The sequence below is a fragment of the Pseudomonas marginalis genome, from assembly GCF_900105325.1.
Lineage (GTDB): Bacteria > Pseudomonadota > Gammaproteobacteria > Pseudomonadales > Pseudomonadaceae > Aquipseudomonas > Aquipseudomonas marginalis.
Window position 1 is genome coordinate 1,015,914 of sequence record NZ_FNSU01000001.1, and the last position, 112,645, is coordinate 1,128,558.

Annotated in this window: 106 protein-coding genes and 2 pseudogenes (2 of these 108 only partly in view); 57 read left to right on the forward strand and 51 right to left on the reverse strand. The window is 61.4% G+C overall.

The features are described from left to right. Together BLW22_RS04960 and BLW22_RS04965 are read right to left on the reverse strand one after the other, a co-directional pair. On the reverse strand, positions 1–1,256 hold the 5' portion of the coding sequence (locus tag BLW22_RS04960) for an aldehyde dehydrogenase family protein (RefSeq protein ID WP_065928196.1). 187 nt of this gene lie to the left of the window's left edge; only the first 1,256 of its 1,443 coding nucleotides appear in the window; it begins with the start codon at positions 1,254–1,256; the stop codon falls past the left edge of the window. Further along, a complete protein-coding gene (locus BLW22_RS04965) occupies positions 1,253–2,878 on the reverse strand; it encodes a 5-guanidino-2-oxopentanoate decarboxylase (protein WP_074844462.1) in 1,626 nt (541 codons plus the stop codon). Before BLW22_RS04965 ends, BLW22_RS04960 begins: the two co-directional genes overlap by 4 nt. 111 nt (positions 2,879–2,989) lie before the next feature. On the opposite strand from BLW22_RS04965, the gene BLW22_RS04970 reads away from it, so the two are divergent. Further along, the gene (locus BLW22_RS04970) at positions 2,990–3,871 is read left to right on the forward strand and encodes a LysR substrate-binding domain-containing protein (protein ID WP_065947379.1); all 882 of its coding nucleotides are present in this window, start codon (positions 2,990–2,992) and stop codon (positions 3,869–3,871) included. A 48-nt stretch (positions 3,872–3,919) separates the two neighbouring features. Here the strand turns inward: BLW22_RS04970 and BLW22_RS04975 are convergent, their stop codons facing one another. Together BLW22_RS04975 and BLW22_RS04980 are read right to left on the reverse strand one after the other, a co-directional pair. Beyond that, positions 3,920–4,534 carry an NAD(P)-dependent oxidoreductase gene (locus BLW22_RS04975; RefSeq protein WP_065947380.1) on the reverse strand — a complete coding sequence of 205 codons (615 nt, stop codon included), beginning with the start codon at positions 4,532–4,534 and terminating at the stop codon, positions 3,920–3,922. A gap of 34 nt (positions 4,535–4,568) precedes the next feature. Continuing rightward, positions 4,569–5,432 (reverse strand): MBL fold metallo-hydrolase, encoded by an 864-nt coding sequence (locus BLW22_RS04980; protein ID WP_065928192.1) that lies wholly within the window; start codon positions 5,430–5,432, stop codon positions 4,569–4,571. Between the two features lie 107 nt (positions 5,433–5,539). Between BLW22_RS04980 and BLW22_RS04985 the strand changes: the two genes are divergently transcribed. Both BLW22_RS04985 and BLW22_RS34950 read left to right on the forward strand, forming a co-directional pair. Continuing rightward, positions 5,540–6,445, forward strand: coding sequence for a LysR family transcriptional regulator (locus BLW22_RS04985; RefSeq protein ID WP_065928191.1), 906 nt, complete (start codon positions 5,540–5,542; stop codon positions 6,443–6,445). Positions 6,446–6,545: 100 nt separating this feature from the next. Beyond that, entirely contained in the window at positions 6,546–6,722 is a 177-nt protein-coding gene (locus BLW22_RS34950) for a hypothetical protein (protein ID WP_162844255.1), read from the forward strand. On the opposite strand, the gene BLW22_RS04990 is transcribed toward BLW22_RS34950, so the two are convergent. After that, a complete protein-coding gene (locus BLW22_RS04990; RefSeq protein WP_065947382.1) occupies positions 6,715–7,593 on the reverse strand; it encodes a helix-turn-helix domain-containing protein in 879 nt (292 codons plus the stop codon). The two genes, BLW22_RS34950 and BLW22_RS04990, sit on opposite strands and share 8 nt — an antisense overlap. A 189-nt stretch (positions 7,594–7,782) precedes the next feature. Between BLW22_RS04990 and pobA the strand changes: the two genes are divergently transcribed. Both pobA and BLW22_RS05000 read left to right on the forward strand, forming a co-directional pair. Then, positions 7,783–8,967 carry a 4-hydroxybenzoate 3-monooxygenase gene (pobA, locus tag BLW22_RS04995; RefSeq protein WP_174562733.1) on the forward strand — a complete coding sequence of 395 codons (1,185 nt, stop codon included), beginning with the start codon at positions 7,783–7,785 and terminating at the stop codon, positions 8,965–8,967. A 66-nt stretch (positions 8,968–9,033) separates the two neighbouring features. Continuing rightward, positions 9,034–10,551: an MDR family MFS transporter gene (locus BLW22_RS05000; RefSeq protein WP_065928188.1), complete on the forward strand. Its 1,518-nt coding sequence runs from the start codon at positions 9,034–9,036 to the stop codon at positions 10,549–10,551. Between the two features lie 241 nt (positions 10,552–10,792). Here BLW22_RS05000 and BLW22_RS05005 read toward each other — a convergent pair whose 3' ends face one another. After that, on the reverse strand, positions 10,793–11,629 hold the full coding sequence (locus tag BLW22_RS05005) for a cache domain-containing protein (protein ID WP_074844465.1): 837 nt from the start codon (positions 11,627–11,629) through the stop codon (positions 10,793–10,795). Positions 11,630–11,679: 50 nt separating this feature from the next. Then, the gene (locus BLW22_RS05010; RefSeq protein WP_065928186.1) at positions 11,680–12,453 is read right to left on the reverse strand and encodes a transporter substrate-binding domain-containing protein; all 774 of its coding nucleotides are present in this window, start codon (positions 12,451–12,453) and stop codon (positions 11,680–11,682) included. 347 nt (positions 12,454–12,800) lie between these two features. Between BLW22_RS05010 and BLW22_RS05015 the strand changes: the two genes are divergently transcribed. From BLW22_RS05015 to BLW22_RS05035, 5 genes are all read left to right on the forward strand, one after another. After that, on the forward strand, positions 12,801–14,171 hold the full coding sequence (locus BLW22_RS05015; protein WP_074844471.1) for a glutamine synthetase family protein: 1,371 nt from the start codon (positions 12,801–12,803) through the stop codon (positions 14,169–14,171). 101 nt (positions 14,172–14,272) lie between these two features. Next, positions 14,273–14,872 (forward strand): class I SAM-dependent methyltransferase, encoded by a 600-nt coding sequence (locus BLW22_RS05020; RefSeq protein ID WP_027604278.1) that lies wholly within the window; start codon positions 14,273–14,275, stop codon positions 14,870–14,872. 122 nt (positions 14,873–14,994) lie between these two features. Next, entirely contained in the window at positions 14,995–16,128 is a 1,134-nt protein-coding gene (gene rnd, locus BLW22_RS05025; protein ID WP_065928184.1) for a ribonuclease D, read from the forward strand. After that, on the forward strand, positions 16,125–16,418 hold the full coding sequence (locus BLW22_RS05030) for a YcgL domain-containing protein (protein ID WP_027604276.1): 294 nt from the start codon (positions 16,125–16,127) through the stop codon (positions 16,416–16,418). Before rnd ends, BLW22_RS05030 begins: the two co-directional genes overlap by 4 nt. A gap of 107 nt (positions 16,419–16,525) precedes the next feature. Further along, a complete protein-coding gene (locus BLW22_RS05035; protein ID WP_027604275.1) occupies positions 16,526–17,458 on the forward strand; it encodes a D-2-hydroxyacid dehydrogenase in 933 nt (310 codons plus the stop codon). 127 nt (positions 17,459–17,585) lie between these two features. On the opposite strand, the gene BLW22_RS05040 is transcribed toward BLW22_RS05035, so the two are convergent. Next, positions 17,586–18,170, reverse strand: a complete 585-nt coding sequence (locus BLW22_RS05040; protein ID WP_027604274.1) for a nitroreductase family protein — start codon at positions 18,168–18,170, stop codon at positions 17,586–17,588. A gap of 153 nt (positions 18,171–18,323) precedes the next feature. On the opposite strand from BLW22_RS05040, the gene BLW22_RS05045 reads away from it, so the two are divergent. Together BLW22_RS05045 and BLW22_RS05050 are read left to right on the forward strand one after the other, a co-directional pair. Continuing rightward, on the forward strand, positions 18,324–18,773 hold the full coding sequence (locus BLW22_RS05045) for a YcgN family cysteine cluster protein (protein ID WP_003172524.1): 450 nt from the start codon (positions 18,324–18,326) through the stop codon (positions 18,771–18,773). 13 nt (positions 18,774–18,786) lie between these two features. After that, on the forward strand, positions 18,787–20,007 hold the full coding sequence (locus BLW22_RS05050) for a hypothetical protein (protein WP_065928182.1): 1,221 nt from the start codon (positions 18,787–18,789) through the stop codon (positions 20,005–20,007). Between the two features lie 188 nt (positions 20,008–20,195). Here the strand turns inward: BLW22_RS05050 and BLW22_RS05055 are convergent, their stop codons facing one another. The 3 genes from BLW22_RS05055 to BLW22_RS05065 all read right to left on the reverse strand — a co-directional run bounded on the left by BLW22_RS05055 (position 20,196) and on the right by BLW22_RS05065 (position 21,624). After that, positions 20,196–20,546 (reverse strand): YgaP family membrane protein, encoded by a 351-nt coding sequence (locus BLW22_RS05055; RefSeq protein WP_027604272.1) that lies wholly within the window; start codon positions 20,544–20,546, stop codon positions 20,196–20,198. A gap of 67 nt (positions 20,547–20,613) precedes the next feature. Next, entirely contained in the window at positions 20,614–21,081 is a 468-nt protein-coding gene (locus BLW22_RS05060; RefSeq protein ID WP_065938927.1) for an RNA methyltransferase, read from the reverse strand. 168 nt (positions 21,082–21,249) lie between these two features. Then, positions 21,250–21,624, reverse strand: a complete 375-nt coding sequence (locus BLW22_RS05065) for a YajD family HNH nuclease (protein ID WP_003210675.1) — start codon at positions 21,622–21,624, stop codon at positions 21,250–21,252. Positions 21,625–21,730: 106 nt separating this feature from the next. On the opposite strand from BLW22_RS05065, the gene BLW22_RS05070 reads away from it, so the two are divergent. Then, the gene (locus BLW22_RS05070) at positions 21,731–22,651 is read left to right on the forward strand and encodes a ParB/Srx family N-terminal domain-containing protein (protein ID WP_065928180.1); all 921 of its coding nucleotides are present in this window, start codon (positions 21,731–21,733) and stop codon (positions 22,649–22,651) included. A 40-nt stretch (positions 22,652–22,691) separates the two neighbouring features. On the opposite strand, the gene BLW22_RS05075 is transcribed toward BLW22_RS05070, so the two are convergent. Then, positions 22,692–23,378, reverse strand: coding sequence for a spermidine synthase (locus tag BLW22_RS05075; protein WP_065928179.1), 687 nt, complete (start codon positions 23,376–23,378; stop codon positions 22,692–22,694). A 78-nt stretch (positions 23,379–23,456) separates the two neighbouring features. On the opposite strand from BLW22_RS05075, the gene BLW22_RS05080 reads away from it, so the two are divergent. Continuing rightward, complete coding sequence (locus tag BLW22_RS05080) at positions 23,457–23,735, forward strand: hypothetical protein (protein WP_027604268.1); 279 nt, start codon at positions 23,457–23,459, stop codon at positions 23,733–23,735. Here BLW22_RS05080 and BLW22_RS05085 read toward each other — a convergent pair. Then, positions 23,732–24,205: a cyclic nucleotide-binding domain-containing protein gene (locus BLW22_RS05085; protein WP_027604267.1), complete on the reverse strand. Its 474-nt coding sequence runs from the start codon at positions 24,203–24,205 to the stop codon at positions 23,732–23,734. The two genes, BLW22_RS05080 and BLW22_RS05085, sit on opposite strands and share 4 nt — an antisense overlap. 69 nt (positions 24,206–24,274) lie before the next feature. Beyond that, positions 24,275–26,317, reverse strand: a complete 2,043-nt coding sequence (locus tag BLW22_RS05090; RefSeq protein ID WP_074844475.1) for a S9 family peptidase — start codon at positions 26,315–26,317, stop codon at positions 24,275–24,277. 24 nt (positions 26,318–26,341) lie between these two features. Between BLW22_RS05090 and BLW22_RS05095 the strand changes: the two genes are divergently transcribed. Genes BLW22_RS05095 through BLW22_RS05105 form a run of 3 tightly spaced genes read left to right on the forward strand, consistent with a single transcriptional unit; the run spans position 26,342 to position 28,236 of the window. Further along, positions 26,342–26,875: a hypothetical protein gene (locus BLW22_RS05095; RefSeq protein ID WP_027604265.1), complete on the forward strand. Its 534-nt coding sequence runs from the start codon at positions 26,342–26,344 to the stop codon at positions 26,873–26,875. Between the two features lie 30 nt (positions 26,876–26,905). Further along, entirely contained in the window at positions 26,906–27,682 is a 777-nt protein-coding gene (locus tag BLW22_RS05100) for a class II glutamine amidotransferase (RefSeq protein WP_065928175.1), read from the forward strand. A gap of 11 nt (positions 27,683–27,693) precedes the next feature. Continuing rightward, a complete protein-coding gene (locus BLW22_RS05105; RefSeq protein WP_027604263.1) occupies positions 27,694–28,236 on the forward strand; it encodes a DUF2937 family protein in 543 nt (180 codons plus the stop codon). 59 nt (positions 28,237–28,295) lie between these two features. On the opposite strand, the gene BLW22_RS05110 is transcribed toward BLW22_RS05105, so the two are convergent. Continuing rightward, positions 28,296–29,210, reverse strand: coding sequence for a LysR family transcriptional regulator (locus BLW22_RS05110; RefSeq protein WP_065928174.1), 915 nt, complete (start codon positions 29,208–29,210; stop codon positions 28,296–28,298). A gap of 174 nt (positions 29,211–29,384) precedes the next feature. Here BLW22_RS05110 and BLW22_RS05115 point away from each other — a divergent pair, with 174 nt between their 5' ends. From BLW22_RS05115 to BLW22_RS05125, 3 genes are read left to right on the forward strand one after another with little or no spacing between them, the layout of a single operon-like run. Continuing rightward, a complete protein-coding gene (locus BLW22_RS05115; RefSeq protein WP_065928173.1) occupies positions 29,385–30,125 on the forward strand; it encodes a 5-oxoprolinase subunit PxpA in 741 nt (246 codons plus the stop codon). After that, positions 30,122–30,826, forward strand: a complete 705-nt coding sequence (gene pxpB / locus BLW22_RS05120; protein WP_065928172.1) for a 5-oxoprolinase subunit PxpB — start codon at positions 30,122–30,124, stop codon at positions 30,824–30,826. Before BLW22_RS05115 ends, pxpB begins: the two co-directional genes overlap by 4 nt. Beyond that, the gene (locus tag BLW22_RS05125) at positions 30,823–31,731 is read left to right on the forward strand and encodes a 5-oxoprolinase subunit C family protein (RefSeq protein WP_074844478.1); all 909 of its coding nucleotides are present in this window, start codon (positions 30,823–30,825) and stop codon (positions 31,729–31,731) included. The genes pxpB and BLW22_RS05125 overlap by 4 nt, the downstream gene beginning before the upstream one ends. Before the next feature lie 82 nt (positions 31,732–31,813). Here the strand turns inward: BLW22_RS05125 and BLW22_RS05130 are convergent, their stop codons facing one another. The 3 genes from BLW22_RS05130 to BLW22_RS05140 form a co-directional block, all read right to left on the reverse strand. After that, positions 31,814–32,992 (reverse strand): vWA domain-containing protein, encoded by a 1,179-nt coding sequence (locus BLW22_RS05130; RefSeq protein ID WP_024074064.1) that lies wholly within the window; start codon positions 32,990–32,992, stop codon positions 31,814–31,816. Then, complete coding sequence (locus BLW22_RS05135; protein WP_027604257.1) at positions 32,992–33,837, reverse strand: AAA family ATPase; 846 nt, start codon at positions 33,835–33,837, stop codon at positions 32,992–32,994. The genes BLW22_RS05130 and BLW22_RS05135 overlap by 1 nt, the downstream gene beginning before the upstream one ends. Positions 33,838–34,022: 185 nt before the next feature. Then, positions 34,023–35,099 carry an AsmA family protein gene (locus BLW22_RS05140; RefSeq protein WP_074844482.1) on the reverse strand — a complete coding sequence of 359 codons (1,077 nt, stop codon included), beginning with the start codon at positions 35,097–35,099 and terminating at the stop codon, positions 34,023–34,025. Positions 35,100–35,228: 129 nt separating this feature from the next. Here BLW22_RS05140 and cysK point away from each other — a divergent pair, with 129 nt between their 5' ends. Then, positions 35,229–36,203, forward strand: a complete 975-nt coding sequence (gene cysK, locus BLW22_RS05145; RefSeq protein ID WP_027604255.1) for a cysteine synthase A — start codon at positions 35,229–35,231, stop codon at positions 36,201–36,203. 127 nt (positions 36,204–36,330) lie between these two features. Then, the gene (locus BLW22_RS05150) at positions 36,331–37,269 is read left to right on the forward strand and encodes an aspartyl/asparaginyl beta-hydroxylase domain-containing protein (RefSeq protein ID WP_074844485.1); all 939 of its coding nucleotides are present in this window, start codon (positions 36,331–36,333) and stop codon (positions 37,267–37,269) included. 81 nt (positions 37,270–37,350) lie between these two features. Here BLW22_RS05150 and acnA read toward each other — a convergent pair whose 3' ends face one another. Further along, positions 37,351–40,092, reverse strand: a complete 2,742-nt coding sequence (acnA, locus tag BLW22_RS05155) for an aconitate hydratase AcnA (RefSeq protein ID WP_074844488.1) — start codon at positions 40,090–40,092, stop codon at positions 37,351–37,353. A gap of 196 nt (positions 40,093–40,288) precedes the next feature. Between acnA and rlmM the strand changes: the two genes are divergently transcribed. Both rlmM and tusA read left to right on the forward strand, forming a co-directional pair. Then, the gene (gene rlmM / locus BLW22_RS05160) at positions 40,289–41,365 is read left to right on the forward strand and encodes a 23S rRNA (cytidine(2498)-2'-O)-methyltransferase RlmM (protein ID WP_046490414.1); all 1,077 of its coding nucleotides are present in this window, start codon (positions 40,289–40,291) and stop codon (positions 41,363–41,365) included. Positions 41,366–41,392: 27 nt separating this feature from the next. After that, positions 41,393–41,644 carry a sulfurtransferase TusA gene (gene tusA, locus BLW22_RS05165; RefSeq protein ID WP_065928166.1) on the forward strand — a complete coding sequence of 84 codons (252 nt, stop codon included), beginning with the start codon at positions 41,393–41,395 and terminating at the stop codon, positions 41,642–41,644. A gap of 126 nt (positions 41,645–41,770) precedes the next feature. Here tusA and BLW22_RS05170 read toward each other — a convergent pair whose 3' ends face one another. Beyond that, positions 41,771–43,159, reverse strand: coding sequence for an MATE family efflux transporter (locus BLW22_RS05170; RefSeq protein WP_074844492.1), 1,389 nt, complete (start codon positions 43,157–43,159; stop codon positions 41,771–41,773). 161 nt (positions 43,160–43,320) lie between these two features. Here BLW22_RS05170 and pdxB point away from each other — a divergent pair, with 161 nt between their 5' ends. Continuing rightward, positions 43,321–44,466 carry a 4-phosphoerythronate dehydrogenase PdxB gene (gene pdxB, locus BLW22_RS05175; protein ID WP_074844495.1) on the forward strand — a complete coding sequence of 382 codons (1,146 nt, stop codon included), beginning with the start codon at positions 43,321–43,323 and terminating at the stop codon, positions 44,464–44,466. 54 nt (positions 44,467–44,520) lie between these two features. Here the strand turns inward: pdxB and BLW22_RS34955 are convergent, their stop codons facing one another. Further along, positions 44,521–44,694, reverse strand: coding sequence for a PA1571 family protein (locus BLW22_RS34955; RefSeq protein WP_027604248.1), 174 nt, complete (start codon positions 44,692–44,694; stop codon positions 44,521–44,523). 246 nt (positions 44,695–44,940) lie between these two features. Here BLW22_RS34955 and BLW22_RS05180 point away from each other — a divergent pair, with 246 nt between their 5' ends. Then, complete coding sequence (locus tag BLW22_RS05180) at positions 44,941–46,725, forward strand: ABC transporter transmembrane domain-containing protein (protein ID WP_162494265.1); 1,785 nt, start codon at positions 44,941–44,943, stop codon at positions 46,723–46,725. Positions 46,726–46,790: 65 nt separating this feature from the next. On the opposite strand, the gene BLW22_RS05185 is transcribed toward BLW22_RS05180, so the two are convergent. Continuing rightward, a complete protein-coding gene (locus BLW22_RS05185; RefSeq protein ID WP_065928162.1) occupies positions 46,791–48,719 on the reverse strand; it encodes a transglycosylase SLT domain-containing protein in 1,929 nt (642 codons plus the stop codon). A gap of 213 nt (positions 48,720–48,932) precedes the next feature. Here BLW22_RS05185 and BLW22_RS05190 point away from each other — a divergent pair, with 213 nt between their 5' ends. Then, on the forward strand, positions 48,933–50,852 hold the full coding sequence (locus tag BLW22_RS05190) for an ATP-binding cassette domain-containing protein (RefSeq protein ID WP_065928161.1): 1,920 nt from the start codon (positions 48,933–48,935) through the stop codon (positions 50,850–50,852). Between the two features lie 82 nt (positions 50,853–50,934). Here the strand turns inward: BLW22_RS05190 and BLW22_RS05195 are convergent, their stop codons facing one another. Then, positions 50,935–51,375 (reverse strand): universal stress protein, encoded by a 441-nt coding sequence (locus tag BLW22_RS05195; RefSeq protein ID WP_027604244.1) that lies wholly within the window; start codon positions 51,373–51,375, stop codon positions 50,935–50,937. Between the two features lie 105 nt (positions 51,376–51,480). Between BLW22_RS05195 and BLW22_RS05200 the strand changes: the two genes are divergently transcribed. The 7 genes from BLW22_RS05200 (at position 51,481) to BLW22_RS05230 (ending at position 60,030) form a co-directional block, all read left to right on the forward strand. Next, positions 51,481–51,918 (forward strand): hypothetical protein, encoded by a 438-nt coding sequence (locus BLW22_RS05200; protein ID WP_027604243.1) that lies wholly within the window; start codon positions 51,481–51,483, stop codon positions 51,916–51,918. 611 nt (positions 51,919–52,529) lie between these two features. After that, a complete protein-coding gene (fadB, locus tag BLW22_RS05205) occupies positions 52,530–54,677 on the forward strand; it encodes a fatty acid oxidation complex subunit alpha FadB (protein ID WP_065947397.1) in 2,148 nt (715 codons plus the stop codon). 29 nt (positions 54,678–54,706) lie between these two features. Then, on the forward strand, positions 54,707–55,882 hold the full coding sequence (fadA, locus tag BLW22_RS05210) for an acetyl-CoA C-acyltransferase FadA (RefSeq protein ID WP_026136849.1): 1,176 nt from the start codon (positions 54,707–54,709) through the stop codon (positions 55,880–55,882). A gap of 96 nt (positions 55,883–55,978) precedes the next feature. Next, on the forward strand, positions 55,979–56,215 hold the full coding sequence (locus BLW22_RS05215) for a DUF1653 domain-containing protein (RefSeq protein ID WP_027604241.1): 237 nt from the start codon (positions 55,979–55,981) through the stop codon (positions 56,213–56,215). A gap of 114 nt (positions 56,216–56,329) precedes the next feature. After that, positions 56,330–58,951, forward strand: coding sequence for a type I DNA topoisomerase (gene topA / locus BLW22_RS05220; RefSeq protein ID WP_065928159.1), 2,622 nt, complete (start codon positions 56,330–56,332; stop codon positions 58,949–58,951). Between the two features lie 205 nt (positions 58,952–59,156). Further along, positions 59,157–59,678 carry a DUF6586 family protein gene (locus BLW22_RS05225; RefSeq protein ID WP_027604239.1) on the forward strand — a complete coding sequence of 174 codons (522 nt, stop codon included), beginning with the start codon at positions 59,157–59,159 and terminating at the stop codon, positions 59,676–59,678. Between the two features lie 118 nt (positions 59,679–59,796). Next, positions 59,797–60,030, forward strand: coding sequence for a hypothetical protein (locus tag BLW22_RS05230; protein WP_010212068.1), 234 nt, complete (start codon positions 59,797–59,799; stop codon positions 60,028–60,030). 83 nt (positions 60,031–60,113) lie between these two features. Here BLW22_RS05230 and sulA read toward each other — a convergent pair whose 3' ends face one another. Both sulA and lexA read right to left on the reverse strand, forming a co-directional pair. Further along, a complete protein-coding gene (gene sulA / locus BLW22_RS05235) occupies positions 60,114–60,587 on the reverse strand; it encodes an SOS-induced cell division inhibitor SulA (RefSeq protein WP_027604238.1) in 474 nt (157 codons plus the stop codon). Positions 60,588–60,597: 10 nt separating this feature from the next. After that, positions 60,598–61,206: a transcriptional repressor LexA gene (lexA, locus tag BLW22_RS05240; protein ID WP_003172575.1), complete on the reverse strand. Its 609-nt coding sequence runs from the start codon at positions 61,204–61,206 to the stop codon at positions 60,598–60,600. 263 nt (positions 61,207–61,469) lie between these two features. Between lexA and BLW22_RS05245 the strand changes: the two genes are divergently transcribed. Together BLW22_RS05245 and nagZ are read left to right on the forward strand one after the other, a co-directional pair. Further along, positions 61,470–62,177, forward strand: a complete 708-nt coding sequence (locus tag BLW22_RS05245) for a TetR/AcrR family transcriptional regulator (protein WP_027604237.1) — start codon at positions 61,470–61,472, stop codon at positions 62,175–62,177. Positions 62,178–62,313: 136 nt separating this feature from the next. After that, positions 62,314–63,321 (forward strand): beta-N-acetylhexosaminidase, encoded by a 1,008-nt coding sequence (gene nagZ, locus BLW22_RS05250; RefSeq protein WP_065947399.1) that lies wholly within the window; start codon positions 62,314–62,316, stop codon positions 63,319–63,321. On the opposite strand, the gene BLW22_RS05255 is transcribed toward nagZ, so the two are convergent. The 3 genes from BLW22_RS05255 to mfd are packed head-to-tail and all read right to left on the reverse strand — an operon-like array spanning position 63,318 to position 70,048. Further along, positions 63,318–66,011, reverse strand: coding sequence for a DEAD/DEAH box helicase (locus BLW22_RS05255; protein ID WP_074844500.1), 2,694 nt, complete (start codon positions 66,009–66,011; stop codon positions 63,318–63,320). The two genes, nagZ and BLW22_RS05255, sit on opposite strands and share 4 nt — an antisense overlap. Positions 66,012–66,020: 9 nt before the next feature. Continuing rightward, positions 66,021–66,587: a CsiV family protein gene (locus BLW22_RS05260; RefSeq protein ID WP_065928156.1), complete on the reverse strand. Its 567-nt coding sequence runs from the start codon at positions 66,585–66,587 to the stop codon at positions 66,021–66,023. Positions 66,588–66,598: 11 nt separating this feature from the next. Continuing rightward, entirely contained in the window at positions 66,599–70,048 is a 3,450-nt protein-coding gene (gene mfd, locus BLW22_RS05265) for a transcription-repair coupling factor (RefSeq protein ID WP_065939340.1), read from the reverse strand. Between the two features lie 340 nt (positions 70,049–70,388). Here mfd and BLW22_RS05270 point away from each other — a divergent pair, with 340 nt between their 5' ends. Further along, positions 70,389–71,852: a glyceraldehyde-3-phosphate dehydrogenase gene (locus BLW22_RS05270; RefSeq protein WP_074844503.1), complete on the forward strand. Its 1,464-nt coding sequence runs from the start codon at positions 70,389–70,391 to the stop codon at positions 71,850–71,852. Between the two features lie 337 nt (positions 71,853–72,189). Here BLW22_RS05270 and BLW22_RS05275 read toward each other — a convergent pair whose 3' ends face one another. Further along, positions 72,190–72,723 (reverse strand): chalcone isomerase family protein, encoded by a 534-nt coding sequence (locus BLW22_RS05275; protein WP_065928154.1) that lies wholly within the window; start codon positions 72,721–72,723, stop codon positions 72,190–72,192. 234 nt (positions 72,724–72,957) lie between these two features. Between BLW22_RS05275 and sthA the strand changes: the two genes are divergently transcribed. After that, positions 72,958–74,352, forward strand: a complete 1,395-nt coding sequence (gene sthA, locus BLW22_RS05280) for a Si-specific NAD(P)(+) transhydrogenase (protein WP_005786183.1) — start codon at positions 72,958–72,960, stop codon at positions 74,350–74,352. A gap of 42 nt (positions 74,353–74,394) precedes the next feature. Here sthA and BLW22_RS05285 read toward each other — a convergent pair whose 3' ends face one another. After that, positions 74,395–75,117 (reverse strand): glycerophosphodiester phosphodiesterase, encoded by a 723-nt coding sequence (locus BLW22_RS05285; RefSeq protein ID WP_027604230.1) that lies wholly within the window; start codon positions 75,115–75,117, stop codon positions 74,395–74,397. A gap of 44 nt (positions 75,118–75,161) precedes the next feature. After that, a pseudogene (locus BLW22_RS05290) lies at positions 75,162–75,745 on the reverse strand (PilZ domain-containing protein). A gap of 94 nt (positions 75,746–75,839) precedes the next feature. Here BLW22_RS05290 and BLW22_RS05295 point away from each other — a divergent pair. From BLW22_RS05295 to BLW22_RS05305, 3 genes are read left to right on the forward strand one after another with little or no spacing between them, the layout of a single operon-like run. Beyond that, entirely contained in the window at positions 75,840–77,090 is a 1,251-nt protein-coding gene (locus tag BLW22_RS05295) for a lipoprotein-releasing ABC transporter permease subunit (protein WP_027604228.1), read from the forward strand. 7 nt (positions 77,091–77,097) lie between these two features. Next, positions 77,098–77,781, forward strand: a complete 684-nt coding sequence (gene lolD, locus BLW22_RS05300; protein WP_024074097.1) for a lipoprotein-releasing ABC transporter ATP-binding protein LolD — start codon at positions 77,098–77,100, stop codon at positions 77,779–77,781. A 58-nt stretch (positions 77,782–77,839) separates the two neighbouring features. Next, positions 77,840–79,084 (forward strand): lipoprotein-releasing ABC transporter permease subunit, encoded by a 1,245-nt coding sequence (locus BLW22_RS05305; protein ID WP_065928151.1) that lies wholly within the window; start codon positions 77,840–77,842, stop codon positions 79,082–79,084. A 358-nt stretch (positions 79,085–79,442) separates the two neighbouring features. On the opposite strand, the pseudogene BLW22_RS05310 reads toward BLW22_RS05305, so the two are convergent. Further along, a pseudogene (locus BLW22_RS05310) lies at positions 79,443–80,797 on the reverse strand (heavy metal sensor histidine kinase). Further along, entirely contained in the window at positions 80,794–81,474 is a 681-nt protein-coding gene (locus BLW22_RS05315) for a heavy metal response regulator transcription factor (protein ID WP_027604224.1), read from the reverse strand. Before BLW22_RS05315 ends, BLW22_RS05310 begins: the two are co-directional and overlap by 4 nt. A 157-nt stretch (positions 81,475–81,631) precedes the next feature. Between BLW22_RS05315 and copI the strand changes: the two genes are divergently transcribed. Beyond that, a complete protein-coding gene (copI, locus tag BLW22_RS05320; RefSeq protein WP_065928149.1) occupies positions 81,632–82,153 on the forward strand; it encodes a copper-resistant cuproprotein CopI in 522 nt (173 codons plus the stop codon). Positions 82,154–82,220: 67 nt separating this feature from the next. Further along, complete coding sequence (gene queF / locus BLW22_RS05325; protein ID WP_074844504.1) at positions 82,221–83,051, forward strand: NADPH-dependent 7-cyano-7-deazaguanine reductase QueF; 831 nt, start codon at positions 82,221–82,223, stop codon at positions 83,049–83,051. Positions 83,052–83,114: 63 nt separating this feature from the next. Here queF and BLW22_RS05330 read toward each other — a convergent pair whose 3' ends face one another. Together BLW22_RS05330 and BLW22_RS05335 are read right to left on the reverse strand one after the other, a co-directional pair. Beyond that, on the reverse strand, positions 83,115–83,381 hold the full coding sequence (locus tag BLW22_RS05330) for a DUF4404 family protein (protein WP_065928147.1): 267 nt from the start codon (positions 83,379–83,381) through the stop codon (positions 83,115–83,117). Positions 83,382–83,491: 110 nt separating this feature from the next. Next, positions 83,492–84,100: an HAD superfamily inactivated hydrolase PcrP gene (locus BLW22_RS05335; protein WP_065928146.1), complete on the reverse strand. Its 609-nt coding sequence runs from the start codon at positions 84,098–84,100 to the stop codon at positions 83,492–83,494. 194 nt (positions 84,101–84,294) lie between these two features. On the opposite strand from BLW22_RS05335, the gene BLW22_RS05340 reads away from it, so the two are divergent. Next, entirely contained in the window at positions 84,295–84,984 is a 690-nt protein-coding gene (locus BLW22_RS05340) for an MlaA family lipoprotein (protein ID WP_027604219.1), read from the forward strand. Between the two features lie 62 nt (positions 84,985–85,046). On the opposite strand, the gene BLW22_RS05345 is transcribed toward BLW22_RS05340, so the two are convergent. Then, positions 85,047–85,343, reverse strand: a complete 297-nt coding sequence (locus BLW22_RS05345) for a PilZ domain-containing protein (RefSeq protein ID WP_065947405.1) — start codon at positions 85,341–85,343, stop codon at positions 85,047–85,049. 276 nt (positions 85,344–85,619) lie between these two features. On the opposite strand from BLW22_RS05345, the gene rssB reads away from it, so the two are divergent. Together rssB and rssC are read left to right on the forward strand one after the other, a co-directional pair. Continuing rightward, the gene (rssB, locus tag BLW22_RS05355) at positions 85,620–86,801 is read left to right on the forward strand and encodes a two-component system response regulator RssB (RefSeq protein ID WP_027604216.1); all 1,182 of its coding nucleotides are present in this window, start codon (positions 85,620–85,622) and stop codon (positions 86,799–86,801) included. Next, entirely contained in the window at positions 86,801–87,283 is a 483-nt protein-coding gene (gene rssC / locus BLW22_RS05360; RefSeq protein WP_010212025.1) for an anti-sigma factor antagonist RssC, read from the forward strand. The genes rssB and rssC overlap by 1 nt, the downstream gene beginning before the upstream one ends. A gap of 88 nt (positions 87,284–87,371) precedes the next feature. On the opposite strand, the gene tal is transcribed toward rssC, so the two are convergent. Then, on the reverse strand, positions 87,372–88,298 hold the full coding sequence (tal, locus tag BLW22_RS05365; RefSeq protein WP_065928144.1) for a transaldolase: 927 nt from the start codon (positions 88,296–88,298) through the stop codon (positions 87,372–87,374). Between the two features lie 187 nt (positions 88,299–88,485). Then, entirely contained in the window at positions 88,486–89,472 is a 987-nt protein-coding gene (gene dusA, locus BLW22_RS05370) for a tRNA dihydrouridine(20/20a) synthase DusA (protein WP_065947406.1), read from the reverse strand. A 348-nt stretch (positions 89,473–89,820) separates the two neighbouring features. Here dusA and BLW22_RS05380 point away from each other — a divergent pair, with 348 nt between their 5' ends. Further along, on the forward strand, positions 89,821–90,042 hold the full coding sequence (locus BLW22_RS05380) for a hypothetical protein (protein ID WP_074844507.1): 222 nt from the start codon (positions 89,821–89,823) through the stop codon (positions 90,040–90,042). A 52-nt stretch (positions 90,043–90,094) separates the two neighbouring features. Here the strand turns inward: BLW22_RS05380 and BLW22_RS05385 are convergent, their stop codons facing one another. Beyond that, positions 90,095–90,934, reverse strand: coding sequence for a lipopolysaccharide kinase InaA family protein (locus tag BLW22_RS05385; RefSeq protein WP_074844509.1), 840 nt, complete (start codon positions 90,932–90,934; stop codon positions 90,095–90,097). Positions 90,935–91,096: 162 nt separating this feature from the next. After that, positions 91,097–92,284 (reverse strand): MFS transporter, encoded by a 1,188-nt coding sequence (locus tag BLW22_RS05390; RefSeq protein WP_074844511.1) that lies wholly within the window; start codon positions 92,282–92,284, stop codon positions 91,097–91,099. 481 nt (positions 92,285–92,765) lie between these two features. Between BLW22_RS05390 and mqo the strand changes: the two genes are divergently transcribed. Next, on the forward strand, positions 92,766–94,412 hold the full coding sequence (mqo, locus tag BLW22_RS05395) for a malate dehydrogenase (quinone) (protein ID WP_065928140.1): 1,647 nt from the start codon (positions 92,766–92,768) through the stop codon (positions 94,410–94,412). 87 nt (positions 94,413–94,499) lie between these two features. On the opposite strand, the gene BLW22_RS05400 is transcribed toward mqo, so the two are convergent. Further along, entirely contained in the window at positions 94,500–95,213 is a 714-nt protein-coding gene (locus tag BLW22_RS05400) for an NADPH-dependent F420 reductase (protein ID WP_256097801.1), read from the reverse strand. A gap of 71 nt (positions 95,214–95,284) precedes the next feature. Between BLW22_RS05400 and BLW22_RS05405 the strand changes: the two genes are divergently transcribed. Both BLW22_RS05405 and BLW22_RS05410 read left to right on the forward strand, forming a co-directional pair. Continuing rightward, the gene (locus BLW22_RS05405; protein ID WP_065947447.1) at positions 95,285–96,160 is read left to right on the forward strand and encodes a LysR family transcriptional regulator; all 876 of its coding nucleotides are present in this window, start codon (positions 95,285–95,287) and stop codon (positions 96,158–96,160) included. Positions 96,161–96,292: 132 nt separating this feature from the next. Further along, positions 96,293–96,622 carry a YXWGXW repeat-containing protein gene (locus BLW22_RS05410; RefSeq protein WP_065928138.1) on the forward strand — a complete coding sequence of 110 codons (330 nt, stop codon included), beginning with the start codon at positions 96,293–96,295 and terminating at the stop codon, positions 96,620–96,622. 7 nt (positions 96,623–96,629) lie between these two features. Here the strand turns inward: BLW22_RS05410 and BLW22_RS05415 are convergent, their stop codons facing one another. The 5 genes from BLW22_RS05415 to BLW22_RS05435 form a co-directional block, all read right to left on the reverse strand. Next, entirely contained in the window at positions 96,630–97,001 is a 372-nt protein-coding gene (locus tag BLW22_RS05415; RefSeq protein ID WP_065928137.1) for a hypothetical protein, read from the reverse strand. Between the two features lie 69 nt (positions 97,002–97,070). After that, complete coding sequence (locus tag BLW22_RS05420) at positions 97,071–97,466, reverse strand: PIN domain-containing protein (RefSeq protein ID WP_074844517.1); 396 nt, start codon at positions 97,464–97,466, stop codon at positions 97,071–97,073. Beyond that, positions 97,463–97,720 carry an AbrB/MazE/SpoVT family DNA-binding domain-containing protein gene (locus BLW22_RS05425; RefSeq protein ID WP_074845160.1) on the reverse strand — a complete coding sequence of 86 codons (258 nt, stop codon included), beginning with the start codon at positions 97,718–97,720 and terminating at the stop codon, positions 97,463–97,465. Before BLW22_RS05425 ends, BLW22_RS05420 begins: the two co-directional genes overlap by 4 nt. A 207-nt stretch (positions 97,721–97,927) precedes the next feature. Then, positions 97,928–99,301, reverse strand: coding sequence for a nucleotide 5'-monophosphate nucleosidase PpnN (gene ppnN, locus BLW22_RS05430; protein ID WP_065928136.1), 1,374 nt, complete (start codon positions 99,299–99,301; stop codon positions 97,928–97,930). A 147-nt stretch (positions 99,302–99,448) separates the two neighbouring features. Beyond that, positions 99,449–100,273: an aspartyl/asparaginyl beta-hydroxylase domain-containing protein gene (locus BLW22_RS05435; RefSeq protein ID WP_027604202.1), complete on the reverse strand. Its 825-nt coding sequence runs from the start codon at positions 100,271–100,273 to the stop codon at positions 99,449–99,451. A gap of 309 nt (positions 100,274–100,582) precedes the next feature. Here BLW22_RS05435 and fabV point away from each other — a divergent pair, with 309 nt between their 5' ends. Continuing rightward, positions 100,583–101,779 carry an enoyl-ACP reductase FabV gene (fabV, locus tag BLW22_RS05440; protein WP_074844519.1) on the forward strand — a complete coding sequence of 399 codons (1,197 nt, stop codon included), beginning with the start codon at positions 100,583–100,585 and terminating at the stop codon, positions 101,777–101,779. A gap of 149 nt (positions 101,780–101,928) precedes the next feature. Then, complete coding sequence (locus tag BLW22_RS05445) at positions 101,929–102,552, forward strand: HAD family hydrolase (protein ID WP_065928134.1); 624 nt, start codon at positions 101,929–101,931, stop codon at positions 102,550–102,552. Here the strand turns inward: BLW22_RS05445 and BLW22_RS05450 are convergent. Continuing rightward, entirely contained in the window at positions 102,549–103,454 is a 906-nt protein-coding gene (locus BLW22_RS05450) for a LysR family transcriptional regulator (protein ID WP_065928133.1), read from the reverse strand. The genes BLW22_RS05445 and BLW22_RS05450 overlap by 4 nt on opposite strands. Before the next feature lie 103 nt (positions 103,455–103,557). Between BLW22_RS05450 and BLW22_RS05455 the strand changes: the two genes are divergently transcribed. Beyond that, a complete protein-coding gene (locus BLW22_RS05455; RefSeq protein WP_074844523.1) occupies positions 103,558–104,727 on the forward strand; it encodes an aspartate aminotransferase family protein in 1,170 nt (389 codons plus the stop codon). Positions 104,728–104,788: 61 nt separating this feature from the next. Here the strand turns inward: BLW22_RS05455 and punR are convergent, their stop codons facing one another. Beyond that, a complete protein-coding gene (gene punR / locus BLW22_RS05460) occupies positions 104,789–105,718 on the reverse strand; it encodes a DNA-binding transcriptional activator PunR (protein ID WP_074844525.1) in 930 nt (309 codons plus the stop codon). Between the two features lie 122 nt (positions 105,719–105,840). Between punR and punC the strand changes: the two genes are divergently transcribed. Beyond that, the gene (gene punC / locus BLW22_RS05465; protein ID WP_065928130.1) at positions 105,841–107,025 is read left to right on the forward strand and encodes a purine nucleoside transporter PunC; all 1,185 of its coding nucleotides are present in this window, start codon (positions 105,841–105,843) and stop codon (positions 107,023–107,025) included. Here punC and BLW22_RS05470 read toward each other — a convergent pair. Further along, positions 107,022–107,855: a nucleoside-binding protein gene (locus BLW22_RS05470; protein WP_074844528.1), complete on the reverse strand. Its 834-nt coding sequence runs from the start codon at positions 107,853–107,855 to the stop codon at positions 107,022–107,024. The genes punC and BLW22_RS05470 overlap by 4 nt on opposite strands. 159 nt (positions 107,856–108,014) lie before the next feature. Here BLW22_RS05470 and BLW22_RS05475 point away from each other — a divergent pair, with 159 nt between their 5' ends. Next, entirely contained in the window at positions 108,015–109,517 is a 1,503-nt protein-coding gene (locus tag BLW22_RS05475) for a nucleobase:cation symporter-2 family protein (RefSeq protein ID WP_074844531.1), read from the forward strand. A gap of 111 nt (positions 109,518–109,628) precedes the next feature. On the opposite strand, the gene BLW22_RS05480 is transcribed toward BLW22_RS05475, so the two are convergent. After that, positions 109,629–110,561 carry a proline iminopeptidase-family hydrolase gene (locus tag BLW22_RS05480; RefSeq protein ID WP_074844534.1) on the reverse strand — a complete coding sequence of 311 codons (933 nt, stop codon included), beginning with the start codon at positions 110,559–110,561 and terminating at the stop codon, positions 109,629–109,631. A 92-nt stretch (positions 110,562–110,653) separates the two neighbouring features. Then, on the reverse strand, positions 110,654–111,418 hold the full coding sequence (locus BLW22_RS05485) for a LuxR family transcriptional regulator (RefSeq protein ID WP_065928126.1): 765 nt from the start codon (positions 111,416–111,418) through the stop codon (positions 110,654–110,656). A gap of 183 nt (positions 111,419–111,601) precedes the next feature. On the opposite strand from BLW22_RS05485, the gene BLW22_RS05490 reads away from it, so the two are divergent. Next, positions 111,602–112,489, forward strand: coding sequence for a proline iminopeptidase-family hydrolase (locus tag BLW22_RS05490; RefSeq protein ID WP_027604191.1), 888 nt, complete (start codon positions 111,602–111,604; stop codon positions 112,487–112,489). A gap of 3 nt (positions 112,490–112,492) precedes the next feature. Continuing rightward, positions 112,493–112,645, forward strand: partial view of an ABC transporter permease gene (locus BLW22_RS05495; protein ID WP_027604190.1) — the start only. It continues 795 nt past the right edge of the window; the window shows 153 of its 948 coding nt (coding positions 1–153); its start codon is at positions 112,493–112,495; its stop codon lies beyond the right edge, outside the window.

Here is a 112,645-nt window from a genome sequence, read left to right on the forward strand (position 1 = left end):
CGGCTGACCACGCTGGCCACCAGGCCGAAATCGCTGTCGTTGGCCAGGGCAATGGCCTCTTCCTCAGTGGCAAAAGGTCGTACACACAGCACCGGGCCGAAGATTTCTTCGTTCCACAATGCACTGTCCAATGGCACGTCGGTAAACACGGTTGGGCGAATGAAGTAGCCCTTCGCCAGGTTCGCCGGGCGTTCGCCGCCACACACCAATCGCGCGCCAGCCTCAATGCCCCGTTGGATATGCCCCAGCACCCGCTGATACTGCACGCGGTTGATCAACGCGCCCATTTCCACGTCGTCGGCAAATGGGTCGGCGACGCGAATTGCTTCAGCCCGTGCCTGCAAGCGTTGCAGGAATTCATCCGCCAGGCTGTCGGCCACCAGCACGCGGCTGGTGGCGGAACACATTTGCCCGGCGTTGAAAAAACCACCGCCACACGCCAGCTCCACCGCCAGGTCGAGGTCGGCATCCGCCAGTACCAGCAGCGAAGATTTACCGCCTAATTCCAGGCTCACGCCCTTGATGGTTTCCGCTGCACGTTGCATCACCTGCACCCCCACGGCGTTGCTGCCGGTGAAGGAAATCTTCGCCACGCGACGGTCTGCCGCCAGCGGTGCACCAACGGCCAAGCCGGTGCCGCAGACCAGGTTGAACACCCCCGCCGGGCAGCCCGCGTCAGCGATGATTTGCGCCAACTGCAACTCCGCCAAGGGCGTGACTTCCGAGGGCTTGAGCACCACGCAGCAACCGGCGGCAAGGGCCGGGGCGAGTTTCCAGGCGGTGGTGACCATCGGGAAATTCCACGGCACGATCAGCCCCACCACGCCGCACGGCTCACGGCGCAGGCGCGCGCTGAAGTCATCGCTGGGCAGCGCCACCGGGCGGTCCTGGCCGGCGTCCATGTCGTCGGCGATACCGGCGTAGTACTCGAACGTGGCGATCACGTCGTCCACATCGATGCCGGCTTCAAACAGCGGCTTGCCGTTGTTGCTCGATTGCAGGTGCATCAACTGTTCGCGCTGCGCGCTGACGCCTTGGGCGATTTTGCGCAGCAGGCTGGCGCGATCACGGCCGCTACTTTTCGACCAGTCGATAAAGGCCGCGCTGGCTGCATCCACGGCCTCGGTCACGGCCTGCCCATCGCCGACGCTGACACGGGCCAGGGTCGCCTCGGTGGCCGGGTTGATCACCTCCAGCACGTCATGGCCGGCACGCCATGCGCCGTCGATATACACACCGTTCATTACTGCGCTCATACCGCTGGCTCCTGCATCCATAGGTCCTGGTCGATCTCAATCAGCGTCGGCCCCGGGCGATCGGCGGCGGCGCGCAAGGCGCTGCGCAGCTGTGCAACGCTGTGAGCGCTGTCGGCAGCACTGCCGAGGGCCTTGGCCACGCCGATAAAATCCGGGGTGTAGATGTCTACGCCGACCGGTTCGATGGCGCGGTTGAGCATGTATTTCTTGATCTCTTCATATCCCTGGTTATTCCACAGCAGCACGATGATCGGCGTGCGCGCTTCCACTGCGCTGGCCAGTTCCGGCAGGGTGAATTGCAGCCCGCCGTCACCAATCAAACACACCACCGGTTGCCCATCGCCACGGCCCAACCAGGCGCCGATGGCGGCCGGCAGGGCGTAGCCCAAGGTGCCGTAGCCGGTGGAGGAATTGAACCAGCGGCGCGGGTGATCGAGGTTCAGGGTCAGGTTGCCGCTGTACACCGGTTGGGTCGAATCGCCCACCAGCACGGCGCCCGGCAGTGCCTCCAGCACCGTATTGAGGAACAGGGTTTGCGCGCGGGTGGCGGCGTCCCAGGTGGGGGTCAGTTCGGCCCACAACCGGGCGACGCGCTGAGCGCCCCAGTCGATGTGGCGGGGGCCCAGCGGCGTGCGGTTCAAGTCGGCCAGCAAGGCATCGGCGGCGATCCTTGCGTCGGCCACCAAGGCGAGATGCGGCGGGTAGTTGCGCACGGTCTGGTCGGGGTCGATATCAATGCGTAGCAGCGCGCCGGGTATCTCGAAGCCACCGGCGAAGGTCACGTCGTAGTCGGTCTCGGCCAGCTCGGTGCCGATGGCCAGCACCACATCGGCCTCGGCCACCAGCGCGCGGGTAGCGACCAGGGACTGAGTCGAGCCTATCAGCAGCGGATGCTCGGAAGGCAGCATGCCCTTCGCATTGATGGTCAGGGCCACCGGCGCGCCGAGGGCTTCGGCCAGGCGGGTCAATTCGGCGGCCGCCTCAATCGCGCCGCCACCGGCCAGGATCAGCGGGCGTTTGGCGGCGGCGAGCAACTGGCTCATCTGCTTGACCGCCGCCGGTGCCGCACCGGCACGGGCGATGCTGACCGGTTGACTGCCGAGCAGTGCATCGGCGTTTTCCACCAGCACATCCAATGGAATCTCGATATGCACCGGGCGCGGCCTGCCGGCCTGGAACAACGCAAACGCCCGCGCCAGCACGGCGGGCAACTCCGCTGCCGACATCAAGGTATGGGAGAACGCCGCCACGCCGGCCATCATCGCGCCCTGGTTCGGCAGCTCATGCAACTTGCCGCGCCCGCCGCCCAACTGGCTGCGCGATTGCACGCTGGAAATCACCAGCATCGGGATCGAGTCGGCGTAGGCCTGGCCCATGGCGGTGGTGATATTGGTCATGCCCGGGCCGGTGATGATGAAACACACGCCCGGTTTGCCACGGGTGCGCGCGTAGCCGTCGGCCATAAAGCCGGCGCCCTGTTCGTGGCGCGGGGTGACGTGGCGGATGCTCGAGCGGGCCAGGCCGCGATACAGCTCCACGGTGTGCACGCCGGGAATACCAAACACCTGGTCCACGCCGTAGCTTTCCAGGAGGTTGACCAATACTTCGCCACAGGTCGCCATAGGTGTCGCTCTTGTTATGGATTCGTGGCGGTATTGGAACGGCTGGCCCGTAGCGGCAACAATCGATAAAAAGTCATACTAGCCATGTCCTCACGTCATGGCTGCGCCCTTATGAAACGCCTTCCGCCCCTGCCCGCGCTGCATACCTTCTGGGTCACGGCCCAGTGCTGCAACTTCACCCGCGCCGCCGAGCAACTGCATATCACACAAGGTGCGGTGAGCCGGCAGATCGCCGGGCTGGAGAGCCATTTGGGCTACGCCTTGTTCCAGCGCCAGGCACGGGGGTTGAGCCTGACCGAAGAAGGTCGCGAGTGGTCGCAACGGGTGCAGCAGGTGTTTGGCCTGCTCGGTGACGCGGTGGAGCAGATCGGCAATCGCCGCCATACCCTGCAAATCAAGGCCTCCACCTGCGTAATGCGCTGGTTGTTGCCGCGCCTGATGCAATGGCAGCGGGAGCGCCCGGACGTTCCGGTGGAACTCACCACCACCGTGGCCTACAGCGTGGATTTTCGTCGCGAGCAATTCGACGCGGCGGTGATCTATGCGCCCATCGCCGAGCAATCGGCCGAGGCGCGGCATTTGTTCGATGAGCAACTCACCCCGGTCTGCGCACCGGCGCTGCTCGCCGGTTTGCACACCCCGGCGGACTTGCAGCAACAGGTGCTGTTGCACCCCACGCGGGATGAGCGCGATTGGGCGCGCTGGCTCCAGGCGGCGGATACGCGGTTGAGCAACGTGAGCCAGGGGCATCATTTCGAGACGTTGGACTTGGCGATGAACGTGGCCTCCCAGGGCTCCGGGGTGGCGATGGGCGACAGTGCGTTGATGGGCGAGGATCTCAAGGCGGGGCGCTTGGCGATGCCGTTTGAACTGCGGGTACCGACGGGGAAGGGGTACTACCTGGTGTATCCGCCGGGGACGGTGCCGTCGGCAGGGCTTGAAGCGCTGATGAACTGGCTGGTTGATCAGGCAACCTCCGCGAAAATCCCGTAGCAGCTGCCTCGCTTGCGCTCGGCAGCTGCTACGGGAGTGGGAGGGAGGTCAGTAACCGACGGTGAAGCGCTGGCGCGAGTGCTTCGGTGTTTCCACTTCATCGAGCATGGCGATGGCGTAGTCGGCAAAGCTGATCGAGCTGCTACCGTCACTGCTCACCAGCAAGTCATCCTGGCCCAGACGGAATTTACCGGTGCGCTGGGTGCCATCGAACAAGGCCGACGGCGACAGGAACGTCCAATCCAGGTCCTTTTCCTGACGCAGCACGTCGAGAAACGCGGCCCCTGCACTGGCTTCGGCTTTGTATTCCGCCGGGAAGCCCTCGCTGTCGATCACACGCCCGCCACCGGGCAGCAGCAACGAACCGGCGCCGCCCACCACCAACAGGCGTTTCACCCCGGCTTTTTTTACCGGGCCGATCACGGCGCTGGCGGGCAGGGTGGCGAAATGTGCCGCGCTGATCACCACATCGCTGCCGCTGATGGCTTGTTCCAGGGCATTGGCATCCAGTGCATCAACCTGCTTGACGGTGACGCCGGGGCGTACAGCCAGCTTGTCGGTGTTACGCGCGATAGCCACCACGCTATGCCCACGACGCAGGGCTTCTTCCAGCAATTGGCTGCCGGCACGGCCGGTGGCCCCAATGATTGCGATCTTGCTCATGATGTTCTCCAGTACGGTCAGGGTTTAAAGGCATTCACCACTTCATTTCGCCCTTGGCGACTTTGGCGCTCAGTTCCAGCGAGCTTTCGTCGGCGAGGGTGGGGTAGCGCTTTTTCATGGCCGCGATCAGGGCGGCGGCGTCCTTGGCCTTGGCGGTTTCTACGTCGAAGGCCTTGATGTAGTCGGCAGTAAAGGCCACGGCTTGCGGTGACGGCGTGCCCAGGTAGTGGCCAGGAATCACCGTGCGTGGCTTCAACTGTTCGATGCGTTGCAGGGTCGCAAGCCAGTCTTTATGGGATTGCGCGCTTTGAGTGTCGGCCATCCACAGGTGAATGTTTTGCGCGACCACCACGCCCCCGACCACGGCCTTGATCGACGGGATCCACACGAAGCTGCGGTCCGGCTGCGGGCCATCCAGGCCGATCACCTCCAACTGCTGCCCTTCAAGGGTCAGGCTGTGGCCTTGCAGCACCTGGGGCACGATGGTTTTGCCCGGTTTGTCGGCACCCATTTTCGGGCCCCAGAACTCAAGTTTGCCGGCCACGGTGGCGTTGATATGGTCGACCACCGGTTGCGGCGCCAGCACCTTGGCGTCGGGGAACGCGGCCGTCAGGGTGTCGAGGCCGAAGTAGTAATCCGGGTCGCCATGGCTGATGTAGATGGTGGTCAGGTGTTTGCCGCTGGCGCGGATCTTCTGCACCAGTTGCTCGGCCTGGCCCTTGCCGAATTGCGCGTCCACCAGGATCGCGTCTTTGGCACCGCTGACCAGCACCGAGCTGACCGGGAAGATCGCCGCCTCGCCCGGGTTGTAGACATCCAGGGTCAGGTCGGCCGCCGCTGCATGGCCGGCAAACGCCAAGGCAGCGGTGAAGGTCAAGCGCTTGAGGGTTGAGAACATCGGGCAGCTCCAGCAGTGGATTCAAAGGATGCACAGAGCTTAGTTGCACTAAACCGAACTAAAAATGCGATGCTGGGACATAGTTTGTTTCTGAAATCGGGCAAATCATGGATCGTCTTCAAGCAATGCGCGTGTTTGTCACGGTGGTGGACCTGGGCAGTCAGTCCGCCGCCGCCGACCATCTGGACCTGTCGCGCCCGGTAGTGTCGCGTTACCTGGCCGAGTTGGAAGACTGGGTCGGCGCGCGCCTGTTGCACCGCACCACGCGCAAACTCAGCCTTACGGCGGCCGGTGGCGAAACCCTGCCACGCTGTCGGCAACTCCTGGAGTTGTGCGGTGATATGCAGGCCGCCGTCAGTGAGCCTGATAAGGCGCCCCGTGGCCTGTTGCGCCTGAGTGTCAGCACCTCGTTCGGCCAGGCGCAATTGGCCGAGGCCATTGCCGAGTACGTCAAGCGCTATCCCCTGGTGACCATTGACCTGCAAATGCTCGACCGCACGGTGAACCTGGTGGACGAGCGCATCGACCTGGCCATCCGCACCAGCAACGACCTGGACCCCAACCTGATCGCGCGGCGCCTGACGGTCTGTCGCTCCGTGGTGTGCGCAACCCCGGCCTACCTGTTGGAGCACCCGGCGCCGCAGAAAGTCGAGGACCTGGCCCGGCACAACTGCCTGACCCATTCGTACTTCGGCAAAAGCCTGTGGCATTTCGAGGAGCACGGCGAGCACGTCTCGGTGCCGGTGCACGGCAATATCACCGCTAACGAAGCCAGTACGTTGTTACGCGTGACGCTGGCCGGCGCGGGTGTGGCGATGCTGCCCAGCTACCAGGCCGGCGATCACATCCGCCGTGGTGAACTGGTACGTCTGCTACCCGAGGCCGAACCCCGGCAGATGAACATCTACGCGGTCTATGCGTCACGCAAACACATGCCTTCGGCGCTGCGCAGCCTGCTGGATTTCCTGGTGGTGAGGTTCCCCGAGGAGCCGGTGTGGGATAGGTGTCTTTAGGGCGACATAACCCTGTTGAATGTCGCCCAATAATGGCAACTCGCCCTGGTTGACCTATGCTTTAAACAGCACCCTGTAGATCCGCTCAGAGGTCTGTGCCATGAGCATTAAAACCCGCAAATACCTGATGATTTTCTTCCTCTGCGCCTTGGCGACCGGCCTGTATGGCACCGCCGCCTACCGCGTGGAGCAGACCCGGATGCAGCCGACCTTTGCGATCAGCTGCCATCAGGACCAATGCGTTCCCCACACCGGCAGTTTCAGTGCACTCAGGTAGACGGCTGTTCGGCCTTGAGTTGCTCGCGAAACGCCTTGGGTGAGAACCCGACCCGTCGGCGGAACAGCCGAGAGAAGTTGGTCGGGTCGGAAAAACCCAGTACTTCCGACATTTCGTTGATGGTCATGCTGGTGTAGGTCAGCAGGCGCTTGGCCTCGAGTAATTGACGGTCATGCATGATCTGCAAGGCAGGCTGCCCGCCCAGTTCCCGACACGTCCCATTCAGGTGTGAGACCGAGATACCCAGTTTGTGGGCCAGATCCTCAATCTTCGGGTGTTCCCGATAGTGCTGTTCAACCAATTGCGTAAAGCGCCGGAAATACTCGCGGCCCCTTGGCGCGCGCGGGTGGCGACGCTGGATGGCCTGGCGGCTGATCCACACCAGCAGCACACTGACCAGCGCGTGCATCAGCATGTCCCGGGCCGGTTGGTCGTCGGCGTATTCGTCCTGCAGGCGGGCGAACTGGCTGTTGAGGTAATCACTGTCCTTGCCCGCCGGGTAGCTGCCCAGGGTCTGCAAACCGCCTGCCGTTGCGCCCAGTTGGGCTTGCAAGTGGCTGACCAGCGGTGCCGCCAGGGTGACTACATAGCCTTCGACATCTTCGGCAAAGCGAAACCCATGCACGCACAACGGCGGCAATACCTGCAGCGTGGCTTCGTTGAGGGTGGTGCGCTGGCCTTCGATTTCCAACTCGGCCTGGCCTTTGTGCACGTACAGCAGTTGGCACAGATCCGCGTGCCGGTGGGGCTGGATTTCCCACTGGTATTCCCGACTGCGCCGGGAAATGGTTTCGCAGTGCAACAAATCGGGGGTCGGCCATTGCTGGCTTTCTCCGTAAAGCTTGAAGACCGGAATCGCGGTGTTGGTCATGGTTTCAATCCGATACTCAGGACAGTGGTGCGGTAATCGCCCAAATTGGCAAAAAGCGCAGGTTTTGTCGCAGTTTTCACCTTCTTATACTGCGCACTCAAGTGAAAACTGTCAGCCACAAGATCAATGACAACTCTTTCACTCGATCCGTTCGGGTGGAACTTGCGGGCGATAAAAATAATGAAAACCCTGAAAACCCAAGTCGCCATTATCGGCGCCGGTCCCTCCGGACTCTTGCTCGGCCAGCTGTTGCACAACGCCGGTATCCAGACCCTGATCCTGGAGCGCCAGAGTGCCGACTACGTACAAGGCCGTATCCGCGCCGGGGTGCTGGAACAAGGCATGGTCAACCTGCTGCGCGAGGCGGGCGTGAGCCAGCGCATGGATGCCGAAGGCCTGGTACATGATGGCTTCGAGCTGGCGCTGGACGGTCAACTGACCCACATCGACCTCAAGGCGCTGACCGGCGGCCAATCGGTGATGATCTACGGCCAGACCGAAGTCACCCGCGACCTCATGGCCGCCCGCGCCGCCGCTGGCGCCACCACGCTGTATGAAGCGCGCGACGTGCAGCCCCATGATCTTAAAAGTGATCGACCCTGGCTGACGTTCGAGCATCAGGGCCAGGCGTTTCGCCTGGAGTGCGACTACATCGCCGGTTGTGATGGGTTCCACGGTGTGGCGCGCCAGTCGATCCCGGCTGAATCGCTGAAGGTGTTCGAGCGTGTCTACCCCTTCGGTTGGCTGGGCATCCTTGCCGACACCCCGCCGGTGCACGCGGAACTGGTGTACGCCAAGCATTCACGGGGCTTTGCGCTGTGCAGCATGCGTTCACCGACGCGCAGCCGCTATTACCTGCAAGTGCCGGCCGAGGAGCCGGTAGGCGAATGGTCGGACGAACGCTTCTGGGCGGAACTGAAAACCCGGCTGCCCAACGCTTTGGCTGAACAACTGGTCACCGGCCCCTCCATCGAAAAAAGCATCGCGCCCCTGCGCAGTTTTGTGGTGGAACCGATGCAGTACGGGCGCCTGTTCCTGCTCGGCGATGCGGCCCATATCGTGCCGCCCACCGGGGCCAAGGGCTTGAACCTGGCGGCCAGCGACGTGAGCACCCTGTTCCGGATTTTGCTCAAGGTGTATGGCGAGGGGCGCGTGGACTTGCTCGAACGTTATTCCGCCATTTGCCTGCGCCGGGTGTGGAAGGCCGAACGGTTTTCCTGGTGGATGACCTCGATGTTGCATCAATTCCCTGAGTCCGACGGATTCAGCCAGCGCATTGCCCAGAGCGAGCTGGAGTACTTCATCCACTCCGAAGCCGGGCGCCAGACCATCGCGGAAAATTACGTCGGACTTCCTTACGAGCCTATCGAATAGCCTGCTATCGTATCGAGCATTCCCGCGGGCTGCCTTTTCCCGCGGGCCCTGCTCGAAGGTTCTGCCGTGACTCAGCTCAATCAGCCCGCGCCACCGCTCCCCGCGGTGCGCAGTATTCTCGCCTCATTGATGATGGCGATCTTCCTCGGTGCCCTGGACCAGACCATTGTCGCCGTGTCCATGCCCGCCATCTCCGCGCAATTCCACGACGTCAACCTGCTGGCCTGGGTCATCTCCGGTTATATGGTGGCGATGACGGTGGCGGTGCCGATCTACGGCAAGCTCGGCGACCTCTACGGGCGGCGGCCGATGATGCTGATCGGCATGGGCCTGTTCACCGTCGCTTCGTTGTTCTGCGGCATGGCCCAGAGCATGGAGCAACTGGTGCTGGCGCGGGTGCTGCAGGGCATCGGCGCCGGCGGAATGATCTCGGTGAGCCAGGCGATCATCGGCGACATCATCCCGCCCCGTGAGCGCGGGCGCTATCAGGGCTATTTCAGCAGCATGTACGCAGTGGCCAGCGTGGCCGGGCCGGTGTTGGGCGGCTACATGACCGAGTATTTATCCTGGCGCTGGGTGTTCCTGATCAACCTGCCGCTGGGCGCCGGTGCCTGGTACGTGGCCCATCGCACCCTGGTGGGGCTGCCGGCGCCGCAACGCAAGCCGATCATCGATTACCTCGGCACGGTGCTGATGATCATCGGCCTCACCGCCTTGCTGTTGGGCATCACCGAAATCGGCCAGGGCCATCATTGGCGTGACAGCCAGGTGTTGGGGCTGCTGGCCTGTGCCCTGGTGGCATTGACCCTGTTCGTCTGGCACGAGCGCCGCGCCCGCGAGCCGTTGCTGCCGATGCACCTGTTTGCCAACCGCAGCGCGGTGCTGTGCTGGTGCACGATTTTCTTTACCAGCTTCCAGGCGATCTCCCTGACGGTGCTGATGCCCCTGCGCTTTCAGACAGTGACCGGCGGCGGTGCCGACAGCGCCGCCTTGCATTTGCTGCCCCTGGCGATGGGCCTGCCCATCGGCGCCTATTGCGCCGGGCGCATGACCTCGGTGACAGGGCGTTACAAACCGATGATTCTCAGCGGCGCGCTGTTAAGCCCGCTGGCGATCCTGGGCATGGCCTACAGTGCGCCCCAGGATATGCTGCTGACCGGCGTATTCATGTTGCTGTGCGGGATCGCCGCCGGCATGCAGTTTCCCACCTCCCTGGTGGGGGCGCAGAACTCGGTGGAGCAACGGGACATCGGCGTTGCTACCAGCACCACCAACCTGTTCCGCTCCCTGGGCGGCGCGGTGGGGGTGGCGTGCATGTCGGCGTTGCTGCTGGCGTTGTTGCAGGACTCCAGCTTCGCCCATCTGGCCAGCGGTGCGCTGGTGGCCGAAGGCGGTTCCGGCAACGTGCTGCTTGACGGCCTGAACGCCGCGCCAGGCCCGGCGCAGGATGCCCTGCGCGGGGAGCTGGGGGTGACGTTCCGGCATTTGCTGCTGGTGAGTGCGGGGGTGTCGCTGCTGGGGTTGGCGGCGGCGATCGCGATGCCCAATCGCGTGCTGCGCGGGCGGGAAGACAAAACTCGCTGACTGACACAATAGAGACCTAATGTGGGAGGGGGCTTACCCCGGAGGCCATGGGTATCTACACAACTTTTCAGCCCCTGACAAATCTCCCTGTGGCGAGCGGGCTTGTCTCTGAAAATTGTGTAGATACCCATGCCCTGATGGCGGTGGTTCAGTTGGAACATCTTCGACTGACACACTGCCATCGGTGGCAAGTCGAATCGTCGCACCGCCCCTCCCACATTTGAATGCATTCCAGTTCAGATCAGGGGCTGTAGTAACCCACCGCAACCATGAAATGCCCGCTCTTGCGGATATACGCATGCTTGTTCTCGACCTTGCCCGTCACCGGGTTCTTCCAACGGTATTTGTATTCTCCCTGGTCCTGCTCGGCCATCAGCTTGAGGATCGGCTCGCCCACCGGCTTGCCGTCGGGGTCCTTGATCTTGCTGAAATCGGTGTTGATCAGTCGCAGGTTGGTGCCATGGGCCACGTAACGCTGGGTGTTCAAGTCCACCACAAACACATAGAGGTCATCCTGCAGGAAACCGCCCTGCAATGAGTTGATGGCCTTGAGCGTGCCGGCTTCATCCTTCACCAACGCGTTCACCGCCTTGTTGCGCAGGGCCCGGGCCTGTTCCGGGGTGGCGCGCGGCAGGTAATAACCCACAGCGAGGATGCGCTGGCCGACGCGCTTGTAAAACACATGCTTGTGCTCGACCTTGCCGTCGTTCCAGTTCTGCCAGCGGTAGTCGGCCTGTTGGATACCCTGGCCTTCCGGCACCTTGAGCGCGTCCTTGAATGACTGGCGCAACTCCGGCCCGAGTACCTCGGACACATCGCGGCCGATCAGGGCGGAGGAGGGCCCGCCACTGGCCAGCAGCACGCCCTGGGTATCGACCACGAACACATAGCGGTCGTGGTCGATGAACTCGCCCTGGCGGCTGAACGCCGCAAAGGCCTTGTCACCGTTGGTCTGGTAGTAGGCCAGGGCTTTTCCCAGCAAGGCCTTGGCGGCCTGGGCGTCCTCACCCGGCGTGTCGGCGTGCACCTGGCTGAAACACAACAGCAGCAGCCAGGTGGCGCGGAGCAATCCCTTCATGTTCCGTCCCTCGTTCTTATTGATGTGACCACAGCGTAGACGGCCATGGCTCAGGGCGCCGCCAACCATTGGCTGACGATGCCGTCGTAGACGCCGGTGGCCACGCTCAGGTGCAACCACTGGTCGACATAGCTCTTCCACGCCACATCATCGCGGGGCAGCAGGAAGGCTTTTTCGCTGTACTGCATCTGCCGCTCCGGGTTGACCGCGCACAACCCGGGCTTTTGCTTCTGCTGGTAACGCGCCTCGCTGGCGTCGGTGATCATCACGTCGGCCTTGCCGGCCAGCAGTTCGTCGAAGATGGTCACGTTGTCGTGCAGGCGGATTTGCGCCTGGCCCAGATGGGCGCGAGCGAAGACTTCGTTGGTGCCGCCCGCCGGTTCGATCACGCGCACCTGGGGCTGGTTGATCTGCTCCACGGTCTGGTAACGCTTGACGTCGGCGCAACGCACCAGCGGAATCTTGCCGTCGACCCCGAGGGACTGGCTGAAGAAGGCTTTTTTCTGGCGTTCCAGGGACACCGAAATCCCGCCCACGGCAATGTCGCAGCGCTGGGCGAGGAAGTCCGGCATCAGGGTTTTCCAGGTGGTGGGCACCCACTGGATCCTGGCATTAAGGCTCTTGGCCAGGGACTCGGCCATGGCAATGTCGATGCCTTCATAGCCGCCATCGGCGCGCAACGAGGTGTAGGGCTTGTAGTCGCCGGTGGTGCAGACGCTGAGGGTGCCGCGCTCAAGCACCTGGTCAAGGCGCGAGGGGGCGGTGTCGGCCAGGGCGGAGGTGGCCAGGCTTACCAGTACGCACAGGGTTATCGTTGTTTTCATGCGATCGAGTCCTTGGGGCATGCTCGCGGGCGGTCATTATTTCCAGCAGCAAGGCCAGGTAGCAAGGGGCGTTGAATGTTTAGCCAAGTCGCAACCAAACTCCATCAACCCTGAATTTAAACACCTATGCGGGCGTGTGACGCTGGGCGCATCTCTATCATTGTGATCCACCCATGGGCGGCTCTTCCGACACTCACCCTGCGACACTGCCCTCCGAGCTCGCCTTCTGGGCCCTGTTCCACTGCCGCCACGCGCGCCCGCCAGACTCCCTTCTCCTACGCTGATTTACCCCACGGATGACGCACCCTTGTGCGCGCCTGCCTGAAACAAACGTACGAGAACCCCCCATGAGTGTTTTTGCCAGCCTGCACGAAGCCCACGCCTTCCTTGAACAGCATCCGGACATCGAGATGTTCGAGCTGTTTATCCTCGACAACAACGGCGTGCCGCGCGGCAAGTTGCTGCACCGCGACGAATTGCTGGCGGTGTATGAAAGCGGGCGGCCGCTGCCCAGCACCATCCTCGGCCTGACCATCAATGGCGACGATGTGGAAAATTCCGGGCTGGTGTGGGAAGTGGGCGATATCGACTGCCGCGCCTACCCGATCAGCGGCAGTTTGCAGCGCATGCCGTGGCGGCTGATCCCGACCGCTGCGGTGCAGGTCAGCATGCACCCCACCGAAGGCCTGCCCGCCACCGTGGCCGACCCCCGGCATTTGCTGGCCAAGGTGATCGAGGGCCTGAACGCCGACGGTTATTACCCGGTAATGGCGGCGGAGCTGGAGTTCTACCTGCTCGACCAGAAGCCCGACGGCAATGGCCGCCCGCAACCCGCACGGGACGTGGACGGCGGGCGCCCACGCGCAACCCAGGTCTACGGCCTGCGTGAGCTGGAGCAGATCGAACCGTTCCTCGCCGACCTTTACAGCGCCTGCAAACTGCAAGGCATTCCGGCGCGCACGGCGATCTCCGAATACGCCCCGGGCCAGGTGGAAATCACCCTGGAACACCGCGCCGACGCCCTGCAAGCCATGGACGAAGCGGTGCGCTACAAGCGCCTGGTCAAGGGCGTGGCGCACAAACACGGCATGGCTGCGTGCTTCATGGCCAAGCCGTTCGATGACCTGGCGGGCACCGGCATGCACATGCACGTCAGCCTGGCCGACGCCGAGGGCAACAACCTGTTCGCCAGTGAAGCCGCCGACGGCACGCCACTGCTGCGCCACGCAGTGGGGGGCATGCTCAGCACCCTGCTCGATTCACTGCTGATGTTCTGCCCCAACGCCAACTCCTATCGCCGTTTCCAAACCAACAGCTATGCGCCGCTGGCCGCCACCTGGGGCGTGGACAACCGCACCGTCAGCCTGCGGGTGCCGGGTGGTCCGGCCCATTCCCGGCATATCGAACACCGCATTTGCGGCGCCGATGCCAACCCTTACCTGGCGGCGGCCGCGATCCTGGCGGGCATCCACCGTGGCCTTCGCGAACAACGCGACCCCGGTGCCCCGGTGGAAGGCAACGGCTACGCCCAGGCCAAGGCGTTGCTGCCCACCGATTGGCTCACCACCCTGCGCGCACTGGAGGCTTCAAGCTGGGCGCGGGAGGCGTTCGGCAGCGAGTTCCTGGGCGTGTACCTGGCGGTGAAACATGCTGAATACCGCCAGTTCATGGGCGAGGTGGGCGAGCAGGACTGGCGTTGGTATCTGCATCAGGCGTGATGGTTTTTACGCTGGTGAGGGCTTCGACCTTTTTTTCACGTTGCAAGGGTTAAGCTGCGAATCAAGGTCGTTCACTACCGTTTCAGTCACATGAGCCTGCGATGTCGCCACAACCTCCTTCTTCCATCGAGATCGAATACGCCGAACGCTGTGGCCTTGAGCACGCCAGGGTCTGCGGTGACACGCGCCCGCCCGGTCTGCGCCAGCGCCTGGCGTCATGGCGCGACGAGTGGTTGGTGCGCCAGGCGCTCAAGGTCGCTGGCGAGCCGGGGCTGATCCTGGACCTGGCCTGCGGCTCGGGGCGCTTCTGGCCGGTGTTGGCCGAGCACGTCAACCGCGTGATCCTGGCCTCGGACAATTCCCAGGACATGCTCGACCACGCCCGTAGCCACCATCCGCCGTCATTGCTCAAGCGCGTCAAGACCTTTCAGGGCTCGGCATTTTCCATCGGTTTGTCGGCGAATGCGGTGGATTGCATTTTCTGCCTGGAGTTGTTTCGTCATGTGCCCAGCAGCGAAGGGCGCATGGCGTTGCTGCGCGAGTTTCACCGGGTCAGCCGCGACACGGTGATTGTCTCGGTACCCTCGCGTACCGCCGTGGAAGAGGAATTTCGCCAGGCCGGGTTCAAGGTCTTGAGTCAGCAGGAATTCATGCCGGGCTCCAGCCTGTGGCGGGTCTACGTTCTTCGTAAGAAAGGATAACTCCCACTTGTCGGACTATTCTTCATCTCCTGTCTGAGTTTTCATGGTTGCCTGTGCACTGCGGATGCTCGCTAGCCCCGTTCGCGATATATACTGCGCGCCATTCTTCAAGGGAGAGCCGTGTGGCCATCGATATTCACTGGATCTGCGACAACGATAGCCTCGGCCAGCATTGCGCCGAATGGCAGCAGTTGCCATTCGTCGCCCTCGACACCGAATTCATGCGGGTCGACACCTTTTATCCAATTGCCGGGCTGATCCAGATCGGTGATGGCGTACGCGCTTACCTGATCGATCCCCTGACCATCGACAACTGGCAACCCCTGGCCGCGTTGCTGGAGAACCCGGCGGTGATCAAGGTGGTGCACGCCTGCAGCGAAGACCTTGAGGTGTTGCTGCGCCTGACCGGCAGCCTGCCGGTGCCGTTGTTCGACACCCAATTGGCCGCCGCCTATCTGAACCTCGGCTTCTCCATGGGCTACTCGCGCCTGGTGCAAGCCGTGCTCGATATCGAGTTGCCCAAGGGCGAGACCCGTTCGGACTGGCTGCAGCGGCCATTGTCCGAGACCCAGGTGAGCTACGCCGCCGAAGACGCCGTGCACCTGGCCGAGGTCTACATTCGCCTGCGCCCGCGCTTGTCGGATGATAAATACGCCTGGGTCCTGGAAGACGGTGCCGAACTGGTTGCCAACCTGCGCCGCGAAGTCGACCCGTACGAGGTCTACCGTGACGCCAAGCTGGCGTGGAAACTCTCCCGTGCCCAGCTTGCCGTATTGCGTGAACTCTGCGCCTGGCGCGAGCAGCAGGCCCGCGCCCGCGACCTGCCGCGCAACCGCATCATTCGCGAACACTCGCTGTGGCCCCTGGCCAAGTCCCAGCCGGACAACCTCGCCGCCCTGGGCAAGATCGAAGACATGCACCCGCGTACCGTGCGCCAGGATGGCCAGTTCCTGTTGGACCTGATCAAGCGTGCCGGCAGCGTGTCCATGGACCAGTGGCCGCCGGCCGTGGCTGAACCGCTGCCGGTGGACGCCGCCACGTTGATCAAGCAACTGCGCGCCCTCGGCCAGACATTCGCCGAGCGCCTGGAGATGGCGCCGGAACTGATGCTGCGCAAGAAAACCCTCGAAGCCCTGGTTAAAAGTGGCTTCCCCGATGGGCCTTACCAATTGCCAGACTCGCTGCGTGGCTGGCGCCGCGAGTTGATGGGCCAGGCGCTGCTCGACAGCCTGGCCCCTGCCGGAGAACAGCCTTGAAACGTATTTGCTCCATCTATCGCAGCCTGAAAAAAGACGGCATGTACCTCTACGTGCTCAAAAGCGACGCCCTGGAGCGCGTGCCGGAGCCCTTGATGGCGGCGTTCGGCAAACCGCACCACGCCTTCGACATGGTGCTGACGCCGGAGCGCAAGTTGTCCCGCGAAGACATCATCGTGGTGCTGGAAAACCTCGACAAGCAGGGCTATCACCTGCAAATGCCGCCGGCCGAGGACGAGTACATCGAGCACCTGCCCGAAGAGCTGCTGCGTCGCAACGACCCGATGTGATCGGGCAGTGCCTCGCCCGGGGCACAGGTTTCAATGGAATCGTATTAGTGGGCGGTGGCCGTAGGGAAGCGGGCGGCCGTCTGCACTGTTTTTGAAAGGTTTGAACCATGCGTGTTCTGATTGCTGAACAGGATCACCCGCTCTACGCCCAATTGCTCAATGACGCGGCGCCGGACCTGGAGGTGCTCACCAGCGGCGACTCGGCCGAGCTGTCGCGCCTGGCCGCCGATTGCCCGGTATGGCTGGGCCAGCCGGACCTGTTGGCGACGCTGTTGCGCCAGGGACACCAGCCGCAGTGGCTGCAATCGACCTGGGCCGGCATTACGCCGCTGCTGGCCGAAGGCTTGCCCCGCGACTATCGCCTGACCCGCGCCGTCGGTATTTTTGGCCAGGTCATGGCCGAATTTGTCCTCACCTACATGCTGGGCCACGAGCGCGAAGTACTGGCGCGACTGGTCAGCCAGGTCGAGCGCAAGTGGGACAGCCGCACCGGCCAGAGCCTGGCGGGGCGCAAGGCGTTGATCGTGGGTACCGGTGACATCGGCCAGCGTGTCGCCGAGTTTCTCGTGCCGTTCGGCGTCAAGCTGTACGGCATCGCCAGCACTGCGCGGGAACAAGCGCCGTTTATCGAAGTGGCCGGGCTCGACCAACTGGGCCGGTTGGTGGGGGAGGTGGACTACGTGATCAACCTGCTGCCCAACACACCGAACACCCATGACCTGTACGACGCAGCGCTGTTCAAGCAGTTCAAGCCGACCGGTTTGTTCATCAACGTCGGGCGCGGTGTGGCGGTGGTGGATGCCGATCTGGTCGAGGCCCTGAAAGAAGGGCACCTGGCCGGCGCGGTGATCGACGTGTGCCGCCAGGAACCGTTGCCGCAGCGCCACCCGTTCTGGACCGCCTGGGGCCTTCTGTTGACCGGGCACAGCTCCGCACCGACCTCGCCGCCGATGATGGTGGAGCTGTTCCTGGAAAACCTGCGCGCGTACAAGGCCAAGCAAGCCTTGCGCGGGGAAGTGGATTTCGAGCGCGGTTACTGAGGCGGCGCGGGGAGAAAGTGTGGGAGGGGGCTTGCTCCCGATAGCAGAGTGTCAGTCACTGTATCTATTGACTGAACCACCGCTATCGGGGGCAAGCCCCCTCCCACATTTTGAGATTGCGTCAGTTTCAGAGGCTGAAATCACCTTCTGACACCAGCTCGCTCAGCGGCTTGCGCGGGCTTGGCGCTTCACGGCCTTGCAGGTACTCCGGCAAGGTCGATTTGTCGCCCAGCTTGCCCACCGCAACGGCGGCATGCAGCGCATAACCCTGTGGAATCTTCAGCTCCTTGCGCGTCAGTTCCTGATCGAAGCCGGCCATGCCGTGGGTGTGCCAGCCGCTGAGGCTGGCTTGCAGCGCCAGGTGGCCCCAGGCCGAGCCGGTGTCGAAGGTGTGCCACAGTGCCGGGGTTTCTTCCGTGGCGCCGGGGGCGATGAAGTCGGTTTTCGAGGCAATGATCACCAGGGCCGACGCATGCTGTGCCCAACCACGGTTGAATTCATTCAGCAGGCCCAGGAAGCGCTCCCAGTCCGGCGTGTCACGGCGTGCGTAGAGAAAACGCCAAGGCTGCGAGTTGTAGGCCGACGGTGCCCAGCGTGCGGCTTCGAAGAAGCTCAGCAGGGTTTCCTGCGGGATGCTCTCGCCGGTAAAGGCACGGGGCGACCAGCGTTCGGTGAACTGGGTATGGATCGGGTAATCGGCAACGCGTGTCATGGGCAGCTCCTGATCGTCAATTCGGCGCTCAAAGCTACTGCGCCCCCGCTAGACTGACAAGTCTTGTCATACCGACAGTCGTAAGCGCTTGGCCCCAGGGGCCTTGGGCACTAGACTGGCGGCCTTTTCACCTACCGATACCGATGTAGAGCCATGGCCGCCAAAGTCGAACCTTTCTGGATACGCAAAACCCTTGAACACCTCGACCAGGAGGAGTGGGAGTCGTTGTGCGACGGCTGTGGCCTGTGCTGCCTGCAAAAGCTTGAGGATGAAGACGATAACAGCGTCTATTACACGCGCATCGCCTGCAAGCTGCTGGACCTGAAAACCTGCCAGTGCACCGACTACCCCAACCGCCGTGCCTCGGTACCCGACTGCATCCAGCTCACCCCGGGCCAGGCCGACCAGTTCAAATGGCTGCCGCCCACCTGCGGCTACCGCCTGGTCAGCGAGCGCAAGGACCTGCCGTTGTGGCACCACCTGGTCTGCGGCGACCGCGATGCCGTGCACCACGAACGCATTTCCCAGTCCGGGCGCATGCTCAGCGAAGGCAGCGTGCCCGAGGACGACTGGGAGGATTACCTGATCTTCCGCGCGGGCTGAACAAGGAGTGTGTATGAGGGCGGGAACCAAGCTGGCGGCAAGCCTGGTGTTGCTGGCGTTGAGCATGCCTGCGTGGTGCGCGAAGAAAGTCGACCTGGATTATCACGTCAAGCTGCTGCCCCAGGACGATCAGGCCGAGGTGCGGGTGAGCCTGTCCCAGGGTTCGGCGGTGCGCAGCCTGAACTTCGACCTGGGCCGCGCCGGCGACTACAGCGACTTCAAGGCCGATGGCCAGTGGAGTGTCAATGACCACCGTGGCCTGTGGCAACCCAGCGCCAACAAGGCCAGCCTGACCTATCGGGTGCGCCTGAGCCACGCGCGCAAACCGGGTATTTACGAAGCTCGGATGACTCCGAGCTGGGCGCTGTTTCGCGGCGAAGACCTGGTGCCGCCCGCACGCCTCGACCAGCAGGACGGCGTCGAACTGGTCTCGCGCCTGGTGTTCGAACTGCCGGCCGGCTGGAAAAGCATCGAAACCGCCTGGCCGCGCATCGGCAAGAACAAGTTCCGCATCGACAACGTCTCGCGCCTGTTTGACCGGCCCACCGGCTGGATGCTCGCCGGCACCCTGGGCAGCCGCCGCGTGCGCCTGGGCGAGACCGAAGTGACCATCGCCTCGCCCAAGGGCCAAGCCATGCGGCGGATGGATGTGCTGACACTGCTGACCTTTGTCTGGCCGCAGGTGGAAGCGGCGTTCCCACGTCATCCGGCCAAGCTGCTGGTGGTGGGCGCCAGCGATCCGATGCGCCGTGGTGCGGTCTCGTCGCGCGACTCGATCTACCTCAACAGCCGCACGCCGCTGGTCAGCGAGAACGGCAGCAGCCCGTTGATCCGTGAAGTGGTGCAGGCGATTGGCCGCTTCAACGACCACGACACCAGCGACTGGATCAGCGAGGGGCTGGCGGAGTACTACGCCATTGAACTGGTGCGCCGTGCCGGCGGGGTGACCGATGAGCGCTATCAGGCGATACAGGCGCGCTTGGCCAGGGACGGCAAGGACGTGACCAGCCTGCGCGGCGACCACGTCAGCGGTGCGACGGTGTCACGGGCGGTGGTGGTGTTGCAGGAGCTGGATCGCGAGATCCGCGTAAAGACTCACAACAAGCGCTCCCTGGATGATCTCGCGCAGGCGGTGATGCGCGCCAACAGCATCACCACCGCCGAGTTTGTGCAGTTGGCCGAGAGCATCATTGGGGAATCGTCGGTGGTACTGGACAGCAAGCTGCTGCGCTGAGCCCTCGCCATACACAAAACAAAAGGTGGGAGGGGGCAAGCTCTAATGCCATGTAGGAGCGAGCTTGCTCGCGAAAAACGTCAACGATAACGCGTGCTTCCTGAATGAACGCGGCGCCTGTGAGTTTTTCGCGAGCAAGCTCGCTCCTACATGATGGCATTAGGACTTGCCCCCTCCCACATTTGAATCTAACCAGTGGTCTTAACGGCCTTCTCAGCCGCCACTTCCGCCTTGGTCTTCAGGTTTTTCAGCTCTGCACCGGCACGCTCGATCTTCGTGCGTACGCTGTTCATTTCCTGGCGGCCCTGTTCCAGCTTGTCTTTAAGCGCACTGTGCCCGGTAAACCCGCGCGCCAGTGCCACGCCGCCGATCGCCACCTGAATCAGGCCGAAAATCCCGCCACGGCGCAGGCCTTTGCCCACCATCATCACGCCACCGGCCACTGAGCCGATACGTTCCCAGCCGTGCACGTTCTGGGTGGGCTGATTCTGGAAGGGGGTGTGTTCGATGATAGGTCGCAAGGTTGTGCTGTCGCTCATGATCTGTCTCCAACAAGGTCAAGTGTATGCAGCTGACTGCGCGCAGGCGCCGGATGTTCCCAAAAGATCAGTACTTGGGGCCCGAACGGGTGTTATTGCCCTTGGCCATGCGGTCGTAGAGCACCACGTTGACGGTGGCGGCCAGGTTCATGCAGCCGGTGGTGGGGATGTACACGACGTCTTCGCACCAATCGCGGATGTCTTTATCCAGCGACCCGTCTTCAGGGCCGAAGATGTACAGCGCGCGGTCGGGGTGAGTGTATTCGGGCAGCGGGCGGGCACCGTCCACCAGCTCCACGGCGACCGGGATGCAGCCCAGGGGCAGGATCTTCTTCAGGTCATCGATGCCGATCAGCGGAATATCGTGGTGGACCTTCTTGGTGTCGGTGATGAAGTCCCGGGCGCGCTCGTAGCGCACGCCGGTGTAGAACACCGAGGCCACGCCGTAGCAGCCGGCGGCACGCATGACCGAGCCAACGTTTTCGGGGGATTTGGGGTTATACAGACCGATGCAGCTGTAGCGTTTATTGCCCACGGGGAAGGGTGCCTTGGAGAAAAGCGGCGATTATACGGCCTCAAGGCGGTGTATTGCTTGGGCTAACGCTATCGGGAGCAAGCCCCCTCCCACATTTGAAAGTGTTCACAACTCAAAATGTGGGAGGGGGCTTGCTCCCGATGAGGCCAGGACAGGCGACGACACTCTTCAGTCGTCTTTCTTCATCAACCCCGCCAACGCCGCAAACGGGTTATGCGTGGCCTTGGCGATCGTCGGGCTGCTGGTGGAGCCTTCGCCGAAGTACTGCTGGTCGGTGTAGCGCGAGTGTTCGTTGTCGTGGCAGTACAGGCACAGCAACTCCCAGTTCGAGCCGTCCTGGGGATTGTCATCATGATTGTGGTTACGGTGGTGTACGGTGAGTTCGCTCAAGCGCTTGCCGGCGAACTCACGGGCGCAGCGGCCGCACACGTGGGGGTACATCTTCAGGGCTTTGTCGCGGTAGCCCATTTCCCGGTCGCGCTGGGCATCGGCAAGGATGCGGTCCAGCTTGGCGGTGTGGGAGGGCGGGTTGGTCGAGCTCATCATGGCTCCTGGCTGTTTGGTGGTCACGGATAGCGTTGATTCTAGCCGCTTGCGTCGCAAATGACTGCTGGGATCGATTTACTTTACTCATAAGGATCTGAAAAACATGCGTCTGCTTTCATGGACTGTTGCACTGCTGCTGTGTGTCGTTACCCTTCAGGCCCAGGCGTTCTCGACGCCCAAGCCCGGGCAGGTGATCGAGGTTGCCCTTGAACAGTTGCATCCGACCCAGGCGGTGGTGGGCTTCGACCAGATCTACTACAGCCTGGGCCTGTTCGCCGACAAACCCGCCAAGGTCTTCGATGAATACTGCGAAACCAACGGCCAGGGTGAGGCCGGCAAAGTGCCCGACAAGGCTGACCTGCACCAGCCCGACAGCTTCACCTGCAAGGACCCGGTGGGCACCCATCCCGAGGACATGAAAACCGTGGTGGTCGGCCCTGCCGGCCAGCTGTACCTGACCGACGGTCACCACAGTTTCACCACCTTGTGGGAAGTGCCCGGCGGCGGCCCGCGCTTGAAGATGTGGGTCAAGGTCACCGACGACTTCAGCAACAGCCCGAACATGGCGAGCTTCTGGCAGCGCATGGAAGCGGCCCGCAAGGTCTGGCTCAAGGACAACCAGGGCCAGGCCCTGCCGCCGGAACAACTGCCGGCACACCTGGGCTTCAAGAACCTGCAGGACGACACCTTCCGCAGCCTGGTGTACTTCACCCGCAAGGCCGCCTATGGCAAGCCGAATGACGGGCAGATCGCCCCGGAGTTCCTGGAGTTCTATTGGGGTAACTGGCTGCGCACGCAGATTGATCTGGGCCAGTACAACCTGAACAAGAAAGGCGGCTACAAGGATGCTATCGAAGCGGTCGCCAAGCGCATGGTCAGCCTGGCGCCGGGCTCGCAGGTGGGGGACAGCGGTTTTACCGCCCATCAACTGGGCGGCATGACCCGGCTGGACCGCGATGAGCTGGAGAAGACCTTCGACAAAAAAGTGCCGTACGTGATCGACTACCGCAAATCCCACAACTGACAGGGATCAACATGTGGGAGGGGCGTCTTGGGAAGCGTGCTCAGCCCTTGAGCTTCTCCGCTATCCAGATGGTATGCCGGGTGCCCTTGTTGCCATGGGCAAACACCTGCACTTCCTCGGCCTTGAAACCGGCCTTGCGCAGTTTGTCGCTGAACAGTTTATCGGCGCTGGCGGACCACACCGCCAGCACGCCCTTGGGCCGCAGGGCCTTGGCGCAGGCGGCCAGGCCACCGGCGGAATAGAGCCAGCTGTTGGCCTTCTGCGTCAGGCCTTCGGGGCCGTTGTCGACGTCGAGCATGATCGCGTCAAAGCCCTGGGGCTCGGCCTGCAGCACCTTGGCCACGTCTTCCATGCGGATCACCGTGCGCGGGTCCAGCAGTGGGCGGCCGGACTTTTCCCCCAGTGGCCCCCGGTTCCATTCCACGACACCGGGCACCAGTTCCGCCACCACCACTTCGGCGCTCTTGCCCAGGTGCTTGAGCGCCGACGCCAGGGTAAAGCCCATGCCCAACCCACCGATCAATACCCGTGAGCCCGGGCGCCCCGCGACCTTGCGGCAAGGGATTTGCGCCAGCGCGTCTTCGGAGCCGTGCATGCGCGTGTTCATCAACTGGCCGCCGTCACCGCCCTGGATCTTGATGACAAAGTCTTCACCGTATTCGAACAGGCACAAGGCACCGCCGTTGTCGGGGATCGGGGTGGTGTCCAGCAGAACGAAACGTTTCATGGAAATCTCATTGGGAAGGGCATTCTTGCGCGGTTGGGAGTAGCCTTACGACATTCCGGTCAGGCCATGGAGCCATCGATGAAGTGCAGCATTCTAACGGTCATTGTGTTGAGCGCGCTCGCATTGGGTGCGGCGCAGGCTCAGGAGTTGCAAACCGTACCGGTGGCGCCGGCACCTAGCCCCGGCGCACCGGGCACGCCAACGCCGACGCTGTATCCGCAGATCACCCCGCCGGCCGTGCCGAAGACGAACGGTTCACCGCCGTTGGTGCCCATCGTATTGCCGACGCCGCCGAAGGACCAGACGGTGCCTGGCCTGCAGCAGAACGACAGCAAGCCGAAGACGCCCGGCGGTTAAAACTGTTGGGAGAGTAATTGCCCATCGGCCATGCGCAGGCGCTTGGACAACGCGATGGCGATTGCGCGGATGATCTTCGCCGCCACACGCGGCGTTTCATTGAGCATCTTTTCCAGGGCGTCCTTGCCCAGGTTCAACAACACACAGTCGCTGGCGGCCACGCAACTGGCGGAGCGTCGCTCGCCGTCAAGCACGGCCATCTCCCCAAAGGCCCGGCCGCTGCGCAGGGTGGCGATGGTCAGGCGCTGGCCGGTGTGGTTGGTTTTCTGCACCGCCACCTGGCCGCTGTGGATGATGCACATGAAGGTGCCGGCATCGCCCTCGAGGAAAATCACCTCGCCCTCGGCAATGCTGCTGATATTGAAGTAGCCGGCGGCGACGTAAAAGTCTTCCGGCAACAACGGGTCGAACAGGCCGCAGTCCATGAGCATGTCGCGGATTTCGGTATTCATTAAAGTCGGGAGTGCCATGGCTGCAATCTTGGTCCATCAATCAGGAGGCGGTCTGAATGTTCAGACAGGACCGCCCCGCTAAGTTCCTTAAACCAGCCCCAGCGCCTTGAACACAAATGCATATTCGAGTGCTACGTCACGTAATCCCTGGTAGCGACCGCTCATCCCGCCGTGGCCGGCACCCAGTTCGGTCTTGAGCAACAGCAGGTTGTCGTCCGTCTTGGTTGCGCGCAACTTGGCCACCCACTTGGCCGCTTCCCAGTACTGCACGCGGCTGTCGTTGTAGCCGGCGATCACCAGGGTGGCCGGGTAGGCCTGGGCGCTGACGTTTTCGTACGGTGCGTAGGCCTTGATGCGTTCATACACCGCGGGCTCTTCGGGGTTGCCCCACTCGTCGTACTCGGTGATGGTCAGCGGCAATTCCGGGTCGAGCATGGTGTTGAGCACGTCGACAAACGGCACTTCGGCAATCGCCGCCTGGAACAACTCCGGACGCTGGTTGAGCACCGCGCCGATCAACAGGCCGCCGGCACTGCCGCCGCTGATGACCAGTTGCCTGGAGGTGGTCAGGCCTTCGGCGATCAGGTGTTCGGAACACGCGATAAAGTCGCTGAAGGTGTTCTGCTTGTGTTCCTGCTTGCCATTGCGATACCAGGCTTCACCCAGTTCGCCACCGCCGCGCACATGCGCAATGGCGAAGGCCACGCCACGGTCCAGCAGGCTCAGGCGTGCATGGGAGAACCACGGGTCGAGGCTTGAGCCATAGGCGCCGTAGCCATACAGGTACAACGGTGTTGGCTTGCCGAGCTGGTCGCGCTTGACCACCAGGCTGATCGGCACCTGGGTGCCATCGGCGGAGGTGGCCCACAGGCGCTGGCTGACGTAGTCATCGGCATTGAACACGCCGAGTACCGGGGTTTCCTTGAGCACCTGTTGCGCGCCGCTGGCCAGTTCCAGCTGGCGCACCTGGGCCGGGCGGTTCAGGGCTTCATAGCGCAGGCGGATCTTGTCGCTGACGAATTCCAGGCTGTTTTGCACGTAGAGGCTGTAGGCGGCATCGGGCAGCTCCACGCGATACGGCGGCAAGCCCTGGGGGTGTACTTCGATCACCGGCAGGCCGCCGATGCGCAGGCTCAGGGTCATGGCACCGGTGTTCAGGCTGACGCCGTCGAGCATCACGTCATCGCTGTGGGGGATCAGGTTCTGCCACTCATCCTCGGTTGGCACGTCGCCAATGTCGGTCGCCACAAACAGGGCGTAGTTGATGCCATCACGGTTGCTACGGATAAACCAGGTCCACGCGCCATTCAGTTGGCCGTGGTCGACATCGTATTCATGGTCCTCGACCCGTGGCGCCAGGCAGGTGAAGTCCAGGTGCGGCTGGTCGGCATCCAGCGCCCAGACCTCGCTGGTGGTCTTGCTGCCGAGCGAGAGCAGCAACTGGCGCTCGGAGCTGGAGCGGTAGCAGTGCAGGAAGAAACGCCCGTCGGGCTCGTGGAACACTTCCTGCGCCGCCGTGCCATCCAGGCGGTAGCGATACAGCTTGTGCGGGCGGTGGGTGTCGTCCAGCTCGCCGAAGAACAGGGTCAGGCTGTCATTGGCCCAGGTCATGCTGCCGTCGCAGTTCTCGAACGCCAGTTCGCTGACTTTGTCGGTGGCCAATTCCTTCACGAACAGGGTATAGATCTCTTCGCCACTGGTATCGAGGCTGTAGGCCAGGCGCTGGTGATCGGGGCTGATGCTGAATGCGCCGAGGGAAAAGAAGCCGCCGTTGGCCAGCACGTTCGGGTCCAGCAACAGCTCTTCGCTGCTGTCGTCCACCTGGTTGCCGTCGTCGGCCGGGCGGCGGCAGCGGTAGTGGCGGGCGTATTCGTCACCGGCGGTGGTGCGCGTGTAATACAGATACGGGCCCCAGGGAGAGGGCAGGGACAGGTCGGTTTCGAGGATGCGGCCCTTGATCTCCTCGAACAGGGTTTCGCGCAGGGCCTGCTGGTCGGCGAGCCGGGCTTCCTGGAAGGCATTTTCGGCCTTCAGGTAATCAAGGACTTCAACGCTGTCGCGCTCTTGCAGCCAGGCGTACGGGTCCTGGCCTGGGGCTTTACGGGCAATCGGGGCGGTCGATGAAGGCATGGAGCACTCTCTGTCTGGCGGAAGGTGGCAGGCATTGCAGCCGCGACACGCAAAAGCCGTTATCATAGCCGCCTGTTTGCCTACCTTGCCATGGACACCATGACCGAGAACGACTATCTGACCGCTTGGGGCCTTTACGCCTTCGCTGCCTTGGGCTGCCTGTTGGTGTGGTGGCGCATGACCCGCTGGATCTGGCGCTGGCTGCGCGAACCGCTGCAATTGCTGATGGCCGTGCTGTTGTTGAGCCCGACCATCGTCGACCCGGTCAAGACTCAGTTCGCGCCGGCCGTGGCCATCACGGCCCTGGACCTGGTGCTCAAGGTCGGCAATAACGCCTGGCGGGCGATTTCCGATTTGTTCATGTACACCCTGATCGCCTTTGGTGTGTACCTCGTGTTTGTGCTGATCCGCTGGCCCATCGAGCGCGCCGCCAACGCCCGCCGTGAGCGCAAGGCCGCCACCGACGCCGCCTTGGCCGCCGAGCCTGTGGATGAAGACGATGAGCCGTTCCGTCGTCCTGCACCGGTGAGCGGTATGCGGGTCGAACCGCGCCTTTAACGTTGTCCGCCCTGCAGCGAGAGCCCTGGCATGTGTGAATTATTGGGCATGAGTGCCAACGTCCCCACCGATATCGTGTTCAGCTTTACCGGGCTGATGCAGCGCGGTGGACGTACGGGCCCCCACCGCGACGGTTGGGGCATCGCCTTCTACGAAGGTCGTGGCCTGCGCCTGTTCCAGGACCCGGCCGCCAGCAGTGAGTCGGAAGTCGCCCTGCTGGTGCAGCGTTACCCCATCAAGAGTGAAGTGGTGATCGGCCATATCCGCCAGGCCAACGTCGGCAAGGTGAGCCTGGCCAACACCCACCCGTTCGTGCGCGAACTGTGGGGCCGCAACTGGTGTTTCGCCCACAACGGCCAGTTGGCAGACTTCCACCCCCGCGCCACGTTCTATCGGCCAGTCGGCGATACCGACAGCGAAGCGGCCTTCTGCGACCTGCTCAACCGCGTGCGCGAGGCCTTCCCCGAGCCGGTGGACATCGAACAGATGCTGCCGGACCTGATCGCCGCCTGTGCCGAATACCGCAGCAAAGGTGTGTTCAACTGCCTGCTCAGCGACGGTGACTGGCTGTTTTGCTATTGCTCGACCAAACTGGCGCAGATCACCCGGCGTGCGCCGTTTGGTCCGGCGCGCCTGAAGGATGTCGACGTGATCGTCGATTTTCAGGCCGAAACCACCCCCAACGATGTGGTGACGGTGATCGCCACCGAGCCGTTGACCGACAACGAAAACTGGACCCGCTACGAACCGGGCCAATGGAGCCTGTGGCGACGCGGTGAATGCGTCAGCCAGGGCGTTACCGAGTAAGGATATCGACCATGTTGCTCAGCTATCTGCGGTTGGTGCTGTTTGCCATTGGCCTGTTGGTCGGCGTGCAAGTGCCGGGGTTTATCAACGACTACGCCAAGCGCGTCGAAGCCCACCTGATCGAGGCGCAGACCGGCCTGAGCGGGTTTGAAACCACCGCACGACAGTTCTTCAACGGTGACTTGAAGGCCTTGGTGGCGCATTACCGCGCCAGCGACGACCCGGTGTTCCAGAGCGACGCCAACAGCCTGGGCGCCATGCTTGACCGCCAGGTGGCGTTGGACAAGCAATTCCAGGCCATGCAAGGCCCGTGGTACATCCGTGCCCTGCAAGTGGCGGTGGCCGCCGACCCGGATATCCGCCTGGAGACCTGGAACGGCTACAGCTACCAGATCCTGCTGACCCCCGAAGCCATGGGCTGGGGCCTGGGCGGGGCGATGCTGCTGTCGTTTGGCCTGGAGTGTCTGTTCCGCCTGATCGACTGGGTGGTGCTGGGTGGCAAGCGCTTGCGCCAGAGCCGGCCAATCGAAGAGCGGGACCTGAAAGGTCTCTAACCCACACCTCGGTCTAATGTGGGAGGGGCTTGCCTCCTCCCACATTTGTACCGGTTTATTCAGTTGCTCAGCACCATCCGCTCTTCGCCGACTTCCTCGGCATAGCGGGCAACGACCTGTTGGCACAACCCCACGATCTCCTCCACCAATTCCACCCCCACGCGCCACGACACCACCACCTGCAGGTTCGGCAGTTTCTGCGCCATCGGCAACATCACCAATTCGCCCCGCGCCAGTTCTTCCCTGACCAGCACCGGCGGCAACGCACCAATCCCGAAGCCATCGCGCAACAACCGGGTAATCGCCGACACCGAGTTCACGCAGTTCATCCGTGGCGCGGCCACGCCGTTGGCCTGCATCAGGCTGATGACGTCCTGGTGCGGGTGGGAGTTTTTCGAGTAGGTGATGATGCGCTCCTGGGCCAGTTCGGCGAGGGAGGCGTAGTCGCGGTTGTAGATCGACTGGCTGGCGACGATCCAGGCCATGGGGTGGCTGGCCAGCTCCAGGCTGCGCACGGTTTCCAGGCGCAGCAGGTCGGTTTGCAGGATCAGGTCGAGAAAGCCTTTTTGCAGCTGATCGCTGAGGTTAAGCGCGGTGTCGGCGATCAATTCGATTTCCACCAGGGGGAAATGATCCATCAGTTCCGCCACCAACGGGCTGAGCCAGGTATGGATCACCGTGTCCATCGCACCGATGCGAATGCGCCCGACCTTGCTGCTGGTGGTTTCCAGGGACTGTTTCAGGCCCTGCATGGTCACCATCATCTGCTCGGCGTAATCGAGCACCTTCAAGCCTTCCGGGGTCAGGCTGACGCCCCGGGAGTCGCGCAGGAACAGCTTTACCCCCAGCTCGCTTTCCAGCACGGCGATGCGGCTGGAAATCGAGGCCTGGGTGGTGAACAGCTTCTCCGCAGTCAGGCGGAAGCTCTTGAGCTTGGCCACCCAGACGAAGGTTTCGAGGAACTTCAAATTCATGGGATCAACTTTTTCTTATGCATGGATCGGTTTTTATTAGTTGGACGCCGCACCGGGCAAACGCCAAAAATCAGGCTATTCCACGATAAGCGCCGTTGGGGTATCAGGACAAGTTGCGAGTTCTGCGTAAAAAATCCCACACTACAAAAAACAAAGCCTACAGGAGCAACCACCGTGAGCCGTCTGCTATTGAATTGCGACATCGGCGAGAGCTTTGGCAACTGGACCATGGGTCTGGACGCCGAGGTGATGCCGTTCATCGATTGCGCCAACGTGGCCTGCGGCTTTCATGCCGGCGATCCGAGCATCATGCGCAAGACCGTCAGCCTGGCCCTCAAGCACGGTGTACAGGTGGGCGCACACCCGGCGTACCAGGACCTGCAAGGCTTCGGCCGCCGCTCCATGGCCTACACCCCCCAGGAAATCCAGGACCTGCTGCATTACCAGATCGGCGCCCTCGACGGCATCTGCCGCGCCCAGGGCGGGCGTGTCAGTTACGTCAAGCCCCATGGCGCGATGTACAACGACATGATGGCCAACCCGGCGCAACTGCGTGCGGTGATCGAGGCCGTGGCCGCGTATGGCGACCTGCCGCTGATGCTGTTGGCGACCCGCGACAACAGCGCGGCCCAGGCACTGGGCGACGAATACGGGGTGATCCTGTGGTTCGAGGCCTTTGCCGACCGTGCCTACGACGCCAACGGCCATCTGGTTTCCCGTCAATTGCCAGGGGCGGTGCACCATGATCCAGAGGTCATCGTCCAACAGTCCTTGACCCTTTCCCGTGGTCAACCCCTGACCGCCAGCGACGGCAGCCCGCTGCTATTGCGCGCCAATACCCTGTGCGTGCATGGCGACAATGCCAGCTCGGTCGCCGCCGTAAAGCGTATCCGCGAGGCATTGAAGCCAGCATGAAGCCGCGGATTGAAGTGGTGGCGATCGACTGCCTGATGGTGCGTCTGTTCGAGGTGATCGCCGAAGCCAATATGCCGTGGATGCTCGCCGCCACCCATCGCTTGCGCAGCGGTTTTGGCGCAGCCTTGGTGGATCTGGTGCCGTCCTACACCACCTTGATGGTGCATTACGACCTCACAGCGTTGAGCCCGGCCCAGGCGCGGGAATTGATCGACCAGGCCCTGACCGACCTGCAACCCCAGGCCCAGGGCAGCGGCCAGTGCCATGTGCTGCCGGTGTGGTACGACCTGAGTGTCGGCCCTGAACTGACATTGCTCGCCCAGCGCAGTGGCCTGGCCGTCGACGACGTGATCCGCCGCCACAGCGCCCACGAATACCAGGTATTCGCCCTCGGCTTCGCCCCCGGTTTTGCCTTTATGGGGCTGGTGGATGAAATCCTCGCCACACCGCGCCTGAGCACCCCGCGCCAGCGCGTGGCGGCCGGCAGTGTCGGTATCGCCGAGCGACAGACCGCTGCCTATCCGGTGGTGTCCCCCGGTGGCTGGAATCTCATTGGCCGTACCCCGGCCAAGCTGTTTGATCGCGAGCGCGACGGCTACAGCCTGATGCAGCCTGGCGACACGGTACGCTTTGAGTCAGTCAGCCACGCCGAATTTATCAATCTGGGTGGCGATGACACGCCGTTGGAGGCGCAGGCATGAGCCGCTTGATCATCGAGGCCAGCACGCCGCTGTGCCTGTTGCAGGACGCCGGTCGTTTTGGCGTGCGTCACCTGGGCGTGACCCAGGGCGGCGCGCTGGATTGGGTGTCGATGTCCTGGGCCAACTGGCTGCTGGGCAATGCGCTGGACGCGCCGGTGGTGGAAATCACCCTCGGCGGCTTTACTGTGCAGGCCGAGGAGTATTGCCTGCTGGCGTTGGCCGGTGCGGATCTGGGCGCGTATATCGACGAGCGCGCCCTCAGCCCCGGGCGCAGTTTTATCCTGCAAAAGGGCCAGCGCCTGCGCTTCACCCAGCCGTTCAGCGGCGCGCGGGCTTACCTGGCGGCGCCCGGCGGGTTTGATGCGCCGGATGTGCTGGGCAGCTGCGCCACGGTGGTACGTGAGGCGCTGGGCGGGCCGGACGGTTTCGGCAAGGCCTTGGCCGAAGGCGGGCGCTTGGCCTATTCCGGTACCGGCGGTGCGATGAAAGTGCTGAGCGAACAGGCGTTGCCGGCCAAGGTGCCGCTGGAGGTGATCGTCGGCGCCCAAATTGGCCTGTTCAGCGGCCAGAGCCTGTTCGATGCCTTCAACACCGACTGGGCCCTGGACAGCCGCGCCGACCGTATGGGCATGCGCTTGCTCGGTACGCCGTTGCAGTACCAGGGGCCCTCGCTGATTTCCGAAGGGATCCCGTTGGGTGGCATCCAAGTGCCGCCGGATGGGCAGCCGATTGTGTTGCTCAATGATCGCCAGACCATTGGCGGGTACCCGCGTCTAGGGGCGTTGACGCCATTGGCGCTGGCGCGGCTGGCGCAGTGTTTGCCGGGAGAAAAGGTGAGGTTGGCGCCGGTGGTGCAGGAAACGGCGCATCGGCAGCATGTCGAGTATTTGCGCCGCTTTACATAACACCGCAATTTAAAATGTGGGAGGGGCGGTGCGACGCACCGCCCCTCCCACATTAGATTTCCTACATGATTGGGACCGGCGTTTATTTCGAAAGGAAGCGCATCCCTTCCTCAAGCCCGCGCAACGTCAGCGGGTACATCTGATCCTCCACCAACTCCCGCACAATCCCCGTCGAGGCCGTATAACCCCAGGTATCCTTGGGATACGGGTTAATCCAGATCAGTTTCTTGTACTTGGCCATGAAGCGCTGCATCCACACATACCCCGGCTCTTCATTCCAATGCTCGACGCTGCCGCCGGCCTGGGTGATTTCATAGGGCGCCATCGACGCATCGCCGATAAAGATCACTTTGTAATCGGCACCGTACTTGTGCAGCAGGTCCTGGGTGGAGGTGCGCTCGGAGGTGCGGCGCTGGTTGTTCTTCCACACCGACTCGTACACGAAGTTGTGGAAGTAGAAGTACTCCAGGTGCTTGAACTCGGTCTTGCAGGCCGAGAACAGTTCTTCGCAGATCTTCACGTGGGCATCCATCGAGCCGCCGATATCGAACAGCAACAGCAGCTTGATGGTGTTGCGCCGTTCCGGGCGCATCTGGATATTCAGCAGCCCGGCATCGCGAGCGGTGTGGTCGATGGTGCCGTCGATGTCCAACTCTTCGGCCGCACCCTGGCGGGCGAACTTGCGCAGGCGGCGCAGGGCGATCTTGATATTGCGGGTGCCCAGTTCCACCTGGTCATCGAGGTTCTTGTATTCGCGCTGGTCCCAGACTTTTACCGCCTTGCCCTGGCGTTTGCCGGCGTCGCCGACGCGAATGCCTTCGGGGTTGTAGCCGCCGGAGCCAAACGGGCTGGTACCGCCGGTGCCGATCCATTTGTTGCCGCCGGCGTGGCGTTCCTTCTGTTCTTCCAGGCGTTTCTTGAATGCCTCGATCAGCTTGTCGAGGCCGCCCAGGGACTGGATCTGTGCGCGCTCTTCATCGCTCAGCGAGCGCTCGAATTCCTTGCGCAGCCAGTCTTCGGGGATCAGCGCCTGCAGGTGATCGTCGAGCTTTTCCAGGCCATTGAAGTAGGCGCTGAAGGCGCGGTCGAACTTGTCGAAATGCCGTTCGTCCTTGACCAGGATCGCCCGGGCCAAGTAGTAGAACTCGTCCATGTCGGCAAAGGTCACGCGCTGTTTCAGCGCGTTGATCAGGTCGAGCAGCTCGCGCACCGACACCGGGACCTTGGCTGCGCGCATTTCATTGAACAGGTTGAGCAACATTATCGATTACCGCGACGGCTCATGAATGCCAGGCGTTCGAGCAACTGCACGTCTTGCTCGTTCTTGACCAAGGCACCGGCCAGAGGCGGGATGGCCTTGGTGGGGTCGCGCTCGCGCAGCACCGCTTCGCCGATATTGTCGGCCATCAGCAACTTGAGCCAGTCAACCAGCTCGGAGGTGGACGGTTTTTTCTTCAGGCCGGGGACTTTGCGCACGTCGAAAAACACGTCCAGCGCCTCGCTGACCAGCTCCTTCTTGATGTCCGGGTAGTGCACGTCGACGATTTTTTGCAGGGTGGTGCGGTCGGGGAAGGCGATGTAGTGGAAGAAGCAGCGGCGCAGGAACGCGTCCGGCAGCTCTTTTTCGTTGTTGGAGGTAATGATGATGATTGGGCGCTTCCTGGCCTTGATGGTCTCGTCGATTTCGTAGACGTAGAACTCCATCTTGTCGAGCTCTTGCAGCAGGTCGTTGGGGAACTCGATGTCGGCCTTGTCGATTTCATCGATCAGCAGGATCACCCGCTCCTCGGACTCGAATGCTTCCCAGAGCTTGCCCTTCTTCAGGTAGTTGCGCACGTCGTGCACCTTGTCCACTCCCAGTTGCGAGTCGCGCAGGCGGCTGACCGCGTCGTACTCGTACAGGCCCTGGTGGGCCTTGGTAGTGGACTTGATGTGCCAGGTGATCAGCCTGGCGCCGAAGGACTCGGCCAGTTGTTCGGCGAGCATGGTCTTGCCGGTGCCGGGCTCACCCTTGACCAGCAGCGGACGCTCCAGGGTGATGGCAGCGTTGACGGCCAGTTTCAGGTCATCAGTGGCAACGTAGGCCTGGGTGCCTTCGAACTTCATCGGTCATTCCTCGAATTCATCAATGCCCGGACTATACCTCGCGGCCCCGGCGACTGTGAACGCAGACGGGTTATTCAGTCTCTGAATGACCAATGTGGGAGGGGGCTTGCTCCCGATGACGGCGGATCAGCCAATGAATCTGTTGGCTGAAACATTGCCATCGGGAGCAAGCCCCCTCCCACATTTTAATCTGCGCTGGGCTTGGGCTGCTCATAGCGCGCATTGAACGCCTGGATAAAACCATTACGCAAAATCGCCAAAAATGCGGAGAACGCGCTGACATTTTGCTGGTGCACGCTGCCACTGAGTTCCACGCGGGTGGCGAACTGGTTCTTTGCCTGGTTCTTCAATACGGTCTCGCTCGCGCCCACCACGGCCTCCCAGATCGAACGAAAGATGTTCTTGTCCTTGTTCTCCACGTCCTGCTGCCAGTCGAAGACTTCCACGTCGCGCAGCAGCGGCTTGATGTACCCGGTCAATTGACCTTTTTCCGCCTGGGCTTCGATCACCACGTCCCCGGTGCCGGCCTTGAAGTCGAACTTGCCATAGGCGGCGGCGAAGTCGTTCATGCGCTTGAGCTGCAAGTCCCTGGCGCGGAAGCGAAACTCGAAGTTCTCGAAGTTGCTCAGCGGGTCGAAGGTGGCGGTGGCTTCCAGCGGAGCCTGGCCTTGCAGCAGGGCCTTGCCGTCGAAGCGCGCGTCGCGCCGGCCTTTGACGTCGACCACATTGGTCAGGTTGTAGAAGCTGGCGTTGACGTCGGTCGCGTCGATCTTCACCACGGGCTTGGAGCTGAAGTTGTGGAAGGCGATCTTGCCGTCTTCGATGCGTACTTCGTCGAGGGTGATGGGGGCCAACTTACTCAACTGCTCGCGCCAGTCGGTACCCTTACCGGTCTGGGAGGCTTGCTTATTGGCGCCGCCGTCGACGAAGTTAACCTCGGGCTGGATAAACAGCACTTTGGCCACCACCGCGTGGTCGTACCAGAGAGCGTGCCAGCTCACCGCCAGGTCGATCAGCGGCGCCTTGACGAACGGGACGGGCACCTTGCCGTCGACCTTGACGATCTCCAGGCCGTTGATCCGGTACGCACCCCGCCACAGCGCGAGGTCCACGTCGGTCACCTGGCCGCGGTAATCGCCCATGTCGGCGAGCTTGTCATTCAGGTAGTTACGCACCAGGTAAGGGAGCGCGATGCTCACGGCGACCAGGACCACCAGCAATCCGGCAATGGTCCATAGTGGCCAGCTGTAGCGACGTTTCATGGGGAGAGTCCTCTGTCCATACTGGTGCGGTGGACCCCTGCGGCAGGTGCAACGTTCCTTCGACTGGACGCTTTGCAGCACGAGGCATACCCTTGGAGCCTTTCTGAAAACCGCCTAATAGGACCCGCCATGAGCCGCATTTTTGCAGACAACGCGCACTCCATCGGTAACACGCCCCTGGTTCAGATCAACCGTATCGCACCGCGTGGCGTGACCATCCTGGCCAAGATCGAGGGGCGTAACCCGGGTTATTCGGTGAAGTGCCGCATTGGCGCAAACATGATCTGGGACGCCGAAGGCACCGGCAAGCTCAAGCCGGGCATGACCATCGTGGAACCGACTTCCGGCAATACCGGTATCGGCCTGGCCTTTGTCGCCGCCGCCCGTGGCTACAAGTTGCTGCTGACCATGCCGGCGTCCATGAGTATCGAACGCCGCAAGGTGCTCAAGGCCCTCGGCGCCGAATTGGTCCTCACCGAGCCGGCCAAGGGCATGAAGGGTGCCATCGACAAGGCCGGCGAAATCGTTGCCAGTGACCCGGCCACCTACTTTATGCCGGCCCAGTTCGAAAACCCGGCCAACCCGGCCATCCACGAAAAAACCACCGGCCCGGAAATCTGGAACGACACCGATGGCGCCGTGGACGTGCTGGTGGCGGGCGTGGGCACGGGGGGCACCATCACCGGTGTGTCGCGCTACATCAAGAACACTGCAGGCAAGCCGATCCTGTCGGTGGCTGTCGAGCCGATGGTGTCGCCGGTGATCACCCAGGCCCTGGCCGGTGCAGAGATCAAGCCCAGCCCCCACAAGATCCAGGGGATTGGCGCCGGGTTCGTGCCGAAAAACCTCGACCTGTCGATGGTCGACCGCGTGGAACTGGTGACCGACGAGGAATCCAAGGCCATGGCCCTGCGCCTGATGCAGGAAGAGGGCATCCTGTGCGGTATCTCCTGCGGTGCCGCCATGGCCGTGGCCGTACGCCTGGCCGAGAAGCCGGAAATGCAGGGCAAGACCATTGTGGTGATCCTGCCGGACTCCGGTGAACGCTACCTGTCGAGCATGCTGTTCAGCGATTTGTTTACCGAGCAGGAAAACCAGGCTTGATTTATGTCAGCCGGTCAGCCTGGGCCTTCTGCATAATGGCCCAACTGTTTATCATGGCCGGCTGTCACGTCTGGTCTCCCGTCGCCGGGAGGCTGTTGGCCAGGCGCTTATTTCCAGGAGTTGCTGCATGACCTTTTCTTTGGCCGCCAAACTGTCGGTGTTGTTGCTGTTTATCGGCAGCACGCTGTATGTGCACCTGCGCGGCAAGGCCCGTTTGCCGATGTTGCGCCAGTTCGTCAACCATTCGGCGCTGTTCGCCCCCTATAACGCCTTGATGTACCTGTTTTCGGCCGTGCCGTCCAAGCCGTACCTGGACCGCAGCAAGTTCCCGGAACTGGACGTGCTCAAGGACAACTGGGAGGTGATCCGCGAAGAGGCCATGCACCTGTTCGACGAGGGTTACATCCGCGCCGCCGAAAAGAACAACGACGCCGGTTTCGGTTCGTTCTTCAAGAAGGGCTGGAAGCGGTTCTACCTCAAGTGGTACGACAAACCCCTGCCATCGGCCGAGGCGCTGTGCCCGAAAACCGTGGCCTTGGTGAGCAGCATCCCCAACGTCAAGGGCGCGATGTTCGCGCTGTTGCCGGGCGGCAGCCACCTCAACCCGCACCGTGACCCGTTTGCCGGTTCCCTGCGTTATCACCTGGGCTTGTCCACGCCGAACTCCGACGACTGCCGCATCTTCGTCGACGGCCAGGTGTATGCCTGGCGCGACGGTGAAGACGTGATGTTCGACGAAACCTATGTGCACTGGGTGAAGAACGAAACCGAGAAGACCCGCGTGATCCTGTTCTGCGACATCGAGCGTCCGCTGAGCAACCGCCTGATGACTCGCGTCAACCGCTGGGTCAGCAAGCAACTGGGCCGCGCCACCGCACCGCAGAACCTGGATGACGAGCGCGTCGGCGGCATCAACCAGGCGTATGCCTGGAGCAAGACCTTCAGCGACAAGTTCAGCGGCGTGGTCAAGCAGTGGAAGCGCAAGCATCCGAAGGCTTACCGCATTGCGCGGCCGGTGCTGGCGGTAGTGGTGCTGGTACTGCTGTGGAAGTGGTTGTTCGGCTGATCTGAAGCGTTAGACGCGGTCAAAATGTGGGAGGGGGCAAGCCCCCTCCCACATTTGATCTCCATTGCTTTTGAGATCGCCTTAAGAGGCAATCAACTGCCGCAGCACATAGTGCAGAATCCCCCCCGACTTGAAGTACTCCACTTCATTCAAGGTATCGATCCGGCACAGCACCTCGACCTTCTCGCTGCTGCCATCCTCGCGGGTAATCACCAGCGTCAGGTTCATCCGCGGCACGATCTCTACCTCGGTCAGGCCGAGAATATCGATCTTCTCCTTGCCCGTAAGCTTCAGCGCCTTGCGGTTCTGATCCAGCTTGAACTGCAGCGGCAGCACGCCCATGCCCACCAGGTTGGAACGGTGAATCCGCTCGAAACTCTCGGCGATCACCGCCTTGACCCCCAGCAGGTTGGTGCCCTTGGCGGCCCAGTCGCGGCTGGAGCCGGTGCCGTACTCCTGACCGGCGATCACCACCAGCGGTGTGCCCGAGGCCTGGTACTTCATGGCCGCATCGTAGATCGGCATTTTCTCGCCGGTGGGGATGTACAGCGTATTGCCGCCTTCCTCGCCGCCAAGCATTTCGTTGCGAATGCGTATATTGGCGAAGGTGCCGCGCATCATCACTTCATGGTTGCCCCGACGTGAGCCGTAGGAGTTGAAGTCACGCGGCTCCACGCCTTGCTCGCGCAGGTAGCGGCCGGCGGGGCTGTCGGTCTTGATGTTGCCGGCGGGGGAAATGTGGTCGGTGGTCACCGAGTCCCCCAGCAACGCCAGTACGTGGGCGCCCTTGACGTCTTTGATCACCGGCAGAGGCCCGGCGATGTCGTCGAAGAATGGCGGGTGCTGGATGTAGGTGGAGTCTTTCTGCCACACATAGGTCGCGGCCTGTGGCACTTCAATGGCTTGCCACTGTTCGTCACCGGCAAACACCTCGGCGTATTCCTTGTGGAACATTCCGGTGCTGACCTGCGCAACGGCGTCGGCGATCTCCTGGCTGCTCGGCCAGATGTCCTTCAAATACACCGGATTACCCTGTTGATCGTTACCCAGCGGTTCGCTGCTGATATCGATGCGTACGGTCCCCGCCAAAGCGTAGGCCACCACCAGCGGCGGCGAGGCCAGCCAGTTGGTTTTCACCAGGGGGTGCACGCGGCCTTCAAAGTTGCGGTTGCCGGACAGCACCGACGCTACGGCGAGGTCGGCCTTCTGGATGGCTTTTTCAATCGGCTCGGGCAACGGCCCGGAGTTGCCGATGCAGGTGGTGCAGCCATAGCCCACGAGGTCGAAGCCAATTTTATCCAGATACTGGGTGAGGCCCGCGGCCTTGTAGTAGTCGGTGACCACTTTGGAGCCAGGCGCCAGGGAGGTTTTCACCCAGGGTTTGCGCGTGAGGCCTTTCTCCACGGCTTTTTTCGCCACCAGCCCGGCGGCCATCATCACGCTGGGGTTGGACGTGTTGGTACAGGAGGTGATGGCGGCGATCACCACGGCGCCGTTTTTCAGGCGATAGGTCTGGCCTTCGTATTCATAGTCGGTTTCGCCCACCAGGTCGGCGTTGCCCACGGCCACACCGCCGCCGCCTTCACTTTCCAGGCGGCCTTCTTCCTTGGTGGTGGGTTTGAACTGCAGGTCGAGGAAGTCGCTGAACGCCTGGCCGACGTTGGGCAGGGACACACGGTCCTGTGGGCGTTTCGGCCCAGCGAGGCTGGCTTCGACGCTGCCCATGTCGAGGGCCAGGCTGTCGGTGAACACTGGCTCCTGACCAGCGTTGCGCCACAGGCCCTGGGCCTTGGTGTAGGCCTCGACCAGCTTCACAGTGGCAGCCGGGCGACCGGAGAGGCGCAGGTAGTCCAGGGTCACCTCATCCACCGGGAAAAAGCCGCAGGTGGCGCCGTATTCCGGGGCCATGTTGGCGATGGTCGCGCGGTCCGCCAGGGGCAGGTCGGCCAGGCCGTCGCCGTAGAACTCGACGAACTTACCCACCACGCCTTTCTTGCGCAGCATCTGGGTGACGGTCAGCACCAGGTCGGTGGCGGTGATGCCTTCTTTCAATTTGCCGGTGAGCTTGAAGCCGATCACTTCCGGGATCAGCATCGACACCGGCTGGCCGAGCATCGCCGCTTCCGCTTCGATCCCGCCCACGCCCCAGCCGAGCACGCCGAGGCCGTTGATCATGGTGGTGTGGGAGTCGGTGCCCACCAGGGTGTCTGGGAAGGCGTAGGTGCGGCCGTCCTCGTCCTTGGTCCACACGGTGCGGCCCAGGTATTCGAGGTTGACCTGGTGGCAGATGCCGGTGCCCGGCGGTACCACACTGAAGTTGTCGAAGGCGCTCTGGCCCCAGCGCAGGAAGGCGTAGCGTTCGCCGTTGCGCTGCATTTCGATGTCGACGTTCTGCTCGAAGGCGTCGGCGTTGCCGAACTTGTCGACCATCACCGAGTGGTCGATCACCAGGTCCACCGGCGAGAGCGGGTTGATGCGCTGCGGGTCGCCGCCGGCCTTGGCCACGGCGGCGCGCATGGCGGCCAGGTCGACCACGGCGGGTACGCCGGTAAAGTCCTGCATCAGCACGCGGGCGGGGCGGTACTGGATCTCGCGGTCGGACTGGCGCTCTTTGAGCCAGGCGGCAATGGCCTTGAGGTCGGCGCCGGTGACGGTCTTGTTGTCCTCCCAGCGCAGCAGGTTCTCCAGCAGCACCTTGAGGGACATCGGCAGCTTATCCAGGTCACCCAGGCGCTTGGCGGCTTCGGGCAGGCTGAAATAGTGGTAGGTCTTGTCGTCGATTTCTAAAGTTTTAAGGGTTCTCAGGCTATCAAGGGATGACATTACATGACTCCTTATGGTCCGCACGGCTACGGACCTGACGGGACGAACAGAGCTTTCAAACTAGCGCTGTTTTCAGTAGCTGGCTAATTACTGGACTCTATGGACAGAACCAAGGTTCCGAACTCGGCTATCATGCGCGCGTTTTCATGACAGGCATTGCGATAGCGCAACGTCAGTTGAGTCACCAGGAGAGTCGATGAACACCCTTTTTATGCACTGCCGCCCGGGGTTTGAGGGCGAAGTCTGTTCCGAGATCGCGGAACACGCCGCGCGCCTGAACGTTTCCGGCTACGCCAAGGCCAAGACCGGCAGCGCCTGCGCCGAATTTGTCTGCACCGAAGAAGACGGCGCCCAGCGCCTGATGCACGGCCAGCGCTTTGCCGAGCTGATCTTCCCGCGGCAGTGGGCGCGCGGGGTGTTTATCGACCTGCCGGAAACCGACCGTATCAGCGTGATCCTCGCTCACCTGCGTGAATTCCCGGTGTGCGGCAGCCTGTGGCTGGAGATGGTCGACACCAATGACGGCAAGGAACTCTCGAACTTCTGCAAGAAATTCGAAGTGCACCTGCGCAAAGCCTTGTTGAACGCCGGCAAGCTGGTGGACGACCCGAGCAAGCCGCGCCTGCTGCTGACCTTCAAAAGCGGCCGCGAAGTGTTCATGGGCCTGGCCGAGTCGAATAACTCGGCGATGTGGCCGATGGGCATCCCGCGGTTGAAATTCCCCCGGGACGCGCCCAGCCGCTCGACCCTGAAGCTGGAAGAGGCCTGGCACCACTTTATCCCCCGCGACCAGTGGGACGAGCGCCTGCATGGCGACATGACCGGTGTCGATCTGGGGGCGGCCCCTGGTGGCTGGACCTGGCAACTGGTCAACCGTGGCATGCTGGTGACCGCCATCGACAACGGCCCCATGGCCGAAAGCCTGATGGACACCGGCCTGGTGCAGCACCTGATGGCCGACGGCTTTACTTTCGTGCCCAAGCAGCCGGTGGACTGGATGGTGTGCGACATCGTCGAAAAGCCGGCGCGCAACGCGGCGCTGCTTGAGACCTGGATCGGCGAAGGGTATTGCCGCGAGGCGGTGGTGAACCTGAAGTTGCCGATGAAACAGCGTTACGCCGAGGTCAAGCGCCTGCTGGAACGTATCGAGGACGGTTTCAAGGCGCGCGGCATTCGGGTGGAGATCGGCTGCAAGCAGCTGTATCACGACCGTGAAGAAGTGACCTGCCACCTGCGTCGGCTGGTGGATGTGAAGAAAACCAAGGCCCGCTAAACTGAGCGCCGGTTTCAGGAGTAGACAATGAGCGATATTTTCGACACCGCCGTGGATGGCACCCTCGACGCAACGGGCCTCAACTGCCCTGAGCCGGTGATGATGCTGCACCAGCACATCCGCGACCTGCCGCCCGGCGGCTTGCTCAAGGTGATCGCGACCGACCCGTCGACGCGCCGCGATATCCCCAAGTTCTGCGTGTTCCTTGACCATGAACTGGTGGATCAACAGGAGCAGGCCGGTACCTATCTGTACTGGATCCGCAAAAAACTCGACTAACACCGGTCCCTGTAGGAGCGAGCTTGCTCGCGAAGGGCGTTAACGATGATGCGGGTATCCTGAAGGAACGCGGCGCTCTCGGGTTTTTCGCGAGCAAGCTCGCTCCTACAGGGGTACGCGTTGTGCTTATGCCTTGTTGGCGCGAATGCGCCGGCGTGCACTGCGCGCCAGGCGCACCAGCAGCATCCCCGCCGCACAGCTCAAGCCCACGATCAGCCCTTGCCACAAACCGCTCGGGCCGCTGGGTTCGCCCAGCCAGTTGCTCAGCCCCAGGGCGTACCCCACCGGCAGCCCCACGCCCCAATAGGCAAACAGGGTCAGCACCATGGTGACACGGGTGTCCTGGTAGCCACGCAGGGCGCCGGCGGCGGTGACCTGGATCGAGTCACTGAACTGAAACAGCGCTGAAAACACGATCAGCGTCGAGGCCAGGTGTATGACGATGGGGTCCGGGGTGTAGATCGCCGCAATCTGCTCGCGAAACACCAGCATCAGGCTGCACGACAGACAGGCGTACGCCAGCGCCGTGCCCATGCCGACCCCGGCGGCGAAGCGTGCTTCACGCGCCTCGCCACGCCCCAGGGCCTGGCCGACGCGCACGGTGACGGCCATGCTCAGGGAATAGGGGATCATGAACACCAGTGAGCTGACGTTCAGCGCGATCTGGTGCCCCGACACAACGGTGGCGCCCAGGCTGCCGAGCAGCAGGGCGATGACGGCAAAGATGCTCGATTCGGCAAAGATCGCGATGCCGATCGGCAGGCCAATCCCCAGTACGCGCTTGATCACCGACCACTGCGGCCAGTCGAAGCGCTTGAACAGTTCGCTGCTCTGGTAGGCCGCCCCCCAGCGGGTCCAGGCGGCCATGCCGAGCATCATCACCCACATCGCAATGGCCGTGGCCCAGCCGCAGCCCACGCCGCCCATGGCCGGCACGCCCAGGTGGCCGTAGATGAAGATGTAGTTCAGTGGAATATTCAGCGCCAGCCCGCACAGGCCCATGGCCATGCTGGGCAGGGTGCGGCCCAGGCCATCACTGAAACAGCGCAGCACGTAGTAGAGGGCGATGGCCGGCATCCCGGCGGCGATGCCATGCAGGTAGCCCATGGTGGGGGCGATAAGGTTCGGCTCGACCTTCATGGCATGCAGGATCGGCTCGGCGCAAAGCAACAGCAGTGCGCCGATGATGCCGACCACCACCGCCAGCCACAGTGACTGACGCACCAATGGCCCGATTTCGCCGTAGTGGCCCGCACCGTAGCGCTGGGCGACTTTCGGCGTGGTGGCCAGCAGGGTACCGGTCATCAGCAGGTACACCGGAATCCAGATCGAGTTGCCCAGGCCCACCGCCGCCAGGTCCTGGGGGCTGACGCGCCCGGCCATCACCGCATCGACGAAGCTCATGGCCGTGGTTGCCAGTTGGCCGATCATGATCGGCAGCGCGAGCGTCAGCAGGCCACCCACTTCCCGGCTGATGCGGGCGGGGCGGGTGAGGGGGGCAGTGGCAGTGTTCACGTACGCAAGTCCAGTCAAGAGGGTGCAAGGCCGCGGATTCTACGCCTTGACGTAACGGTCAGGAAAAAACCTGTGTTAGGGATTTGTAAGCGACCTGCCAGCCCCCTCCCACATTGAAGATCGCATCCCTGTACACTGCTGATCCGCCAAAGGAGCCTGCCATGCTGATTGTTGCCGACGAAAATATCCCGCTGCTCGATGAGTTCTTCCAAGGATTTGGCGAGATTCGCCGAGTGTCCGGCCGTTCCATCGACCGCGCCACCGTCGAACAGGCCGATGTGCTGCTGGTGCGCTCGGTGACCAACGTCAACCGCGCCCTGCTGGACGGCACGCAGGTGCGTTTTGTCGGCACCTGCACCATCGGCACCGACCACCTCGACCTCGATTACTTCAAGCAGGCCGGTATCCAGTGGTCCAGCGCCCCCGGCTGCAATGCGCGTGGCGTGGTGGACTATGTGCTGGGCAGCCTGCAAACCCTGGCCGAGATCGAAGGCGCCGACCTCAATCAGCGTACCTATGGCGTGGTCGGCGCCGGTGAAGTGGGCGGGCGGCTGATCGAAGTGCTCAAGGGCCTGGGCTGGAACGTGCTGGTCTGCGACCCGCCGCGGCAGATCGCCGAAGACGGCGATTACGTCAGCCTCGAGCAGATCATCGAGCAATGCGATGTGATCAGCCTGCACACGCCGCTGACCAAGTCCGGCAATGGTTCCACCTGGCACCTGTTTGATCGCGACCGCCTCAACCGCCTCAAGCCCGGCACCTGGCTGATCAACGCCAGCCGTGGCCCGGTGGTGGACAACGCGGCCCTGCGCGATGTGCTGCTGGCGCGTGAAGACCTGCAAGCGGTGCTGGACGTTTGGGAAGGCGAGCCCGAGGTGGACGTCGACCTGGCCGACCTGTGTGTGTTGGCCACCCCGCATATTGCCGGTTACAGCCTGGACGGCAAGCAGCGCGGTACGGCGCAGATCTATCAGGCGTTCTGCGGGCACCTGGGCCAGGAGCCGAGCATTCAGTTGGGCGACTTGTTGCCGCAACCGTGGCTGGCCGAAGTGCACTTGAACGCATCGACCGATCCGGCCTGGGCGCTGGCGACGTTGTGCCGCAGCGTGTACGACCCGCGCCGTGATGATGCGGATTTCCGCCGCAGCCTGGTGGGTACCGTCGAAGAACAACGCAAGGCGTTCGACGTGCTGCGCAAGCATTATCCGGAGCGTCGTGAAATCGACGGCTTGAAGGTGCGCATTGTGAATGGGGAGTCAGCGGTGTTGGCGCGCATCGTGTCCGCATTGGGCGCGGCAACCGTTTAAACACCGAATAAAAAACCCGGCCACCGGGGCCGGGTTTGAAAGAGCGTAGGCCCTTCAGCCTTGCTGGGCAGGCTTGACCAGTCGCTGTTCCAGCTCGCGGCACGCTTGCTGGATCATCTCTTCGGTAATCTGCACTTCGCGGCCCTGGGCGTCGATCACGGAGCAAGGCAAGTGCTGCGGTTGGCGGATCACTTCAATCTTGGCATCGCTGCTGTTTTGCAAGGTCATGGCCTGTCTCCTCATCAGGTTGTGTACCTACTGTATAACCCCCGAGTGACCGCGCTGTTACAACTCCTTACGAGATCACCGGTTCGAACACCCAGTCCACCAGAAACCGCTGTGGATTTCCAGCCGGGTGTTAGACCGATAGCCTCTAGGGGCCAGCATCGGCGGGCATAATTAACCTGACTCATTGTTATTCGCGCAAGTTCCCCCCATGTAAGCAGGCAGGTACCAACCCTTTCCGATCAGGTGATGCCCTCCATGCTCTCAGTCCGTCAACGCCGTGCAATTCGCCTGGCCAGTCGTTTCATCGCGCCCTACCGCTGGCAGGCCCTCGGTGCTCTGGTCGCGCTGATCGTCACCGCCGGCATCACCTTGTCCATGGGGCAGGGCATTCGCCTGCTGGTGGACCAGGGCTTCATGACCCAATCGCCGCACCTGCTCAACCAGTCCATCGGCCTGTTCATGGTGCTGGTGCTGGGCTTGGCCGTGGGCACGTTTGCGCGGTTTTACCTAGTGTCGTGGATCGGTGAGCGGGTGGTGGCGGACATTCGCCGGCAGGTCTTCAACCACCTGATCTACCTGCACCCGGGTTTCTACGAGAACAACCGCAGCTCGGAAATCCAATCGCGGCTGACCACCGACACCACCTTGCTGCAATCGGTGATCGGCTCGTCGTTGTCGCTGTTCCTGCGCAATGCCTTGATGGTGATCGGCGGCATCGTGCTGCTGTTCATCACCAACCCCAAGCTCACCAGCATCGTGGTGGTGGCGCTGCCGCTGGTGCTGGCGCCGATCCTGATCTTCGGCCGTCGCGTGCGCAGCCTGTCGCGCCTGAGCCAGGACCGTATTGCTGATGTGGGCAGCTACGTGTCCGAGACCCTTGGCCAGATCAAGACCGTGCAAGCCTATAACCACCAGGTCCAGGACGAGCAACGCTTTGCCGTGACCGTGGAAGAGGCGTTCACCACCGCACGCAAACGCATCGCCCAGCGCGCCTGGTTGATTACCCTGGTGATCATGCTGGTGCTGGGTGCGGTGGGCGTGATGCTGTGGGTCGGCGGCATGGATGTGATCAGCGGGCGCATTTCCGGCGGCGAGCTGGCTGCGTTCGTGTTCTACAGCCTGATCGTCGGCAGCGCCGTCGGTACCCTGAGCGAAGTCCTCGGTGAACTGCAACGTGCCGCCGGTGCAGCGGAGCGCATTGGTGAGCTGTTGCAGTCGAGCAACGAGATCCAGGCGCCGGCCACGGGTAAAGTGCAGTTGCCCGAGCGCGTCAGCGGCCGTATGGAGCTGCAGGACCTGCATTTTTCCTACCCTTCGCGGCCGGACAGCTACGCCATCGACGGCCTGAACCTGACCATCAACCCCGGCGAAACCCTGGCACTGGTGGGGCCGTCCGGCGCGGGCAAATCGACGCTTTTCGACCTGCTGCTGCGCTTCTACGATCCCCAGCGAGGCCGCATCCTGATTGAAGGCCAGGCGCTGACCGATCTGGACCCCCTGGACCTGCGTCGCCACTTCGCCCTGGTGTCCCAGAGCCCGGCGCTGTTCTTCGGCAGCGTCGAGGAGAACATCCGCTACGGCAACCCAGCGGCCACGCGCGAGCAAGTCGAAGCCGCCGCCCGCATCGCCCATGCCCACGATTTCATCCTGCAAATGCCCGACGGCTACCAGACCCACCTCGGCGACGGCGGCATGGGCCTCTCCGGCGGCCAGCGCCAACGATTGGCGATTGCTCGTGCGTTGCTGGTGGACGCGCCGATCCTGCTGCTGGACGAAGCCACCAGTGCCCTGGATGCCCAGAGTGAACACCTGATCCAGCAAGCGTTGCCGCAATTGATGCAAGGGCGTACCACGCTGGTTATCGCCCATCGACTGGCGACGGTGAAGAACGCTGACCGTATCGCGGTGATGGATCAGGGCAGGCTGGTGGCGGTGGGCACGCATCAGCAGTTGATTGCGAGCAATCCGTTATATGCGCGATTGGCGGCGTTGCAGTTCAGTGATGGGGTTGAGGAGAGCAGCGAACACTGAGTTGCGGTGCGCATAAAAAATGCCCGCATCTCTCAATGCGGGCATTTTCATTTCTGCTTCAAACCTTATTGATCATCAAAGTAGCGCTCATGCCAGTCCACCAACGGCTGTGGCGAGTTGAGCTTCTGCCCGTAGATCACCGAATAAGACAGCACGTTCTGCACATACTGGCGGGTTTCGTCGAACGGGATGCTTTCCACCCATACGTCGAAACTCAGGTGGTCGGCGCCACGTAGCCACTGGCGCACGCGGCCTGGACCGGCGTTGTAGGCGGCGGAGGCGAGGACACGGTTGCCGTTGAACTGACTGTGCACCTGGCTCAGGTAAGCCGCGCCGAGCTGGATGTTTTTGTCCGGGTCCAGCACCTGGGCGGGTGAGGCCAGGGGGATGCTGAACTTGCGCGCAGTGTCCTTGGCGGTGCCGGGCATCAGTTGCATCAGGCCGCTGGCGCCGACCCCGGAGCGGGCGTCGTCCATGAATGCGCTTTCCTGGCGGGTGATGGCGAATACCCAGCTGGAATGCAGGCCACGGACCTTGGCTTCGCGCACCAGGGTGTCGCGGTGGGCCATCGGGAAGCGGATGTCCAGGTCATCCCAGTACTGGGCCTGGCTGATGGTGCGGATCGCTGGGAAGTACCACTTCATGTCGTAGGCCAGCTTGGCCTGGGCGACCATTTCGTCACGGTTGAAATGGCGGCTGACGTGGTACCACTCGCGGCGGCCATCCACGATCTGGCCACGGGCGTAGAACTCAAGGGCACGGCGCACACCCGGGGTGTTACGCACTTTGTTGACCAGCGCCTGGCTCATCAGCAGCGGCTTGTTCTTCAACTGGTACGGAGCCTTGGAGCGATCGGCGGCCAGGAAGCCATAGAAGTCACGCTCCTGCGCGAGATTCTTGTACAGCACCAGGGCTTGCGGGTTTTTCGGCTCGGCCAGTTCCAGGCTCCGGGCCTGCCAGTAGCGCCAGCGGTTGGTGGTGGCCAAATCCTGCGGGAGTTTGCGCGTCAGTTGGTAGGCATCTTCCCAGCGGGCCAGGCGCAACAGCAGGCGCAGGCGCCATTCCGATACGGTGTTGTCGCGCAACTCGGGGTCGTACTTGGTCATCACCTCAAGCGCTCGCGGGTCGAAGCGCTTGGCCAGGGTCAGGCCGATTTCACGGGCGATTGCCACTTTTTCGTCACGGGAGAAGTGCATGCTGCTGGCGTAACCGTCGAGCAGGGCCATGGCCTTGTCCGGATCCTGGCGTGCCAGGCGGCGCAGGCCCAGGCCGACGGCGTCAGACATCGCCTCGGTGGCCGGCAGGAAGCGCGACGGGTCGCCGAGCATGTCGGGCTTCTGTGCTACGTCCACCATCAGGCGGCCCTGGGCGCCCAGGGTCGGCAGGGTTTTTACCAGGCTGTTGGCCAGCGGGTAATTGCGTGCTTCGGCGGCGAGTTTGGCGCGGTCCCAGATTTTTTGTTCAGTGAGTTGGCCGTCGGCGGCCCATTGGCTGAAGGTGGCATCACAGGCGGCCGGCTGGGATTTGCCGGTCATCCAGAGTTTTTCCGTGGTTTTGTAGCCTTCAGCCTTCAAGTTGTGGGTCAGTTGGAACTGACCGTGCAGGCAGTCCAGCTCGACGAAATTGAGCTTGGGGTCGTAGTACTTTTCAAAGGTCTGCCAGTCGCCACGCTCGGCCAACCAGCGCAACCAACGCAGTTTCATCCAGTTGGCCTGGGGCAGGTCGCCGTTTTTGGCAAGGAATTGTTCGATTTCCTCGTTGCTGGCGGTCTTCAGCCGGGCGGTCAGTTCGTCGTAGGCCAGGTAAGGCGTCAGCGGGTAGTCGGCCAGGGCCTGGCTGTATTGCATGTAGGGGCCGGTATCGCCCTTGGCCAGGGCGCGTTTGGCTTCATCGTAATATTGACGTTGGGTGGTGAGGTCCACGGCCTGGGCGGATTGAACGGCGGTGGCGGAAAAAAGCAGACAAGATAAAAAGTTGAAAAGGCGACTGCGCATGAGACGTCCGTGCAGAGAAATCACGACTAGCACCGGCACCGCCGACACTGATTGCCCCTAGCTTAGCCTTTTGCCAGCGGCCGGCGAAAGCTTTGCCGGGTGGTTCGTTCAAGTTCTCCGGAAATGTCCTACAGAACGTGTCGGTAGCGAAAATGCTGGCCGCATCCCACCCTCAAGTCAGGTAGAATGCGCGCCCAGTTTTTGGAGAAGCGTATGACCCTGCTCAAATTCAGCGATGTGTCCCTTGCTTTCGGCGCTATGCCGTTGTTGGACAAGGTGTCCTGGCAGATCGCCCGTGGTGAGCGGGTGTGCATCATCGGCCGCAACGGCACCGGCAAGTCCAGCATGATGAAGCTGGTAAAGGGCGACCAGAAGCCCGATGACGGCTCTGTCTGGCGCGCCCCAGGCCTCAAGATTGGCGAGTTGCCGCAGGAATTGCCGGTGGCCGACGGACGGACTGTGTTCGACGTGGTTGCCGAAGGCCTGGACGGTGTCGGTGAGTTGCTTGCGCAATACCATCACCTGGCCCAGAACTGCGTCACCGAAGCCGACCTGGACAAGCTGATGCACGTCCAGCAGGACCTCGAAGCCCGTGACGGCTGGCGCCTGCAGCAACTGGTGGACAGCACCTTGAGCCGCCTGCAGCTGCCGGCCGACAAGACCCTCGCCGAGTTGTCCGGCGGCTGGCGTCGTCGTGTGCTGCTGGCCCAGGCCCTGGTGTCCGAGCCCGACCTGCTGCTGCTTGACGAGCCAACCAACCACCTGGACATCGGCGCCATCGCCTGGCTGGAAGAAGCCCTCAAGGATTTCCAGGGCGCCGTGCTGTTTATCACGCACGACCGTTCCTTCCTGCAAAACCTGGCGACGCGCATCCTTGAGCTGGATCGTGGCGGCCTGATCGACTGGAACGGCGACTACGCCAGCTTCCTGGTGCACAAGGAAGCTGCGCTGTCCGCCGAAGAAACCGCCAACGCCCTGTTCGACAAGAAACTGGCCCAGGAAGAAGTCTGGATCCGCCAGGGCATCAAGGCGCGCCGTACCCGTAACGAAGGCCGCGTGCGTGCCCTCAAGGCCCTGCGCGTCGAGCGCAGCGAACGTCGCGAGCGCACCGGCAAGGCCAATATCCAGCTGGATACCGCCGATAAGTCGGGCAAGCAGGTCATGGTGCTCGAGAACGTCAGCTTCCATCACCCGGATGGCCCGTTCCTGATCAAGGACTTCTCCATGGTCCTGCAACGCGGCGACCGTATCGGCCTGTTGGGTGCCAACGGTACCGGCAAGACCACCTTGCTCAAGCTGATGCTCAATGGTCTGCAACCGACCAGCGGCACGGTGGAAGAGGGCACGCGCATCGACGTGGCCTACTTCGACCAGTTGCGCCATCAGTTGGACCTGGAAAAGACCGTGATCGACAACGTCGCCGAAGGCCGCGACTTTATCGATATCGACGGCCAGAGCCGCCACGTACTCAGCTACCTGGGTGATTTCCTGTTCAGCCCGCAACGTGCGCGTACGCCCGTGAAGGCCTTGTCCGGTGGCGAGCGTGCGCGCCTGCTGCTGGCCAAGTTGTTCAGCAAGCCGGCCAACCTGCTGGTGCTCGACGAACCGACCAACGACCTCGACGTGGAAACCCTCGAGCTGCTGGAAGAGGTCCTGCTGACCTTCAACGGCACTGTGCTGATGGTCAGCCACGACCGGGCATTCCTCGACAACGTGGTCACCAGCACCCTGGTCTTCGAAGGTGAAGGCAAGGTGCGCGAATACGTCGGTGGTTACCAGGACTGGCTGCGTCAGGGCGGCTCGCCGCGCCTGTTGGGCGTGACCGAGAGCAAGTCCGGCAAGGCCGACCTGGCCTCCGCTGTGGTGGCTCCGGTGGAAGCGGCTGCACCGGCCCAGGAAGCGGCACCGGCGGCCAAGAAGAAACTCAGCTACAAGCTGCAGCGTGAGCTGGAAGCCTTGCCGGGTGATATCGACGCCAAGGAACAGCAGATCGCCGCAGTAGAAGCGGAAATGGCTGACGCGGGTTTCTACCTGCGTCCGGCGGCGGAAACCGCCAAGGTCATCGCCTCCCTGGAGACGTTGAACCAGGAGCTGGAAGTGCTGGTCGAGCGTTGGGCCGAGCTGGATGCCTGAGTGACCTTCGTGCAATAAAAAAGCCCGGCGCCCTAATATGGGCGCCGGGCTTTTTCATATGAAATGCGGTTCAAATGTGGCCTTAAGAGGTTTTTACCAGTCTGACGGCCAATACATCGCACGGCGCACCGTGCAGCACATCATTGGCAGTAGAACCCAGCAGCAACGCCAAACCATGACGGCCATGGCTGCCGACCACGATCAGGTCGCAATGCTGCTCCTTGGCCAGGTGGTGGATTTCCTGGCGCGGTTGGCCGTAGGTGAGGTGGGAGTTTTCCTTGGTCACTTCGGGGTATTTGACGATCAGGCGGTCAAGGCGCTCCTTGGCCTGGTCGAACTGTTGTTGCTGCAATTGGGAAAGGTCCATGGGCACGTCGCCGCCAAAGGCCATCGCCATGGGCTCGACGATATGCACCAGTGACAGTTTTGCGCCACTGGCAACGGCAAACGCTCGGGCGCGCTTGATCACTGGATCGCACTCTTCGGTCAGGTCTACGGCGACCAGAATATGTTCGTAGGACATGGGGCGTTCCTCCAGGGGACTGCAATAGATTCAGTATGGCTGCTTTCAAGCGGATAGGGTTGCGTCAGGTCAAATCCGCTCATCAGAAAAATCGGGAGTACACATATGACGGTCTGGATAGTGGTGTCAATCCTTGTCGTGGTTCTGAGCCCCCTGGCATGGCTGCGCCCATCACGCCATCAGAGCGGGCGCATGGCCCTGCGCATGGAGGCACGCCGCATCGGCCTGGCCATGCAACTGGCGCCCCAGGAGTGGCCGCACTGGCTCAAGCAAGAGCCGCCGAGCCCGTGTGCGCAGTACTGCCGACCCCGGCGCGGCAGTATGCCGGCCGTTTGGAGCTACTGGCAGCTGGAGCCTGGCGTGTGGGTCAATCAGTGGCGCGAAGTGTGTGTGGACGAGAAGTTGTTGCCGCATTTTGCAACGCTGCCGGCGAATGTCTACAAGGTCGAGGCCGACAAGCAAATGATCGCCCTTTACTGGGGAGAGAAGGGCGAGGCGAGCGACCTGCTCGCCATTGATACATTGCTCAAGGCCCTGGCCTGATGCTGCCCTCTGCCGCTCTCTGTAGGAGCGAGCTTGCTCGCGAAAATCGTCAACGATAACGCGGGTATTCAGGTTATACGCGGCGCCCTTGAATTTTTCGCGAGCAAGCTCGCTCCTACAAAAATACCAAACGCCAGGCAATAAAAAGCCCGAAAGCATCATCGGGCTGGAGTTGGCCAGGCAGGCCGGTAAATCTGGGTTTTCCGCGTCGGATGTTCATCCAGGCGCGTTACGGTTGTCGCTAGCCTAGCGGCATATCCGGTTCTGTACAGCGGTTTTCCCTATCTTTTTCATTATTGATTTCGTGAATAGTTGAATATTGACGAATCGCGGGCCTGGCCCCGGGGTTCTGAAATGACTGGAAAGTCGCGTTTTTCCTAGCCTTTCGAGCGATTGACAATTGCTCGGAATTGGATGAAGGTGGCGTACCCAAATCAAACGGGCGTATGAATTGAGCGTTTGTCTGTCAGACCGCTCATACAGAAACCCGACTATCGCATTGGCGGGTGTGCCTGGCGGATTGGCCTGAGCATTGACGAAATTATCAATGTCCAAGCATAGGCCAGCGTCCAATGTGTACTGTTCAGCTTCCATATCGTGGAGATCAGTTGATGATTTACGAAGGTAAAGCCATCACGGTTAAGGCTCTTGAAAGTGGCATCGTCGAACTGAAGTTCGACCTCAAGGGTGAGTCCGTCAACAAGTTCAACCGTCTAACCCTGAACGAACTGCGTCAGGCCGTAGACACCATCAAGGCTGATGCATCGATCAAAGGTGTGATCGTCTCCAGCGGCAAGGACGTGTTTATCGTCGGCGCTGACATCACCGAATTCGTCGACAACTTCAAGCTGCCCGATGCCGAGCTGGTGGCTGGCAACCTCGAAGCCAACAAGATTTTCAGCGATTTCGAAGACCTCAACGTACCGACCGTTGCCGCGATCAATGGCATCGCGCTGGGCGGCGGCCTGGAAATGTGCCTGGCGGCGGACTTCCGCGTCATGGCGGCCACCGCCAAGATCGGCCTGCCTGAAGTCAAGCTGGGCATCTACCCGGGCTTCGGCGGCACCGTGCGCCTGCCGCGCATCATTGGTGCCGACAACGCCATCGAGTGGATTGCCGCCGGCAAGGAAAACCGTGCCGAAGACGCACTGAAAGTCGGTGCCGTCGACGCCGTGGTGGCTCCGGACAAGCTGGCCGAAGCCGCGTTGAACCTGATCAAGGGCGCCATCAGCGGCGAATTTGACTACAAGGCCAAGCGTCAGCCGAAGCTGGAAAAACTCAAGCTCAACGCCATCGAACAAATGATGTCGTTCGAAACCGCCAAGGGTTTCGTGGCTGGCCAGGCCGGCCCGAACTACCCGGCGCCGGTTGAAGCGATCAAGACCATCCAGAAGGCCGCGAACTTCGGTCGCGACAAAGCCCTGGAAGTGGAAGCAGCAGGCTTCGTCAAACTGGCCAAGACCTCGGCGGCCCAGAGCCTGATCGGCCTGTTCCTGAACGACCAGGAGCTGAAGAAAAAGGCCAAGGCCTACGACGAAATCGCCAAGGACGTGAAACAGGCTGCCGTGCTCGGCGCCGGTATCATGGGCGGCGGTATCGCCTATCAGTCGGCGTCCAAAGGCACGCCGATCCTGATGAAGGACATCAACGAACACGGTATCGAGCAGGGCCTGGCCGAAGCCGCCAAACTGCTGGTCGGCCGCGTTGATAAAGGTCGTATGACTGCGGCGAAGATGGCTGAAGTGCTTAACGGTATTCGTCCTACGCTGTCCTACGGCGATTTCGGCCATGTCGACCTGGTGGTCGAAGCGGTTGTCGAGAATCCGAAGGTCAAGCAGGCGGTACTGGCTGAAGTTGAAGGCCACGTCAAAGACGACACCATCCTGGCCTCGAACACCTCGACCATTTCCATTTCGCTGCTGGCCAAGGCCCTCAAGCGTCCGGAAAACTTCGTCGGCATGCACTTCTTCAACCCGGTGCACATGATGCCGCTGGTGGAAGTGATCCGTGGCGAGAAGTCCAGCGAGCTGGCGATTGCCACCACCGTTGCCTACGCCAAGAAAATGGGCAAGAACCCGATCGTGGTCAACGACTGCCCGGGCTTCCTGGTCAACCGCGTGCTGTTCCCGTACTTCGGCGGTTTCGCCAAGCTGGTGAGTGCCGGTGTGGACTTCGTGCGCATCGACAAGGTCATGGAAAAATTCGGCTGGCCAATGGGCCCGGCGTACCTGATGGACGTGGTCGGCATCGACACCGGCCACCACGGTCGTGACGTGATGGCTGAAGGCTTCCCGGACCGCATGAAAGACGACCGCCGCTCGGCGATCGACGCGCTCTACGAGGCCAAGCGCCTGGGCCAGAAGAACGGCAAGGGTTTCTACGCCTACGAGGCGGACAAGAAGGGCAAGCAGAAGAAAGTGGCCGACCCGTCGGTGCACGAAGTGCTGGCTCCGGTCATCTACGAACAGCGTGAGGTGTCGGATGAGGACATCATCAACTGGATGATGATCGCCCTGTGCCTGGAAACCGTGCGTTGCCTGGAAGACGGCATCGTTGAAACCGCCGCCGAGGCCGATATGGGCCTGGTGTACGGTATTGGCTTCCCTCCATTCCGTGGTGGTGCGCTGCGTTACATCGACTCGATCGGTGTGGCCGAGTTCGTTGCCCTGGCTGATCAATACGCTGATCTGGGCCCGCTGTACCACCCGACCGCGAAGCTGCGTGAGATGGCCAAGAACGGCCAGCGCTTCTTCGGTTAAGTGCCCAGACGACTAGAGCGAGAATATTTATGAGCTTGAATCCAAGAGACGTCGTGATTGTCGACTTCGGTCGTACGCCGATGGGCCGCTCCAAGGGCGGCATGCACCGCAACACCCGCGCTGAAGACATGTCGGCGCACCTGATCAGCAAGCTGCTGGAACGCAACGTCAAGGTCGACCCGAACGAAGTCGAGGACGTGATCTGGGGCTGCGTCAACCAGACCCTGGAGCAGGGCTGGAACATCGCGCGCATGGCGTCGCTGATGACGCAGATCCCGCACACGGCAGCCGGCCAGACCGTCAGCCGCCTGTGTGGCTCGTCCATGAGTGCGCTGCATACCGCCGCCCAGGCGATCATGACCGGCAACGGTGATGTATTCGTGGTTGGTGGCGTGGAGCACATGGGCCACGTCAGCATGATGCACGGCGTCGATCCTAACCCGCACATGTCGCTGTACGCGGCAAAAGCCTCGGGCATGATGGGCCTGACCGCGGAAATGCTCGGCAAGATGCACGGCATTACCCGTGAAGCCCAGGACGCGTTCGGCGTGCGTTCCCACCAGCTCGCCCACAAGGCGACCGTGGAAGGCAAGTTCAAGGATGAAATCATCCCGATGAACGGCTACGACGAGAACGGTTTCCTCAAGCTGTTCGACTACGACGAAACCATTCGTCCGGATACCACCCTGGAAAGCCTGGCGGCCCTCAAGCCTGCCTTCAATCCGAAGGGCGGCACCGTGACGGCGGGTACTTCGTCGCAAATCACCGACGGCGCCTCGTGCATGATCGTGATGTCGGCGCAGCGTGCCCAGGACCTCGGCATCCAGCCGCTGGCAGTGATTCGTTCGATGGCGGTGGCGGGTGTGGACCCGGCAATCATGGGCTATGGTCCAGTACCGGCGACACAAAAAGCCTTGAAGCGCGCGGGCCTGACCATCTCCGATATCGACTTCTTCGAACTCAACGAAGCTTTCGCTGCACAGGCCCTGCCGGTGCTGAAAGATTTGAAAGTGCTCGACAAGATGAACGAGAAGGTTAACCTGCACGGCGGTGCGATTGCCCTGGGCCACCCATTCGGTTGCTCCGGTGCGCGTATTTCCGGCACTTTGCTTAACGTGATGAAGCAAAATGGCGGTAACCTTGGGGTTGCAACCATGTGCATTGGTCTCGGCCAAGGCATCTCCACCGTCTTCGAACGCGTCTAAGCGTTGAGTCGACGGAAGCCGGGGCCCAGTGCCCCGGTTTTTGTTTTTTGGAATTTTTAATATTTTTTTCAACAAATTTTGTAAGGGGGCCAGAGCATGAAAGTCGAACCAGGGCTCTACCAACATTATAAAGGTCCGCAGTACCGCGTTTTCAGCGTGGCACGGCATTCCGAGACCGAAGAAGAAGTGGTGTTCTACCAAGCACTGTATGGCGATTACGGCTTTTGGGTGCGCCCCTTGAGCATGTTCCTGGAGACCGTCGAAGTTGACGGCGAGCAGGTCCCGCGCTTTGCTTTGGTCCAGGTCGAACCCAGTCTTTTTTCAGGGCAATAACGGCAGGTCGCGCAGAATGCTGCGCTTGACCTCACCTTGTTGCCACTATATATAGCGTTGCCGCGTCAGGCGCCAACTGCCTTTCACTTCTCGAATTCAGGAATTTTCCGATCCATGGGCAAATCGCTGGTCATTGTGGAATCCCCGGCTAAGGCCAAGACCATCAACAAGTACTTGGGCAACGAGTACGTGGTGAAGTCGAGTATCGGCCATATCCGAGACCTGCCCACCAGCGGTTCGGCTAGCGCCAGCAAGGAGCCTGCCGCCAAGCGCGGCAAGGCGGCTGCGGGCGAAGGTCCGGTGCTCACGCCTAAAGAGAAAGCGCGCAAGCAGCTGGTCTCGCGCATGGGTGTGGACCCGGATCATGGCTGGAAGGCCAAGTACGAAATCCTTCCGGGCAAGGAAAAGGTCATCGAAGAGCTGCGCCGGCTCGCCAAGGATGCCGACACCATCTATCTCGCAACGGACTTGGACCGCGAAGGGGAAGCCATTGCCTGGCACCTGCGGGAAGCCATCGGCGGTGATGACAGCCGCTACAAGCGTGTGGTGTTCAACGAAATCACCAAGAAAGCCATCCAGGAAGCCTTCTCCAAGCCGGGCGAGCTGGACATCGATCGCGTCAACGCCCAGCAGGCCCGTCGTTTCCTCGACCGCGTGGTGGGTTACATGGTCTCGCCGCTGCTGTGGGCCAAGATCGCCCGTGGCCTGTCCGCCGGCCGTGTGCAATCGGTAGCGGTCAAGCTGGTGGTGGAGCGCGAGCGTGAGATCCGTGCGTTCAACCCCGAGGAATACTGGGAAGTCCACGCCGACCTGGGCACCGCCAAGGGCGCCAACGTGCGCTTCGAAGTGGCCCGTGAGAAAGGCGAGGCGTTCAAGCCGCTGAACGAAGCCCAGGCCATGGCCGCGCTGGAGAAGCTCAAGGCCTCCAGCTACAGCATCGTCAAGCGTGAAGACAAACCGACCAGCAGCAAGCCGTCGGCGCCGTTCATCACCTCCACCCTGCAACAGGCCGCAAGTAACCGCCTGGGCTTCGGGGTGAAGAAAACCATGATGATGGCCCAGCGTCTGTACGAAGCCGGCTACATCACTTATATGCGTACCGACTCCACCAACCTGTCGCAAGACGCGGTGGCGATGGCGCGTACCTATATTGAAAGCGAATTCGGCAAGAAGTACCTGCCGGAGAAGCCGAACGTCTACAGCAGCAAAGAAGGCGCCCAGGAGGCTCACGAAGCGATTCGTCCTTCCGATGCCAACACCGAGCCAAGCAAGCTGAGTGGCATGGAGCGCGACGCTGAGCGCCTCTACGAGCTGATCTGGCGCCAGTTCCTGGCTTGCCAGATGCTGCCGGCGCAATACCTGTCCACTACTGTCAGCGTGGGTGCGGGCGATTTCGAGTTGCGTGCCAAGGGCCGTATCCTCAAGTTCGACGGCTACACCCGTGTGATGCCGCAGATCGCCAAGCCTGGCGATGACGATGTGCTGCCGGACATGGCCCAGGGCGACACGCTGAAGCTGATCAAGCTCGACCCGTCCCAGCACTTCACCAAGCCGCCGGCGCGTTATTCGGAAGCCAGCCTGGTGAAAGAGATGGAGAAGCGCGGTATCGGTCGTCCGTCGACCTACGCGGCGATCATCTCCACCATCCAGGACCGTGGCTACGTCGCGCTGCACAACCGTCGTTTCTATTCGGAAAAGATGGGCGATATCGTTACCGAGCGCCTGTCCGAGAGCTTCTCCAACCTGATGGACTACGGCTTTACCGCCGGTATGGAAGAGAACCTCGATGACGTGGCCCAGGGCGAGCGCGACTGGAAAAACGTGCTCGACGAGTTCTACGGCGACTTCAAGAAAAAACTCGAAGTGGCTGAAAGCCCCGAGAGCGGCATGCGTGCCAACCAGCCGGTGATGACCGACATCCCGTGCCTGACCTGTGGCCGTCCGATGCAGATTCGTACCGCATCCACCGGCGTGTTCCTCGGTTGCTCGGGCTACAGCCTGCCGCCGAAAGAACGCTGCAAGGCCACCGTCAACCTGGTGCCGGGTGATGAAATCGCCGCCGACGACGAGGGTGAATCCGAGTCGCTGGTACTGCGTGGCAAGCACCGCTGCCCCATCTGCAGCACGGCGATGGACGCCTACCTGCTGGACGAGAAGCACAAGCTGCACATCTGCGGTAACAACCCGGATTGCGACGGCTACGAGATCGAAGAGGGCAGTTACCGCATCAAGGGCTATGAAGGCCCGAGCCTGGAATGCGACAAGTGCGGCAGCGAGATGCAGCTCAAGACCGGCCGCTTCGGCAAGTTTTTCGGTTGCACCAACCCGACCTGCAAGAACACGCGCAAACTGCTGAAAAGCGGTGACGCGGCGCCGCCGAAAATGGACCCGGTGAAGATGCCGGAACTCAAGTGCGAGAAGGTCAACGACACCTACATCCTGCGTGACGGCGCCTCGGGCCTGTTCCTGGCGGCCAGCCAGTTCCCGAAAAATCGCGAGACCCGAGCGCCGTTGGTGCTGGAGATCGTGCCGCACAAGGACGAGATCGATCCGAAGTACCACTTCCTGTGTGACGCGCCGAAGAAGGACCCGGATGGTCGCCCAGCCGTGATCCGCTACAGCCGCAAGACCAAGGAGCAGTACGTGCAGACCGAAGTGGACGGCAAGCCAACCGGCTGGAAAGCGTTCTACGACGGTGGCAAGTGGAAGGTCGAGGACAAGCGCCAGGGCGCTTGACCCGCTAGTCTGTTAACGTTAGAAGCCGTCTGTATAGACGGCTTTTGCTTGCTGTGGGAACGAGGAGGACGCCTGGTCCTCGCTCGCGAAGGTTGTTAACGATTACGCGAAAAACCTGGCACCGAACGGTGCTCTGAAGTTTTTCGCGAGCAAGCTCGCTCCTACATAGCCAGCATCACGCTTATTCGTTGTGGAGATTGCCGTTATGGCCAACGAACTCTATACCCGTACCAATCAGAAAATTTATTTTGCGGGTTTGTCCCTGGAAGCCCTTGGCCGTGCCGAGGAGGGGAAGGAGATGAACGCGATTGCGCTGGTCCAGGCCGGGCGTGAAGCCGCGTTGTTCCACCTGTATGGTGCGTTACTGGGCTTGTGTCATGAGATCGCCGGGTTCTACCGCTTGCCCCAGGCCGGTTCGCCCCGTGCGGAAATGATCATGAATCGTGAGGTGCTGGAAAGCATGGCGATCCCTGAGCTGGCCGAGTTGGTGGAAATGGCGCAGAGCCCTGACAGCTGGGTCGCGCGTCTGCTTAAGGCCCATGCGGATATGTTTCAGCCGCCCCGCGTTCCCCATGTGCCCAAGGGCGATGTGACCCAGCCCTTGATCGTGGCGGTGGCGCTGGAAGAGGAAGAGCCCGAGCCACTGAGTCGCGAAGAGTTGGAAGGCTGGCGTCAGGCGCTGAAAAAGATGGCATTGCGCTTTCGTGAAGGTTTGAACGAGTGCTGAACGTTGGTCGGATTCACATGGCACCGTTCATCAAGCCGTAAAGAAACCTCTTCAGATCCTCAGCGAGGCCGGGCGGATGACTGATATAATCCCGGCCTTTCGTGGAGAACAGACTTTTATGCCGACGTCCTTTCTGGAAATTGTTGAGTTGCCTGACGGCCGAATCGAGCTGCGCCGGGCCGAGGACGAAGGTTCTCTGGTTATCCTGGATTTTTCCGAGGACGCCAAGGTGTTCCTGCAGGGCCAGCACGTGGAAGTGGCAAAAGCCATGTTGAGCGTTGGTGTGCAGATGGCCGGTCGCCTGGCAGAAGGCGAGCCCGAGAAAGAAGACGGCCCGCGCGTTCTTCACTGAGTGTGGCAAGTGGGTTCGCTGTTGTGGCAAGCCCGCTCACCACAACAGGCCCCCTCCACAGGGATAGCCTGCGGCACACAGAATTAACCCAATCGAATATTCAAGCTCTGTGCATCGCCGGTACGCGCTGCGCTGATCAGCTGTGCCTTGGCAGTGGCATTCAGCGGGTTGAGCCAGCTCACCACGGTGTGGCTACGGCCCAGGCGCAAGGCTTCACAGGTCAACTGCTGAGCACTTTGCGCACCGCGCGGTTGCAGCAGCAGGATGCGCTCGCGATTAAGGCCGGCATCCCGCAGCCAGGCCTGGGTCAGGCTGGCGGGCGGGGCGATCAGCGTCAACCAGCGTGCATCCTGTTCCTCGCTCAGTTCACGAAGGATCGGCGCCAGCAGGCTCAGGCAGCTCCCGGCCGCACCGCGCAACGACAGTTCACTGAACGCCTCAGGTTCGGCGCTCCAGGGCGCCTCGACCGTTTCCTTGAGGATGGGCGCAAGGGGTTGGGCCATAAAGGCCTCGAACAGCGACAGTTGTGTGTGTTGGGGGGTGTGCACGAGCTGCATGATGCCTCCTTTAGCGGCGAATGACGCCGACGCTCAGGCCTTCGATCACCAGGTCCTGATCTTTCAGGTTCACTTCAATCGGGGCGAACTCAGGGTTCTCGGCCAGGAGCCAGACCTTGCTGCCTTCGCGCTTGAAGCGTTTGACGGTGACTTCATCGCCGATACGGGCGACGACGATCTGGCCGTTACGGGCTTCTCGGGTGGTGTGGACGGCCAGCAGGTCGCCATCGAAGATACCCACGTCCTTCATGCTCATGCCATGTACCCGCAACAGGTAGTCGGCGCGAGGGTGGAAGAAGGTCGGGTTGATGTTGCAGGATTCCTCGACGTGCTGCTGCGCCAGGATGGGCGCGCCGGCGGCGACGCGACCGATGATCGGCAGTGTCGATTCGTCGGCCTTGGCTTCGAAGCCAGGGATGCGAATACCCCGTGAAGCACCGGGGGTCATCTCGATCGCGCCTTTGCGAGCGAGGGCCTTGAGGTGTTCTTCGGCGGCGTTGGGGGACTTGAACCCCAGTTCCAGCGCAATTTCGGCTCGTGTCGGCGGGTAGCCGTTGTCATCGAGGCAGCGCTTGATAAAAGCCAGAATCTCAGCTTGGCGTGGCGTCAGTTTTAGCATGTTGATCGCTCTGTCTTTTTATACAGTGACTGGGATTATATACAGTGGACTGCGCTTGGCAATCATCCTTTTCTACGCCTCCGCTGGACGGTCATTCGTTAACTGTCCTACAAGGCAGAGATAGCGCTGCCTACAGACCTGGGAGTATGTGATTAAATAGCGATGAAATAGATGACTGCCCGGCCGGAAAGCGAACTTGCAGGCTTGACAAGACACACCCTGAAACGTATGTTTCAAACAAGTGTTTGTCAGGCGGAGTATCCATGGCCCAGTCGGAAACCGTTGAACGCATTCTCGATGCTGCCGAGCAATTGTTCGCGGAAAAAGGATTTGCTGAAACTTCATTGCGGCTGATCACCAGCAAGGCCGGGGTCAACCTCGCCGCGGTGAACTACCATTTCGGCTCGAAAAAGGCCCTGATCCAGGCGGTATTCTCGCGCTTCCTGGGGCCGTTCTGTGCCAGCCTCGACCGTGAACTCGAGCGCCGCCAGGCCAAGGCCGACCACAAGCCGACCCTGGAAGACCTGCTGGAAATGCTCGTGGAGCAGGCGCTGGTGGTTCAGCCACGCAGCGGCAATGACCTGTCGATCTTCATGCGCCTGTTGGGCCTGGCATTCAGCCAGAGCCAGGGCCACTTGCGCCGTTACCTGGAAGACATGTACGGCAAGGTATTCCGCCGCTATATGTTGCTGGTCAACGAAGCGGCCCCGCGTATTCCGCCGATCGAACTGTTCTGGCGCGTGCACTTCATGCTCGGTGCGGCCGCATTCAGCATGTCCGGGATCAAGGCGTTGCGTGCGATTGCCGAGACCGATTTCGGTGTGAACACTTCCATTGAGCAGGTCATGCGCCTGATGGTGCCATTCCTTGCCGCCGGTATGCGCGCTGAAACCGGCGTGACCGACTCGGCCATGGCTGCCGCCCAGTTGCGCCCACGCAGCAAATCCACGCCAGCTGCCGCCAAGGTTTGACCGCTCCGGGTGTGCGCGGCCGCTTGCATCCGCTAAGCTAGCCGCCCATGCCGAATTCAGCTATTTACTCGCAACCCGTTGTCCTCACTGCGCCTGGTGAGGACAACGGGTTGCGTGCGTTATTTAAGGAAGGTTTATGACTGCTGCCCTGCAAGGTTCTTTGATGGTCGACGTGGCCGGTACTTGGCTGACGGCCGAGGATCGCCACCTGTTGCGCCAGCCTGAGGTCGGTGGCCTGATCATTTTTGCGCGCAATATCGAGCACCCACGGCAGGTGCGGGAATTGAGCGCGGCGATTCGTGCGGTGCGCCCGGACCTGCTGCTGGCGGTCGACCAGGAAGGCGGTCGCGTACAGCGCCTGCGCCAAGGCTTTGTGCGCCTGCCGGCCATGCGCGCGTTGGCGGACAACCCCAACGCCGAGTACCTGGCCGAGCAGTGCGGCTGGATCATGGCCACTGAAGTGCTGGCGGTCGGCCTCGACCTGAGCTTCGCCCCGGTACTGGACCTGGACTACCAGCGCAGCGCCGTGGTCGGCACCCGTTCCTTCGAGGGCGATCCCGAGCGCGCCGCCGTGCTTGCCGGTGCCTTTATCCGTGGCATGAACAGCGCCGGCATGGCCGCCACCGGTAAGCACTTCCCGGGCCATGGCTGGGCCGAGGCCGACTCTCACGTCGCGATTCCCAATGACGAACGCAGCCTGGAACAGATTCGCGCCAATGACCTGGTGCCTTTCGCACGCCTGAGCAAGCAGTTGGCGGCAGTGATGCCGGCGCATGTTATCTACCCGCAGGTGGATGCGCAGCCTGCCGGCTTCTCACGCCGCTGGTTGCAGGACATCCTGCGCGGCGAGTTGCAGTTCGATGGGGTGATTTTCAGCGATGACCTGTCGATGGCCGGTGCCCATGTGGTCGGCGACGCGGCCAGTCGGATCGAGGCGGCGCTGACCGCAGGTTGCGACATGGGGCTGGTGTGCAACGACCGTGCGGCGGCTGAGCTGGCGCTGAGTGCGGCGCAGCGCATGAAGGTCACGCCGTCGGCCCGCATCGCGCGTATGCGTGGGCAGGCGATTGCTTCGACTGACTACAAGCAGGATCCGCGCTGGCTCACCGCACTTGGTGCTTTGCGGGATGCACAGCTGATCTAGCGCTTTTCCTGCTTATTGGGCAACGGCGCAAACAACGCCTCGATATCGTCGTTGCCCAACTGCCAATCCCCCGTGGTACGCCCATCCAGCACACCCGCTGCCAGGTCGGATTTTTCCTTTTGCAGGTGCTGGATTTTCTCCTCCACCGTGCCCCGCGCGATCATCTTGTACACGAACACCGGCTTCTCCTGGCCAATGCGGTATGCGCGGTCGGTGGCCTGGTTTTCCGTGGCCGGGTTCCACCAAGGGTCGTAGTGAATCACGGTATCGGCTTCGGTCAGGTTCAGCCCTACACCGCCGGCCTTCAGGCTGATCAGGAAAATCTGCAACTTGCCGCTCTGGAAATCCTTCACCGGTGTGCGCCGGTCGCGGGTCTGGCCCGTCAACAGGGCGTAGGCGACACCGCGCTTTTTCAGCTCCACTTCGATCAGGCTCAACATCGAGGTGAACTGGGAAAACAACAGGATCCGGCGACCTTCCTCAAACAGCTCTTCGAGCATTTCCATCAGGCTGTCGAGCTTGCCCGAGCTGCTGCCACGGGTGGGCAGGGTCGCATCGTTGACCAGGCGCAGATCGCAGCACACCTGGCGTAGCTTCAGCAGTGCTTCAAGGATGATGATCTGGCTGCGCGCCACGCCTTTGCGGGTGATTTCGTCGCGGACCTTTTTGTCCATGGCCAGGCGCATGGTCTCGTACACATCGCGCTGGGCCTCATTGAGGTCGACCCAGTGAATGATCTCGGTCTTGGGCGGCAGCTCCGTGGCCACCTGCTCCTTGGTGCGGCGCAGCAGGAAGGGTTTGATCCGACCGTTGAGGTGCTGCAGTCGTACTTCGCTGGCGCGCTTTTCGATGGGGACGCGGTAGTCGCGGTTGAAGCTTTTGACGTCGCCCAGCCAGCCCGGCAGCAGGAAGTGGAACAGCGACCACAACTCGCCCAGGTGATTTTCCAGGGGTGTGCCGCTCAGGCACAGGCGCTGCCGGGCATTCAGCTCGCGCGCGGCCTGGGCAGCCTTGCTGGAAGGGTTCTTGATGTACTGGGCTTCATCGAGGATCAGCACATGCAAGGGCAGGGCGGCCAGGTGCTCGATGTCCTTGGGCAGCAGCGCGTAGGTGGTCAACAGCAGGTCGTAGTCCTGCAGGCTGGCGAAGTGTTTTTTGCGCGTGGCCCCGTACAGCGCCAGCACCTTGAGTTGCGGGGTGAAGTGCGCCGCTTCGTCCAACCAGTTGGGGATCAGGCTGGTGGGCATCACCACCATGCACGGCCGGTCCAGGCGTCCGGCGATCTTTTCACTGAGGATATGCGCCAGGGTCTGCAGGGTTTTGCCCAGGCCCATGTCATCCGCAAGAATGCCGCCCACCTCCAGCTGGCGCAGCGACTGCATCCAGCTCAACCCTTCCAGTTGATAAGGCCGCAAGGTCGCGTTCAGGCCTTCGGGTGCCACACAGGTGAAGTCCTTGATGTCCCGCAGGCGCTGGGCAAAGTTGCGGATCTTCTCGCCGCCCTCCCATTGCAGGGGCAGGTCTTCCAGCGGGTTGAGGCGAATCGCATCGGCCTTGGCCAGGCGCAGCGCGGTGGTGCCCGGCTCCTGCAGGTAAAACTCACCGAGGGTGGCCAGTACCGGTTTCAGGCGGCCGTAGGGCAGGGCCACTTGCAGCGGGCCATGACCGCCATTGGGCAGGCCGGGGATATTCACCAGGATCAGCTCGTCATCGCGGCGCCGCGCGAGTTTTTCCGGGTTGAGGATCTCGGTGTGGGAGCGCATCAGGTTGAGCAGGATCGGCAGCAGGCTCAGGCGCTCACCGTTGACGATAATCCCCAGTTCCAGGTCGAACCAGTCGCGCTCGGGGCCTTCATCGACAGTGGCGTACCAGTCGTCGACCGCGCTCAGGTCAAACCCGAAGTCTTCGTCGATCTGCAACTCCCAACCCTCGGCCCGCAGGGTCGGCGAGGCATTGAGTGTGAAGTTCAGCCAGGCACTGTCATTAACCATCTCGAACAGCTCGCCGGCGCTTTCCGGCAAGGCCTTGCTCTGGCGCGTGGCGATCTTGAAACCGAGCAGGCGCAGTTGCTCGCGATAGGGCTGCTCCAGCTCGGGATGACGCTTGATGCGCAGGCTCTGGGTTTCCTGGCGCACGATGATGTCGGCGTTTTTCTGCCCGCTGACATAGTTGCCCAAATAGTTGAACGACAGCGCCGCACGGTGCTGGATATAGCGCTGCATCTTGCCGTTGCGCGGTTCAAATGCGCTGAACTCGACGCTGGCCAGCCACAGGCGCGGCACGGGCACCACATCCTCCATCACCACCTGCGGCAGCACCACGCGGTTATCCAGCACGGCCTGGAGTTTTTCCAGCAACTCGGCATCCTGGGCCGCCGCCGGGTAGGCCAGGGTTTCCTGGACCTTGAGCAGCACCGCCGCGATGTGTTTGCAGTTGGTGTGCACCGGGCAGGTACAGCGGCTGTCCACCAGGATCAGCGCGCCCTTGGCCGATTCGCGCAAGGAGATGGTCTGCCGGTAAACGTTGCCCCCCGAGCCTTCGCAACTGGCGACGATGGTGCTGTCGCCGGATTCGACGATGCGCACGCGGTTCTCCAGGGCATAGCGCCGCCCGCGCTCCAGGCTTTGCTCTTTGAAGCGATTGGCCCATGAAGGGGCCAGGGGTTTGGTCAACGGCGACGTCAGGGGCATGGCGCTGGATCAGTCCTGAATGTCGGGCGGGGGTGCGCTGGGTGGCTTGGCGGTCAGCGAAGTGATCTTGATCAGCAGTGCCAGATGGCCGCCATCCAGGTAGTTGAGCTGGTTGTTCTTGGTGCGCACGTCTTTCTGGCTCAGGTGTTCGCTGGCCACCACGCTGCCGTTGCTGTCGAACGTGTTGAGCCAGAAGTCCGCATCGATATCCGTGAAACGCCCCAGTTGCAGGCTTAACACGCCCTCGATGGGGAACTGGCCGAACTGCTCCTGGCCGTCGGTGATCGCGATCCTGACCGGCTGCTCGCCGAGGTTCTGTTCCCAGGCCTTGTGCGCCAGCACGGTGAAGCTGTTATCGGCGTTGAGTTTGTCGACGATATTGTTCAGGCGCGGCGGGCTCAGCCTGTCGCCCAACCGCTGCGCGCCCGCATCCCAGTTTTCCGGCGCCGCGCGGCTGTTGAGCGCCGGCTCCGCGTTCTGGCGTACCAGGATCATTTCCACCTGGTACGGACTGTCGGCAAATGCCGAAGGCGCGAGTACCACCAACAACAGGCTCAGAATGCGGAACAGGCGCATTGGGGCGTCCTTCAAGCAGATTTCGGGATGAGGCGCTCGAACAACGCCTCCAATGTATTAAAGCGTTCTTCGGCACGTTCCATCGGCACCATGAACTTGAACAGCGTAGCCCCTTCGAACTTGTAGCGATTGGGCTGGCCCTGGATCAGCTTGATCAGCACCAGTGGGTCCACCGGTGTCTGCGCTTCGAACTCGATACGCCCGCCTTGCGGCCCGGCGTCGACTTTCTTGATCCCAAGCTGCTCGGCCTGCAATTTGAGCAGGGTCAGGCGCACCAGGTTCTTGGTCGGCTCGGGCAGCAGGCCGAAGCGGTCGATCATCTCCACCTGCAGGTCCTTGAGGCCCTCTTCGTCGGTGGCCGAGGCGATGCGCTTGTACAGGATCAACCGTGCATGCACATCCGGCAGGTAGTCTTCGGGGATCAACGCCGGCAAGCGCAGGTTGATTTCCGGACCGCCGCCCAGGGGCTGGTCGAGGTTTGGCTGCTCGCCCTTGCGGATGGCTTTCACCGCGCGTTCGAGCATCTCCATATACAGGGTGAAGCCGACGGCCTGGATCTGCCCGCTCTGGCCATCGCCCAGCAGTTCGCCGGCACCGCGGATTTCCAGGTCGTTGGTGGCCAGCACAAAACCGGCGCCCAGGTCCTGGGTGTTGGCGATCGCTTCCAGGCGCTTTTCGGCGTCCCCGGTGATCTGCTGGCGGGGCGGCGTCAGCAGGTAGGCATACGCCTGGTGGTGACTGCGCCCAACCCGGCCGCGCAGCTGATGCAGCTGGGCCAGGCCGAACTTGTCCGCCCGCTCGATGATGATGGTGTTGGCGCTAGGCACGTCGATGCCGGTCTCGATGATGGTCGAGGCGATCAGCACGTTGAAGCGCTTGTGATAGAAGTCGCTCATCACCTGTTCGAGATCGCGTTCGCGCATCTGCCCGTGGCCGATGGCGATGCGTGCTTCCGGCACCAGTTCGGCGAGGTCGGCGGCGCATTTCTCGATGGTTTTTACGTCGTTGTGCAGGTAGTACACCTGGCCGCCGCGCAGCAATTCGCGCAGCAGCGCTTCCTTGACTGTGCTTTTGTTCTGCTCCATCACGAACGTGCGCACCGACAGGCGCCGCGCCGGCGGCGTGGCGATGATCGACAGGTCGCGCATGCCCGACACCGCCATGTTCAGCGTGCGCGGAATCGGCGTGGCGGTGAGGGTAAGAATGTCGACTTCACTGCGCAGGGCCTTGAGCTGTTCTTTCTGACGCACACCGAAGCGGTGTTCTTCGTCGATGATCACCAGGCCCAGGTTCTTGATCTTTACATCGTCCGACAGCAGCTTGTGCGTGCCGATCACGATGTCGATCTTGCCTTCGGCGAGGTCGGCGACGGCGGCATTCACTTCCTTGGCGGACTTGAAGCGGCTCATCACTTCCACGGTCACCGGCCAGTCGGCAAAGCGGTCGCGGAAGCTGTTGTAGTGTTGTTGGGCGAGCAGGGTAGTCGGCACCAGGATCGCCACTTGCTTGCCGCCGTGTACCGCAATAAAGGCCGCGCGCATGGCCACTTCGGTCTTGCCGAAGCCCACGTCGCCGCACACCAGGCGGTCCATCGGCTTGGGCGCGAGCATGTCGGCGCGCACCGCTTCGATGGTGGTTTGCTGGTCCGGGGTTTCTTCGAAGGCGAAGCCGGCACTGAAGGTGGCGTAGTCGGCTTTCGGGTCGGCGAAGGCATACCCTTCGCGCGCCGCACGACGGGCATAGATGTCGAGCAGTTCGGCGGCGACATCGCGCACCTGTTCGGCGGCCTTGCGCTTGGCTTTCTGCCAGGTCTCGGAGCCCAGGCGGTGCAACGGCGCCAGGGCGTCGTCGCTGCCGGTGTAGCGGGCGATCAGGTGCAGGTTGGCCACCGGCACGTAGAGCTTGGCGCCCTCGGCGTATTCCATGGTGAGGAATTCGGCGGCCTGGTTGTCGATCTCCAGGGTCTGCAGGCCCAGGTAGCGGCCGACACCGTGGTCGATATGCACCACCGGCGCGCCTTCGCGCAGTTCCGTGAGGTTTTTGATCACCGCATCGTTGTTGGCGTCGGCGCGTTTTTCACGGCGGCGACGCTGCATCACGCGCTGGCCGAACAGCGGGCTTTCGGCGATCAGCGCGAGCGCCGGGTCATCCAGCAGCAGGCCTTCGTCCAGTGGCGCGATGGTGATCGCCAGGCGCTCTTTGCCGGCGACAAAATCCGGCCAGCTGTCGACGGTTTTCGGCCGCAGCTTCAGGCGTTCCAGCAGCTCCAGCAGCACTTCACGGCGCCCGGCGGACTCGGCGGTGAACAGCACGCGGCCGGGGAAGTCGCCGAGGAAGTTCGAGAGTGCTTCCAGGGGTTGCGTGGCTTTGGCCTGGATCGCCAGGTCCGGCAGCGTCGCCGCCGGGAAACGCTCGCGACCGCTGCCGGTATCCACATCCTGTTGGCTGGCGACCACGCGCGGCCAGTTTTTCAGGCGGGCGAAGCAGTCTTCCACCGGCAGGAACAATTCGGCAGGCGGCAATAAAGGCCGGGAAGGATCGACGCGGCGCTCTTCATAGCGGTTGCGCACGTCGTTCCAGAAGTTTTCCGCCGCCTGTTCGATGCCCGGCAACGAGAACACCTGGGTGTCCTGGGGCAGGTAGTCGAACAGGGTCGAGGTTTCGTCGAAGAACAGCGGCAGGTAGTACTCGATACCGGCCGGGGTAATCCCGCTGCTCAAGTCCTGGAAGATCGGGCAGCGGCGGAAGTCCACATCAAAGCGTTCACGGAAGCGCGCCTTGAAGCGCGTGACCGCGTCCTTTTGCAGCGGGAACTCCCGCGCCGGCAGCAGCTTGATCGACTCGACCTTGTCGATGGACCGCTGGTTTTCCGGATCGAAGGTGCGCAGGGTCTCGATTTCGTCATCGAACAGGTCGATGCGGTACGGCAACTTGCTGCCCATGGGGAACAGGTCGATCAGCGCACCACGCACGGCGAATTCACCGTGCTCATACACCGTGTCGACACAGCGGTAGCCGCTGGCTTCGAGGCGCGTGCGCATCTGTTCCACGTCGAGTTTCTGGCCGATATCCAGCACCAGGCTGCTGCCCAGCAGGAACTTGGTCGGCGCCAGGCGGTGCAGGGCGGTGGTGATCGGCACCACCAATACACCGTGGGCCAGTTCCGGCAGGCGGTACAGGCTGGCGATGCGCTGGGAGATGATGTCCTGGTGCGGCGAGAACAGGTCGTAGGGCAGGGTTTCCCAGTCGGGAAAATGCAGCACCGGCAAATCGGGGGCGAAGAAGCTCAGCTCCTGCTCCAACCGTTCGGCGCTTTGGCTGTCGGCGGTAAGCAGCAGGGTAAAGCGCTTGGCTGCGCTGGCAGCCTCGGCAATGGCCAGGCTCAGGGCGGCACCGGGCAGGTTGCCCCAGTGCTGTTTACCTGCCGCGGCAGGGAGAAGCGGTAGACGCAGAACGGGCACGGAAGGTTGAGCTCCAAGCGTTGCGACAAAGTCGGTAATTGTAACGGCCCGAGGTGCCGCCTGTCAGTTGCTGACTGAGCCTATTACGGTTTGTAGGAAATGTAGTGGCTAAGACAAACAAAGCAGCCTTTTGACTCATTATGTAGTGCCGTTTTGCACGGATGTTTCGGAGAGTTACGGACAAGTTGGCGGCACTGCGCCATTGGTGGCCTTCTGAAACCCGCGTGTTTCCTGGCCTGTAGCGGGGTGGTATTTTTTTGCAAGGGCTTTTTGTTGTGGTTGGCGCATTGCTCAACGGGCGGTCGGACGACATAATGTAGCCCCTTTTTTCAGCCCCTACATGTGGAAGGTTCCCGTGACTCAGAAGCCCGACCAGTGTCTTGGTGAATGGATCGACCGTGAAGCACTCGCAGAAGCGATGATCCCGCTTATCGGTCAGCTGTACCGCAATAACAATGTGGTGAGCTCGATCTATGGCCGCAGCCTGATCAACCAATCAGTCATCGCGATTCTCAAGGCGCATCGCTTTGCTCGCCATCGTTCCGCCGACGACAGCGAACTCTCCGTCCACGAAACATTCCCCCTGCTCAAGGCCATGAGCGAGCTCAAGCTCGGCGCGGCTTCGGTAGACCTGGGCAAGCTGGCCTACAAATTCCGCAAGGAAGGTGCCGGCCGCAGCGCCGAGCAGTTCGTGCGTGAAGAAATGGCCGATGTGGTGGGCCAGCAAAACGCCGCTGCCCGCAAAGGCACCGACGTTGTCCTGTACGGTTTCGGTCGTATCGGCCGCCTGCTGGCGCGCATCCTGATCGAAAAAACCGGTGGCGGCGACGGCCTGCGCCTGCGTGCCATCGTGGTGCGCAAAGGCGCCGAGAACGACTTGACCAAACGCGCCAGCCTGCTGCGTCGCGATTCGGTACACGGTTCGTTCAACGGCACCATCACCATCGACGAAGAAAACAACACCATCACCGCCAACGGTAACCTGATCCAGGTGATCTACGCGAAGAACCCGACCGAGGTGGATTACACCCAGTACGGCATCAAGGACGCCCTGCTGGTGGACAACACCGGCGTATGGCGTGATGCCGAAGGCCTGGGCCAGCACCTGGCCTGCCCGGGTATCGACCGCGTCGTGCTGACCGCGCCTGGCAAAGGCAAGCTCAAGAACATCGTGCACGGCATCAACCACGGTGAAATCACCGCTGACGACAAGATCGTGTCCGCCGCCTCCTGCACCACCAACGCCATCGTGCCGGTGCTCAAGGCTGTGAATGACAAGTTCGGCATCGTCAACGGCCACGTTGAAACCGTTCACTCGTACACCAACGACCAGAACCTGATCGACAACTTCCACAAGGGCGATCGCCGTGGCCGCAGCGCCGCGCTGAACATGGTCATCACCGAGACCGGTGCCGCCACCGCCGCTGCCAAGGCCTTGCCTGAGCTGGCCGGCAAGCTGACCGGTAACGCGATCCGTGTGCCGACGCCGAACGTGTCGATGGCCATTCTCAACCTGAACCTTGAGAAAGCCGCTACCCGTGAAGAGATGAACGAGTACCTGCGCTACATGGCGCTGCACTCCGACCTGCATAAGCAAATCGACTTCGTCAATTCCCAGGAAGTGGTGTCCACCGACTTCGTTGGCTCGCGCCACGCCGGTGTGGTGGACGCGGAAGCGACCATCAGCCAGGACAACCGCGTTGTGCTGTACGTCTGGTACGACAACGAGTTCGGCTACAGCTGCCAGGTGGTTCGCGTGATGGAAGACATGGCCGGGGTCAATCCGCCTGCGTTCCCGCGCTAAGCCTTAGCACTGAATGAAAAAGCCCCGACTGGTTCGGGGCTTTTTCATGGCAGCGGGTTTTGTGTTGTCGAGCTGGGCCTCATCGGCAGCAGGCTCCCTCCCACATTTGAATGTATTCACAAGTCGACATGTGGGAGGGGGCTAATGCCAGTCAGTTAAGGCTTTTTGTAGGAGCGAGCTTGCTCGCGAAAAACTCACAGGCGCCGCGTTCATTCAGGAAGCACGCGTTATCGTTGGCGTTTTTCGCGAGCAAGCTCGCTCCTACAGGAGGCGATGTACGCTTAACTGACTGGCATTAGGGCTTGCCCCCGATAGCGATCGTTCAGAGGATGCATACTCATTTCAGCAGTTTGCCGCGCAAATCATCGGACAAACCCTTGGGCGCCAGCCAAATACCCAGGTAGGCCCTTGCCAGCGCGTCATTGCGGCTGCTGAATACCACCTGCCCATTGATCTCCAGATTCAGGCCACGGCCGGGGCGAAAGTCCAGGGCGTAGCGATCACCGCTGCGGATGTTACGAAAGCTGGCGTGCAACTGGTCGACTTCAATCCTCAGGCGAGGGCTGGCTTGCTGGCGCTCCAAGGTGGCCGTCGCCGCCTTGATCACATCGTTGCGGTCGATGTCGCGAAAGTAATACAGCACAAGGCGCAGCGGCTGTTGCGAGTCCCATGCCTGCCTGGCGCTCACAGTCTGCGGGGCATACAGCGCAGCCGCGTACACATCCGCCCAGAGGTAGGTGAACACCGTCTGGTTTTTCAGCGCCAGTCCATGGGCTTGCGCAGGAAAATCGGCTTGCCGGAGCCGGTCTGCCTCACTTGCATGCACCACAACCGAAAAAATCATCATTAAACAGAAAACGACATGCCGCATAATGGCCCGTCCTGCAAAGGTGCGTGTCAGCAGTGTAATGCCCGTTTCCTGTTCCTGTAGTAAAGGCAAAACTGGCCTACGACGCGACCAAGGGTTAATGTGCGCGGCGTTGAGCCTTATATAGACTGTGCCCCGGTTCACACACTTGAGCCAAATTGTCCTTCATGACCGCTGGCCGCGGCATGATTTAGCCAGGCGTCCAACCGTGCGCCTGGCCTGTTCTGAGGAGTACGCATGGCTGTCTACAACTACGACGTGGTGGTACTGGGTTCCGGCCCGGCTGGAGAAGGTGCGGCGATGAACGCCGCGAAGGCAGGGCGCAAGGTGGCGATGGTCGATAGCCGTCGCCAGGTCGGCGGTAACTGCACCCACCTGGGTACCATCCCGTCCAAGGCTTTGCGTCACTCGGTGCGCCAGATCATGCAGTTCAACACCAACCCGATGTTCCGGGCCATTGGTGAGCCGCGCTGGTTCTCGTTCCCGGACGTGTTGAAAAGCGCCGAGAAGGTCATCTCCAAGCAAGTCGCTTCGCGCACCGGCTACTACGCCCGTAACCGTGTCGACCTGTTCTTCGGCACCGGCAGCTTCGCCGACGAGCAAACCGTCGAAGTGGTGTGCGCCAACGGCGTGGTCGAGAAGCTGGTGGCCAAGCACATCATCATCGCCACCGGTTCGCGCCCGTATCGCCCGGCGGACATCGATTTCCACCACCCGCGTATCTACGATAGCGACACCATCCTCAGCCTGGGCCATACCCCGCGCAAGTTGATCATCTACGGCGCCGGCGTGATCGGCTGTGAATACGCCTCGATCTTCAGCGGCCTGGGCGTGCTGGTGGAGCTGGTGGACAACCGCGACCAGTTGCTGAGCTTCCTCGACTCGGAAATTTCCCAGGCGTTGAGCTACCACTTCAGCAACAACAACATCACCGTGCGTCACAACGAAGAATACGAGCGGGTCGAAGGCCTGGACAACGGCGTGATCCTGCACCTCAAGTCCGGCAAGAAGATCAAGGCCGATGCCTTGCTGTGGTGCAACGGCCGTACCGGCAACACCGACAAGCTCGGCATGGAAAACATCGGGGTCAAGGTCAACAGCCGTGGCCAGATCGAAGTGGACGAGAACTATCGCACCTGCGTGACCAACATCTACGGTGCCGGTGACGTGATAGGCTGGCCAAGCCTGGCCAGTGCGGCGCATGACCAGGGCCGTTCGGCCGCCGGCAGCATTGTCGACAACGGCAGCTGGCGTTATGTGAACGACGTGCCGACCGGGATCTACACGATTCCCGAGATCAGCTCGATCGGCAAGAACGAGCACGAACTGACCAAGGCCAAGGTGCCTTACGAAGTGGGCAAGGCGTTCTTCAAGAGCATGGCGCGTGCACAGATCGCCGGTGAGCCGCAAGGCATGCTCAAGATCCTGTTCCACCGCGAAACCCTGGAAGTCCTCGGCGTGCATTGCTTCGGCTACCAGGCTTCGGAGATCGTGCACATCGGCCAGGCGATCATGAACCAGCCGGGTGAGCAAAATACCCTCAAGTATTTCGTCAACACCACGTTCAACTACCCGACCATGGCCGAAGCCTATCGGGTAGCGGCCTACGACGGCCTCAACCGGCTTTTTTGAGCGGCTCCGGCCGGTGGCCTGAGCCGGCCGGGGAGACCGATTTCAGTAATTCTCGAGGGTGGCAGTGGCCAAACCGGGAAAGTCTGTAATCAGGCTATCTACGCCGAAGTCGGCGAGCCTGCGCATCAGCGCAGGTTCGTTGACTGTCCACACGGACACGTGCAGGCCCTGGCGCTGGGCTTTTTCCAGGCGTTCGGGGGTGCACAACGTCCAGTTCAACGCCAGCATCTCACAGCCGTAGTTTTGCGCGACCTTCAGCGGGTCGAGCCACGCATATTCGGCGACCAGCCCGCGTGACAGGTCGGGGGTGAGTTCAACCGCCGCCTTCAACACTTCCCGCGAGCTTGAGGTCACGGTGACCTTGTCCATCAGGCCGAAACGCACGGCCATCTCACGAATGGCCAGCACGGTGGTCGCGGCGCGGGTGCGCGAGGCGCTTTTGACTTCCAGTTGCCAGTGATCGAAGTCGCACTGTTCGAACAGCTCTTCCAGGCGCGGAATCGGGCAAGGCTTGACCCAGCCCGGGCCGCCTTTGCGCGCGTCCATCTTCACCAGGTCTGCCGCCGAATACTCGACGACTTTGCCGCGCCGGTCGGTGGTGCGCTTGAGGGTCGGGTCGTGGATGACCATCAGTTCGCCGTCCATGGACAGGTGCAAATCCAGTTCGCAGCGGCGTACACCGTGCTTGAGACACGCCTGGAAGCTGGTCAGGGTGTTTTCCGGTGCTTCGCCTTTGGCACCGCGGTGGCCGTAGATCAGGGTCACAGTTGCTCCTTTACGCCAGGTTGTCTGGCAGGGTAAATACGAATTCAGGTGTCTTGGGCGTCGCTCTGTTCCCGTGCCAGGCGCCGTTCCTGCGCCTGTTTCTGCAGGATGTAGCGCGCCAGGAGCTGGCGTTGGGCATCGGTCATGGCTTCGAATTCCGTGCCGACGTCGAAGCCTGTGCCCTTGGAATCGCAATGGGTGACCCGCGCGCGCAGCAGCAGGCCGAGCGCCTGGGGCATCAGCACCAGCTTGACCGCCAGGTGCGCACCCACCGTCAGGGGGAGGGGTGTTGGAAATCGATGCCGCCTTCGGAAATGATCACCGGCTGCGGGGCGCCGACCTCATCCAGCAGGCCGCGGGCCATGATTTGGCTGAGCAAATCCAGGCGTTTGTTCTGCACGCGGAGAAAGGCGACGAGGGTGCGATCCTTCTCGCTGAGCTGGCGCAGCAGGTGCTGGGCTTCAAATTCGCTCAGGTGCAGTTCACTGAGCAGATTGAACAGCGGTGAATCATCCAGCAACACTTCCTTGCTCGCCGCTTCGGGGGCAGACAGGCTTTTGATTTGGAGTGCGATCATGTCGTCGATACGGTAGTATTCGCGGCGCTCTTCTTCATCTAATGTCGACATGGCGAACCCCAGGTAACGGTAATGGTCTGAGTGTAAAGCTGCTTACCAGACCCCGCCACCGGGACGTCTTCTTTTCCTCCGAACAAGCCCCGACATGTTCAGACCTCTCTTCGTATTTATTGGCACGCGTTATACCCGTGCAAAGCGTCGCAATCATTTTGTGTCGTTCATTTCCTTGACCTCGATGATCGGTCTCGCCCTTGGTGTGGTCGTGATGATCGTGGTGCTGTCGGTGATGAACGGCTTCGATCATGAAATGCGCACCCGCGTGCTGGGCATGGTGCCCCACGCGACCATCGAGGGCGATGCGCCCATCAGCGACTGGCAAAGCCTGGCCGCCAAGGTCAAGCAGAACCCCAAGGTAGTGGCCGTGGCGCCGTTTACCCAGATGCAGGGGCTGCTGACCAACGACGGCAAGGTGCAGAAAATCCTGCTCAATGCCATCGATCCGGCCCAGGAACGCAACGTCTCGATCATCGACAAGTTCATGTTGCAGGGCAAGCTCGACGATCTGGCCCCCGGCAGTTTTGGCATTGTCATCGGTGACAAGGCGGCGGCCAAGCTCGGCGTAGGCATCGGCGACAAACTGACCTTCGTCGCGCCGGAAGTCACCGTGACGCCGGCCGGCATGTTCCCGCGCATGAAGCGCTTTACCGTGGTCGGCACCTTCCACGTCGGCGCCGGCGAGATCGACGGCTACCTCGGCCTGACCAACCTCACCGACCTGGCCCGCCTGCATCGCTGGCAGCCGGACCAGGTGCAAGGCCTGCGCCTGAAGTTCAACGACCTGTTCGATGCCCCGCGTGGCGCCTGGGAAATCGCCCAGCACCTGGGTGAAAGCCAGTACTACGCCCGCGACTGGACCCGCACCCACGGCAACCTGTACCAGGCCATCCGCATGGAAAAAGCCATGATCGGCCTGCTGTTGCTGCTGATCGTCGCGGTCGCGGCCTTCAACATCATCTCCACGCTGGTGATGGTGGTGAATGACAAGAAGGGCGACATCGCCATCCTGCGCACCCTCGGCGCCACGCCGGGGCAGATCATGGCGATCTTCATGGTGCAGGGCACCGTGATCGGCGTGGTCGGCACCTTGATCGGCACTGCGGTAGGCATTTTGGCCGCGCTGAACGTCAGTGCCGCCATCGCCTTGCTTGAAAAGGTGATCGGCCACAAGTTCCTCAACGCCGACGTCTACTTCATCGATTACCTGCCGTCCCAGGTGCAAGCCCAGGACGTGCTGATGGTGGGCGGCGCCGCGTTGGTCCTGAGTTTCCTTGCCACCCTGTATCCAGCCTGGCGCGCGGCACGTACCCAGCCAGCACAGGCCTTACGTTATGAGTGAATCGGGCATGAGTGAAAAAGCAATCCTGAGCTGCCGCAACCTGGGCAAATCCTACGAGGAAGGCCCGGAGTCGGTCGTGGTGCTGTCCAACCTGCAACTGGAACTGCATCCCGGCGAGCGCGTGGCGATCGTCGGCAGTTCCGGTTCCGGCAAAAGTACCTTGCTCAACCTGTTGGGCGGCCTCGATACGCCGTCCCAGGGCAGCGTATGGCTGGCCGGTGAAGAACTGTCGGCCCTGAATGAAAAGGCCCGTGGCCAGTTGCGCAACCGCTCGTTGGGCTTTGTGTACCAGTTCCACCACCTGTTGCCGGAATTCACCGCCCTGGAAAACGTGTGCATGCCGCTGTTGATCGGCAAGACCGCGATCCCGGAAGCGCGCCAGCGTGCCAAGGCGTTGCTCGAGCGCGTCGGCCTCGGCCATCGCCTGGAACACAAGCCGGCCGAACTGTCCGGCGGTGAGCGCCAGCGTGTGGCGATTGCCCGTGCCCTGGTGAACAACCCGGGCCTGGTGATGCTCGACGAGCCCACCGGCAACCTCGACTCCCACACCGCCCAGGGCATCAAGGACTTGATGCTGGAACTGAGCACCCAGATGCGCACCGCGTTCCTGGTGGTGACCCATGACATGAGCATGGCCCGCCAGATGGACCGCGTGCTGCACCTGCAGGAAGGTCATCTGGTCGCCATCTGACCTGTTTCAAGCCCGGTGCCTGACGCCGGGTTTTCTATTTTTCCAACGGTGCCCGCGAATGTTCAGACCGTTATCGATTTTCATCGGCACGCGCTATACCCGCGCCAAGCGCCGCAACCGTTTTGTTTCGTTCATCTCGATGACCTCGATGATTGGCCTCGCCCTGGGCGTGCTGGCGATGATCGTGGTGCTGTCGGTGATGAACGGCTTCCAGCGTGAAATGAGCTCGCGCATCCTTGGCATGGTGCCCCACGCCACTATCGTCGGGGTGAACCCGATCGACGATTGGCAGCCGCTGGCCGCTGCGGCGATGAAAAATCCGCAAGTGACTGCCGCCGTACCGTTCACGCAGATGGACGGCATGTTCTCCTACAAGGGCGCGATGCAGCCGATTGAGATCAGCGGTGTTGACCCGGCCCAGGAAGGCAAGGTGTCGATCGTGGCCCAGCATATCGTGCAGGGCAAACTGGAAGACCTGAAGCCCGGTGAGTTCGGCGTGGTGGTCGGCGAAATCACCGCCCGGCGTTTTCGCCTGAATGTGGGCGACAAATTGACCCTGATCGTCCCGGAGATCAGCAGTGCACCCGGTGGTATCACCCCGCGCATGCAGCGTCTGAACGTAGTGGGTATCTTCAAGGTCGGCGCCGAGCTGGATGGCTCCATGGCCTTGATCCACATGGCTGACGCCGCCGAGATACAGCATTGGCAGCCGAACCAGGTGCAGAGCGTGCGCCTGGCGTTGAAAGACCTGTACGCAGCGCCCAAGGTCTCGGCGGACATCGCTGCCAGCCTCGGCAGCGGCTACAAGCCCGATGACTGGACCCACACCCAGGGCAGCTTGTTCAGCGCGATGAAGATGGAAAAGACCATGATCGGCCTGTTGTTGCTGATGATCGTCGCCGTCGCGGCGTTCAACATCATCGCCACGCTGATCATGGTGGTGAACGACAAGGGTGCGGACATCGCGATCCTGCGTACCATCGGCGCCACGCCACGGCAGATCATGGCGATCTTCATGGTGCAGGGCACGGTGATCGGCATTGTCGGCACCTTGATCGGCGGTGTGCTGGGGGTGATTGCGGCGCTGAACGTGAGTGAGCTGGTGGGCTGGCTGGAACGGGTGAGCGGGCAGCATATCTTCAGTTCGGATGTGTACTTCGTCAGCAACCTGCCTTCCGAGCTGCAAAGTGGCGATGTGGTGCTGATTTGTACGGCCGGGTTTGTGTTGAGCTTCCTGGCGACGATTTACCCGGCGTATCGGGCGGCGAAGATTGAGCCGGCGCATGCCCTTAGGTATTCGTAGTCTTTAAGACCGCTATCGGGGGCAAGCCCCTCCCACATGTGAATGTATTCACGGATCAAAGTGTGGGAGGGGGCTTGCCCCCGATAGGCATGAGTATCTACACAACTTCCAGTGAATATGGAATCTATGGCAATTAGGCTTCTGTGGTGAGCGGGCTTGTCGAATCGTCGCACCGCCCGCGCTGGGTTGCGAAGCAGCCCCAAAACCTTCACCTCGATTGATTCTGGCACTCTGCGGTGACCTTATTGGGGCCGCTTCGCAGCCCAGCGCGGGGCAAGCCCGCTCACCACAGAGTTATGTGTCAGCCTTTAAGAGTTGTGTAGATACCTATGCCCCGATAGGGCCGGCCCGGCTTGCATCAATTTCCCCTGGGCAACTCAATCACAAACCTTGTCCACCCCGCCGCGGATTCACAAAAAATCCTCCCCCATGGGCTCGCACAATCGACTGGGTAATCGCCAATCCCAGCCCCGCATGCTCGCTGCTGCCCTCATGGCGCGCCGGGTCGGCTCGGTAGAACCGGTCGAACAGCCTCGGCAACACGTGCGCTGGAATACCTTCCCCGCTGTTTTCTACCGTCAGTGTCACGCCCCGTGCGCCTTCAACCATCCGCACGCGCACTTGGCCGCCGGCCGGGGTGAACCTGAGGGCGTTATCCAGCAGGTTCGACAGGGCCCGGCGCAGCATGCCGCAATCGCCGGCGGTTTGCGCGCCGCCTTCGCGTACCAGCGAGACCTGTGCGTCTTCTGCCAGCAACGCGAAAAACTCCAGCAACGTCTCCACTTCATCCGCCAGTACCAACGGCTCGCGCTTGGGCACCAGCAAGCCGTGGTCCGCCTTGGCCAGGTACAGCATGTCATTCACCAACTGCGCCATCCATTGCAGCTCTTCCAGGTTGCTGTGCAGCGCTTCGCGGTAATCCTCCAGGGGGCGCGGTTGGGTCAGGATGACCTGGGTCTGGGTCAGCAGGTTCGACAGGGGCGTGCGCAGTTCATGGGCAATGTCGGCGGAGAAGGCCGACAGGCGTTGGAAGGCGTCGTCCAATCGCCCGAGCATGGCATTGAAGGCCTGGGCCAATTCGGCCAGTTCCGCCGGCATTTGCTGTTGAGGCAGGCGTTGGGTCAAGGAGTGGGCCGATACACTGGCAGCCACTTCGCCCATGCGCCGCAACGGCCGCAAGCCACTGCGTGCAGCCCAGGCGCCCAGCAGCGCGGTGGCCAGGGCCGACAGGCCGACGGTGAGCCAGATCAAATGTTGCATGCGTTGCAGGAAGTGCTGGTGATGGGTGATGTCGAGCATCAGGGTCAGTTGCGGTGAGGCGGGCTGGCCGGGCCTCAAGGGGGCGTTGTAGACGCGGTAGTCGGTGCCGGCGTTCTGCAGGGTGTGCAGGCCAGGCGCCTCGGGCAGGCTGACGCTTGGCGCATCGTCCAGCCAGCGCTGGCCGGCGGCGGTGATGCGCAATGTCAGATCAGGCTGGCGATTGAGTTCGGCTCGCAGCTGCGCTTCGCGTTGAGCGAATGAGTCCAGTGATTCGACGCCCTGCAAGGTGCTGCGCAGCGCCACCAGCTTGCTGTCGAGTTGCTGTTGGTCCAGCTCAATGAAGTGCGCCTCGCTGGCACGGTTGAACAGCACGCCCGCGAACAACGAGACCACCGCGGTGCACGCCGCAAACAGCAGGGCCAGGCGGCTGGCCAGGGACAGACGCTGGATCAATGGCTGCGCTCCTCCAGCACATAACCCATGCCGCGCACGGTATGGATCAGCTTGGTGGGGAAAGGATCGTCGACTTTCAGGCGCAGGCGCCGGATCGCGACTTCGATGATGTTGGTGTCACTGTCGAAATTCATGTCCCACACCTGGGAGGCAATCAGCGACTTGGGCAGGACTTCGCCCTGGCGGCGCAGCAGCAGTTCCAGCAGGGAGAATTCCTTGGCGGTGAGGTCGATGCGCTGGCCGTCCCGTTCGACGCGGCGGCGGAGCAGGTCCAGGCGCAGGTCGGCCAGTTGCAGGGCGGTTTCCTGCGGCGTGCTGCTGCCACGGCGCAACAGGCTGCGTACCCGCGCCAGCAGTTCGGAGAAGGCAAAGGGCTTGACCAGGTAATCGTCGGCACCCAGTTCCAGGCCGTGCACCCGGTCTTCCACGGCATCCCGGGCGGTCAGAAACAGCACCGGGATCTCCAGGCCGGCACTGCGCACTGCTTGCAGGATTTGCCAACCGTCGCGACCGGGCAGCATCACATCCAGGATCAACAGGTCATAATCGCCGGTCAGCGCCAGGTGCTGGCCGCTGGTGCCGTCGGCCACCAGTTCGGTGGTAAAGCCCGCCTCGGCCAGGCCTTGGCGCAGATAGTGGCCGGTTTTCGGTTGGTCTTCGACGATCAGCAATTTCATGGGCGGCTCTTGGCAACAGTTCACGAGGGGCTTTATACCCTGGGTGCCAGGGGAAGGGCGCAACCTGACAAAGTTGTAATCTAGCAGTCAGCTGGCTGGCAGCGGCGCATTCTTAGAGTGCTGTCCAAGCAGGTTGCACACTTTTTGGAGAATCGAGATGGCATTGCGTACACCCCTGTTGTTGGCGGGCTGCCTGTTGGCGTTGAGTTTCAATGCAATGGCGGATGCGGCCCATACCTACGCGTTCGGCCAGCCGGCACCGGCGGATAAGGCCACACGCACCGTGGAGGTGACGCTGCAGGACATTTCCTTTTCGCCCAAATCCCTGGACGTCAAGGCCGGTGAGACGGTGCGCTTTGTACTGGTCAACAAAGGCCAGTTGCTGCATGAATTCAACCTCGGTGACGCGGCGATGCACGCCGAACACCAGAAGGAAATGCTGCAGATGCAGGCCAGCGGCATGCTCACCTCCACGGGTATGGGCAAGATGGATCACAGCGCCATGGGCCACGGTGAAATGGGCGGCATGAAACACGACGATCCCAACAGCGTGCTGGTGGAACCCGGCAAGACTGCTGAGCTGACCTGGACGTTCACCAAGGCCACCGGCCTGGAGTTTGCCTGCAACCTCCCCGGGCATTACCAGGCGGGCATGGTCGGCAAGCTGACCGTTGAGTAAGGCGTTTCTTAAGGGCGGGGGCAAAGGCTGGTAGACTGGCGCGGTTTATTTAGCCAGGTTTTCCGCCATGCATCCCGCAGCCGAACATTCGCCGCTGGGCAAGTCCAGTGAATACATTTCCACCTACACCCCTTCGTTGCTGTTCCCGATTCCACGCGCCGCCAAGTGGGCCGAGCTGGGCCTGAGCGCCGAGACCCTGCCGTACAAGGGCGTGGACTTCTGGAACTGCTTCGAGTTGTCCTGGCTGCTGCCGTCGGGCAAGCCGGTGGTGGCCATCGGTGAGTTCAGCATCCCGGCCGACTCGCCGAACATCATCGAGTCCAAGTCGTTCAAGCTGTATCTCAACTCGCTCAACCAGACAGCGTTTGCCGATGTGCAAAGCCTGGAAGCGACCCTGCGCACCGACCTCAGCGCCGCCGCCGGCAAGCCTGTTACCGTGCGTATCCGCAGCTTGGCCGACATTGAGGCCGAAGGCGTGATGGCGTTGCCGGGCACGTGTGTTGACGATCTGGATATCAGTGTCAGCAACTACGAACACCCGCGCCCGGAGCTGCTGCGTTGCGATGACTCGCGCATTGTCGAGGAGAGCGTGCACAGCCACCTGCTCAAGTCCAACTGCCCGGTGACCAGCCAGCCCGACTGGGGCAGCGTGGTGGTGGAGTACCGTGGTTCGGCGTTGGATCACGGGAGTTTGCTGGAATACCTGGTGAGCTTTCGCCAGCACTCGGATTTCCATGAACAGTGCGTGGAGCGCATCTTCCTTGACCTGCAGCGTTTGCTGAAGCCGGAAAAGTTGACGGTGTATGCGCGCTATGTGCGGCGCGGCGGGTTGGATATCAACCCTTACCGCAGCACTGAAGATGTGGCGTTCCAGAACGTGCGCCTGGCCCGTCAGTAAACAAAGATGGGAGGGGGCGAGCCCTCTCCTACCTTTTGGTTCTGCGCCTGGCTTGGGCTCGGGTCAGATCCCCATATTGCCCAAGGTGATCATGATATTGCGCAGTGTCCCGGAAATCACCGGGTGCTCAGCGTCGAACTCTATGGCAGCTTGGCTCACATCGTCGGAAATACTCGGCGTCTGAGTGGCCGGTTCAAGTTCAAGTTGCAATTCAAACTTGGCAATCAAGGCTTGCAGCGCTTCACGTTTTTCTTCCGACAGCGGCGGTTCCTGTTCCAGCTGCCCGCGCAGGATCTCGACCTGTTCTTCCAGTTTTTTGCGATCAGGCATGACGTTCTTCCTTTTATCGATAGGCACTGGCATAGACCACGGCACGCCGTGAAAGGTCTACGGACTGACCTGTAGATTAATCCACGGGCGCCGACTGTGCATGATCTCGATCAGGGCTTCTCGCCTTTGAGCTGACGCAGGCTGATGTCGGCCAGGCAGGTGCCGAGTTCACCGAGGTGATCGATCACCGAGTGGACCCCCAGGCCATAGAGCTCAACGGTGGCTTTGCCGCGCTTGTGCTCGCGTTCCTTGTCGCTCAGCGCCTGCCACTGCTCGGGCGCCAGGCCGCACAGCGAACCACAGGAGGCCAGGCCAATGGTCCACAAGCCGGCATTCAGGCCCGATTGCAACAGGCGCGGCTCGCCGCTGACCAGTACGCAACCTTCCAGGCGTTCAATGTTGAGTTCCATCAAGGCTTGCCAGCAGGCATGAGGGGCGGGCCAGCGGATGGAGGAGGGGGATGCGGCCTTGAGCCAGTTGGGCAGTACGGCGGCCAGTGGTGTGGTTACCGACGGCGGCAGTTCATCCAGCCAGGCACAGGGGACGCCTTGTTCCTTGAGGCTGCGCAGGATTTTCAGGGCGCCGGGTGTGGCTTGGGAGTCCGGGGAGGGGGAATCGGTGCGCGCCCGGGAACCAAAGTCCACCAGGCAACCACTCAGGCCAAACAGAACAGCAGTCAAGGCGGGCGCGTTGGCGATGGCTATCTCGGCGTGAGGCATGTCGACATCCCTGAAATAGCTGTGACGCTATCGGGGCAGGATGACAAGCAGATGACAGCGGGGTAATTGTAGGAAAATTGTCCATTTGTGTTAGGACGATTCCTGGCAGCTGCCTAATTGGGTACTTCCGTCATATACTGACGGCCTTATTCAGGGCATAGCGCCCATGACAGACCATTCAAGGAGCAAAAGCTATGCGCTGGAGCCACTACTTCGCTCAGCTATCGGTGTGTGCCACTGTCCTGCTGGCGCCTTTCGCTGCACAGGCTGCATCGGAAGATGATCCATGGGAAAGCGTCAACCGCCCGATCTTCACCTTCAACGACACCGTTGATACCTACGCCCTCAAGCCATTGGCCCAAGGCTATCAGTGGATCACCCCGCAATTTGTCGAAGATGGTATCCATAACTTCTTCCGCAATATCGGTGACGTCGGCAACCTGGCCAACAACGTGCTGCAGCTCAAACCCCACAATGCCGGGGTCGACACTGCGCGCTTGCTGGTTAACACCACGTTCGGCGTGCTGGGCTTTATCGACGTCGGCACCAAAATGGGGCTGCAACGCAGTGATGAAGACTTTGGCCAGACCCTCGGTTACTGGGGCGTGGGCAGCGGTCCCTACGTGATGATCCCGCTGCTGGGCCCGAGCACCTTGCGTGATGCACCGTCCAAATACGTGGACAGCTACACCCAACCGTACCGCTATATGAACGATATCGGCTGGCGCAACAGCACCATGGGCCTGAACATCGTTGACACCCGTGCCAGCCTGCTCGACAGCGAGAAACTGATCACCGGCGACAAGTACACCTTTATCCGCAATGCCTACCTGCAGAACCGCGAGTTCAAGGTCAAGGATGGCAAGGTCGTCGACGACTTTTAAGCTGTGATGTTTTGAAATGAAAAAAAGGCGACCCTGGCGGTCGCCTTTTTTATGCGCGGGTTTCAGCGCATTTTCAGGATCCTAAGCCCGAGTTGTTGCTCGTCGCCCACGGTTTTGGTCCAGACCACTTCCGTGTCAGCCTCCAGGCCCTTGAGCGCCGCGTGCTCTGAATCAATGCGCACGGTGAGCAGGTCTCCCACCGCGAACTGGCGCGGTGCCTGCACCTGCATCCCGGAGCTGGAAAGGTCCACGCAAACGCCGGCAAACTCCTGGCCTTCGTGGAGCAAAGATACTTCGGCATCCACCCGCATGCGGATGAAATCGCGTTTTTCGGCGTAGTCGCGCTCGTGTTCGCCCATCGGTTCCATCCTTACTTTGTGTTGTGGTCTTGGCTGTTCTTATAACTCCCGGTGATTTGCGATGTAAAGACGCCCGGCGACCATCGGCATGAGCTTGAAACCCCCGGCGGATGGGAGTACCGTCTGCGCCTTAGAAGGGCACCTCTGCTTTACAGTTGTGCATGGGAAAAATCCCATTGCGTTGTAGTACAGAGAGGCTAGAAAGCGAATCCAGTACGTGAGCCCGGCCATTGCCGAGCCACCTACGCCAACCTAATTCTGGCGCCGTTTGCCCACATGCAAAAAACCAGTGCCACGCTGCTGATAATCGATGACGACGAAGTAGTGCGCGCGAGCCTTGCGGCCTATTTGGAAGACAGTGGCTTCAGCGTCCTGCAGGCCAGTAATGGCCAACAGGGTCTCCAGGTATTCGAGCGCGACCAGCCCGACCTCGTGATCTGCGACCTGCGCATGCCCCAGATGGGCGGCCTGGAGCTGATTCGCCAGGTGACCGAGCTTGCCCCGCAGACGCCGGTGATTGTCGTGTCCGGTGCCGGCGTCATGAACGATGCCGTCGAGGCCTTGCGTCTGGGAGCTGCCGACTACCTGATCAAGCCCCTCGAAGACCTGGCGGTACTGGAGCACTCTGTGCGCCGCGCCTTGGATCGTGCGCGCCTGCTGGTCGAGAACCAGCGCTACCGCGAAAAGCTCGAAACCGCCAACCGCGAACTCGAAGCCAGCCTTAACCTGCTCCAGGAAGACCAGAACGCCGGTCGCCAGGTGCAGATGAACATGCTGCCGGTCAGCCCCTGGACCATCGACGAATTCCAGTTTGCCCACCAGATCATCCCGTCGCTGTACCTGTCGGGTGATTTTGTCGACTATTTCCGAGTAGACGAGCGGCGTGTCGCGTTCTACCTGGCCGATGTCTCCGGCCATGGTGCTTCCTCTGCTTTTGTCACCGTGTTGTTGAAGTTCATGACCACACGGCTGTTGTTCGAATCCAAGCGCAATGGCACCTTGCCGGAGTTCACCCCCTCCGAGGTGTTGGGTCACATCAACCGTGGCTTGATCAGCTGCAAGCTGGGCAAGCACGTGACGATGGTGGGTGGCGTGATTGATGAAGAAACCGGTCTTTTGACCTACAGCATCGGCGGCCACCTGCCGATGCCTGTTTTATACACTCCCGACAGTGTGCGTTACCTGGAAGGGCGTGGCCTACCCGTAGGCTTGTTCAATGAAGCCACCTACGAAGACCACATCCTGGAGCTGCCGCCGACGTTCAGCCTGACGCTGATGTCCGACGGCATCCTGGACCTTCTTCCAGAGCCTACACTCAAAGAGAAAGAAGCCGCCTTGCCCCAGAAGGTCAAGTCGGCGGGCGGCAGCCTGGATGGCCTGCGGCAGGTTTTTGGATTGGCCACGCTAGGGGAGATGCCGGATGATATCGCCCTATTGGTGTTGAGCAGGAATCTTTGATGAGTACCGGAAGAATCCAATTCGCCGAGCAAGACGGGACCTTCGTCCTGAAGTTTGTCGGTGAAGTGCGCCTGACCTTGTGTTCGGCGCTGGATGCGACGATTGAGCGGATTTTCACGGCGTTGAATTTCTCGGCGATCGTGATCGATCTGACCGAAACCCGCAGCATCGATAGCACCACCCTTGGGCTGTTGGCCAAGTTGTCCATTCTGTCCCGGCAGAAGGTCGGCCTGTTGCCGACCGTCGTCACCACCCACGAAGACATCACCCGTCTGTTGCAGTCCATGGGCTTCGACCAGGTGTTCAACATCGTTGATCGCCCGATCCCGTGCCCGGAATGCCTCACCGACCTGCCGTCCCAGGACCAGTCCGAGGAAATCGTACGGGTCAAGGTGCTGGAAGCGCACAAGATCCTGATGGGCCTCAACGAGTCCAACCGCGAAGCCTTCCACGACCTCGTCAACGCCCTCGAGCGTCACTGATCCCAGGGATCGCCTGCACGTAGGGGACAACAGAGCAAAAAAAGGGCGGTACCCTCACAGGTACCGCCCTTTTTGCCGCCTGCGCCGTTTACAGCTTGGCGGACAACAGTGCCTCAAGCTTCTCCTGGTCCCGGGCAAACTGACGAATCCCCTCCGCCAGCTTCTCAGTCGCCATCGCATCCTCGTTGGACTCCCAACGGAACTGCGCTTCAGTCAGATGCACTCGCGCTTCTCCGGCGTGCCCTGGCGACAACTTGCGTTCCAGCTTGCCGTCATCCGCCGCCAGCTTCTCCAGCAGGTCCGGGCTGATGGTCAGGCGATCACAGCCGGCCAGCTCTTCAATCTGGCTCAGGTTGCGGAAACTCGCACCCATCACCACGGTCTTGTAGTCATTAGCCTTGTAGTAGTTGTAGATGCGTGTCACCGACTGCACGCCGGGATCATCAGCGCCGGTGTAGTCGTTGCCATTGGCTTTCTTGTACCAGTCGTAGATACGGCCTACGAACGGTGAAATCAGGAACACGCCGGCTTCTGCGCACGCCACCGCCTGGGCAAATGAGAACAGCAGGGTCAGGTTGGTCTGGATGCCTTCTTTTTCCAGCTTCTCCGCCGCGCGGATGCCTTCCCAGGTGGACGCGATTTTGATCAGCACGCGGTCACGGCTAACCCCGGCTTTGTCGTACAGGTCGATCAGACGGTGCGCGCGCTTGAGTACGGCATCAGTGTCGAACGACAGGCGGGCATCCACCTCGGTGGAGATGCGTCCTGGCACGACCTTAAGGATCTCCTGGCCCACGGCCACCGCGAAACGGTCGCTGGCCAGGCCGACATCACCGTTGCAATCCTGCACGCACTCATCCAGCAGCTTGGCATAGCCTGGAATCGACGCGGCCTTGAGCAGCAGAGAAGGGTTGGTAGTGGCGTCTTGGGGCTTGAGCTTGGCGAGGGTAGAAAAATCGCCGGTATCGGCTACGACAGTAGTGAATTGCTTGAGTTGTTCCAGCTTGGAAGTCATGGGCGTGCTCTGTCCTATGGGTCTGATGACATTACCCGAGCGCTGGCAGGCGCTCAAGGGCGCAAATGCGTTCGATCGTTTGCGAGGGCAACAACCTGAAAACAGCCGTTTGAATGCCCGGCGGTACTGCTGAATAGGAGGCCAAAACCGCCAGCAGGTTCAACCCAATTGCCCCATGACTGGACACTCAGCGTCCTTCTAACAAAGCGCCGGCTTGATCCAGCAACGCCAGCGGATCACTGGCCTTGTGAATATCCACTGACAATAACTGCCGAAACTTCCTCGCCCCCGGAAACCCCGTCCCCAATCCCAGCACGTGGCGGGTTATATGGTGCATCGTCCCGCCGTTCGCCAAATGCTCCGCAATATAGGGTCGCAACTGCGCCAACGCCTCCGCCCGACTGATCACAGGCTGCGCGCTACCAAACAACTGCTGATCCACCTTCGCCAGCAGATACGGATTGTGATAAGCCTCACGGCCCAGCATCACCCCGTCAAACGTCTGTAAATGCTCATGGCATTGCTCCAACGTCTTGATCCCGCCATTGAGAATAAACTCCAGCTCAGGGAAATCCTGCTTCAACTGCGCCGCCACGTCATACCGCAACGGCGGAATGTCGCGGTTTTCCTTCGGCGACAAGCCCTCAAGAATCGCAATCCGCGCATGCACGGTGAAACTGGTGCAGCCGGCGTCCTTCACCGTCCCGACGAAATCACACAACTGGGCATAACTGTCCCTGCCGTTGATGCCGATACGGTGCTTCACCGTCACCGGAAGCGACACCGCATCACGCATCGCCTTCACACAATCGGCCACCAGGGCCGGGTGAGCCATCAGGATCGCGCCGATCATGTTGTTCTGGACGCGGTCACTGGGGCAGCCGACGTTCAGGTTCACTTCGTCGTAACCGGCAGCCTCGGCCATACGGGCGCAGGCGGCCAGGTCTGCGGGGACACTGCCGCCGAGCTGGAGCGCGAGCGGGTGCTCGGCTTCGTTGTGGCGCAGGAAGCGGTCATGGTCGCCGTGGAGGATTGCGCCGGTGGTGACCATCTCGGTGTAGAGCAGGGCGCGTTTGGAGAGCAGGCGCAGGAAGAACCGGCAGTGGCGGTCGGTCCAATCCATCATCGGGGCGACGGAGAAGCGGCGGGAGAAAGTAGCAGTGTGTAGGGACATTGGGGATCTGAGTCAACGAGGCGAATTGGGCGCAGTTTATCAGGGATGGATCTAGGCTGTGGGAGACGCTTGTTTTGCGGTATTCACCACTTCGAACGCGGACATTGCCGTGTATGGAATATGCCGAGGATTTATAGGCGATCACTGCGAGCCCGACATGCGATCAGGTAGGACCAGTTGGCTACTGCCCATTCGCGGTTGTGTTTGACCCGGCCTCCGTCGATCAACCAGCCGGCAACCTGAACCCTCCCTGTCCCCCAGCAAAGTTTCATAATTCCTTCCGCCGTTGAGGTCTACGATCTTTCTCAAGAGAAGCCCCCACGGTCCAGTCCACAGGGAACTGAAAAAATGATTTCGAACCTCGTCAAAGTCGTGATGATTACGAGCACGTTGCTGTTGGGCGCTTGTTCTTCGGGTGCGCCGGGCATGAGTGGCGACCCTTGCTTTTCAAGCGGATGCCAGGCGTTTGGTGACCACAGCTCCAGCAAGGCTGCCAAAACCAATTTTGGCGGCAGTGGCCTGGGGAGTAGTTATGGGGAATATGGGACGGGGTTGTTGCATGATGATTGATGGCGCATATGGCCCGGCGGGGGGCAGGCGCCCTTGTCGCCGGGGAGGTGAGTCAGCTCGTTACCACAACCCCATTATGGAAAATCTCGCGCCTGGCGCGGCGGCTGATGTTCTCATGTTTGCTTGAGGTGTAGATTTCGTCAAAACGACGGCGATCAATGCCGTCGTAGTTGCCAAGTTCTTGCAGCACCCTCCGGTCGTAATCCTCTTCGATCATGAACCGGAAAATTTCCCGCCGATAATAGAACCCGAATTGAAACGCCAGTACCTCGGTCAAGTAGTCCGTTGGCGTGAGAAAGCAGTTTTCCAGGTCGATGGCCTTGGCGTGCGTCGGCTGCTCCAGGTTGATCATCACATTGTTTGCCCAGAAGTCCATATGCACCACGCCTTTGCTGTGCAGGCAGTGCAACAGTTTGAACGACGCGGTGATCAGGCTCTGGATGGCACGCTCCTGCTTGAGCCATTCCAGGCCATTGAGGTGGCCCTCCAGCATCTCGGTAAAGATGAAGAATTCCTGGATCAGGCCAAGCGCTGACTTTCGATAACCGAACCCATATAAGCCAGCAACCGGCGCACCGCGTTTCTGGGCGCCGAGGGTGTTGATGACTTCTTCGACCGGCCAGTCAAACGCACCGTCCCGCTTGGCGCGCCCGAAGGTCACGCGCAATTTGGGCCTGAGGCTGTCCAGCGGCTGGGATTTAGCGAACAGGTTGGCTTCCATCCCTTTGAGCGGTGCGCTGATGCGATCTGTCAGTTGGTGGCGCGTGTCGATCAGGTCCTGAATCGCCTGTTGCGTTTTGTGGTCGGCGGTGTCGGTGGTGAAGATCGTCGCATTGCGATGAGTGAGGGTCGTCGGAAAACTTTGCAATACACCTGTGTCAGGAAAGCTCAAAACACGTCCTTGTCATTGGGAATAAATATGACGGATATGTTACAGCTTGTGCTTATTGGATCCAACCTGAACTTTACCTGAACGGAAATGAAATAGTCTCATTGCGCCGATTCTTCACTGTTCATGGCGATTGAAATGTGCTTATAGCCCTGGGGCTCGAGCTTAATGCCCTCCCTGCATCCGCCGTGCTATCAGGTAAATGCCCAGCCCGACCAGTGCCGTCGCCGCGCCGATGTAGCCGGTGCTGGTCCAGCCAAACCCAGCCGTAATCGCCATCCCGCCGAACCATGGCCCCAGCGCATTGGCCAGGTTGAACGCCGCATGGTTGGACGCTGCCGCCAGGCTCGGTGCTTCGTGGGCGATGTCCATCAGGCGGATCTGCAGCGGTGCGGCCAACGAGACCATGGTGCCGACCAGGCCCATACTCAGCAGCACGCCCCATAGCGAGGCCGCCGCGAAGGGGAAGAACAGCAACACGGCCATCGACCACACCAATATCCAGCCCACGGCGCGAAACTGCATGCGATCAAACAGCTTGCCGCCGGCGATGTTGCCGACAATCCCGCCCACGCCGAATGCTGCCAGCCCAAATGGAATCCACTGGGGGGATACCTTGGTTACTTCCAGCATGGTCGGTGCCAGGTAACTGAACACGCAGAACATACCGGCAAAGCCGATGGCGCCAATGGACAGCGCCATCCACACCTGGGGTTTGGTGAAGGCGCGCAGTTCCTTGCGCGGGTCGCTGCGTTGTTCGTCGTGGCGATGGGGCACAAATTGCCAGACCAGGGCGATGGTGCACAGGGCGATCACGCTCACCAGTGCAAACGCCGAGCGCCAGCCTAGGTGCTGGCCGAGGAAGGTGGCGATGGGGTTGCCCAGCAGCATGGCCAGGGTCAGGCCCATCATTACCCGCGCCACGGCGCCGGCGCGTTTGTCGTTGGGCACCATGCTCGAGGCGACCACGGCGGCAATCCCGAAGTAGGCGCCGTGGGGCAGGCCGCTGATAAAGCGGAACGCCACCAACGAGCCGAAGGTCGGGGTGAACGCAGTGGCGAGGTTGCCCAGGGCATACAGGCCCATCAGCAACAGCAGCATGTGTTTGCGCAGCAGCTTGGCGCCGAGGATGGCCAGCAGTGGGGCGCCGACCATGACGCCGAGGGCATAGGCGCTGATGGCGTGGCCAACCTGGGGTTCGCTTAAACCCAGGTTTTGCGCGATGTCGGGCATCAGGCCCATGATGGCGAATTCGCCGGTACCGATCGCGAAGGCGCCCACGGCCATGGCGGCTTCCATTTTGGCGGCGCTGCGCGCGGGCAGTACGTGCCCGGGAGTTTGGTGGATAGACATGGATCGCTCTGTGATGAAAGGTGGTACGAGGGAGTGCGTCGATGCTACGCAAGCAGCGACGAAGGAGTCTAGAACAGCCTTTTGCCCGAGAGTTCCTGCCCTGTGACCTCAGGTCGCGCTTGCCACACTTGACACTCGCGCGTTAAAACCGGCGATTTAGAGTTGTCAATTGGTCAAACGACGCATAAACGCCGTGTGGCGTGATATTCTGCGCGCCGTCTTGGTCTGGTCTTTCCCCGGTACGTACACCCGTATACGTCCCGGCGTTTGGCTGTCGCCCAGGTAGCTGAAGCCAATAATGATAAGAAGTCAGCGCAGAAGGGACATAAAAGTGAGGTCGATACGTCGGCCTTGTGTGCCCACCCTGCGGTCCCCGAGTGAATGTGCAAACCCCGCGGTGCGTTGCCTGGCGCAGCGTGATTGAGGGTTGCCCATGATCAGGGGCGGTGGGGCGGATGGCGTTTTATCATAGGTGCTACTGATGTTTAAAAAAGTAAACACTGCCCTGCTGGGGCTGGCTTTGTCGATGGGGATCACGTCCGTTCACGCGGAAGAGACAAAGAAAGTCGATGTGCTGCTGATCGGCGGCGGCATCATGAGTGCAACCCTGGGTGTCTGGCTCAATGAGCTGGAGCCGGGCTGGTCGATGGAAATGGTCGAGCGCCTCGATGGCGTCGCCGAAGAAAGCTCCAACGGCTGGAACAACGCCGGTACCGGTCACTCGGCCCTGGCTGAGCTGAACTACACCCCGGAAGACAAGAACGGCAACGTTGAGATCCCGAAAGCGGTCGAGATCAACGAAGCGTTCCAGATCTCCCGTCAGTTCTGGTCCTGGCAGGTCCAGCAGGGCGTGCTGAAGAACCCGCGTTCGTTCATCAACTCCACGCCGCACATGAGCTTTGTGTGGGGCGATGACAACATCAAGTTCCTCAAGAAACGCTACGAAGCCCTGCAAGCAAGTCCGCTGTTCGCCGGCATGCAGTACTCCGAAGACCCGGCGCAGATCGCCAAGTGGGTTCCGCTGATGATGGAAGGGCGTGACCCGAACCAGAAAATCGCGGCCACCTGGAGCCCGCTGGGTACCGACATGAACTTCGGCGAGATCACCCGCCAGTTCGTCGCTCACCTGCAAACCACGCCTAAGTTCGACTTGAAACTGTCGAGCGAAGTGCAGGACATCACCAAGAACGCCGACGGTTCGTGGCGTGTCAGCTACAAAAACCTGAAAGACGGCACCAAGACTGAAACCGACGCCAAGTTCGTGTTCATCGGCGCGGGCGGCGGTGCACTGCACCTGCTGCAAAAGTCGGGCATTCCTGAAGCCAAGGAATACGCTGGCTTCCCGGTCGGCGGCTCGTTCCTGGTGACCGATAACCCAACCGTCGCCGAGCAGCACCTGGCCAAGGCCTACGGCAAGGCTTCGGTTGGCGCGCCACCGATGTCGGTTCCGCACCTGGACACCCGCGTGCTGGATGGCAAGCGCGTGATTCTGTTTGGCCCATTCGCCACCTTCTCGACCAAGTTCCTGAAAGAAGGCTCGTACCTGGACCTGCTGACCAGCACCACCACCCACAACATCTGGCCAATGACCAAAGTCGGTATTCGTGAATACCCACTGGTCGAGTACCTCGCCGGCCAACTGATGCTGTCGGATGACGACCGCTTCAAGGCGCTGCAGGAGTACTTCCCGAACGCCAAGCAATCCGACTGGCGCCTGTGGCAGGCCGGCCAGCGCGTGCAGATCATCAAGCGTGACGAAGAGCAGGGCGGCGTCCTGAAACTCGGTACCGAGGTGGTCAGCTCCGCCGACAACACCATTGCAGGCCTGTTGGGTGCATCGCCAGGCGCGTCCACCGCGGCTCCGATCATGCTGACCGTGCTGCAGAAAGTGTTCAAGGACAAGGTTGCGACCCCTGAGTGGCAGGCAAAACTGCACCAGATCGTGCCTAGCTACGGCACCAAGCTGAACGACAGTCCTGAGGCTGTTGCCAAGGAATGGGCCTACACCGCCAATATCCTGCAACTGCCTGCACCGCCTGTGATTCCGCAAAAGGCTGCTGTCAAGGCGCCCGAGGCTGCCAAGCCTGCGGCTGAGCCGAGCAAGCCGGCGTCTGACCTGGCGCTGTAAGCCGCTGGGGAGGTCCTGGGTCAGGACCTTGCCGGTAACAAAAAGCCCGCTGAACCGGTAACGGTCAGCGGGCTTTTTTGTGCGTGTCTAACGGCGGGTGCGTTCGACAGGCGGCAGTTCAACCGTACGCTCGGCGGCGGCCAGCGCTGCTTTCAAGCCAGCCTGGTCCAGCGGGACGCAATAGGCAGGCTTGCCGCGTTCCAGCCGCCAGCTGTCATCCAGGCTGCCGGCATCCACGGCGTCGAAACCCAATTCGTCGAGTAGCGTGATGACGCGTGCCTTCGCTGCGGCGTCATCCGCTGCCACCGGCAACGCCCGGCGGTCGGGGGCACCGTGGGGGCGCGCGTCCTGCGTCAGGTCGGGAGCGAAGATCGCGTTGAACACTTTCACTACATGTGAATGGGGCAGATGCTCGGCGAGCAACCGGCTGGTGGTGGATTCGAAGCGATCCAGTACCGGGATATGGCCGTCGCGGTTCGGGTAGTAATTATTCGCATCCATCACAGTCTTGCCCTCCAGCCATTGCGCCGGGACGCTGCGGTAATGCTCCAGGGGGATCGCCACGAGCACCACATCGCCGAATTTGGCGGCGTCGTCGGCACTGCCCACCTGCACGCCGAGTATGCCGCTCACTACGCTGCTCATGGTGTGGGGGCCACGGGAGTTGCTCAACATCACTTCGTGCCCGGCCGCCAGCGCCAGTTGGGCCACGGCGCGCCCGATAAAGCCTGCTCCAATAACACCAATCTTCATGGTCTTGCTCCAATGAATGGGGGAGCGGTTATGATGATTGGCAACCAATCGGCGATAAATTGTCGTTTTAGTGTGGATGTTGTTACTGGGAGTAGGGAGTGATGGATCGCCTGTCGAGCATGAATGCCTTTGTGATAGCTGCTGAGTTGGGCTCGTACGCGCGGGCTGCCGAGCGCTTGGGCATGTCGCCGCAGATGGTGGCCAAACATGTCACCGCGCTGGAGCAGCGCCTGGGCGCTCGCTTGCTTAACCGTACCACACGAAGGCAAAGCCTGACGGAGCTGGGGAGCGCGTACTACGAGCGTTGCAAACATATCCTGGTAGAAGCCGAGGCTGCCGATTCACTGGCGCAGATCATGAACGACACGCCGCGCGGCAAGCTGAAAATCACCGCGCCCGTCACCTTCGGATCCTACAGCCTGATGCCGTTGATTACCGGGTTCCTGCGCGACAACCCGGATGTGGAAATCGACCTGCACTTGACCGACCGTTTCGTGGACCTGGTGGAGGAGGGCTATGAAGCCGCTTTTCGTATCGGCCCCCTGGCGACCACCGGCCTGACAGCCAGGCCACTGGCACCTTACCGCCTGGTGGTCTGCGCGTCGCCGGAGTACCTGGCGGCACGCGGTACCCCGCAGGCCCCGGCGGACCTTGAACATCACGAATGTCTCGGCTACGCCTTCTGGTCGCGGCCGGCGGATCGCGAGTGGGTGTTCTACCAGGCTTCGACGCCTTATAAGGTGCAGGTTGCCAGTCGCTTGCAGATCAATGAAAGCAGGGCCTTGATGTCCGCCGCGCTGGATGGTTTTGGCATCGTGCTCGGTCCGGAAGACTTCTTGCGCCGGGCATTGGCCGGGGGCGAATTGGTGAGAGTGCTGCCGAACTTTGAAGCGCCGAGCCGGCCGATGCACCTTGTCTACACGGCGAACCGCCAGCGTACGGCCAAGTTGAGACGCTTTGTCGAAGCGGTGTTGGGACGCTTCGGTCACCCTTGATGCGTGCTGCTTCAGCAATCCGACAGACACAACCTGTTAAAAAAGTACCCAGGCCTGAGCAGGAGCACGGCTGAAACACGGGGGCATTTTTTACCGGTGCAGGTGTTGGGCGATAACGCCCGAGGGGGTTGTATGTTGTTACGTTACGCGGCATTAGCTGCCGTTGTGGTCGCGGCGTCCGGGTGTGTGCAGGAGCGCGTGGTGCATGAGCGCCGGCCTGTACAGCGTGAATATGTCGAGGTGGTTGCGCCACAACCGCCGCCGACCCAGATCATCGAAGTCGAGCCTGCCGTACGTGAAGGTTACATATGGTCACGTGGTTACTGGCGCTGGGAAGGCGGGCGCTACGTTGCCGTACACGGCCATTGGGAGCCGGTGCGAGAAGGCTATCGTTATGTGCATCCGCATTGGGTGCAGCGCAATGATGGCTACCACTGGCAGGTGGGGGGCTGGGTTCGTTGAACCCCGACTAGGAGGGCTTTTTTGTACCCAGGAGCCGTACTTCCCGCAGCAGCGCGGCACCGAGTTGATCGGTGCCCAGTTCCTTGTATCCCACGGCCTTGACCTCTCCGTTCTCTTCGGCCTGGATGATGATCACCGGTGTCTCTTTGCCGCTGGCTTCGTCGATGTGAAAAGCATATTGGGGAATATCCACCTTGATCGGCGTACCTGCGGCCTTGCCTTGCACATTGATCAGGAACGCTGCGCAGCCGGCGTCCACATCCACACTAGTGGCAGAACGCCCGCTGACGAAGCAGCTCTTTGGCAGGTCGGGCCAGATGATCTCGGCCAGGGCGAGGGACGGCGTCAGGGCCAGGGCAGCAAGAAGAAGCGTGCGCACGTGGGGCGTTCTCTCGTTCAGGGATTAGCGACTTTTACCAAAGCCTGCCCCTTGCCGCAATGTTGCCGCTCAGCCCAGACGCTTCATACCCGCTGCCTTGGCCGCACCGAGGTCAAAGGTAGCGGTGTATTCGCACCCGGCCGCGTGGGCGCAGCGCTCTATCAGGCAATCGGCAAAATCGGCGTTGTTGGCCGTGAACCATCGAAGCGCCTGCCAGATGACCTCGGCATGTTCGACGGTCAATTCACGGGTGCGCAGCAGTGTTTCCAGAACGACGACAATGTCATTTTTGGCACATTGGTAGCAGCTCTGTAATACCCATACCAACTCCACCACGGACACCAGGCTGACAAACCCTGGCGAAAGCGTGGTGAGGGATTCGATCAATTCGCAGGCCTTGGGGGATTGAACGGGATCATCCTGGGTGACGTAGCGCACCAGTACATTGGTATCCAGCCCGATCATCCAGCCTTCGCTCCCTGTGCTGCGATGGCGCGGTTCATGTCGTCAATGGACACGACCCTTGCAGGCTTCCGGACCAGCCCCTTGAGGTCATGGACAGTCTTGCTCGCTGCAATGATGGAAAACTTGCCATCTTCCGTTTCGACGAACTCGACGCGGTCGCCTGTTTCCAGGCCAAGTGCGGTCCTGACTTGGACGGGGATGGTGATTTGCCCTTTTGAGGTAAGTGTGGCGGTCGCCATGGTAAAGATCTCCAACATGATGCTCCTTACCTTAGGGTAAGGAGTGGTGGAGGACAATATCCGTTGGTCCATAGGTCGCTCTTCAGGTGGAGGATGAGTCGGGGTCATGAAAACCTAGTCCGAACTCAGCCCTCCCGCACGCTTACTCATGCCGCAAAGAGATACAAACTATGACCGACCGCCATTAAAGCCTGGCGGCTGTAAGCAAATTACCTGGCGAGCTCACTGCACTACGCGATAACACGGCACATACGCCGCGCCACCCGGCAACTTCATGCGATGCTGGGCAACGAACGCCTGCAACAGCTCATCCAGTGGCTTCATGATGGCCGGGTCGCCGTGGATCTCGTACGGGCCATGTTCTTCGATCAGGCGAATGCCCTTGTCCTTCACGTTACCCGCCACGATTCCCGAAAACGCACGGCGCAGGTTGGCTGCCAGTTCATGGGGCGGCAGTGCGTGGCTCAGTTGCAGGCTGGCCATGTTTTCGTGGGTCGGGTCGAACGGGCGCTGGAAGCCTTCGTCGATCTTCAGCAGCCAGTTGAAGTGAAACGCGTCGTTGCGCTCACGGCGGAACTGCTTCACCGCCTTGAGGCCGACAGTCATCTGGCGGGCCACTTCGGCCGGGTCGTCGATGATGATCTGGTAGTGCGCCTGCGCGGCTTCGCCGAGGGTGGCGCCGACGAAGGCATGCAATTGTTGCAGGTACGGCGCGGCTTGTTTCGGCCCGGTGAGAATGACCGGGAAGGGCACGTCGCGGTTGTCCGGGTGCATCAGGATGCCCAGCAGGTACAGGAACTCTTCGGCCGTACCGGCGCCGCCGGGGAAGATGATGATGCCGTGGCCCACGCGCACGAAGGCTTCAAGGCGTTTTTCGATGTCCGGCAGGATCACCAGTTCGTTGACGATGGGGTTCGGCGCTTCGGCGGCGATGATGCCCGGCTCGGTCAGGCCCAGGTAGCGCCCGCCGGTAATGCGTTGTTTGGCGTGGGAAATGGTCGCGCCCTTCATCGGGCCTTTCATCACGCCCGGGCCGCAACCGGTGCACACGTCGAGGCTGCGCAGGCCGAGTTCGTGGCCGACTTTCTTGGTGTATTTGTACTCTTCGGTATTGATCGAATGCCCGCCCCAGCACACCACGATCTTCGGCTCCACGCCCGGACGCAGGGTGCGGGCATTGCGCAGCAGGTGGAATACGTAGTCGGTGATGCCCTGGGAGTTGCTCAGGTCGATGCGCTGGCTGTCCAGCTCGTTCTCGGTGTAGACGATGTCCCGCAGGGCGCTGAACAGCATTTCGCGGGTGCTGGCAATCATTTCGCCATCGACGAAAGCATCGGCGGGGGCGTTCAACAGCTCCAGGCGCACGCCACGGTCCTGCTGGTGGATGCGCACTTCAAAGTTCTTGTAGGCGTCGAGGATGGTCTTGGCGTTATCGATATGGGCGCCGGTGTTGAGGATCGCCAGGGCGCACTGGCGAAACAGGGTGTAGATGCTGCCGGTACCGGCTTCGCTCAGTTGCTGGACTTCACGTTGGGACAGGGTTTCGAGGCTGCCCTTGGGGCTGACGGAGGCATTGATGACTTGGCGTTGGGGCATTCTGATTCCTTGAAAACGCAGCCACCGCACCTGTCGAGGTGCGATGACGTGAGAATGGTGGGCGCAGGTTAGGGCGCACGAGCCGGATATTTACCTCAGGCGCAGGGCCGAGCGCAAATACCGTCCAACACCATCATGCCGCAGAACTTACTCAATCAGCTTCCAGTTTTTGTAGAAAACCCGACGCAGGGTAAAGACCAGCCCGGCAAAACCCGCGATGACGGCGTTAAGCACCGACGGCAGCGGCGTTGGCCGTACGATGTCGATAAACAGGCAGTAGCGCTTGGCGTCGTTCTTGTTGAAGGACGCATGCATCAGCGTGTCATCAAAGATAAACAGCGGGTCGTCGTGCCAGTAGTGCTTGTGCTTGCCGACCTGGATGTACACGCCATCGTGATGGGGCGCCGGTGCCATGTTGTAGAGCACGCGGAACATCATGCGCAGGGGGCCGAAGTGAAAGGACGTCGAGCGGTTCTCGTTGAACACCGACACGCCGATGGTTTTCACGAACGGCAGTTTTTTGCGCAGTTCAGGAATATCCAGGGTGGTTTCGATCGGTCGCCCGTACCACTGGAAAAACAACATGCCGCGCTTCTTCTCGGCCATGCGTTCATCCAGGTAGCCGATGATTTCATCCTTGTGGGCCATGGCGTCATCGAGCACCTGTTGCAGGTCTGTGCGCCAGGCCGGTGGCAGGTCGCCCATCGTGTAGACGTGACGGTTACGCGCGCTCAGCAGGTCGAACAGGGTGTTGAACGGGGCCAGCAGCCAAGTGTTGCGACCGCTGCCGATAAAGTATTTCTTGACGGTCGGCTTGTCATACAGGCCGTTACGCAGGAAGTCGTAAACGCCGCACACCAGTACCAGGCAGAGGAACACCAGCGTGGTTTCGGGGAACACATCGATAATCAGCAACACGCCGAGTACCCAGGCGACCGATACCGCTTTCTTACGCAAAGCAGACTTGTTCATGCAACTCAGCTCCAGAAGGACGCCATTCGACAGGTCCGGATCCGTGGCCGCGAGTGGTGGGGTTTTGAAACATAATGAAACATCTTCGTCATGATAAGGCGTCCAGCAGCGGATTGGCGTTTTAAATAGTGCAAAATTGTGAAGGCTCGACACAGTCTTTAAACCTGGTGGGCTCGTGTGGATTGGATTTTGTAAACAGAAGATTTGCGACTATCGTGACGCTTCGGTTTTTCGGACGTCATAGACCGGTACGATTGAAGTTGAATGGCCACCATTGGCCTTCGGCACCTTGGAAGAGGCAGAAATTTTATGATCATCAAACCGCGGGTTCGTGGCTTTATCTGTGTGACCGCTCACCCTGTTGGCTGTGAAGCGAACGTCAAGGAACAGATCGACTACGTAACTGAGCACGGCGCCATCAAAGACGGCCCGAAGAAGGTGCTGGTCCTTGGCGCTTCCACCGGCTACGGCCTGGCCGCGCGCATCAGTGCAGCGTTTGGCTGCGGCGCCGACACCCTGGGCGTGTTTTTTGAGAAAGAAGGCGAAGAAGGCAAGCTGAGCTCCGCCGGCTGGTACAACAGCGCTGCGTTCGAGAAGTTTGCCGTTGAAAAAGGCCTGTACGCCAAGAGCATCAACGGCGACGCGTTTTCCGACGAGATCAAGCGCCTGACCATCGGAACCATCAAGAAAGACCTGGGCAAGATCGACCTGGTCGTCTACAGCCTGGCCGCGCCACGGCGTACTGATCCAAAAACCGGTGAAGTCTACAACTCCACCCTCAAGCCAATCGGCAAGGCTGTGACCCTGCGCGGTATCAATACCGACAAAGGCGTTGTGGTCGACACTACCCTCGAGCCTGCAACCCAGGAAGAAATCGACGGCACCGTCAATGTCATGGGCGGCGCCGACTGGCAGCTGTGGATCGACGCCCTGCGTGATGCCGACGTACTGGCCGAAGGCGCCAAGACTACCGCGTTCACCTACCTCGGTGAGAAGCTGACCCAGGACATCTACTGGAACGGTTCCATCGGCGAAGCCAAGAAAGACCTGGACAAGAAAGTCCTGACCCTGCGCGACAACCTCGCTGCACTGAAGGGCGACGCCCGCGTATCGGTTCTCAAGGCGGTGGTCACCCAGGCCAGCTCCGCGATCCCGATCATGCCGCTGTACTTATCGTTGCTGTTCAAAGTGATGAAAGAGCAGGGCACCCACGAAGGCTGCATCGAGCAGGTCTACGGCCTGTTCAAGGACAGCCTGTACGGCAGCGAACCGAAGCTTGACGCCGACGGCCGCCTGCGCGCCGACCTGGCCGAACTGGAACCGAAGGTCCAGGACGCCGTGGCGGCACTGTGGAATCAGGTCACCGACGAGAACGTCGACGAGATCAGTGATTTCGCCGGCTACAAGGCTGAGTTCCTGCGCTTGTTCGGCTTTGAAATCGATGGTGTGGACTACGAGGCTGACGTCAACCCGACCGTGAAGATCAAGGGTCTGGTCCAAGCCTAAACGCGGTTAAAAATGTGGGAGGAGGCGTGTCCCCCTCCCATATTTGTTTTTTTGGTTTTTCAGATCCGTCTTACGCTCCGGCGCGCACCTCCCTCCTTGTAAATCTGCCAGACTCCCTCAGCTCTCAAACCACGCTAACGGAGGATCTGATGACGATTCGTGCAGTCGTTTTTGATTTCGGCGGTGTTCTCTTCGATTGGAACCCGCAGCACCTCTATCGCAAACTGATTGCCGACGATCAAGAGCGGCAATGGTTCCTCGATAACATCTGTACCCAGGCCTGGAACACCGAGCAGGATGCGGGGCGGCCGCTGGCCGAAGCCACACAGATCCTGATCGATCAATACCCCGAGCATGAACCCTTGATCACGGCCTATTACGGCCGCTGGCACGAAATGCTGCGTGGCCCGTTGCCCGAAGGCGTGGCGATTCTCAACGCGCTGCATCAGGCCAACATGCCACTGTTCGGGCTCACAAACTGGTCGGCCGAGACCTTTCCCTATGCGCTCGCCAATTACCCCTTCCTTCGGAAATTTCGCAACATCGTGGTGTCTGGCGAGTTGAAGCTGATCAAGCCCGACGCGGCGATCTACCACGCGAGCCTCAGCCAGGTACGGGTGTACCTGCCGGATATCCAGCCGGGGGAGGTGGTGTTTATCGATGATGTCGCCGGCAATATCGAAGCGGCCGTCGCCCTCGGCTGGCAAGGCATTCACCACGTGTCTGCCGAGCAGACGGCGGCGCGATTGCGCGAGTTGGGCGTGGGCTTCTAGCGCGCCCACTTTTCCATGGCGAAATCCACAAAGGCGCGCAGCTTCGGCAAGCGATAACGGTCCTGGCCGTACAGCAAATGCATGGGCCGGCTGGGCAGTTGATAGGTGGTCAGCAAGGCCACCAGCTTGCCGGTTTGCAGGTCGGGCTGCACGAGGGCATCCGGCAGCATGACGATCCCCATGCCTTGCACGGCGGCCTGGCGCAAGGCCTGGGAGCTATTGATGGTCAGCGAGCCGGACACCGGGATTTCCACTTCGCCTTCTGCGCCGGTCATGCGCCACAGCTTGTCGGCGTTGCGCCAGTCATCGGTGGAAGGGTAGGCGAATGCCAGGCAGTCGTGCTGTTGCAGGTCCTCGGGTGTCTGGGGTGTACCACGTCGGGCCAGATAGTCCGGTGAGGCGCACAGGGTGATGGTGTAGTCCTGCATTGGTCGGGCGATCAGGCTTGAGGGTTCCAGCTCGCCCAGGCGGATAGCCACGTCAAAGCCGCTGTCGACCATGTCCATGCGCTGGTTGCTGAGCACCACGTACAGCTTGATCAGCGGGTAGCGTTGGGAAAACTCGCTCAAGGCCGGCGCCAAGCGTTCAGTGCCGAACGCCGGTGGCGCGGTGATGCGCAGGGTACCTTTGGGGATGTCGCCGTGGGCCTGTTCGGCCCATTGCTCGGAGTCTGCCACCAGCCCGAGTACTTCCAGGCAACGCTGGTAATACTGGCCGCCGAACTCCGTGAGGCTCTGTTTGCGGGTGGTGCGCTTGAGCAGGCTGACGCCCAGGCGTTGTTCGAGGGCGCGCAGGTGGTTGCCGACCATGGTGGTCGACATCCCGCAGGCGTGGGCGGCGGCGGTCATGCTGCCGCTCTCCACCACTTTCACGTACACCGACATCGCTTGGAACAGGTCCATTATCAAGTCCTGGTTTAAAGTCATTGCAGGATGGCGCAGTTTATCCAGCTGGGATGGCTAACGATACTGTTGCTATCTCAACGATGCACTGGAGTCCGCCACCATGACCGCCGCCTGCCTGATGACCACCTATCAACCCCTGGCCCTGAGCTTCACCCGTGGCCTCGGCACGCGCCTGTGGGACCAGCAGGGGCGCGAATACCTGGATGCAGTGGCGGGTGTGGCGGTGACTAACGTCGGGCATTCCCACCCGAAACTGGTGACGGCCATCAGCGAGCAGGCCGGCCTGTTGTTGCACACCTCCAACCTCTACAGCATCGACTGGCAACAACGTCTGGCCCAGCGCCTGACGCGGCTGTCCGGCCTGGACCGTGCCTTCTTCAATAATTCCGGCGCCGAAGCCAACGAGACGGCGCTGAAACTGGCGCGGTTGCATGGCTGGAAAAAAGGCATCGAAGAGCCCTTGGTGGTGGTGATGGAGAATGCCTTTCATGGTCGTACGCTGGGTACCATGGCGGCCAGCGATGGACCCTCGGTGCGCTTGGGTTTCCAACGTTTGCCGGGGGATTTTCTCAAGGTCAGGTTTGGTGATCTGGCGGCGATCGAGGCAATCACCCAGACGTTTGGCACACGGATCGCGGCGGTCTTGCTGGAGCCCATCCAGGGCGAAAGTGGTGTACTGCCATCGCCGCCGGGTTACCTGCAAGTCCTGCGTGACCACTGCACACGGCACGGCTGGCTGATGATGCTCGACGAAATCCAGACCGGCATCGGCCGCACCGGCGCCTGGTTTGCCTTCCAGCATGAAGGCATTGTCCCGGATGTGATGACCCTGGCCAAAGGCCTCGGCAATGGCGTGCCCATCGGTGCGTGCCTGGCCAGGGCAGCGGTAGCCGCGCTTTTCACGCCGGGCAGTCATGGCAGCACCTTTGGCGGCAACCCGCTGGCGTGCCGGGTGGGCTGCACGGTGTTGGACATTATCGAAGAGCAAGGCTTGTTGCAGAACGCTGCACAACAGGGCGAGCGCTTGCTGGCGCGGTTACGCATGGAATTGGAAGAGCATCCGCAGGTGCTGGCGATTCGGGGGCAGGGCCTGATGATCGGTGTTGAGTTGGCCAGCCCCTATCGCGACCTGGCCCAGCGTGCTGCCCAGGAGCATGGGCTGCTGATCAACGTGACGCGGGGCAAGGTCATTCGCCTGCTGCCGCCGTTGACCCTGGATGCCAAGGAGGTGGAGATGATCGTGCGGGCCCTCACTCGGCTATTGAACTAGATTCCTGACCGCAGCTGTCGAGCCTCGGGCTTGAATCGGCAGTGCGTCTGACGCAGCCTCGCTAGGGCTCGACAGCTGCTACGGCAGGACCGTTGAGCCACTCCTGGTTCATGGTTTCGGTATCCCCCAGGTATTCCAGCAACCACGCCATGGCCGGGGACAGTTTGCTCTGTGCCCAGGCCACACACGATGGGCTGGCCGGAAAGGGGCGCGTCAGTTGCAGCGCCACCAATTCACCGCGTTCGATCCACGGCAATACCTGATGCGCCGGTGCCATGCCGACGCACAGGCCATCGCGCAGGCAATCGATGGCAGAGGCCCAGTTGGGGACTACCAACCGGCGTTGGTTATCCAGGGTCCAGGTGTCGCGCTTGGGCAGGTTGCGCGAGGTGTCGGTCATGCACAGCGAGGCGAAGGGGCGCAGTTGGTCGTCATTGAGCAACCCTTCCATGGCCGCCAACGGGTGCCGTGCGCTGACCACGCACAGCCAATTCAATAAGCCCATATCGCGAAAGGTGAAGTGACTGGCCACTGGCACGGCGCTGGTGGCACCGATGACAATATCGGTGCGCTCATCCGCCAGGGCATCCCACACACCGTTGTACACCTCGTATTCCAGCAGCAATTCCACCTCGGGAAACTGTCGATAGAAATCCAGCACCAACTGTCGGCAGCGCTGGGGTTTGACGATGGAATCCACGGCCACCTTCAACTGGCCACTCCAGCCATTGGCCACCTGCTGGCACAGGCGCCGTGTGCCGAGCATTTTTTTCATTACCCCGCGGGCCTCGTCGATAAACAGACGGCCGGCGGGTGTCAGCTCCACATCACGATGCCGGCGCACAAACAACGGCACCGCCAGCCACTCTTCAAGTTGACGTACGGTATAACTGATGGCTGACGGCACGCGGTGCAATTCCTGGGCGGCGGCGCTGAAGCTGCCATGGCGCGCTACCGCATCGACGACATCCAGGGAGTATTCGGACCACATGAGGGTTGCCTTCAAAATTATTGATAACAGCCGCCAATTATTATCGCTTCACAGCAAAACTGTCAGCTTCATAATGGGCGGCAATCAGCAAATAGTTTGATGGCAGGATTAACAAGGTTTCAATGAAAAATTCTTTTGGTTTCACCTGGTATCTGGCGGGGCTGAGCATGCTCGGTTACCTCGCAATGGACATGTATTTGCCGGCGTTCGGCGCCATGGGCGAGCAGTTGCAGATTGGTGCGGGCGCGGTGGGCGCCAGCCTGAGTATTTTTCTCGCGGGCTTTGCCGTGGGGCAGTTGCTGTGGGGGCCGTTGTCCGACCGCCTGGGGCGCAAGCCGATTCTGCTCGCAGGCTTGAGCCTGTTTGTGGTGGGTTGCGCGGGGATGTTTTGGGTCGAGACCGCGCCGCAGTTGCTGGCCTTGCGCTTTATGCAGGCGATTGGCGTGTGTTCTGCGGCCGTGAGCTGGCAGGCGCTGGTGATCGACCGCTACCCGGCCAACAAGGCCCACCGCGTGTTCGCCAGCATCATGCCGTTGATGTCGTTGTCACCGGCGCTGGCGCCGCTGCTGGGTGCGATGGTGCTGAACCACTTCGGTTGGCAAGCCATCTTTGGCGTATTGCTGGGGGTGTCGTTGCTGTTGTTGCTGCCGACGTTGTTCCTGCGCTCCGTGTCGAAACCTCAGACGCGGGAAGACGAACCTTCGCGCCTTGGCTATTGGCAGTTGCTCACCTCCCGGGTGTTTACCGGCAATGTGATGATCTTCGCCGCCTGCTCGGCCAGTTTCTTCGCCTGGCTGACCGCTTCACCCTTCATCCTCGGCGACATGGGCTATAGCCCGAATGACATCGGCCTGAGCTACGTGCTGCCGACATTGGCGTTTCTGGTGGGTGGCTACAGTTGCCGTAGCGCTTTGCAGCGTTTCCAGGGCAAGACGCTGTTGCCGTGGTTGCTGCTGGCCTATTGCATCAGCATGGTGGCGCTGTACCTGGTCGCCACCTTGACCGTGCCGACGCTCACCACCTTGCTGATTCCGTTCTGCCTGATGGCGCTGGTCAACGGCGCCAGCTACCCGATCGTGGTGGCGAATGCGCTGATGCCGTTTGCAGAACATTCCGGCAAGGCGGCGGCACTGCAAAACACCCTGCAATTGGGCCTGTGCTTTCTCAGCAGCCTGTTGGTGTCATCGATGATCGAGCAACCGTTGCTGATCACGGCGATCGTGATGCTGGCGACTGCGCCCTTGGCCGTCTTGGGCTATTGGCTGGCGCGGCCGAAAGCAGACAAGTCGGAACTGGCCGCCGCCTAGAACGTCACTTCCATGTTCACCGTCGGCGTTGACGTACGGCTGCCCCGGCCGCCGTCCACGCCGAACTTGTTGTGCCAGTACTCGTAACCCACCCCGAGGTACAGGTTCGGCTTCACGCTCTTGCCCGGTCGCACCGCGACCATCAGCGCGCTGCGCATCAGGGTTTCCGGTGCCGTGTCACGGCCATGGTAGTCCGCGCCTTTTTCCCCGACGTAGTTCACAAAGCCCTGGAATTTCGCCGCATGGTTGGCGATCTCGAAAGGGCGCATCCACGTCAGGTTGAGCATGTAGGTGTCGTCAAACGTGTGGTTCGACTCCCGTGCACCGGGGATGCCGGTGTGGTTGCGCTCCTTGTAGTACAGAAGGCTCAGGTCCAGCACGCCCACGGTGTTGAACTTCAATGTCGGGCCGAGCACCAGTGCGCGTTTTTTCGCCGACGCGACGTTGTTGTTGCGGTTGGCATCAAAGCCCAGGGTCAGCGCGTAATCCTTGATCAGCCCGGTGCCCAGTGGCACATCCAGCACCCGTGACGCATACAACTGATGCCGGTACACCGCGTACACCTCGCTGCCACCGTGGTCGGTGCCCTTGCGCGTGTCGCGGCTGTCGGACAGGAACACGTCCAGGTTCAGGAAGTTGCTGCCATACCGGTAGCCGCTGGCGTGGGTAACGCTGTAGATGCGCTTGCTGAATTCGTCGGGGTTATTTGGATTGGTGAACTGCTGGCCATAGCGAAAACCTACGCTGTTGTTCATCCATTCCACCGCGACGGCCTCCCCGCCGCCGAGGAGGGTGAGTGCAACGGTGGCTCCCTGTAATGCCTTTTTCATGGTTTCTGTGTCCTTTGGCGTTCTGGCTCATCACGGCCAGATTGTTTTTGTAACGCCGATGGAGGGTATCTTGTTCGAGTGATTGTATACAACTCTATGGACATCCAGTCTAAACATTGCATACAGTGTCACCACAACAAAAACAGAGAACCTCTCACCATGACTATCCCGAAGGCGTCACCGCAGCGGCCGGAAGATGAGAATCTAGGCGTCGCCGCCAACATGGCTTACGGCCTGCAGCATGTGCTCACCATGTACGGCGGCATCGTCGCGGTACCGTTGATCGTGGGCCAGGCGGCCGGGTTGTCACCGGCGGATATCGGCCTGTTGATCGCCGCGTCGCTGTTTGCCGGTGGCCTTGCCACCCTGTTGCAAACCCTTGGCCTGCCGTTCTTTGGCTGTCAGTTGCCGTTGGTGCAGGGTGTGTCGTTTGCCGGTGTGGCAACCATGGTGGCGATTGTCGGCAGCGATGGCGCCGGCGGGGTACCGGCGATTCTCGGCGCGGTGATGGCCGCGTCGTTTATCGGGCTGTTGATCACCCCGGTGTTCTCGCGGATCACCCAGTTCTTCCCGCCGTTGGTGACCGGTATTGTGATCACCACCATCGGCCTGACCCTGATGCCCGTGGCGGCACGCTGGGCCATGGGCGGTAACAGCCGCGCGGCGGATTTCGGCAGCATGCCCAATATCGGCCTGGCGGCGTTGACCCTGGTGCTGGTGCTGCTATTGAGCAAGATCGGCAGCGCGACCATCTCGCGCCTGTCGATCCTGCTGGCGATGGTGATCGGCACGGTGATCGCGGTGTTCCTCGGCATGGCGGATTTTTCCGGGGTCAGCCAGGGGCCCATGTTCGGTTTCCCTGCGCCGTTCCATTTCGGTATGCCGACCTTTCACATCGCGGCGATCATTTCCATGTGCATCGTGGTGATGGTGACACTGGTGGAAACCTCGGCCGACATCCTGGCGGTGGGGGAAATCATCGATACCAAGGTCGACTCCAAGCGCCTGGGTAACGGCCTGCGCGCCGATATGCTGTCGAGCATGTTCGCGCCGATCTTCGGTTCGTTCACCCAGAGTGCCTTCGCCCAGAACGTTGGCCTGGTGGCGGTGACCGGAGTGAAGAGTCGTTTTGTGGTGGCAACCGGCGGCTTGTTCCTGGTAATCCTCGGATTGCTGCCATTTATGGGGCGGGTGATCGCGGCGGTGCCGACCTCGGTACTGGGCGGTGCCGGGATTGTGCTGTTCGGTACCGTGGCGGCCAGTGGTATTCGCACCTTGTCCAAGGTGGATTACCGCAACAACATGAACCTGATCATCGTCGCCACGTCCATCGGGTTTGGCATGATCCCGATTGCCGCACCCAGTTTCTACGACCAGTTCCCCAGCTGGTTCGCGACCATTTTCCATTCGGGTATCAGTTCGTCGGCGATCATGGCGATCCTGCTGAACCTGGCGTTCAACCATTTCACCGTAGGCAATTCGGACCAGCAGTCGGTGTTTGTAGCGGGGACTGAGCGCAGTTTGTGTTTCCACGACGTAGCGGCGTTGCGTGATGGGGACTATTTCAGGGGTGGCAAGTTATTTGATGCCGAGGGCAAGGAAATTCCATTGGTGGCGCAGGAGCCAAGGAAAGCCGCACACGCTGAAACCACAGAGGTCTAAAAATGTGGGAGATTGCTCCCGATAGCGGTGGGTCAGTCACAAATACAGTGGCTGACACTCTGCTATCGGGAGCAAGTCGAATCGTCGCACCGCCCCTCCCACATTTGGAACTCAACCAGCCTTGCGGACTGTGTGCGGAACAGAGCACGCCTCATCCAGAAACTTCACCACGGTGCCCATGCACGCCTGGCGTTCTTCCACGTGGGGCATGTGGCTGGAGTCTTCGAACAGCGCCCAGCGCACATCCGCGATCTCATCCAGGAACGGCTTGACCACCAGTGGCGTGGCCTCGTCATGCCGGCCGGAAATCACCAGGGTCGGCACCTTGATCGCCGACAGGCGGCCAATGGATTTCCAGTCCTTCAGGCTGCCGATCACGTGGAACTCGGTCGGGCCGCTCATGGCGTGATACACCGTGGGGTCCGAGTCGACCTGGGCGAAGGTGCGCGCCACTTCTTCCGGCCATGGGTTCACCCGGCACACATGCTGGTCATAGAACACCCGCGAGGCGGCGAGGTATTCCGGGTCGAGGTAGGTACCGGCGGCTTCATGCTTGAGCAGGGTTTCATGCACGCCTTGGGGCAGCAGCTTGCGCAGGCGGTTGGCTTCGCTGACCCAGGTGCGCATGCAGGTCGGTGAGTTGGCTGGGATAAACGCACGCAGGCCCTTGGGTTGCAGGATTGCGTGCTCGCTGCCGAGCATGCCGCCCCAGGACTGACCAAGGATCGCGTAGTTATCGCTGATCTGCAGGTGGTCCAGCAGGTTGTCCAGTTCTTTAAGGAACAGATCGACGGTCCAGAAGGACGGGTCTTTCTCAGGCAAGTGCGTGGAGCGGCCGTTGCCCAGTTGGTCGTAGTGGATGACCGCATGACCGCTGGCCGCGACGTCCTTGAACGCGTCGACATAATCATGGGTGCAGCCCGGGCCGCCGTGGATGACCACCAGCGGCGTGCGGCCGCTGGCCAGGTCGCCAGTGACACGGTACCAGGTCTGGTAGTCGCCAAACGCGGCATACCCTTTGCGGATTTTTTCGATGAAGTCCATTTCCTGCCCTGCCCTGAAAAAATGATCAGGGACACGATAGTCTGCGGACGAGATTTAGGTAACTAGCAAAACAGCTAGGTTTTGCCGGTGGATCAGTCTTCCAGCAGGCGGTAATGGGTGGCGCGGACCACCGCCTGCACACGGTTCTTGGCGCCCAGTTTGTGCATCGCCGAGGCCAGGTGCAGGGTGACGACGGCCAGTGAGCGGCTCAGTTGCGTGGCGATTTCGGCGGCGGTCAGGCCGTCGGCGGCCCATTTGAGGCATTCGCGTTCACGTTTGGTCAGGTGAATGTGCGGGTAGGTGCGCAGCTCCTTGCCGAACAGCGGGTAGGCCGCTTCCTGCAACGCGTGGGAAATCAGGCTGAAGTCCGACAAGGTCTGCTGCGCGTCCTGCAGCACGGCAGGCGTTTTGCCAGTGCGCAAGCCGGTCAGTGACGCGAAGCCGCCACGGGGCAGATGCATCGGCACGCTGACGCCGCAGGTCAGTTGCTGGTCGTGCAGGTAGGACGAAACGGGGGCGTGGCAGGGGTCGATGATGGTTTGCAGGGCCGTGTCAGCCTGGGCTTCGTAGGACCACACGAACGGCGATACCGTGCGCAGAGCCAGGTGTTGCACCGGGTCGATCTGGTAGAAACCCTTGCTGCACCACAGCGCATGCCAATCGGTCGGCGTGTTGCGCAGCTCCAGCACCGAGGGGGTGATCAATGCACCATCCTGGTCGATCGGCACCGGGGTGTAGTCGTATACCAGTGCATCGAAGCCCAATTGCTGGGCGAGGATAAAAGTGTTGTCCATCTGCTCATCCAGGCTCCTGCCCGGCATCAGACGTTGATTGAAGGCAGTTAGCTTGGCCAGCATCCGTTCTGCTCCCGAATTCATTTGAATCTCCACTTCCTGCAAGTAGAATGCCACGCCCCGGCGAAGGACTGCCAGGCCAAACCTATAAGAAATACCAGGTTATGGACGCGCGGCATCCTCGGTAGTGTTGGCCTGATAAACGGCCGCTGCCCGCCAGGCCGATACAACACAAGGAATGTATGCATGTGGCGTGAAATTGCCCCCGACCAGCAGTACAACGTGCAAGTCGATGGCCACAACCTCGTGGTCTACAGCTTCGGCGAAGGCGATGAGGTGCTCTTGTGTCTCAACGGCGGGCCGGGCCTGCCGTGTGACTACTTGCGCGACGCCCATGGCTGGCTCAAGGACCATGACCTGCGAGTGGTTGCATTCGACCAGCTTGGCACAGGCGCATCAGCCAGACCGACCGATGTTTCCCTGTGGGAAATCCGCCGTTATGTCGAAGAAGTCGAAACCGTACGCCAAGCCCTTGGCCTCGGCCGCGTGCACCTGCTCGGGCATTCCTGGGGCGGCTGGCTGGGCATCGAATACGCCATCCATTACCCCGACAGGCTGAAAAGCCTGATCCTCGAGAACACCGTCGGCGACATTCCGCATCTTTCTCAAGAACTCGAACGCCTGCGCGGCGCGCTGGGCAGTGAGACCGTGGCGATGATGCAACGCCACGAAGCCATGGGTACCCTGGATCACCCGCAGTACCAGGCCGCGATCACCTTGCTCAACTATCGCCACGTCTGCCGCCTGGACGAATGGCCCGAACCGGTCAAGCGCTCCCTCGGCGACTGGAACATGGGCCCCTATGAAACCATGCAGGGCCCCAACGAATTCCTCTACGTCGGCAACCTCAAGGACTGGAACCGCATCCCCGAGATGGCCGCTTTCAACATGCCGATCCTGATCACCACCGGCCAGCACGACGAACTCACCCCAGCCTGCGCCATGCGCATGAAGATGGCGGCCAGACACGCCGAACTGCATGTATTTCCCAACAGTAGCCATATGCCGTTCTATGAAGAGCCACAGGCTTATTTTCCGGTACTGTTGGACTTTCTCGCTCGCCACCGAGGCTGACAGATGAACCTGGCGCGCTACCGTTTTGTACTGTCCCGGCCGCTGCAATTGCTGCCGGTACTGTTTGGCATCAGCCTGATCACGTTTGTGCTGGTGCGCTCGATTCCTGGCGACCCGGCGCGGGCCCTGCTGGGCTCGCGCAGCACGCCGGATGCC

Bases quoted from the DNA above. Each gene is read 5' to 3' on its own strand.
- BLW22_RS04965 (WP_074844462.1), bottom strand. From the start codon at position 2,878: ATGGCGACCTGTGGCGAAGTATTGGTCAACCTCCTGGAAAGCTACGGC.
- BLW22_RS04970 (WP_065947379.1), top strand. From the start codon at position 2,990: ATGAAACGCCTTCCGCCCCTGCCCGCGCTGCATACCTTCTGGGTCACG.
- BLW22_RS04975 (WP_065947380.1), bottom strand. From the start codon at position 4,534: ATGAGCAAGATCGCAATCATTGGGGCCACCGGCCGTGCCGGCAGCCAA.
- BLW22_RS04980 (WP_065928192.1), bottom strand. From the start codon at position 5,432: ATGTTCTCAACCCTCAAGCGCTTGACCTTCACCGCTGCCTTGGCGTTT.
- BLW22_RS04985 (WP_065928191.1), top strand. From the start codon at position 5,540: ATGGATCGTCTTCAAGCAATGCGCGTGTTTGTCACGGTGGTGGACCTG.
- BLW22_RS34950 (WP_162844255.1), top strand. From the start codon at position 6,546: ATGAGCATTAAAACCCGCAAATACCTGATGATTTTCTTCCTCTGCGCC.
- BLW22_RS04990 (WP_065947382.1), bottom strand. From the start codon at position 7,593: ATGACCAACACCGCGATTCCGGTCTTCAAGCTTTACGGAGAAAGCCAG.
- BLW22_RS05005 (WP_074844465.1), bottom strand. From the start codon at position 11,629: ATGAAGGGATTGCTCCGCGCCACCTGGCTGCTGCTGTTGTGTTTCAGC.
- BLW22_RS05010 (WP_065928186.1), bottom strand. From the start codon at position 12,453: ATGAAAACAACGATAACCCTGTGCGTACTGGTAAGCCTGGCCACCTCC.
- BLW22_RS05015 (WP_074844471.1), top strand. From the start codon at position 12,801: ATGAGTGTTTTTGCCAGCCTGCACGAAGCCCACGCCTTCCTTGAACAG.
- BLW22_RS05020 (WP_027604278.1), top strand. From the start codon at position 14,273: ATGTCGCCACAACCTCCTTCTTCCATCGAGATCGAATACGCCGAACGC.
- BLW22_RS05035 (WP_027604275.1), top strand. From the start codon at position 16,526: ATGCGTGTTCTGATTGCTGAACAGGATCACCCGCTCTACGCCCAATTG.
- BLW22_RS05040 (WP_027604274.1), bottom strand. From the start codon at position 18,170: ATGACACGCGTTGCCGATTACCCGATCCATACCCAGTTCACCGAACGC.
- BLW22_RS05045 (WP_003172524.1), top strand. From the start codon at position 18,324: ATGGCCGCCAAAGTCGAACCTTTCTGGATACGCAAAACCCTTGAACAC.
- BLW22_RS05050 (WP_065928182.1), top strand. From the start codon at position 18,787: ATGAGGGCGGGAACCAAGCTGGCGGCAAGCCTGGTGTTGCTGGCGTTG.
- BLW22_RS05055 (WP_027604272.1), bottom strand. From the start codon at position 20,546: ATGAGCGACAGCACAACCTTGCGACCTATCATCGAACACACCCCCTTC.
- BLW22_RS05065 (WP_003210675.1), bottom strand. From the start codon at position 21,624: ATGAGCTCGACCAACCCGCCCTCCCACACCGCCAAGCTGGACCGCATC.
- BLW22_RS05070 (WP_065928180.1), top strand. From the start codon at position 21,731: ATGCGTCTGCTTTCATGGACTGTTGCACTGCTGCTGTGTGTCGTTACC.
- BLW22_RS05075 (WP_065928179.1), bottom strand. From the start codon at position 23,378: ATGAAACGTTTCGTTCTGCTGGACACCACCCCGATCCCCGACAACGGC.
- BLW22_RS05080 (WP_027604268.1), top strand. From the start codon at position 23,457: ATGAAGTGCAGCATTCTAACGGTCATTGTGTTGAGCGCGCTCGCATTG.
- BLW22_RS05085 (WP_027604267.1), bottom strand. From the start codon at position 24,205: ATGGCACTCCCGACTTTAATGAATACCGAAATCCGCGACATGCTCATG.
- BLW22_RS05090 (WP_074844475.1), bottom strand. From the start codon at position 26,317: ATGCCTTCATCGACCGCCCCGATTGCCCGTAAAGCCCCAGGCCAGGAC.
- BLW22_RS05100 (WP_065928175.1), top strand. From the start codon at position 26,906: ATGTGTGAATTATTGGGCATGAGTGCCAACGTCCCCACCGATATCGTG.
- BLW22_RS05105 (WP_027604263.1), top strand. From the start codon at position 27,694: ATGTTGCTCAGCTATCTGCGGTTGGTGCTGTTTGCCATTGGCCTGTTG.
- BLW22_RS05110 (WP_065928174.1), bottom strand. From the start codon at position 29,210: ATGAATTTGAAGTTCCTCGAAACCTTCGTCTGGGTGGCCAAGCTCAAG.
- pxpB (WP_065928172.1), top strand. From the start codon at position 30,122: ATGAAGCCGCGGATTGAAGTGGTGGCGATCGACTGCCTGATGGTGCGT.
- BLW22_RS05125 (WP_074844478.1), top strand. From the start codon at position 30,823: ATGAGCCGCTTGATCATCGAGGCCAGCACGCCGCTGTGCCTGTTGCAG.
- BLW22_RS05130 (WP_024074064.1), bottom strand. From the start codon at position 32,992: ATGTTGCTCAACCTGTTCAATGAAATGCGCGCAGCCAAGGTCCCGGTG.
- BLW22_RS05135 (WP_027604257.1), bottom strand. From the start codon at position 33,837: ATGAAGTTCGAAGGCACCCAGGCCTACGTTGCCACTGATGACCTGAAA.
- BLW22_RS05140 (WP_074844482.1), bottom strand. From the start codon at position 35,099: ATGAAACGTCGCTACAGCTGGCCACTATGGACCATTGCCGGATTGCTG.
- cysK (WP_027604255.1), top strand. From the start codon at position 35,229: ATGAGCCGCATTTTTGCAGACAACGCGCACTCCATCGGTAACACGCCC.
- BLW22_RS05150 (WP_074844485.1), top strand. From the start codon at position 36,331: ATGACCTTTTCTTTGGCCGCCAAACTGTCGGTGTTGTTGCTGTTTATC.
- acnA (WP_074844488.1), bottom strand. From the start codon at position 40,092: ATGTCATCCCTTGATAGCCTGAGAACCCTTAAAACTTTAGAAATCGAC.
- rlmM (WP_046490414.1), top strand. From the start codon at position 40,289: ATGAACACCCTTTTTATGCACTGCCGCCCGGGGTTTGAGGGCGAAGTC.
- tusA (WP_065928166.1), top strand. From the start codon at position 41,393: ATGAGCGATATTTTCGACACCGCCGTGGATGGCACCCTCGACGCAACG.
- pdxB (WP_074844495.1), top strand. From the start codon at position 43,321: ATGCTGATTGTTGCCGACGAAAATATCCCGCTGCTCGATGAGTTCTTC.
- BLW22_RS34955 (WP_027604248.1), bottom strand. From the start codon at position 44,694: ATGACCTTGCAAAACAGCAGCGATGCCAAGATTGAAGTGATCCGCCAA.
- BLW22_RS05180 (WP_162494265.1), top strand. From the start codon at position 44,941: ATGCCCTCCATGCTCTCAGTCCGTCAACGCCGTGCAATTCGCCTGGCC.
- BLW22_RS05185 (WP_065928162.1), bottom strand. From the start codon at position 48,719: ATGCGCAGTCGCCTTTTCAACTTTTTATCTTGTCTGCTTTTTTCCGCC.
- BLW22_RS05190 (WP_065928161.1), top strand. From the start codon at position 48,933: ATGACCCTGCTCAAATTCAGCGATGTGTCCCTTGCTTTCGGCGCTATG.
- BLW22_RS05195 (WP_027604244.1), bottom strand. From the start codon at position 51,375: ATGTCCTACGAACATATTCTGGTCGCCGTAGACCTGACCGAAGAGTGC.
- BLW22_RS05200 (WP_027604243.1), top strand. From the start codon at position 51,481: ATGACGGTCTGGATAGTGGTGTCAATCCTTGTCGTGGTTCTGAGCCCC.
- fadB (WP_065947397.1), top strand. From the start codon at position 52,530: ATGATTTACGAAGGTAAAGCCATCACGGTTAAGGCTCTTGAAAGTGGC.
- fadA (WP_026136849.1), top strand. From the start codon at position 54,707: ATGAGCTTGAATCCAAGAGACGTCGTGATTGTCGACTTCGGTCGTACG.
- BLW22_RS05215 (WP_027604241.1), top strand. From the start codon at position 55,979: ATGAAAGTCGAACCAGGGCTCTACCAACATTATAAAGGTCCGCAGTAC.
- topA (WP_065928159.1), top strand. From the start codon at position 56,330: ATGGGCAAATCGCTGGTCATTGTGGAATCCCCGGCTAAGGCCAAGACC.
- BLW22_RS05225 (WP_027604239.1), top strand. From the start codon at position 59,157: ATGGCCAACGAACTCTATACCCGTACCAATCAGAAAATTTATTTTGCG.
- BLW22_RS05230 (WP_010212068.1), top strand. From the start codon at position 59,797: ATGCCGACGTCCTTTCTGGAAATTGTTGAGTTGCCTGACGGCCGAATC.
- sulA (WP_027604238.1), bottom strand. From the start codon at position 60,587: ATGCAGCTCGTGCACACCCCCCAACACACACAACTGTCGCTGTTCGAG.
- lexA (WP_003172575.1), bottom strand. From the start codon at position 61,206: ATGCTAAAACTGACGCCACGCCAAGCTGAGATTCTGGCTTTTATCAAG.
- BLW22_RS05245 (WP_027604237.1), top strand. From the start codon at position 61,470: ATGGCCCAGTCGGAAACCGTTGAACGCATTCTCGATGCTGCCGAGCAA.
- nagZ (WP_065947399.1), top strand. From the start codon at position 62,314: ATGACTGCTGCCCTGCAAGGTTCTTTGATGGTCGACGTGGCCGGTACT.
- BLW22_RS05255 (WP_074844500.1), bottom strand. From the start codon at position 66,011: ATGCCCCTGACGTCGCCGTTGACCAAACCCCTGGCCCCTTCATGGGCC.
- BLW22_RS05260 (WP_065928156.1), bottom strand. From the start codon at position 66,587: ATGCGCCTGTTCCGCATTCTGAGCCTGTTGTTGGTGGTACTCGCGCCT.
- BLW22_RS05270 (WP_074844503.1), top strand. From the start codon at position 70,389: ATGTGGAAGGTTCCCGTGACTCAGAAGCCCGACCAGTGTCTTGGTGAA.
- BLW22_RS05275 (WP_065928154.1), bottom strand. From the start codon at position 72,723: ATGCGGCATGTCGTTTTCTGTTTAATGATGATTTTTTCGGTTGTGGTG.
- sthA (WP_005786183.1), top strand. From the start codon at position 72,958: ATGGCTGTCTACAACTACGACGTGGTGGTACTGGGTTCCGGCCCGGCT.
- BLW22_RS05295 (WP_027604228.1), top strand. From the start codon at position 75,840: ATGTTCAGACCTCTCTTCGTATTTATTGGCACGCGTTATACCCGTGCA.
- lolD (WP_024074097.1), top strand. From the start codon at position 77,098: ATGAGTGAAAAAGCAATCCTGAGCTGCCGCAACCTGGGCAAATCCTAC.
- BLW22_RS05305 (WP_065928151.1), top strand. From the start codon at position 77,840: ATGTTCAGACCGTTATCGATTTTCATCGGCACGCGCTATACCCGCGCC.
- BLW22_RS05315 (WP_027604224.1), bottom strand. From the start codon at position 81,474: ATGAAATTGCTGATCGTCGAAGACCAACCGAAAACCGGCCACTATCTG.
- copI (WP_065928149.1), top strand. From the start codon at position 81,632: ATGGCATTGCGTACACCCCTGTTGTTGGCGGGCTGCCTGTTGGCGTTG.
- queF (WP_074844504.1), top strand. From the start codon at position 82,221: ATGCATCCCGCAGCCGAACATTCGCCGCTGGGCAAGTCCAGTGAATAC.
- BLW22_RS05330 (WP_065928147.1), bottom strand. From the start codon at position 83,381: ATGCCTGATCGCAAAAAACTGGAAGAACAGGTCGAGATCCTGCGCGGG.
- BLW22_RS05335 (WP_065928146.1), bottom strand. From the start codon at position 84,100: ATGCCTCACGCCGAGATAGCCATCGCCAACGCGCCCGCCTTGACTGCT.
- BLW22_RS05340 (WP_027604219.1), top strand. From the start codon at position 84,295: ATGCGCTGGAGCCACTACTTCGCTCAGCTATCGGTGTGTGCCACTGTC.
- BLW22_RS05345 (WP_065947405.1), bottom strand. From the start codon at position 85,343: ATGGGCGAACACGAGCGCGACTACGCCGAAAAACGCGATTTCATCCGC.
- rssB (WP_027604216.1), top strand. From the start codon at position 85,620: ATGCAAAAAACCAGTGCCACGCTGCTGATAATCGATGACGACGAAGTA.
- rssC (WP_010212025.1), top strand. From the start codon at position 86,801: ATGAGTACCGGAAGAATCCAATTCGCCGAGCAAGACGGGACCTTCGTC.
- tal (WP_065928144.1), bottom strand. From the start codon at position 88,298: ATGACTTCCAAGCTGGAACAACTCAAGCAATTCACTACTGTCGTAGCC.
- dusA (WP_065947406.1), bottom strand. From the start codon at position 89,472: ATGTCCCTACACACTGCTACTTTCTCCCGCCGCTTCTCCGTCGCCCCG.
- BLW22_RS05380 (WP_074844507.1), top strand. From the start codon at position 89,821: ATGATTTCGAACCTCGTCAAAGTCGTGATGATTACGAGCACGTTGCTG.
- BLW22_RS05390 (WP_074844511.1), bottom strand. From the start codon at position 92,284: ATGTCTATCCACCAAACTCCCGGGCACGTACTGCCCGCGCGCAGCGCC.
- mqo (WP_065928140.1), top strand. From the start codon at position 92,766: ATGTTTAAAAAAGTAAACACTGCCCTGCTGGGGCTGGCTTTGTCGATG.
- BLW22_RS05405 (WP_065947447.1), top strand. From the start codon at position 95,285: ATGAATGCCTTTGTGATAGCTGCTGAGTTGGGCTCGTACGCGCGGGCT.
- BLW22_RS05410 (WP_065928138.1), top strand. From the start codon at position 96,293: ATGTTGTTACGTTACGCGGCATTAGCTGCCGTTGTGGTCGCGGCGTCC.
- BLW22_RS05420 (WP_074844517.1), bottom strand. From the start codon at position 97,466: ATGATCGGGCTGGATACCAATGTACTGGTGCGCTACGTCACCCAGGAT.
- ppnN (WP_065928136.1), bottom strand. From the start codon at position 99,301: ATGCCCCAACGCCAAGTCATCAATGCCTCCGTCAGCCCCAAGGGCAGC.
- BLW22_RS05435 (WP_027604202.1), bottom strand. From the start codon at position 100,273: ATGAACAAGTCTGCTTTGCGTAAGAAAGCGGTATCGGTCGCCTGGGTA.
- fabV (WP_074844519.1), top strand. From the start codon at position 100,583: ATGATCATCAAACCGCGGGTTCGTGGCTTTATCTGTGTGACCGCTCAC.
- BLW22_RS05445 (WP_065928134.1), top strand. From the start codon at position 101,929: ATGACGATTCGTGCAGTCGTTTTTGATTTCGGCGGTGTTCTCTTCGAT.
- BLW22_RS05450 (WP_065928133.1), bottom strand. From the start codon at position 103,454: ATGGACCTGTTCCAAGCGATGTCGGTGTACGTGAAAGTGGTGGAGAGC.
- BLW22_RS05455 (WP_074844523.1), top strand. From the start codon at position 103,558: ATGACCGCCGCCTGCCTGATGACCACCTATCAACCCCTGGCCCTGAGC.
- punR (WP_074844525.1), bottom strand. From the start codon at position 105,718: ATGTGGTCCGAATACTCCCTGGATGTCGTCGATGCGGTAGCGCGCCAT.
- punC (WP_065928130.1), top strand. From the start codon at position 105,841: ATGAAAAATTCTTTTGGTTTCACCTGGTATCTGGCGGGGCTGAGCATG.
- BLW22_RS05470 (WP_074844528.1), bottom strand. From the start codon at position 107,855: ATGAAAAAGGCATTACAGGGAGCCACCGTTGCACTCACCCTCCTCGGC.
- BLW22_RS05475 (WP_074844531.1), top strand. From the start codon at position 108,015: ATGACTATCCCGAAGGCGTCACCGCAGCGGCCGGAAGATGAGAATCTA.
- BLW22_RS05480 (WP_074844534.1), bottom strand. From the start codon at position 110,561: ATGGACTTCATCGAAAAAATCCGCAAAGGGTATGCCGCGTTTGGCGAC.
- BLW22_RS05485 (WP_065928126.1), bottom strand. From the start codon at position 111,418: ATGCTGGCCAAGCTAACTGCCTTCAATCAACGTCTGATGCCGGGCAGG.
- BLW22_RS05490 (WP_027604191.1), top strand. From the start codon at position 111,602: ATGTGGCGTGAAATTGCCCCCGACCAGCAGTACAACGTGCAAGTCGAT.